Below are 105,181 nucleotides of genomic sequence, written 5' to 3' on the forward strand. Positions count from 1 at the left end.
CCGACCAGTACCAGAACCAGCGCGACGTCATCGGCAGCCCGCCGGTGGCGAAGATCGAACCCGGGCAGAAGCAACTGGTGCGCCTGACCCGAACCCGTGAGGTGCCGCCGGGGCAGGAGCTGGCGTACCGGATCATCATCGACGAGATTCCTTCGGCCAAGCCCATCACCCCGGAAGAGGGGGCCAAGAGTGCGGCGGCGATCCGCTTCCAGATGCGTTACTCGGTGCCGTTGTTCGCCTATGGCGCCGGCCTCTGGAGCAAGGAAGACACTTCCCGCCCTCGCGATCCCAAGGGCGCCGGTGTACCGGACCTGAGCTGGCGCAAAGTGGCGGTGGACGGCCAGACGTTTTTCGAGCTGCGTAACCAGGGGGCCGTGCACGCACGCCTGACCGATGTGGCGTTCAAGCAGGGCGGGCAGACCCGGCCGCTGGCGCCGGGCTTGCTCGGTTACGTGCTGCCCGGGGCGGTCATGCGCTGGCCGGTGACGGCCCCCCTGACAATGGATTCGACCCTGCAACTGCGGGTCAATGGCGCGCCGCAGGTGCAGAGTCTGGCGCCTGCGCACTGATCCACTGCAGTCATGCAAGCGCCTGCCAGGTGGCGCTCGGAAGAGGTACGGACGGATGCGAGCGCGGTGACGCATCCGCCTTGGGATGGAGATGTCCATAAATGGACTTGAACCCGCCATGAGCCAGGACGCTGCTCGTTGTTTGCGCTGCTGGAAAGGACTGATGGCTGGCCTGTGCGGTCTGATGCTGGCGCCTTTTTGCCAAGCTGGCGAGCTGCCGCCACCGCCCAGCAGCCTGGAGTCGCTGGCCGATGCGCAGTTGTTTCTGGAACTGGTGATCAATCAGATGAACACAGGGAAGGTGGTGGCGGTGGAGCAGCGTGCCGGACGATTGTTCATGCCGGTGCAGACGCTGCGGGAAACCGGCATCAAGCTGCCGGAGGGGCTGGGCAGCGAAGTCGATCTGGACAGCCTGCCGGGCCTGCACAGCGATTACGACAGTCAGGGCCAGCGCCTGCTGATTGATGTGCCGCCGGATTGGCTGCCGGAGCAGTTCATCGGCAGTCGCCAGGCCTATCCAAGGACACCGGCCCTGAGCAGCTTCGGCGCGCTGCTCAACTACGATCTGTACCTCAATGACACCGATGAAGGCGGCACCTACCTGGCGGCCTGGAATGAAGTGCGGCTGTTCGACACCTGGGGCACCTTGTCCAATACCGGGCAGTACCGGCGGACCTTGTCCGGCGTTGCCAGCAGCTCGTTGAACAATGGGTATCGGCGTTATGACACCACCTGGCGTTTTTCCGATGAAGAACGCCTGCTGACCTATGAGGCGGGTGACGTGGTGAGCAGCGCCTTGCCCTGGAGCAGTTCGGTGCGTCTGGGTGGGGTCCAGCTGTCTCGGGATTTCGCCGTGCGCCCGGACCTGGTGACCTATCCCTTGCCGCAGTTTGCCGGTGAAGCGGCGGTGCCATCCTCCCTGGACCTGTTCATCAATGGCTACAAGTCCAGCAGCAGCGAGGTGCAACCGGGGCCTTACACCCTGACCAACATTCCCTTTATCAACGGGGCTGGGGAGGCGGTGGTGGTGACCACGGACGCCCTGGGGCGGCAAGTGTCGACCACGGTGCCGTTCTACGTTACCAGCAGCCTGCTGCAGAAGGGGCTGACGGATTTCTCGGTGGCCGCAGGGAACCTGCGCCGGGACTACACCCTGCGTGATTTTGGCTACGGCCCGGGTGCCACCTCCGGCAGCCTGCGCCATGGCCTGAGCGACAGCCTGACCCTGGAAGCGCATGCCGAGGCCTCGGACTCCCTGACGCTGGGCGGGGTGGGCGGCAATATGCGCCTGGGCAACTTCGGCGTGCTCAACACGGCGCTCAGCCAGAGCCGTTTTGACGGCAGCGGCGGTCAGCAGTTCAGCTTCGGCTACCAGTACAACAACCAGCGTTTCAGCCTGGCGTACCAGCGCATGCAACGTCGTGACCAGTATGCCGACCTGACGGTGGTCGACAGCCCCTACATCAGCCTCAGCCAGCGCAGCGAGCAACTGACCCTGAGCCTCAACCTGGATCGCTACGGCAGCCTGGGGGCCGGCTACTTCGATGTGCGGGCCGCTGACTCGAGCCGCACCCGGTTGTTGAACCTGACCTGGAGCAAGCCGCTGTGGCACAACAGCAGCTTCTACCTGTCGGCCAACCGGGAGATCGGCGACAGCCAGTGGGCGATGCAGGCGCAGCTGGTGATTCCCTTCGACTTGCACGGCAGCCTGAGCCTGAGCAACGAACGCAGCAAGACGGGGGAAAACCGCCAGCGGGTCAATTTCAGTCGTTCGGTGCCCCTGGAGGGCGGGGTTGGCTACAACCTGGGTTATGCCACGGGCAGCGGCGCCGACTATCGCCAGGCAGATGTCACCTGGCGCTTGCAGTCGGTGCGCCTGCAGGCGGGGGTCTATGGCACCCGCGATGCCGAGACCCGCTGGGCCGATGCCAGTGGCTCGCTGGTGTGGATGGACCGCCAGGTGTTCGCTGCCAACCAGATCGACGATGCCTTCGTGGTGGTCAGCACCGATGGTTACCAGGACATCCCGGTGCGCTATGAAAACCAGTTGGTGGGGCAGACCGACAAGAACGGACACTTGCTGGTGCCCTGGAGCAGTGCCTATTACCGGGGCAAGTACGAGATCGATCCGTTGAACCTGCCGGCCAACGTCCAGACGCCGAATGTGGAGCAGCGAGTGGCGGTGCGTCGTGGCAGCGGCTATTTGCTGGAGTTTCCACTGACCCGGATCATCGCCGCCAGCGTGGTGCTGGTGGACGCCCAGCAACGGGAACTGCCCCTGGGCAGCACCGTGACCCATGAGCAGAGTGGGGCTCGGGCGGTGGTCGGCTGGGATGGGCTGGTGTATCTGGAGAATCTTTCGCAACACAACAGCCTGCAAGTCGGCCTGGCTGATGGCCAGAGCTGCGGTGCGCAGTTCGACATGGATCTGCAACAGCAGCAGGTGCCGTTGATCGGCCCGCTGGTCTGCCAGTAGTTGTGGCGTCACGAGGCAAGGGAGTGCTGAGGGTGGACAGGTTCAAGGGATGGCGACAGGCAATAGTGGGGCTGCTGGCGAGTCTGCTGACGCTGCAGGCCCAGGCGCTGTGCAACGCCGTCAGCACCGCACCGGCGGGGTTCGGCACTGTCAGCTCGATCCTGGTGCGTACCACTTCGCAGCCGGCTTCCACCACCAATGCGGGCTTGAGCTGCACTGGCTCGCTGTTGAGCCTGCTGGCCAGCAACGACCACTTCTACGCCACCATCACGTCCAGCACCAGCGGCATGGTCGGCCCCACGGGCGATGTCATCGGCTACACCCTGTACGCCAACAACAGCACCAGCTATCCGATCACTCGGGGCGTGCAGTTCGACTTCGCGCGCAACTCGATCATCGACCTCCTGGGCTTGCTGGGCAGCCCCACCGTGGCCAAGACCGTGCCCATCTACATGGGGACCATCACCGGCAGCAACGTAGCGGCAGGTGTCTACACCGAGAACCTGAGCATCTTCTGGAGCTGGAACTATTGCGCCGGGATCGGCGCACTGGGGGGCTGCCTGGGACGGGACATCGGCAGCGGCACCCAGGCGCTCACGGTGAACATGACGGTGTCCAACGATTGCGTGATCACCGCGCCGAACATCAGTTTCGGCAGCGCGCCGGTGGTCAGTGCCTTCGCCACGGTCACCGGGCAGACCATCAACCTGTCCTGCACCAAGGGCAGTGCCTATACCGTGGGCTTGAGCGACGGCCAGCAACCCGTGAGCGCGGGAGGGCGACGGCGGATGATTTCCGGCAGCAACTACCTGGCCTACGACATTTTCAAAAGTGCCGGCAACACCCGTTGGGGCAGCGTTGGCAGTGCCCGACGCTCCAGCACCGATGCCGAAGTGAACCCGGGCAATGGCCTGGGTACCGGCAGCCAGATCTTCAACTACAACGCCAGGATCTACACCGACCAGAACACGCCGCCCGCGGGCACCTACATCGACAACGTGGTGCTGGACGTGGGGTTCTGAAGGTCTACAAGGGTATTTCCACCGGGCCGACCATGGCGTAGTTGTAGCCCTCGCCGGACCAGTACTGTGCCTGCAACGGGCCGTCACGGCGGCTACCACGGGGTAGCAGGGTGTTTTGCGGTCCTGGCGGGCGGATGTAGAAGCTGACTTTGCGCCCCTCGCGATCCTGGTACAGAACCATTGCCGCCGGCCCTTGTTCGGTACTGAGCAGGCGCCCGCTGACCGCTTTGAAGCCAGCGTCGTGCAGGTCCGGCAGCGGGCTGGCCTGGGTGAAGTAGCGATCCAGCCAGGCTTGCATGGCGCCGTTGTCCTGGACCTTGAAGTCCGCCGGCAGGATGCCTTGCTCGGCGAACAGGCGATACGCCTGGAGGGCATCGGTCATCGGCAGCACGCTGTTGCCGGCCAGGGTCAGCTCCCGGGCCTGCCAGCCGCTCAGACCGCCAACCCCGACCGCCACCAGCAGTGCCGCGGCACTGGCCAGGCGCCGCAAGCCCCGCTGCTGGTAGCGCGTACGGATCAGCGTCGGCTCCAGCGCCGGGTTGGGCGCTTGCAGCAGGGCGCCACCGAGGGCGGCCCGCAGGTGCTGGGCATCCTGCTGCCAGGCCTGGACCTGGGCTGCCGTCTGCGGATGGTTGGCCAGGTAACTGTCCAGCACCCGGCGGTCCGCTTCGCTGAGCTGGTGATCGACGTAGGCGTGCAGGTCGCTGTCGCTGGGGGGCAGGCTGATCATTTGAGTATCCGTAGAGAGGGGCTGCTGATTTCGCCGTCGCTGAGTTGGCGCAGCGCCTGGCGGGCCCTGGACAGGCGCGACATCACGGTGCCGACGGGCACCTGGAGGATCTCTGCCACTTCCTTGTAGCTCAAGCCCTCCACCGAGACCCAGAGCAGCAGGGCGCGTTGCTCGGCGTTCAGGCGGTCGAAAGCGGCCAGGGTCGACTGGGCGACTACGGTGCGCTCCACCGAAGGCTGGGCGTCGTCACGGCCGGTAAAGAATTCGAGCATGCGTGCGTAACGCCGGGAGCGTCGGTGGGCATCAAGAAACTGCCGGTAGAGGATGGAAAACAGCCAGGCTCGCAGATCGCCTTCGGGGCGTTTATGGGCCCGACTCGACAAGGCGCGCTCCAGGCAGGACTGCACCAGATCGTCGGCGCTGCTGGGCTGGCGCGTCAGGGACAGGGCAAAGCGCCTGAGGCGGGGGAGCAGCAGGCGTAGCTGTTCGTCGAAATCGTTCATGAAGTCCTGCAGGTGCTGGGCCAGTCACTAGGCTTGGGACTAGGAAGACGCGCTGCCTCGCAGGTTATTCCACAGACGCGCAAATAAATATCGGGCTGTGGAATAACCGGCACCGGGCTGCGTCTGACTGGTCCTGGTCCCTTGTGGCCCCGCGTACTGGAGATGTCCATGGTTGCCCCATCCTCGCCACCCGATCGTCCGCCCTTGAGTGCTGTCAGCCTGACCTTGCGCCTGGGGGCCATTGCCTGGGTGGTGGCCGCCGCTGCCGCGGCGCTGGCCTACGTGCACGGCAACTTCGACCCGCAACGCCTGACTCCCAAGGCCCTGGTGGATGTGCTGGAGACCAATAACGGCGTGCATCCGGGGTTTCGCCGCAACCACGCCAAGGGCGTGTGTGTCATCGGTTACTTCCAGAGCAGTGGCGAGGCCCGGGCCTACTCCACGGCACAGGTGTTCAGCGAGGCGCAAACGCCGGTGGTGGGGCGTTTTGCCCTGCCCAGCGGCAACCCCTATGCGCCGGACAGCAGCGTGCCGATCCGCAGCCTGGCGTTGCGTTTCCTCCAGGCCAACGGCCAGCAGTGGCGCACGGGAATGAACAGCATGCCGGTGTTTCCGGTGGGCACTCCCGAGGCGTTCTATCAACTGCAGCAGGCCAGTTCCCCTGATCCGGCCACGGGCAAGCCGGACCCGACCAGGGTGCCGGCGTTCTTTGCCGCTCACCCGGAGGCCGGGCCCTTTCTGCAATGGATCAAGAGCGCCAAGCCTTCAGCCAGTTATGCCAGTGAAAGCTACAACGGGATCAACGCGTTCTACCTGGTGGATGGCAGCGGCAAGCGCCAGGCGGTGCGCTGGGGCGTGGTCCCCGAGACCGGTGAGGCGCCAGCCCCGGGCAGTGCTCCGCAAGGCGCGGACTACCTGGAACAAGACCTGACGCAGCGCCTGGCTCAAGGGCCGTTGCGCTGGCGTTTGCAGATCACCCTGGCGGCGCCCGATGACCCCACCCATGACGCCAGCAAGGCCTGGCCCGCAGAGCGTCCGGTGATCAATGCCGGGACCCTGGTGCTGCAAGGCACCCAGCCGCAGAACAGTGGCCAGTGCCGGGACATCAATTACGACCCGCTGATTCTGCCCAATGGCATCCAGGCCTCCGATGATCCCCTGCTGGCAGCACGCTCTGCTGCCTACGCCAGTTCCTACCTGCGTCGCACCAGCGAAGTCAGTCAATTGCCCTCCGCCCAGGAACCGCGTCCATGAATAGCCACCCTCAACACTTCGCCCCGCTGGCGCGCCTGCTGCACTGGCTGATGGCGCTGATGATCATTGCCATGCTGTTTATCGGTGCCGGCATGGTGACCTCGGTGTCCGCCCGTCATGAGTGGCTGATCCACCTGCACAAGCCGTTGGGCATCGCCATTCTGCTGTTGGCGGCGGTGCGCCTGTTTGTGCGTTTTTCCACTCGACAACCGCCGCTGCCGGCAGACTTGCCGGGCTGGCAGGTGTTGGCGGCCAAAGCCTCCCATGTGCTGCTGTACGCCCTGATGCTGGGCTTGCCGGTACTGGGCTGGGCCATGATTTCGGCGGCCGGGGACCCGGTGATGCTGAGCGGTTCGTTGCAGTTGCCGGCGATCCTGCCGGCCAATGCCCAGGTGTTCGCTCTGTTGCGCAAGGCCCATGGCTACCTGGCTTATCTGCTGTTCCTGACGGTGTTGCTGCATCTGGCGGCGGCACTGTTCCATGGCTGGGTCCGCCGAGACGGGGTATTGCAGAGCATGCTGCGGGGGCGGGTTTGAGTCCCCCTTGAGCAAGCCTGCTGTGTCGTTCAAATGGCACAGCGAGCCTCGGTCCGAGCTTTCCCGGGGTTCAGGCTCCACAGCCAATAGACCAGTGCCAGGCTGTTGATAGCGGCTCCCAACAGGCAGACCCCGATCCAGCCGGCCCAGGCGTAGGTGGCGGTGGCGGCAATCGAGCCGCCGGCGCTGCCCAGGGAGTAGAACAGCATGTAACCGGCGGCCAAGCGGCTCTGGGCTTGCGGGCGCACGCTGTAGATCAGGCTCTGGCTGGTGACGTGGACGGCCTGCAAGCCCAGGTCGAAGGTGATGACTCCCAGTAGCAGTGCCCACAGGGACGATTGGGTAAAGGCAATGGGCAGCCAGGACAGCAACATCAACGTCAGGGCCAGGCCGCTGGTCCACTGTGCCAGGCCGCGATCCGCCCAGCGCCCGGCCCGTGCCGCGCCCAGGGCGCCGGCGGCCCCGGCCAGGCCGAACAGGCCGATTTCGGTGTGAGACAGCGACAGCGGCGGGGCGCTCAGAGGCAGTACCAGCGGGGTCCACAAGACGGTGCCCGCGGCGAAGATCAACATCGCCAGCACTGCACGGTCGCGCAGCACTTTTTCTTCCCTGAACAGTTGCAGCAGCGAGCCGAGCAATTGCCCGTAGCGTTGCACTGCGGGTGGCTGTTCAACTCTGGGCAGCACTCTCCACAGGGTCAGGGCCACCAGCAGGGTCAAGCCGGCCGACAACAGATAGACCGAACGCCAGCCGGCCAGATCGGCCATGGTTCCGGCCACGGTGCGGGCCAGCAGAATGCCTACCACGATGCCGCTGGTCACCATGCCGACCACCCGTCCACGCTGGGCTGTGGGTGCCAGGTTCGCGGCATAGGCCACCAGAACCTGGGTCACCACCGCCAGCAGGCCGGTACTGGCCATGCCCAGTAGCAGCCAGGCGCTGTTGGGGGCCAGGGCCACCATTAGCAAGGCCAGCACTGAAAGCAGAGTCTGGGTGACGATCAGTCGCCGGCGGTTGAGCAGGTCGCCCAAAGGCACCAGCAACAGCAGCCCCAGGCCGTAGCCCACCTGGGTCAGGGTGATGATGATGCCCACCGTGGCCGGCGGCAGGTCGAAGGTTCGGGCCATGGCGTCCAGAAGCGGCTGGGCGTAGTAAACGTTGCCCACCGCCAGGCCACAGGCGATGGCGAACAGCAGCACCACCCGTGGTGAAAGAATCGAGGGGGCAGGAGGGGAAGGATCGCGTGACATGTCGGGCTCCGTATCTGGTTTCGTTATAAAACCAGTTGTACGGTAGAGATCGCGGTTTTATATTGCAACCACTTTTCTGTGGCCCGAACGGAGACTGCCCAGCATGGTTAAACGCACCAGCCTGCAAGATGCCGAGTGCCCGGTGGCCCGCTCACTGGATGCCATCGGTGATTGGTGGTCGTTGCTGATTGTGCGGGATGCCTTTGACGGCATCCGTCGCTTTGGCGAGTTCCAGCGCAACCTTGGCATGGCCAAGAACATTCTTGCCGCACGTTTGCGCACCCTGGTGGAACACGGGGTTTTTGAAGTGGTGCCGGCCTCTGATGGCAGTGCCTACCAGGAGTACGTGCTGACGCCAAAGGGCAAGGGGCTGTTTCCCCTGATCATCGGCTTGCGCCAATGGGGCGAGGCGTTTTTCTACGAGGAGGGCGAGGCGCATTCGCGAATGGTCGACCGGGAAACCGGGCAACCGTTACGTGCGCTGGAACTGCGTGCGGCGGATGGGCGCTTGCTGGGGCCGGAGGATTGCCGACGGGTGCCGGCTGGCGCCGATGAGTGACGACTGCGCAAATGCTCGCGCAGTCGCCAGTCGGGTTCAGCGCAGGTGGTCCACTAGGTCGGCAAGGGTGCTCATGACATCCTTGCCCAGCTGCATGGAGCGCTTGCCGGACCAGCCGGTGACGGGGTTGGGGTTATCGTCGTGGTCCTTGAAAGGCATCTCCAGGGTCAGCGCCAGGCAGTCGTATTTCTCCCCGACGGCATTGCAGGCCAGGGTCATGTTGGCCTCTCCGGGGTTGTCCCGGGCGTAGCCGTGGGTAGTCTGGAAGTCTCGGGTCTGGCGCTTCAAGTGGCTGCGAAAATGCTCTTCGAGTCGCGCCAGGCGTGGTGTGTAGCCCGGGTTGCCCTCGCAGCCGGCGGTGAAGACGTGAGGAATTTCTTCATCGCCGTGCACATCAAGAAACAGGTCGACGCCGTACTTTTCCATCTGCTGCTGGACGAACAGCACTTCCGGGCTCAGTTCCTGGCTGGCGTTCTGCCAGGCGCGATTCAGGTCCTGGCCCTTGGCGTTGGTGCGCAGGTGGCCGTGGAACGCGCCGTCCGGGTTCATGTTGGGCACCAGGTACAGATCGGCCTTGGCCAGCAGCGAGTTGAGCTCCGGGTCATCCCGGTGCTGCAGGCGTTCGATCACGCCTTCCATGAACCATTCGGCCATGTGCTCGCCGGGATGCTGTTGGGCAATGATCCAGATCTTGCGCTGTCCTTCCTTGCCGCTGCCCTTGCGCAGAAGCTGGATATCCCGGCCTTCGACGCTTTTGCCCACTGCCAGCAGTTCGGTGTCGGCCTTGCTCAGGGCTTGATCGATCAGCCAGTCGTGGCGCCCGCGACTGTAGGGCTCGAAGTAGGCGAACCAGGCGTGAGTCTGGGTGGCCTCCAGATTGAAACGCAGGGCGTCACCTTCGAAGATCGTCGGTACGCGAAACCAGTTCACATGGTCATAGGAAGCGACGGCCTGGTAGCCGGTCCAGGCTTTGTTGTAGGAGGACTGGCTGGCGTTGGTCAGGCGGAACCAATGTTCCTGGCCGACATGCAGGCCACTGACCTTGAAGTGAAACCACTGGAAGTGCGGACTCTGGGTATCCGGGCGGATGGCCAGCAGTGCCTGCAGCGGATTGCTGATGTCCAGCACGTTGATATTGCCGCTGTCGAAGTCGGCAGTAATTTGAAACGAAGTGTGATTACCCACGGTCATGGTCGGTCCCTGTATAGGATTGTTATGACCGCTACTCTACACACTGAGGGGGGTAATAGAAGGGGGGCGTCGTCCTTGACGCAGAAGCAGCTTAGTGGCTATGCGATTGATTCTCAAGCGCTACTTTTGTCTTTCCAGGCCATTTAGCACGGCTGCTATCTTGCAAAAGGACATTCTTTTGCTATCATCGCCGCCATTATTTTAGCTGCATCCACGTCTTCATTAGCCTGAAGCCAAGCCAGAAAACTGGCAAAAAAAAGACCCGGCAAAAAGCCGGGTCAAAAACCGTGATTAGCCTGATGAGGAGATAATCCAAAGGTCCGACCTAAGGTCCTTTGGGCTATCGACTGATCTCGCGACCAGTTGCTTGCAATAATAATCATTATCATTTGCAAGTCAAATGTTTTTCCCTGCCCTTCGGAAAATATTTTTCCATTTCTCCTGTTTCCGCTGTTTTTTCCTTGCCGGCGCCTCAGCTGGACTCAAAGCGCTGACTTTCCAGGGACTTGTCCACCAGGGCTTTGGCCAGGTCGATCATGTGCACCACGGAAAAAGCCAGGTCACGCTTGGCCCCCCGCAGATTGTCGGCCGCGTCATAGGCGGTGGCTGCTGCACAGCGCAGCAGATCGGATGCATGGATCATGGCTTCCTCGCTGCTGAGGTTGCGCCTGACCTCGAAAAACTTCTCTTCCTTGTCCGATCCGGTCAGCGCGGGCTTCAAGTAGTAGTCCATCGCCCGTCGTGCTGCGTGGCTGCCCTTGAGTGAATTCAATGTGGTCTCTGTATCGAGTTCCGGCACGTCCTTGCTGCTTGCGTTCATAAAGTGTTCCGTCCTGTTTGAGAAAAGGAAAGAGGGGTATGAACTAGATTAATACGTATTGTAATTGTGACGAGATTTCAAATACTACAAGTTGTGTGTTGAGGCCGGAAATACACAACGTATTGTTCAGTCCATGGACAAATGGATCGAGTTGGTCAAAGCCAACATGAAAGGCCGCAAGGTCACACAGGAAAAACTCGCCGAGCGTCTGGGCATGTCTCAGGGTGGTATCGGTCATTGGTTGAGCAAACGCCGTCAGCCAAAGATCGAAGACATGAATCGGGTGCTTGAAGAGATCGGCATGGGCTTTCTGGAAGTTGCCCTGGTGGTCCGCGAGAAACCCATGCTCGGTGACGATGGCGAACCCCTGGTGAACGAGCCTTCACTGTTGCACAAGTACAATCCGTACTTCCGTTATCCGGTGAGCGATTGGCGAGCTGCTGGGGAAGTTCGTGAAGATGGCAAGTCAGCCTATGTACCGGAGCGCTATGAGCTTTCCGATTATCAGGCTCAAGGCGCGGCGTTCTGGCTGGTGGTAGTCGGTGACGCAATGATTGCGCCCAGCGGCTTGAGCATCAGTCAGGACATGCTGATTCTGGTGGACCCGGCTGTTACCGCCGAACCTGGGAAGTTGGTGGTCGTACAGTGTCCCGGTAATGCCGAGGCGATCTTTCGTAAGTGGGTGAAAGAGGGCAGTCAGCATTATCTGGTTCCCCTCAATCCTACCTATCCGAAGATGCTCTACAGCGACGAGTGCCGGGTTATTGGTGTAGTCGTACAAGCTACTGCGAAGTTTTAACTTGCTTGAAAGGCCCCTTCCTACAGCTAGGAAGGGGCTTTCTTATTAGTGGGTTTACTCCAACTCTACCAACGCACTGCCTTCACTAACCATTTCGCCTTCCTGGCAATACAGTGCCTTGATGACACCTGCCTGGGGCGCGCGGATGCTGTGTTCCATCTTCATCGCCTCCAGCACCACCAGTTGCGCGCCGGCTTCGACGCTTTGCCCGGCGCTGACCAGCACCCGCACGATGCTGCCGTTCATGGGTGCAGTAAGTCCGCCCTGGTGGCTGTGACTGGCATCGGCTGCAGCAATCGGATCGTAAGCCGTGACGCTGTGCATCTCGCCCTGCCAGTGCAGGTACAGAGTGTCACCACGGCGAATGGCGCGATGTTCACGACGCAACCCCTGTTGCTCTACCCACAGGTGTTCACCTTGCAACTGGAAGGCTGGCGAGCGAGCGCCCAGGCTGATGGCCTGATCCTGTCCGGCACAGCTCAGGTGCAGGCTGGTCTGGGCCGGTAACGCGCTGCGCCAGCCATTGACTGCCGACCATGGGGACTGCAGGTCGTCGCTACGCACCCGTTCCGGCTGGCTTTGTGTGAATGCCTGTGCGGCCGCTTGCCAGAAGTCCGCGCCGAGTTCGCAGGGCGCTGGCAGTAATTGTTCCTGATAGCGTGGGATAAATCCGGTATCCAGTTGCGCCTCGGCGAACGCTGGATGGGCAATGATGCGCCGCAGGAACGCCAGGTTGGTTTTCAGGCCACCGATGGCGAACTCGTCCAGCATGCTTAACAGGCGCAGACGAGCCTGCTCGCGGGTTTCGCCCCAGGCGATCAGCTTGCCCAGCATCGGATCGTAGAAGGGCGACACGCTATCGCCTTCCTCGACCCCGCTGTCGACCCGACGGCCCGGGCCAGCGGCGGATTCGCGATACAACTCCAGGCGCCCGGTCGCGGGAAGGAAGTCGTTGCCCGGGTCTTCGGCATACAAGCGCACTTCAATGGCGTGCCCCAGCAGCGGGACCTGTTCCTGGCTGATGGGCAGGGCTTCACCCTGGGCCACGCGTATTTGCCAGGCCACCAGATCGAGGCCGGTAATGGCTTCGGTAACCGGGTGTTCCACCTGCAACCGGGTATTCATTTCCATGAAGAAGAATTCGCCGCGAGCATCCAGGAGAAACTCCACGGTGCCGGCGCCGACGTAGCCGATGGCCTGGGCCGCGCGCACGGCGGCTTCGCCCATGGCCTTGCGCAACTCGGGGCTGAGGCCGGGAGCGGGGGCTTCTTCGACCACTTTCTGGTGACGCCGCTGGATCGAGCAGTCGCGCTCGTTGAGGTACAGGCAGTTGCCGTGTTGGTCGGCGAACACCTGGATCTCCACGTGGCGGGGCTTGAGCAGGTACTTTTCCACCAGCATCCGCGAATCGCCAAAGGATGATTGGGCTTCACGCTGGGCCGAGGCCAGGGCTTCGGCCAACTGGCTGACGTCCTCGACCACTTTCATGCCCTTGCCGCCGCCGCCAGCGGTGGCCTTGAGCAGCACCGGGTAGCCGATGCGCTCGGCGGCACTGCGGAAGGTTTCCAGGTCCTGGGCTTCGCCGTGATAACCCGGCACCAGAGGTACGCCGGCGGTTTCCATCAGTGCCTTGGCCGCCGACTTGCTGCCCATGGCGTCAATGGCCGAGGCGGGCGGGCCGAGAAAGATCAGGCCCGCCGCTTCGATGGCTCGGGCAAAACCGGCGTTTTCCGAGAGAAAGCCGTAACCGGGGTGGATGGCCTGGGCGCCGCAGGCCTTGGCCGCAGCGATCAGCTTGTCGATCTGCAAGTAACTGTCGGCGGCCTTGCTGCCCCCCAGGTCGACGCGGATATCTGCCTCGCGGCTGTGCCGGGCATTGCGGTCGGTGGCGCTGTGCACGGCCACGGTGGTCAGGCCCAAGGCCTTGGCGGTGCGCATCACGCGGCAGGCGATCTCGCCACGGTTGGCCACCAGTAAAGTGTCTAGAACGGGGGCGCTCATCAGCGGGACTCCTTGGTCGTGGGCTCGGACTGCCAACTGGGCGGGCGTTTTTCCAGGAAGGCCCGCAGGCCTTCCTGGCCTTCGGCGCTGACCCGAATCCGCGCGATGGCATTTTCGCAGTAGCGACGCAGGGCTGTGGTGAGGGCGCCATTGCCCACTTCTCGCAGCAGGTCCTTGCTGGCACGCATGGCTTGGGGGCTGTTGAGCAGCAGATTGTCGATCCATTGGGTGACTTTCTGTTCCAGCTCGGCAGCCGGGTAACTCTCCGCCAGCAAGCCGATTTCCCGTGCCCGTTGGCCGCCAAAGCGCTCGGCGGTGAGGGCATAACGTCGGGCGGCGCGCTCGCCAATTGCCTGGACCACAAAGGGACTGATGACCGCTGGCGCCAGGCCAATGCGGACTTCCGACAAGCAGAACTGCGCATCGTCGGTACCGATTGCCATGTCGCAGCAACTGATCAGGCCCAGGGCGCCACCAAACGCTGCGCCTTGCACCACGGCCAGGGTCGGGATCTTCAGTTTGGCCAGGTTGTACATCAACTCCGCCAGTTCCCGGGCGTCGTCGAGGTTGGTCTGGTAGTCGAGTTCGGCGGACTGCTGCATCCAGGCCAGGTCGGCGCCGGCACTGAAGTGCTTGCCGCGTCCGCGCAGCAGCAGGAAGCGCAGGCTCGGGTCGCTCTGCACCTGATCCAGGGCCAGGATCAGCTCGCGGATCATCTCGGCGTTGAAGGCGTTGTTCTTGGTTTCGCGGCTGAGCCACAGGGTGGCGAAGCCACGAGGGTCACGCAGCAGTTCCAGGGTATTGAAGTCGCTCATGTTCTTCTCGCGCAGGATTACATGCGGAACACGCCGAAGCGGCTCTGTTCGATGGGTGCATTAAGGGCCGCAGACAGGGCCAGGGCCAGGACGTCACGGGTCTGTGCCGGGTCGATGACGCCGTCGTCCCATAGCCGGGCGCTGGAGTAGTAAGGGTGCCCCTGGTGCTCGTATTGATCGAGGATCGGCTGTTTGATCTCGGCTTCCTGGGCGGCATCGAAAGGGTGTCCGCCGCGTTCCGCCTGCTCGCGCTTGACCTGGACCAGCACCCCGGCCGCCTGTTCGGCCCCCATCACGCCAATCCGCGCGTTGGGCCACATCCACAGAAAGCGTGGATCGTAGGCGCGACCGCACATGCCGTAGTTACCGGCCCCGAAGCTGCCGCCGATGATCACGGTAAATTTCGGCACCTTGGCACAGGCCACCGCGGTGACCAGCTTGGCGCCGTGCTTGGCGATGCCGCCAGCCTCGTATTTCTGGCCCACCATGAAGCCGGTGATGTTCTGCAGAAATAGCAGGGGAATCCCGCGCTGGCAGGCCAGTTCGATGAAGTGCGCGCCTTTTTGCGCGGCTTCGGCGAAGAGGATGCCGTTGTTGGCGAGGATGGCGATAGGGTAGCCATGCAGGTGAGCGAAACCGCAGACCAGGGTGGTGCCGAACAGGGCCTTGAATTCATCGAACAACGAGCCGTCCACCAGCCTGCTGATGACTTCGCGTACATCGAAGGGCTGCTTGGGATCGGCCGGCACCACGCCGTAAAGCTCTTCACGGGCATACAGCGGAGCGAGCGGGGTGCGTTGCTGCAACTGGCCCTGCTTGTGCCAGTTGAGGTTGGCCACGCTGCGCCGGGCCAGGGCCAGGGCGTGTTCATCGCTGTCGGCGTAGTGGTCGGCAACCCCGGAAATCTTGCAGTGCACGTCGGCGCCGCCCAACTCTTCGGCACTCACCACCTCGCCGGTGGCAGCTTTTACCAGGGGCGGGCCGGCGAGGAAGATGGTGGCCTGTTCACGAACCATGATGGCTTCGTCGGCCATGGCCGGCACGTAGGCGCCGCCGGCGGTGCAGGAACCCATGACCACGGCGATCTGCGGAATGCCCTGGGCGCTCATGTTGGCCTGGTTGAAGAAAATCCGGCCGAAGTGCTCGCGGTCCGGGAATACTTCGTCCTGGCGCGGCAGGTTGGCGCCGCCGGAGTCCACCAGGTAGATGCAGGGCAGGCGGTTCTGTTGGGCGATGGTCTGGGCCCGCAGGTGTTTCTTTACCGTCAGCGGGTAGTAGGAGCCGCCTTTTACCGTGGCGTCGTTGGCCACGATCATGCATTCGATGCCTTCTACCCGACCAATGCCGGCAATCACGCCGGCGGCGGGCACGTCTTCGCCATAGACCTCGTAGGCGGCCAGGGGGCTGACTTCAAGAAACGGCGAGCCAGGGTCGAGCAGGCGGTTGATACGCTCGCGCGGCAGCAGTTTGCCCCGGGAAGTGTGGCGCTCCTGGGCCTTGGCACCACCGCCTTGCTGGACCTGGGCGAGCAGGGTATGCAGGGCGTCGACTTGGGCCAGCATGCTGGCCGCGTTCTGCGCGAACTCGGGGGATTTCGGGTTGAGCTGAGACTTCAGAATCATGGGAGGGCCTACGGCAGCTTCAAGCGACACGCTTCAAGCTGCAAAAGTAAGTCGGTATTACGGCAGCTTTGGCTTGCCGCTCGTAGCTCGCAACGTGCGGCTGCTCTTACTTGGTTTCGTTGAACAGTTCGCGACCGATCAGCATGCGGCGGATTTCGCTGGTGCCGGCGCCGATTTCGTAGAGCTTGGCGTCACGCAGCAGGCGGCCCGCGGGGAATTCGTTGATGTAGCCGTTGCCGCCAAGGATCTGGATCGCATCCAGGGCCATCTGGGTGGCACGTTCGGCGCTGTAGAGAATCACCCCGGCGGCGTCCTTGCGGGTGGTTTCGCCACGCTCACAGGCCTGGGCCACGGCGTACAGGTAGGCGCGGCTGGCGTTGAGCTGGGTGTACATGTCGGCGATCTTGCCCTGGATCAACTGGAACTCGCCGATGCTCTGACCGAACTGCTTGCGGTCGTGGATGTAGGGCACCACCAGGTCCATGCAGGCTTGCATGATCCCGGTCGGGCCGCCGGAGAGCACCACGCGCTCGTAGTCCAGGCCGCTCATCAGCACTTTGACCCCGCCGTTGAGCACGCCGAGGATGTTTTCCTCCGGCACTTCCACGTCATCGAAGAACAGTTCGCAAGTGTTGGAGCCGCGCATGCCCAGCTTGTCGAACTTGTTGCTGCGGCTGAAGCCTTTCCAGTCACGCTCGACGATGAAGGCGGTGATGCCGTGGGGGCCCTTTTCCAGGTCGGTCTTGGCGTAGATCACGTAGGTGTTGGCGTCGGGGCCGTTGGTGATCCAGGTCTTGCTGCCGTTGAGGACGAAGTGGTCACCGCGCTTGTCGGCGCGCAGCTTCATCGACACCACGTCGGAGCCGGCGTTGGGTTCGCTCATGGCCAGGGCGCCAATGTGTTCGCCGCTGATCAGCTTGGGCAGGTACTTGCTCTTCTGCTCGTGGTTGCCGTTGCGGTTGATCTGGTTCACGCAGAGGTTGGAGTGGGCACCATAGGACAGTGCCACCGAGGCGGAGCCGCGGCTGATCTCTTCCATGGCCACCACGTGGGCCAGGTAACCCAGCCCGGCGCCGCCGTATTCTTCCGCTACGGTAATGCCCAAGAGGCCCATGTCGCCGAACTTGCGCCACATGTCGGCGGGGAACAGGTTGTCGACATCGATCTGTGCCGCCCGAGGAGCCAGTTCCGCCTTGACGAAGGCCTGGACCTGTTGGCGCAGCATGTCAATGGTTTCACCGAGGGCGAAGTTCAGGGTCGGGTAACTCATGGCGGGGCACCTTCAAACTTGTTTTTATTGAGGGAATGGGCTGCAGAGAGCGGCGCTGTCTAGCTCTCACCTTTACGTTAACGTAAACCTGCGACCGAAGGCTGTCAATCGCCCTTTACGTAAACGTCAACTTGCGCCAGAGTAGCAGGGCTTTCGATTGGAGCCAGGCTTTTTCGCACCATCGGCCAGGCTCCTGAACACCCACTAATAAAGACAATAGGGGTCGTCATGGAACACTCGGGTTTCCAGCCGGATCGCAGTTACACCCGTGGTACGCAAGACAAGCCATTGCTGGCGCTGACCATCGGCCAGGCCTTCGACAACACCGTCGCTACCTATCCCCAGGGGGAAGCCCTGGTGGTGCGTCATCAGCAGTTGCGCTACAGCTGGCAGCAACTGCGCGAGGCCGTCGACCTGCATGCCAGGGCGCTGCTGGCCTTGGGGCTGAAGACGGGGGATCGACTGGGGATCTGGGCCCCCAACTGCGCCCAGTGGTGCATCGCCCAATTTGCCAGTGCCAAGATCGGCGCGATCCTGGTGAACATCAACCCGGCCTATCGCAGTTCCGAGCTGGAATATGTGCTCAAGCAGTCCGGCTGCCAGTGGCTGATCTGCGCCGGAGCCTTCAAGACCTCTGACTACCACGGCATGCTGCAGGGGCTGATCCCTGAATTGGCGGAGCAATCCATCGGTCAATTGCACTGTGAACGCCTGCCCGAGTTGCGTGGGGTGATCAGCCTGGATGCCCAGCCGCCCTCCGGCTTTCTGCCCTGGTCGCAACTGACGGCCCTTGCCGCTGGAGCCACCGCCGAGCAATTGCAGGCGCGCCAGGACAGCCTGGATTTCGATCAGCCGGTGAATATCCAGTACACCTCCGGCACCACCGGTTTCCCCAAGGGCGCGACCCTGAGTCACTACAACATCCTCAATAACGGTTACATGGTGGGGGAGAGCCTGGGCCTGACCGCGGCAGATCGGCTGGTGATCCCGGTGCCGCTGTATCACTGCTTCGGCATGGTCATGGGCAACCTGGGCTGTATCACCCACGGCACCACCATGATCTACCCCAACGATGCCTTCGATCCGTTGCTGACCCTCAGTACCGTGGCCGAGGAGCGGGCTACCGGCTTATATGGGGTGCCCACCATGTTCATTGCCATGCTCGACCAGCCCAGGCGTGGTGAGTTCGACCTGTCGAGCCTGCGTACCGGGATCATGGCCGGTGCCACTTGTCCGATCGAGGTGATGCGCCGGGTCATCAGCGAGATGCACATGAGCGAGGTGCAGATCGCCTACGGCATGACGGAGACCAGTCCGGTGTCGTTGCAGACCGGTCCTGCCGATGATCTGGAGTTGCGGGTCACCACCGTGGGCCGTACCCAGCCGCACCTGGAGAGCAAGATCATCGACGAGGCCGGCAATCTGGTGCCGCGGGGCACCATCGGTGAACTCTGCACCCGGGGTTACAGCGTCATGCTCGGTTACTGGAACAACCCCCAGGGCACCAGCGAGTCCATCGATCAGGCGGGCTGGATGCACACCGGCGACCTGGCCACCATGAACGAGCAGGGTTATGTGTGCATTGCCGGGCGCAACAAGGACATGATCATCCGCGGTGGCGAGAATATTTACCCGAGGGAGCTGGAAGAGTTTTTCTTCACCCATCCCGCCGTGGCCGATGTACAGGTGATCGGCATTCCCTGCGCCAGGTACGGTGAGGAAATCGTCGCCTGGATCAAGTTCCACCCCGGGCATTGCGCCAATGAAGTCGAGCTGCAGGCCTGGTGCAAGGAGCGCATCGCCCACTTCAAGACGCCGCGTTACTTCAAGTTCGTCGAGGAGTTTCCGATGACGGTAACCGGCAAGATCCAGAAATTCCGCATGCGCGAAATCAGCATCGAGGAGTTGCGCGAGCAGGTGAGCAGGGTGTGAGCATTGCTGGAGCGTGCATCTGGACGGGTGCACGCTTTATGGGCGAGAAGGGCAGGCAAAAGCTAAATTGCAGAAAGCACAAAGGGGAGCCGAAGCTCCCCTTTAATTTGTCGTTGCGTGCTCTTTTTTTATTATTGAGGGGCGGTCTATTGTTGTTTTTGGCAACCGTGGCCCTTTACCGCTGTTTTTGGCGATCCCCATCCGGGATCAAGAGCAAACGTATTTTTTTGAGCGCTGATCTAACGTGTCGCCAGGGCGATCCAACCAGTTCGGGAGCTACCTCAGGGTAGTTTTATTGTTCTCTGACCGGTTGCGGGTGGCTCTTGCAAGCCCTCCTGCACATCACATCCTCTCCAAAAAAATCTGTTAGCTGCGTCTCTGCCGTGTTGTTTTTGTTATGTCAGAGTCGTTACGTCTTATTTTTATTAGGTTTGCTGCTTTTTATTCTTGTTATGCCATAGAGATAGCAGGAGCCGTGCCAACTTTTTAAAATCCTTTAAAATCAATGGCTTGATGTTTTTGTAGGACAATCTGCATCGCAATAAAATCGACAAACTGTTTCCGTGTTACTCGTTCCCGCCACCGTTTAGAGCGGCCGGTAACACCCGGCCGCACATTGGCTCACCCGGCGCTACGTGCCTTGGCCACACGAGAACCGCTGGGACGGCCCAGCACCGTGCAGATCTGCCGGCCAGCATCGATCAGGCGATCCATGTCGATACCGCTGTGTATGCCCAGGCCGTTGAGCAGGTACAGCACATCCTCGGTAGCAACGTTACCGCTAGCGCCCTTGGCATAGGGGCAGCCGCCGAGGCCGGCGATCGAACTGTCGAACACCGCGATGCCCTCCAGCAGACTGGCGTAGACGTTGGCCAGGGCTTGGCCATAGGTGTCGTGGAAGTGGCCGGCGAGCTTCTCCCGTGGTACCTGGGCGCTCACCACTTCGAACATTCTGCGGGTGTCGCCGGCGGTGCCGGTGCCGATGGTGTCGCCCAAGGACACTTCGTAGCAGCCCATGGCGTACAGCTCACGGGCCACCAGGGCCACTTGCTCCGGGGCTACCTCACCTTCGTAAGGGCAGCCCAGCACACAGGACACATACCCGCGCACGCTGACGCCATGCTGCTTGGCGGCCTCCATGATCGGCACGAAGCGCTGCAGGCTTTCGCTGATTGAACAGTTGATGTTGCGCTGGGAGAAGGACTCCGATGCGGCGGCGAACACCGCGACTTCCTTGACCCCCGCCGCCAGGGCATCTTCGAAGCCCCGCAGGTTCGGCGCCAGCGCGCCGTAGACCACCCCCGGCTTGCGCTGGATGCGGGCGAAGACCTCGGCCGAACCGGCCATCTGCGGTACCCACTTGGGCGAGACGAAACTGCCGACTTCTATATAGCCCAGGCCTGCCGCCGTCAGGGCATCGACCAATTGCACCTTGTCATCGACGCTGATGGGCTGGGCTTCGTTCTGCAGACCGTCGCGGGGGCCCACTTCGATCAGGCGTACATGGCTGGGGAGTGACATTCAGGTTCACCTTCTATGAGGGAGGGCGGATGCCGGCGCGAGCGGCGCAGGTGTCCCAAGGATTATTGTGCGGTGCTTTTCTGGTTCTGGATGGTTTGTTCCAGCGCCTGGGTACAGCGCTCTTCGGCGGTGTCCAGTTCCAGCTTCATCTGTTCGATGTCGAGCAACTGCTGTTCGAGCTGCTCTCGCCGTTCGCCGATTTTCGCCAGCATGCTGTGCAACTGCTTCAGGTTGCCGCTGCTGGGGTCGTAGAGCTCGATGAGTTCACGGCATTCGGCCAGGGAAAAGCCGATGCGCTTGCCCCGCAGGATCAGCTTCAGACTGACTTTGTCCCGTGGGGAGTAGATGCGTTCCTGGCCGCGACGCTCAGGGGCCAGCAGGCCCTGCTCTTCATAGAAGCGTATGGCCCGGGTAGTGATGTCGAGCTCGCGGGCGAGGTCGGAGATGCTGTAGGTCTGGCTGCTCATGGAGGCGCTCAAGGTGGGACTTGGCGCTAAGCTAAAGGCAGGTTTACGTATACGTCAAGCAATCCGCGTCGATCCCGTTCGCCGGCAAGCCGGCTCCTACAGTGAGGGCTTGCCGGCGAAGGGGTCAGGCTGTCTGCTGGTCGAGTTTCTTTTCGTGGGCGGTCACCTGTTGGCACAACTCGATCATCTGTTCGCGCATCCAACGGTTGGCCGGGTCCTGGTCGGTGCTTTCGTGCCAATAGAGGTGGGTTTCCACCGGTGGTACATCATTGACCGGAAGATTGAAGGCCTGCAGGTCATGGCGTCGGGCAAAACGTTCCGGGACGGTCATGACCATGTCGGTTTGTTGCAACACTTGTGAAGCCATCAGGTAGTGCTGGGAGCGCAGGGTGATCTTGCGCTGGATGCCCATCTTGCCCAGCGCCAGGTCGACATGGCCCAGGCCGCTGCGACGGCTGGAAATATGGATGTGGGTCAGGGACAGGTAGTCGTCCAGGGTGAACTTTTCCTTGCCGGCCAGGGGGTGGCCCTTGCGCATGGCGCACACGTAACGGTCTTCCATGAGCTTGACGTGGCGCACCTGGGGGTCGGTGTTGAGGGGGGCGTCCACGGCAAAGTCCAGGCGCCCGGCTGCCAGTTCCTTGGTGGTCTCCCGGCGCTTGGAGAGGAAACTCTCGATGATCACCGCCGGTGCCAGGCGGCGCAGGCGCTGGAACAGGGGGGGCAGGATCACTGCCTCGGTCAGGTCGGTCATGCTGATGCGGTAGGTCTTGACCGCTTGCAGAGGGTTGAAAATCCGACTTTCCTGGACTGAAACCCGCAGCAGTGACAATGCATTGCGCACCGGACCGATGATGTTCTGTGCCATGGGGGTGGGCACCATGCCCTGGGCGGTCCTGACGAACAGCGGATCATTGAAGGTCTCGCGCAGACGCGCCAGCGCGTTGGACACCGCCGGTTGAGTGATGCCGACGATCTGCCCGGCGCGGGTCAGGTTGGCTTCGGTGTAGATCGCGTCGAAAACGATGAAGAGGTTGAGGTCGACCTTGCTCAGATTCATGGCGCTGCACTCTTATTGTTAGGGCCTGTGAGGGAGGCTCGGAGGCCTTTCGGATCAGCCGATCATATATCGGTGATGAATGTTAATACACGCCGAGAATAGGCTAGGTAAATTTTCGTAGCTGATCTAGCATCGATTTCAGTCCCCCAACACCCGTTCTTCACAAAGGTAGAACTGCCCATGGAATTCGCCTATTCCCCCAAGGTTCAAGAGCTGCGTGAGCGCGTCACCGCGTTCATGGATGCCTATGTTTATCCGGCTGAAGCGGTCTTCGAGCGTCAGGTTGCCGAAGGTGATCGTTGGCAGCCGACCGCCATCATGGAAGAGCTCAAACTCAAGGCCAAGGCTGAAGGTCTGTGGAATTTGTTTCTGCCTGAGTCGGAACTGGGGGCCGGCCTGACCAACCTTGAATATGCGCCACTGGCGGAGATCATGGGCCGATCGCTGCTGGGCCCCGAGCCGTTCAACTGCTCGGCGCCGGATACCGGCAACATGGAAGTGCTGGTGCGTTATGCCAGCGAAGAACAGAAGCAGCGCTGGCTGGAGCCGCTGCTGCGTGGCGAGATCCGCTCCGCGTTCGCCATGACCGAGCCGGATGTGGCTTCCTCCGACGCCACCAACATGGCGGCCCGCGCGGTGCGCGACGGCGATCAGTGGGTCATCAACGGTAAGAAGTGGTGGACCTCGGGCGCCTGTGATCCGCGTTGCAAGATTCTGATCTTCATGGGCCTGAGCAATCCGGATGCGCCGCGTCATCAGCAGCACTCGATGATCCTGGTGCCGGTGGATACCCCCGGGGTGAAGATCGTCCGTCCACTGCCGGTGTTTGGCTACGACGATGCGCCGCATGGTCACGCCGAAGTGTTGTTCGACAACGTCCGCGTACCTTATGAGAACGTGTTGCTGGGAGAGGGGCGTGGTTTCGAGATTGCCCAGGGCCGCCTCGGCCCGGGCCGCATTCACCACTGCATGCGTTCCATTGGCATGGCCGAGCGGGCGCTGGAATTGATGTGCAAGCGTGCGGTGAATCGCACCGCGTTCGGCAAACCGCTGGCTCGCCTGGGGGGCAATATCGACAAGATCGCCGACTCGCGGATGGAGATCGACATGGCTCGGCTGCTGACCCTCAAGGCGGCCTACATGATGGACACCGTGGGTAACAAAGTGGCCAAGAGCGAGATTGCCCAGATCAAGGTAGTGGCGCCGAATGTGGCCCTGCGGGTGATCGACCGGGCGATCCAGATTCACGGTGGGGCCGGGGTATCCAATGACTTCCCATTGGCCTACATGTACGCCATGCAGCGCACCTTGCGCCTGGCCGATGGCCCGGATGAAGTACACCGCGCGGCCATTGGCAAGTACGAAATCGGCAAGTATGTGCCGAAGGAAATGCTGCGCAGCAGCCATTGATGATCATGCAGCCGGCCTGCCGGGCGACGCCTGTGGCAGGCCGGTTGCTGTGTATTCAGTACACCCAGACTTCTACGCGCCGGTTCTTGATCCGGCCCTCGTCGGCGTTGTTGGCCGCCACTGGCAGCTCAGCGCCGAAACCGCGGATCTCGCGAAACACCACGCCGCTTTTCACCAGTTCCCTGCGCACTGTCATGGCCCGCAGCTTGGACAGCAGCGCAGCGCGTGCCGGGTCGCTCTTGGCATCCCCGAATCCGGCCAGAGTGACGTGCCGGTTCATCTTGCCGTGCTGGCGCAGGTAATCCAGGACGCGATTCAGGTCCTGGCGTGCCTTGTTGTCCAGATTGGCGCTGCCCTCCTCGAAGCGAAAGTTCACGCTCAGGCGTTGCGCATCCCGGCTCAGTTGCTGGTAGGCCTTGGGCATCTGTGGGCTGGGCGTTACCCGCATGGCTTGCACGGTCTGGGCGACAAAGCCGTTGGCGGCGACGATGGCCTGGCCTTTGGCGCTCTGGGAAAAACTCACCAGGGCGTCCGCCCAGGGGTTCTGCCCATTGGGCGGCAAGTACAGGTACAGACGCCGCGACAGTGGGTAGTCCTCAGTGGCGATCAGACTGTTGAGGGGCGGCATGGGCTGGGAGTCACCGTCGATAATCGCCACGGCCTTGGCCTGGCGTACGTAGGGCAGGCCGATGAAGCCGATGCCTTGAGGGTCCCGGCTCACCGCGTCCGACAGCTGTTCGCTGGATTCGAAACGCTTGGCCGTCGGGTTCAACGCCTTGTCGCGACGGCTGAGGACCAGCTCCTTGAAGGTGTCGTAAGTGCCGGACTGATCATCCCGGGCATACAGGTGGACCAGCCCGCCCGTGCTCCCCAGCTCTTCCCAGGTCTTGATCTCGCCACTGAACAGGCGGGCCAGTTGCTCGGTGCTTAGCTGGCTCAGCGGATTGTGCGGATGAAGGATGATTGCCAGACCATCGATGGCGATGACCTGTTCGGCGCCAGGGCTTTTCAGGTCTCCCAGGCTTTCCAGCTCCACCAGTTCGCTGTCCTTGATCGGTCGGGAGGCGGCCGCAATATCGGCCTGGGCGTTTTTCAGTGCGCTAAAGCCGGTGCTCGAACCGTGGGCGGCAACGTCCACTCTGACTGTCCGACCTTGGGCGCTCTGTCCTAGAACGCGTTTCTCATTGTCCTTGCCACCGCCCTCGATCCTGACGTTGTGCAGACCCTGTTGTTCAAGCAAGCCCTTGACCAGCGCCGGGCCAAGCTGGGCGCCGATGGTGTTGGAGCCCTGTATACGCAGCACGGCGGCATTGTCGGGCGCCAGGGGCAAGGCGGCGAACACCGACCAAGGCAGGGCATAGCAAACAAAGCCGATCAGAAACAGGCTGATGGTCCGGCACCAGATATCTCGTTCACTGACGGTGGAAGCGCGGGGCATGGCGGCACTGGCCTTCTATTGAGAAAGAGGAGAGTGCTGGCGAGATTAAGTCAGGGAGGTGACAGGTATGTGACGAGCGGCACTTTCTGGCGATAAATGGCGAAAGTCCTACATCGTAAATAGCTGTTTTCTCTAGATTTTTTGAGACTTGTCCTAAAGACCAGTCTTCGGAGGCTGCGTAGAGTTGGCAACTTTGTCTGGCGGGGATTGGGGCGACTGCCAACGCGTCATCCCCCCGCAGATGCCTCGGCAGTGTTGTGCTGCTATTTCGTAGTAAGCAAAGGAGTTACAAATGAGTGCCTGGTTCGAGCTGAAGCAGTATGGCAGTGGTGCATGCAGATTCTTGCTGAAGACAAAGGAGGCGCAGACCATGCTTCAAAGCGACCGATTCCCTTGCCGGGACAGTGCCGAGGCGGCTCTCGGCCTGTTCCGCGCACACTGCGCTTCTCCTGAGCGCTACGTCAAGAAAATTTCATCGGGCGGTAAACCTTATTTCAAGCTCAAGGCCGGCAAGGAAGTGATTCTGGTCAGTCATTTGTACGACTCGGAGCCCACTCTCGAGAGCGCCATCAACGCCATCGCAGCTGCTGGCACCACTGAACGGGTTGAAGTGGTCCAAATGTAAGCGGTAGTAAAAAGCCCATCTTGCGATGGGCTTTTTTGTGCCTGTGAATCAGCTCAACTCGAGCCAGATCGGCGCATGGTCAGAGGGCTTTTCCATGCCCCGCAGTTCATAGTCGACGCCGGCGTCCTTGACCCGGGGCAGCAGCCCCTGGGATGCCATGATCAGATCGATGCGCAGGCCACGCTTGGGTTCGTCCTCGAAACCGCGACTGCGGTAGTCGAACCAGCTGAAGCGATCGTTCACCTCGGGGTTCAGGTGACGGAAGCTGTCTACTAGACCCCAGTTCTTCAAGCGTGCCATCCACTCGCGCTCTTCCGGCAGGAAGCTGCATTTGCCGGTCTTGAGCCAGCGCTTGGCATTTTCGGCGCCGATGCCGATGTCGCAGTCTTCCGGGGAAATATTCACGTCACCCATGACCACCAGGGGCTGGTCGTTGCTAAAGCGATTTTCCAGCAGGTGCTGCAGGTCATGGTAGAAGCGTTCCTTGGCCGGGAACTTGGTGGGATGGTCGCGGCTTTCACCTTGGGGGAAGTAGCCGTTCATGATGGTCACCGGCGTGCCGTTGGCATCGGCGAAAGTACCCCAGATAAAACGCCGCTGGGCGTCTTCGTCATCGCCCTCGAAGCCTTTATGCACGGCCAGTGGTGCCTGGCGCGAGAGCAGGGCGACACCGTAATGGCCCTTCTGGCCGTGGTAGTGCACGTGGTAGCCCAGGGCCTGGACGTCGGCGAGGGGAAACTGCTCGTCGGCGACCTTGGTTTCCTGCAGGCCGATCACGTCCGGCTGGTGTTTGTCGATCAGCGCCGCCAGCTGATGGGGGCGGGCGCGCAGCCCGTTGATATTGAACGAGACGATCTTCATGGTCGGCGGTCCTGGCAAAACAGCGATGCTAGCTGACTACGCCCGGGTCGACCAGCATGGCGGCCCCGCGAATGCGCTGCTAATGTCCTTGAGCGTGGGAACGATCAGCGCCGCGCCAGGTTCGTAATAACAAGAGTGCGGCCATTCGAGCCGGGCCCAGGGGAGAGTGACCGACATGCCTGATACCGCCAACGCCATCGCCGATATCCATATGCTCGACAGCGGCTATTCCCGTGAAGCGCGGTCGCTGCTGTACCAGGCCTATCGCCATGAGCCGACCTTCGGTTTCATTTTCGAATCCGAGCGTGCCGGTTATGAACAGCGGGTGCGGGCCACGGTGCGTGAGCTGGTGAAACAGCATTTTCTGCAAGACCTGCCGGCCATCGGCCTACTGGTCAACGACCGCTTGATCGGCATTGCCCTGATCGCCCCACCGCAACGCCGCCTGGGCATTACCGAAAGCTGGGCCTGGCGGTTGCGCATGGTGCTGAGTACCGGGTTTCGTTGCACGCGGCGATATCTGGAGTACCACGAGGCGGTGCAGGCCTGCCTGCCCGGCGATGCGGTCCATGTCTTGCCATTGCTAGGCGTGCACCCGCAATTCCAGGGGCAGCATTTCGGCGAACAGCTGCTGGAGGCGGTGCACAATTGGTGTGCTGTGGATGAGCATTCCCAGGGCGTGGTGCTGGATACGGGTAATCCGCGCTATCTGGAGTTCTATAAACGCCAGGGTTATGAAGAGATCGGAGAGATCGCGGTAGGGCCGGTCCGCGAGCACGTATTCTTTCATCCGAACCCGCAACTCTTACAAAGAGCAACAGCCTGATATAGAACTTTCCCAGCACTTGAGCGCTCTATCGCCCCCCCAAGCTCGTGATAGCATCCGCGCCTATGAAGTTTCCAGGAAGATTTACCAGCGGCTTTTTGCTGTTGTTCACAAGCTGTGCGGCGCTGGCGCAGAGCGAATTGGATGTCAGGGTAAAGCCCGCCAATGACGAGCTGAAAGCCAATGTGGAAGGTTACATTGGCGGTGTCGGTGATCGTGATGAAGAAGCCCTGCAGCGATTCAGCCGGGGCGCCGAGGAGCAGGCGAAGAAAGCCGCCCAGGCATTGGGCTACTACCAGCCCCGTATCGAAAGCGAAGTGCGCGGCGGCGAGAAACCCCGCCTGTTGTTGCGTATCGACCCCGGCGAGCCGGTGCATCTGCGCAATGTGACGATCCGGGTCGAAGGCCCGGCAGCGTCCCTCAAGTCCTTCCGCACCCCTGACAGTGACCAGCTCAAGCCTGGCGCTGTGCTCAATCATGGCCGTTACGAAGATGCCAAGCGCCTGATTCAGAACCAGGCCTCGCGCTACGGTTTTTTCAGCGGACGTTTTACCCGCCAGCAATTGTCGGTAGACCCCCTGGCCGGGGTGGCGGACATCGAACTGGTGTATGACAGCGGTCCGCGTTACGCCCTGGGCAAGGTCAGCTTCACCGGGGACTCGTTGTTCGACGAAGACCTGTTGCGGCGCATGGTGCCCTTCAAGAACGGTGCTCCCTACGACTCCGAGCTGATTGCCGAACTCAACCAGGCGCTACAGTCCAGCGGCTATTTCGAGGGCGTGCGGGTCGATGCCGCGCCCACTGCTGCCGAGCACGAGGTGATTCCAGTGGCGGTCCTGCTGGAAACCCGCAAGCCCCGGACCATGGGGCTTGGCCTGGGTTACTCCACTGACGTCGGCCCCCGGGTCAAGGCCAACTGGACCCGACACTGGGTCAATCCCCAGGGTCACAGTTATGGCTGGGAGGCTGAAGTCTCCCAGCCCCGGCAGAACGTCGGCCTGTGGTATGACATTCCCTTGGACCCGCCGCTGACCGACAAGCTGCGCTTCGCCGGTGGTTATCAGAATGAAGAAATCTCCGGCACCGATACCCTGAGTAAGCTGCTCACAGTGGGCCCTGAGTGGCACAGCAAGTTGCCCAGCGGCTGGCAGCGCGTGGTCTCGCTGAAGTATCAACGTGAGGAGTATCGCCTTGGGGACGACTCGGGCCTGAGTAATCTGCTGATGCCTGGCCTGACCTATTCCTACCTGCGCAGCGACAACCGTATCGATCCGCACAACGGTTATCGCATTCAATTCGATACCAAGCTGGCCAAGGAAGGCGTGGGCTCCGACACCAACCTGTTGTACGGAACGGTCCTGCTCAAAGGCCTGACAACGGCCTGGGACAATCACCGCTTTCTGGGGCGTGTGCAGTTCGGAGGTAGCGCCACCAACGGTTACAAGTCCATTCCGCCGTCCTTGCGCTTCTTCGCCGGTGGCGACCAGAGCGTGCGTGGTTACGACTACCAGACTCTGTCCCCGAAGAACTCCGAAGGGGATCGCATTGGCGGTCGTTACATGGTGGCTGGCAGTGTCGAGTATCAGTACTCCATTGCCGAGAAATGGCGGATCGCGACCTTTGTCGATCAGGGCAACTCGTTCAACAAACTGGAGCTACCGAACCTCAAGACCGGGGTTGGTGTGGGGCTGCGCTGGGTGTCGCCGGTAGGGCCGATCCGGGTCGACCTGGCCCACGCGATGAATGACGACGGTGGGATTCGCTTGCACTTTTCCATGGGGCCAGAGCTTTGAAGCGCACCTTGAAGATAACGCTGCTGGCGATTCTTGCGCTGGTGATCCTGACCCTCCTGGCCTTGACCACGGTGCTGGGGACCCAGGCCGGCAGCCGCTGGGCCCTGGGCCTGGTGCCGGGGCTGACCCTGGACAATTTCCAGGGCCATCTGGGTAGCCAGTGGAGCACAGACCATCTGCTCTGGCAGCAGGACGGCAGCCGGGTTGAGCTCGATTCGGTGAAATTTGCCTGGTCTCCTGCCTGCCTGTTGCGCATGACCCTGTGCATCGAGCAGTTGGAGGCCGATCAGGTCAGCCTGCAGTTCGCTCCCAGCAACGATGCCGAAGAAAGCACAGGGCCCATCAGCCTGCCGGAACTGCGTCTGCCCGTGGCCATCGAGCTGGGACAAGTACGGGTCGGCCGCTTGTTGTTCAACGGCAGTGAAGAACTCAAGGGGCTGCAACTGGCGGCGCGCTGGACCGCTCAAGGCTTGCAGATCGACTCGGTGCACCTGCAGCGCGATGACCTGAGCCTCGACCTGTCCGGCCTGTTGCAACCCAGTGGCGACTGGCCCCTGACGGCTCAGGGCACCCTCGGCTTGCCCGCTCCTGGCGGCGGTCCCTGGGCGCTGGCTATGCAGGTCGAAGGCGATCTGCTCAAGACCCTGAAACTCAAGGCCGACAGCAGTGGCTATCTGCAAGGGCAGTTGAGCGCTGAGCTGCAACCCCTGGTGGAGAACCTGCCGGCGCAAGTGCGGATCATTGCCAGTGGCTTCAAGGCCAGCGCTGACTTGCCGGACACCCTGCAACTGGATCAGTTGGAACTGACCGGCAAGGGGGACTTGAAAAACGGCTACCAGCTCGACGGCAAGGCCAGTCTGCCGGCGGAGCAAGGGCCGGTGGCTCTGCTGTTGCAAGGCAAGGTCGACGCCCAGGGCGCGCAGATTGCCACGCTGGAGTTGCGAGCCAACGACAAGCAGAGCCTCAATCTCAGCGGTCAGCTTGATTGGAGCCAAGGCTTCTCGGCCGAGGCCAAGCTTGCCTGGCTGGATTTCCCCTGGCATCGCCTTTACCCATTAATCGAAGACCCGGCCGTGGCGCTGCGCAGCTTCAATGCAGAAGTGGCCTATCGGGATGGCAACTACCTGGGCAACTTCAAGGGTGACCTGGATGGCCCGGCAGGCGCCTTCAGCTTGAGCAGTCCCTTCAGTGGCGACCTGAGCAAGATCTTCCTGCCGCAATTCCAACTCACGGCCGGACAAGGCAAGGCCCAGGGGCACCTGAACCTGCAATTTGCCGACGGTGTGGCCTGGGATACGGCGCTGGAACTGTCGGCCATCAACCCGGCCTATTGGCTGGCCGAGTTGCCCGGTACCCTGGCCGGCCCTTTGCGCAGCCAGGGGGAAATGAAGAACGAACAGCTCAAGGTCACGGCCGACCTCGACCTCAAGGGGCGCCTGCGGGGGCAGCCGGCCGTGCTGCTGGCCAAGGCCGACGGAGCAGGGGAGCAATGGAACCTCAGTGCCCTGGATATCCGCCTGGGGGACAACCGCATCAACGGCTCCGGCAGCCTGCAGCAGAAAATCGCTGGCCAGCTGGACATCAAGCTGCCGCGTCTGGGCCAGCTATGGCCGCAGTTGCGCGGGCAACTCAATGGCCGGGTAGATCTGGCAGGCACGCTCAAGGCGCCACAGGGCAAGGTGGACCTCTCGGGGCAGCAACTGGCCTTTGCCGACAACCGCCTGCAAAGCCTCAAGCTGGGGGCGACTCTCGACGGCGCGCAACAGGCCCAGGTGGATCTCAAGGGCAGTGGAATTCAGGCCGGAGACACCCAGCTTGGCACCCTGACCCTGGCCGGCCAGGGCGATATCAAAAAACAGAAACTGCAACTGGATTTGCAAGGCCCACTGTTGAAACTGGCCCTGGGGCTGGACGGCGCGCTGGATCAGGGCAACTGGCGGGGGCGCCTGGCCAGTGGCGATGTACAGACCGGCGGCCAGGACTGGAAACTGCAGAACCCGGCGAAGCTGGAGCGTTTGGCCAATGGCACCCTCAACTTTGGCGCCCATTGCTGGACCAGCGGCGATGCGAGTCTGTGTGGCGAAGACCAGCGATTGATGCCCGATCCGAAGCTGCGTTATCACCTCAAGCGTTTCCCCATCGACAGCCTGGCTCAATGGCTGCCCAAGGATTTCGCCTGGAAGGGCATGCTCAATGCCGAGGTACAGTTGGACCTGCCGGCCAGCGGTCCCAAAGGCCAGATCCTGCTGGATGCCAGTGGTGGCACCCTACGGGTCAAGGACAAGGGTCAGTGGCTGGACTTCCCCTATCAGGCGTTGAAGCTCGATACCCGCCTCAACCCGCGACGCATCGATACCCAGTTGCAGTTCGACGGCGGCAAGTTGGGCGAACTGATGGTTCAGGCACAGATCAATCCGTTGCCCAAAAGCAAACCGTTGTCCGGAGAGTTCCGCCTCAGTGGTCTGGATCTGTCCGTGGCACGGCCGTTTGTGCCCATGGTGGAGAAACTCAGTGGCAACCTGAACGGCAGTGGTCGCTTGTCTGGCGGGCTGTTGGCGCCTCAGGTCAACGGCAATCTGCAACTCAGTGGCGGTGAGGTCTCCGGTTCCGAGCTGCCCATCAGCCTTGAAGACTTGCAATTGAGCGCGCAGATCATGGGCGAGAGCGTGCAACTCAACGGCGGCTGGAAAAGCGGCAAGGCCGGGCAGGGCAACCTCAATGGCAATATCGCCTGGGGGCGAGCCTTGGCGGTGGACCTGAGCCTCAAGGGCACGCAGTTGCCCGTCACTGTCGAGCCCTATGCCGCGCTGGAAATGGCTCCGGACCTGAAGATTTCACTGCAAGACGACAAGCTGGCAATCAACGGCAAGGTGCTGATCCCCAAGGGGCAGATCACCGTACGCGAATTGCCGCCCTCGACGGTCAAGGTTTCCGATGACACGGTCATCGTCGGCCAGCAGACCGACGAAGGTAAGAAGCCCATGGCCATGGCGATGAACATCGATGTGGAGGTGGGCCAGGACAAACTCAGCTTTGCCGGGTTCGGCCTTACCGCCAACCTGCGGGGGCATGTGCACATTGGCGACAACATGGATACCCGCGGCGAGCTGTGGCTCAACGACGGTCGTTATCGGGCCTATGGCCAGCGCCTGACGGTGCGTCGTGCACGGTTGCTGTTTGCCGGCCCCATCGACCAGCCGTACCTGGATATCGAGGCGGTGCGCCAGACCGACGACGTGATTGCCGGCATCCGCCTCAGTGGCAGCGCCGAGCAACCGGCGACGCAGATCTTCTCCGAGCCGGCCATGAGTCAGGAACAGGCCTTGTCCTACCTGGTACTGGGACGGCCGCTGAGCTCTACCGGTGAAGACAACAACATGCTGGCCCAGGCGGCCCTGGGCCTGGGGCTGATGGGCAGCGCCGAGCTCACCGGCGGCATTGCCAAGAACCTGGGCATCCAGGACTTTCAGCTGGACACCCAAGGCAGTGGCAACAGCACCAGCGTGGTGGCTAGCGGCAATATTTCCGAGAAACTCAGTCTGCGTTATGGCGTCGGGGTCTTCGAACCCGCCAGCACCATTGCCTTGCGCTACAAACTGAGCAAGAAGGTCTACCTGGAAGCGGCCAGCGGTTTTGCCAGCTCCCTGGACATCTTCTACAAGCGCGACTTCTAAGGCTTGCTGCCAAAGGGGGCATGGCCCCCTTCTTGTCCACACCACCTCTCCCTGATCGAACAAGGCGCCCGCCGGTTTTCAAGCCGGCGGCGCTGCGCCGTTGATCAAGCAAATAAACAGCAAGCTAATCACTGCGTTGACATTGGCTGCCTAGGCAGTAATATCTCGACACACACTCTCTGCCTAGGCAGCTAACTGGTGGTCAGATGAAGCATTTCAAACCCGACGACTTTCACAATTGCCATCTCGGCTTGCTGCTGGGGCGTGCCGCCCTGCTCAAGGACCGGATCATTGACACCCACATGGAGCCCCACGGCATCACTGCCGCGCAGTTCAAGGTGCTGATCATCATGGCCCAGTTCGGCGTCGATACCCCGGCCGAATTGTGCCGCCACCTGTCCCTGGACAGCGGTTCGATGACCCGCATGCTCGACCGCCTGCAGCAGAAGGACTTCCTGGCGCGTCAACGCTCGGAGGACGACCGGCGCCAGGTGCGCCTGGTGCTGACCGAGGAAGGTCGCAAGCTTGCTGATCGGCTGCCTTACATCGGTGCCAATGCAATGAACCAGTTGGCGGGTGCCATCTCTCCCGAGGAGTTGCGCACCCTGGAGCAGATTCTCAAGAAAATTTTGCTGGCTGCCGGTGACCCGATCACCATCCTGCGTTTAGGTGAAAAATGAGCAGTAAAACCTCGCGTACCCGCCTCAGCCTGGTGCTGTTGGCCATGAGTCTGGCCGGTTGTGCCAATTACAGCGGCCTGGATACCTCCGGCGTAAGCCTTGAGGCGAAAAGCCTCGCAGCTGGACAGTCTCTCAACGGTGTGACTTTGTCGCCGGCAGCCTGGCCACAAAGTGACTGGTGGAAAAGCCTGGGCGATACCCAGCTTGACGGGCTGATCCAGGAAGCCCTGCGGGACAGCCCGGACATGCAGATCGCCAGTGCCCGTGCCCATCAGGCCAGTGCTGCGGCTTATGCCGCGGATGCCGGGCGGATGCCGACCCTGGATGCCAGTGCCGGTATCAGCCGCTCGCGTCTGGCCCGTGACCAGGACCCGTTGGGGCAGGGCGGGGCCTATTCCACGGTGCGCAACATTGGCGCCAGCTTCAATTACAACTTCGATCTCTGGGGGGGCCAGCGCGCGGCCTGGGAAGCAGCGCTGGGGCAGGCCCGAGCCGCTGAAGTCGACCGCCAGGCAGCGAGTCTGACCCTGGCCGCCGATGTAGCGCGTGCCTACAGCGACCTGGGGCGTGCGCATATCGTGTACGACCTGGCGAACGAGGACCTCAAGCGTACCCGGCAGATGCTCGACCTGAGTCGCCGTCGCCTGGACTCCGGGATCGACAGTCAGTACCAGTACCAGCAGACCGAAAGTCTGGAGGCCAGCTCCCAGGCCAGCCTGATCGACGCCGAGAAGCAATTGCAGAGCGCGAAGATCGCCTTGGCTGTGTTGCTCGGCAAGGGGCCGGATCGGGCCGATGACATCTCCCGGCCCAAGGTCCTGCAAGCCAGCGCCGTAGCCCTGCCTTCGACGCTGCCCGCTGAACTGCTGGGGCGCCGGCCTGATCTGGTGGCGGCTCGCTGGCGGGTGGAAGCGGCGAGCAAGAACATCGATGCCAGCAAGACCCGTTTCTACCCCAACCTCAACCTCAGTGCGCGAGCGGGCACCGAGGCGTTGCTGGGGGATGCGCTGTTCGGTTCCGCCAGTCGCTTCTTCAGTATCGCGCCGACTGTCTCGCTGCCGATTTTCGACGGCGGGCGGCTGCGGGCTGACCTGGACGCCCGGGATGCCGACTACGACCTGGCAGTGGCGCAATACAACAAGACCCTGGTGGCTGCCCTGGGGGATGTCAGCGACAGCATCTCCCAACTGCGGGAAATCGGACGGCAGATCGTCGCCCAGCAGCACGCCACCGACATCGCTCAGGACTCTTACAACACCGTGGTCCAGCGTTTCGGCTCCGGGATCGGCAACTACCTGGACGTGCTGAGCATTGAGCAGCAACTGCTGCAGGCCCAGCGCCAGCTGGCCACGCTGAATGCTCAGCAGATCGATCTGTCGATTCAATTGATGCAGGCGTTGGGGGGCGGCTTCGGTGCCCAGAACCTGGCTTCGGCCGACCCAGCCCCAGTTCCTCAGACTAAATAATTCGAGGTATTTGTCATGGCCACTGCCGACACTCAAGCAACCGAAAACACCCCGGACGCCGGTAACTCCCGCAAGCGCAAAGTCATGCTCCTGGGGCTGACGGCCATCGTCATTCTCGGCGGTCTGGGCGTGTTCGCCTGGCACGAACTTTATGGGCGCTGGAATGAAAGCACCGACGATGCCTATGTCAACGGCAATGTCGTGGAGATCACCCCGCTGGTCACCGGCACTGTGGTCAGCATCGGCGCCGACGATGGTGATCTGGTGCATGAGGGCCAGGTGCTGATCAACTTCGATCCTAACGATGCCCAGGTCGGCCTGCAGAGTGCCGAGGCCAATCTGGCCCGCACCGTACGCCAGGTGCGTGGCTTGTACAGCAACGTTGATGGCATGCGGGCTCAAGTGGCGGCGCAGAAGGCCGAAGTGCAGAAAGCCCAGGACAACTTCAATCGCCGCAAGAACCTCGCGGCCAGCGGAGCGATTTCCCAGGAGGAACTGTCCCACGCTCGTGATGACCTGACCTCGGCACAAAATGCCCTGGCCAACGCCCAGCAGCAGCTCAACACCACCAATGCCCTGGTGGACGACACCGTAGTCTCCAATCACCCGGATGTGCAGGCCGCGGCCGCGCAGTTGCGCCAGGCCTACCTGAACAACGCCCGCAGTACGCTGATTGCGCCAGTGACCGGTTATGTGGCCAAACGCACCGTGCAACTGGGCCAGCGGGTCCAGCCGGGCACTGCACTGATGGCGGTGATTCCCCTGGACCAGCTGTGGATCGACGCCAACTTCAAGGAAACCCAGCTGCGTGACATGCGCATTGGCCAGCCGGTAGACATCGAGGCCGACATCTATGGCAGCGATGTGAAGTACAGCGGCACCATCGATAGCCTCGGCGCCGGCACCGGTAGCGCCTTTGCCCTGTTGCCGGCGCAGAACGCCACCGGTAACTGGATCAAGATCGTGCAGCGTGTGCCGGTGCGTATCCACATCAATGCCGAGGAGCTGGCCAAGCACCCGCTGCGGGTCGGCCTGTCGACCCTGGTGAACGTCAACCTGCGGGATCAGAGCGGCCCGGTACTGGCCCAGCAACCACCGCAAAAGGCTTCCTTCAGCACCAACGTCTATGACCGTCAGTTGGGCGAGGCCGATGCTCTGATCGCCCGTCTGATCCACGACAACAGCGCGACCATCGGCAAGACGGCCCAGCGCTGATTCGCCAATCCGTCAACCCTGGTGTCGTCTAGAGACCAGGGTGCCAGCCCAGTTCCTAAGGATTCGCGATGAGCAATAACGCGTCTTTCACGCCTCCCAGCCTGCTGCTGAGCACCATCGGCCTGTCACTGGCGACCTTCATGCAGGTGCTCGATACCACCATCGCCAACGTGGCGTTGCCGACCATCTCTGGCAACCTCGGGGTGAGTTCGGAGCAGGGTACCTGGGTCATTACCTCGTTCGCCGTGAGCAACGCCATTGCCTTGCCACTGACCGGCTGGCTGAGCCGGCGTTTCGGTGAAGTGAAGCTGTTTATCTGGGCCACCCTGCTGTTTGTGCTGGCCTCGTTTCTCTGCGGTATTTCCACCTCGATGCCCGAACTCGTTGGCTTTCGGGTGCTGCAAGGGGTGGTAGCAGGTCCCCTGTATCCCATGACCCAGACCCTGCTGATTGCCGTCTACCCGCCCGCGAAGAGGGGGATGGCCCTGGCGCTGCTGGCCATGGTCACGGTGGTGGCGCCGATTGCCGGGCCGATACTCGGTGGCTGGATCACCGACAGCTACAGCTGGCCGTGGATCTTCTTTATCAATGTGCCGATCGGCCTGTTTGCTGCCTGGGTGGTTCAGCAGCAATTGAAGGCGCGACCGGTGGTGACCAGCCGCCAGCCGATGGACTATATCGGCCTGCTGAGCCTGATCGTCGGGGTCGGTGCCTTGCAGATCGTTCTCGACAAGGGCAACGACCTGGACTGGTTCGAGTCCAACTTCATCATCGCCGGCACGCTGATCTCGGTGATTGCCCTGGCGGTGTTCGTGATCTGGGAAATGACGGATCGGCATCCTGTGGTCAACTTGCGGCTGTTCGCCCATCGCAACTTCCGCATCGGCACCATCGTGCTGGTGGGCGGTTACGCCGGGTTCTTCGGGATCAACCTGATCCTGCCGCAATGGTTGCAGACCCAGATGGGCTACACCGCCACTTGGGCCGGTCTGGCCGTGGCACCGATTGGCATTTTGCCGGTGCTGATGTCGCCCTTTGTCGGCAAGTACGCCCACAAGTTCGACCTGCGCCTGCTGGCTGGCCTGGCGTTCCTGGCCATTGGCCTGAGCTGCTTCATGCGTGCCGGATTCACCAATGAGGTGGACTTCCAGCACATCGCCCTGGTGCAGCTGTTCATGGGGATTGGTGTGGCGCTGTTCTTCATGCCGACCCTGAGCATCCTCATGTCCGACCTGCCGCCGCACCAGATCGCCGACGGCGCGGGCCTGGCGACCTTCCTGCGGACGCTGGGGGGTAGCTTTGCGGCGTCGCTGACGACCTGGATCTGGATTCGTCGGGCGGATCAGCACCATGCCTACATGAGCGAAAGCATGAGCATCTTCGATCCGGTCACCCGGGACGCGTTGAACAACCTCGGCGGTGCCAGCACCCAAGCCTACGCGCAGTTGGACCAAGTGCTCACCAGCCAGGCGTACATGCTCTCGACCGTGGACTATTTCACCTTGCTGGGCTGGGGGTTCATGGGCCTGATTCTGTTGGTGTGGCTGGCCAAGCCACCGTTTGCCGCCAAGGCCGGCCCGGCGTCGGCGGGGCATTGATGGCCATTGCCGTATGAGCTGGCTTGCCAGCGAAGGCGTCCGTAAGGGCGATGCAAGGCTTGCTGGCCACTTCGCCGGCAAGCCGGCTCCTACGGTGGGGCATTTGTTGTAGGGGCTACTTGCCAGCGAAGGCGTCTGTTCAGGACGAACCGGGCAACGCCAGCTGCGTGGGTACGAAATCGAACGCAGCCAGTTGGAAACCCTGCTCGTCCACCTGCAATGCCCAGCCCTGTCGATCCCAGTCCCCCAGCACGATGCGTTTGGCGGCCTGTTGGCCAATCTGCAACTTGTGAATCGCCGGGCGGTGGGTATGGCCATGAACCAGGGTGCCCACTCCATGTTCGCGCATGACCCGCGGTATTTCGTCCGGGGTCACATCGACAATGTCGTTGGCTTTCATGCGCGTCTGGGCGCGACTTTCGTTGCGCAGCTTGCGCGCCAGCTTGCGCCGGGTGCGCAAGGGCAGGTGCCGCAGAATCCACAGGCTCAACGGGTTGCGCAGGTAACGACGCATGCGCATGTAGGCTTCGTCGCGGGTGCACAGGCTGTCGCCGTGCATCAGCAGTACCGGCTCACCGTAGAAGTCGACGACGCTGGGGTCCTTGAGCAGGGTGGCGCCGGCTGCCTTGCAAAAGGCCTGGCCGAGCATGAAGTCGCGATTGCCATGCATCAGGAAGACCTGGGTACCGCTGTCGCTGAGTTCGCGCAGTGCCTGGCAAATGGAAAGCTGGTAGGGGGTCATGGCATCGTCGCCGATCCATACCTCGAAGAAGTCCCCGAGGATGTACAGCGCCTCGGCGGCGCGGGCGCGCCCACCGAGTAAATCCAGAAACGCCCGGGTAATGTCCGGGCGTTCCTCTTCCAGATGCAAATCTGAAATCAGCAGTATCACTCAATGATCTCGGCTTTCTCGATGATCACGTCTTCTGCGGGTACGTCCTGGTGGCCGGATTTCATGGTGGTGGCCACGCCTTTGATCTTGTCGACCACTTCAGTGCCGGCGATCACTTTACCGAATACTGCGTAGCCCCAGCCTTGAACGGTCTTGCCGCTGTGGTTGAGGAAGCTGTTGTCGGCGACGTTGATGAAGAACTGCGCGGAGGCCGAATGCGGCTCCATGGTACGGGCCATGGCGACGGTGTACTTGTCGTTGGAAAGGCCGTTGTCCGCTTCGTTCTGGATGCTTGGACGCTTGTCTTTCTTTTCTTTCATGCCAGGTTCGAAGCCGCCGCCCTGGATCATGAAGTTACCGATGACGCGGTGAAACACGGTGTTCTCGTAGTGCCCGGCTTTCACGTATTCGACGAAGTTGGCCACGGTCAACGGGGCTTTCTCGGCGTTCAATTCCAGCACGATCTCGCCGTGGTTGGTGGTCAGTTTGACTTGGGTCATGGTCGGTACTCTTTATAAGGAGAAGCGTTTTCAAGAAAATCCTGGGTGGCGGGGCACGCATGCGGTCCGCACCGATTTGGCCATCCTGCAGCCAAGGAGCGCAGTTTAGCGTGACCGCCATGAATTTCGAGGCTGTTTTTTCACTTGCACGCTATTAATAGCCGCAGTTTTAAAGCTGCGCTCTGTCAGGCACTTGACAGCATCGGCTATGATACTCGTTTTGATTTATCAGGCCGCACCCGGCCGCGCACTTGTACGTTCAAGGATCCTATGAGCAAGCCCACTGTCGACCCTACCTCGAATTCCAAGACTGGACCGGCCGTACCGGTCAACTTCCTGCGCCCGATCATCCAGGCGGACCTGGACTCGGGTAAGCACACACAGATCGTGACCCGCTTCCCTCCGGAGCCCAACGGTTACCTGCACATCGGTCACGCCAAGTCGATCTGCGTGAATTTCGGCCTGGCTCAGGAGTTCGGTGGTGTCACCCACCTGCGCTTTGACGACACCAACCCGGCCAAGGAAGACCAGGAGTACATCGACGCCATCGAAAGCGACGTCAAGTGGCTGGGCTTTGAGTGGTCCGGTGAAGTGCGCTATGCCTCGCAATATTTCGACCAATTGCACGACTGGGCCGTGGAACTGATCAAGGCAGGCAAGGCCTACGTCTGCGACCTGACTCCCGAGCAAGCCAGGGAGTACCGCGGTAGCCTCACCGAAGCGGGCAAGAACAGCCCGTTCCGCGAGCGTTCGGTTGAAGAGAACCTGGACTGGTTCGCCCGCATGCGTGCCGGCGAATTCCCGGACGGTGCACGGGTGCTGCGGGCCAAGATCGACATGGCCTCGCCGAACATGAACCTGCGCGACCCGATCATGTATCGCATCCGCCATGCCCATCACCACCAGACCGGTGACAAGTGGTGCATCTACCCCAACTACGACTTCACCCACGGTCAGTCGGACGCCATCGAAGGCATCACCCATTCGATCTGCACCCTGGAATTCGAAAGCCACCGTCCGCTGTACGAATGGTTCCTCGAGCACTTGCCGGTGCCGGCGCACCCGCGTCAGTACGAATTCAGCCGCCTGAACCTGAACTACACCATCACCAGCAAGCGCAAGCTCAAGCAACTGGTGGACGAGCAGCACGTGAATGGTTGGGACGATCCGCGCATGTCGACCCTGTCGGGCTTCCGCCGCCGCGGCTACACCCCGGCATCGATCCGCAATTTCTGCGAGATGGTTGGCACCAACCGCTCCGACGGCGTGGTCGATTACGGCATGCTGGAATTCAGCATCCGCCAGGACCTCGACGCGAATGCCCCGCGCGCCATGTGCGTGCTGCGTCCGTTGAAAGTCGTGATCACCAACTACCCGGAAGACCAGGTCGAGAACCTCGAACTGCCGCGTCATCCGCAGAAAGAAGAACTGGGCGTGCGCAAGCTGCCGTTCGCCCGTGAAATCTACATCGACCGTGATGACTTCATGGAAGAGCCGCCAAAGGGCTACAAGCGCCTGGAGCCCAACGGTGAAGTGCGGCTGCGCGGCAGCTACGTGATCCGTGCTGACGAAGCGATCAAGGATGCCGAGGGCAATATCGTCGAGCTGCGTTGCTCCTACGATCCGGACACCCTGGGCAAGAACCCTGAAGGCCGCAAGGTCAAGGGTGTGATCCACTGGGTGCCGGCTGCCGCCAGCGTCGAGTGCGAAGTGCGCCTGTACGATCGTCTGTTCCGTTCTCCGAACCCGGAGAAGGCCGAGGACAGCGCGAGTTTCCTGGACAACATCAACCCTGACTCCCTGCAAGTGCTCACTGGTTGTCGTGCCGAACCCTCGCTGGGCAACGCACAGCCGGAAGACCGTTTCCAGTTCGAGCGCGAAGGCTACTTCTGCGCGGATATCAAGGACTCGAAACCCGGTGCTCCGGTATTCAACCGTACCGTGACCCTGCGCGACTCCTGGGGTCAGTGATTCAGTCAAGGAACTAACGTGCTAACGATCTACAACACGCTCACCAAGAGCAAAGAAGTCTTCAAGCCTTTGGATGGCAACAAGGTGCGCATGTACGTGTGCGGCATGACCGTGTACGACTATTGCCACCTTGGGCACGGCCGCAGCATGGTGGCCTTCGACCTGATTACCCGCTGGCTGCGTTTCAGCGGTTATGACCTGACGTACGTGCGCAACATCACCGATATCGATGACAAGATCATCAATCGTGCCAATGAGAACGGTGAGTCCTTCGAGGCCTTGACCGAGCGTATGATCGCGGCGATGCACGAGGACGAGGCGCGGCTGAATATCCGCAAGCCGGACATGGAACCGCGGGCCACCGACCATATCCCTGGCATGCACGCGATGATCCAGACCCTGATCGACAAGGGTTATGCCTACGCTCCGGGCAATGGCGACGTGTACTACCGCGTCGGTAAGTTCATGGGCTATGGCAAGCTGTCGCGCAAGAAGATCGAAGACCTGCGCATCGGTGCGCGGATCGAAGTGGATGAGTCGAAGCAGGACCCGCTGGACTTCGTGCTGTGGAAAGCCGCCAAGCCGGGCGAGCCGAGCTGGGAGTCGCCGTGGGGGGCTGGTCGTCCGGGCTGGCATATCGAGTGCTCGGTGATGTCTACCTGCTGCCTGGGCGAGACCTTCGACATTCATGGTGGCGGCAGCGACCTGGAGTTCCCGCATCACGAGAACGAGATTGCCCAGAGCGAGGCGGCGACCGGCAAGACCTACGCCAATGCCTGGATGCACTGCGGCATGATCCGCATCAATGGCGAGAAGATGTCCAAGTCCTTGAACAACTTCTTCACCATTCGCGACGTGCTCGACAAGTACCATCCGGAAGTGGTGCGTTACCTGCTGGTGGCCAGCCACTACCGCAGCGCCATCAACTACTCGGAAGACAACCTCAAGGACGCCAAGGGCGCGCTGGAGCGTTTCTATCACGCGCTCAAGGGCTTGCCAAAAGTCGCTCCGGCCGGTGGCGAAGTCTTCGTCGAACGTTTCACCCAGGTGATGAACGACGACTTCGGTACTCCGGAAGCCTGTGCCGTACTGTTCGAGATGGTGCGTGAGATCAACCGCCTGCGTGAGAGCGATATCGATGCGGCGGCGGGTCTGGCAGCGCGTCTGAAAGAGCTGGCCAGCGTGCTGGGCGTGCTGCAACTGGAAGCCGATGACTTCCTGCAGGCCGGTGCTGAAGGTCGGGTCGATGGGGCACAGGTCGAGGCGCTGATCCAGGCCCGTCTGGCAGCCCGTGCCAACAAGGATTGGGCTGAGTCCGACCGTATTCGCGATCAGATCACCGCCATGGGCGTGATTCTGGAAGACGGCAAGGGCGGTACGACCTGGCGCTTGGCTGACTAAGCTGGCGTTTGCTGCAACAAGAAACCCGCCTGGTGCGGGTTTTTTGTTGCCCTTCGAACAGTGCCGGATCAGGCCAGCGAGGCGAGGCGCTCCACTGTGTCCGGGTAGCGTTCCACCAGGCGCATCAAGGTCGTGGCCTGGGCGTTGGGTGTGGCGCGGCCTTGTTCCCAGTTTTCCAGGGTGCGGGTGTTGGTCCGCAGGTACATGGCGAATACTGAGCGCGAGAGGTTGAGTTGCTGGCGGATGTTCATCACCTCGGTGGCAGTGATGGGGGGCAGTTTGTCCAGCTTCACTTTATGGCTGCGCAGGGTGATCTTGCCCTGGCGTTCCTGGGTGAGGGCGTCGATGCCTTCTACCAGTTCGGAAAAGATGTCACGTTTGGTCATGTCTTCTGGCCTCGATTTCACGTTCCAGCAGTTGTTTGAGTTGTTGTCGCTGCTGCGGTAGCAGGTCGTCCATCTGCTCCTTGTCGAACAGGGTGAAGAGCCAGAACTGCGCCCCTCCGGACCACCAGTAATAGATCACCCTCAGCCCGCCACGCCTGCCCTTGTTGCGTCGCTCATCGACGAAACGCATCTTGCGCAAGCCGCCAGTGCCCTGAATCAGAACCCCTGCGTACGGGTGGCGCAGCAACTCGATCTGCAGTTCGCAGAACAGCTCGTCGTCAAGGAAGTCCTTTCGGTATCGTGCAAATGCCGGTAGTTCAATAAACAGAGCATTCATTTCATACGCTTCCTGCGTATAGACTGGATGACGCTGCAGCTTTGGTCAAGGCCCGCTGAGCGCCGCGTTTGATCTGGCAACAGTCTATGCCTGCGGCATTGGGCTGAATGTCGGAGCGTGCCGACGTGACAGGAAGGGCGATTCCGAGTTTCGCTGGGAAGAGGGGAGGGCAGGGCCCTGAAATGCAAAACGGCACCCGAAGGTGCCGTTCTGTTTGTTGCGTTGAAACCTAAGCGATCAACCCGCCAGGCCGGAGTGCTGGACCAGGGTCAGCAGCGGCTGTGGGTATACGCCGAGGAAGAACGCCAGGACCGCGATGGCCAGCAGCATGACGCCACCGGCTTTCTGTTCCCAGTGCAGTTGGGCATCGACGCGACGCAGGTTCGGCTCGATCAGGTACAGGGTGACCATCACTCGCAGGTAGTAGAAGACGCCGATGGCGCTGCCCATGACCAGGGAACCGACCAGCCACCATTGGTGCGCTTCGACACCGGTCGCGATGATGTAGAACTTGCCGATGAAGCCTGCGGTCAGCGGGATACCGGCCAGGGACAGCATCATCACGGTGAGGACGGCGGTCAGGTACGGACGGCGCCAGAACAGGCCGCGGTACTCGTACAGGGCGTCGGCATCACGGCCTTTGTACGGCGAAGACATCAGGGTGATCACACCGAAGGCGCCAAGGCTGGTGATCACGTAGGTGACCAGGTACACGCCGATGGCTTCCATGGCCAGGCCCTTGCTCGCCACCAGGGCGATCAGCAGGTAGCCGAAGTGAGCGATGGACGAGTAACCCAGCAGACGCTTGAGGTTGCTCTGGGTCAGCGCCAACAGGTTGCCCACCAGGATCGAGGCGATGGCGATCACGGTCAGCACGTTGCTCAGGACACCGCTGCTGGCCACTGGCGACAGCTGGAACAGACGCACCAGTACCGCGAACACCGCTACCTTGCTGGCGGTGGCCAGGAAGGCGGCGACCGGGGCCGGGGCGCCTTCGTAGACGTCCGGAGTCCACAGGTGGAAAGGCACCAGCGACAGTTTGAAGGCCAGGCCGATCAGCATCATGCCCAGGCCCAGTTGCGCCAGCGGGCTTGGCAGCCCAGTGGCGGCCAGGGCTTGACCGATACCGCTGAAGCTCAGGCTGCCGGCTTCTGCGTAGAGCAAGGCCATGCCGAACAACAGGAAGCCCGAACCGGCGGCCGACAGCACCATGTACTTGATGCCGGCTTCCAGGGAGCGCTTGTTGAAGAAGGCATAGGCCACCAGGCCGTAGACCGGTACCGAAAGCAGCTCCAGGCCGATGAACAGGCCGGCCAGGTTCTGCGCGCTGACCAGTACCAGACCACCGGCGGCGGCCAGCAGGATCAGCAGGTACAGCTCTTCTCGGTTGCCCGGGTAACCGCTGCTGCCGTCGCCCAGGTAGGCGTGGGCCAGGGTGACGCAGGCCAGGGTGGCCACCAGGATCAGGGCCATGTACAAGCAGGCGAACTGGTCGATCTGCAACAGCGGGGTCACTGCCAGCGGTGCCACTTTCAGCACCGGGAAAATCGACAGCAATGCCAGGTTCAGACCGGCCACCGACAGCAGGAAGGTCTGGGCGTGGTTGCGCCGCCAGGCGATCGCCAGCATCACCACCACAAGGGTGGCGCTGGTGATCAGCAGCGGCGCCAGGGCTATAAAGTGTTGAATCGTAAAGTCCATAGCGCTCTTACCGGGCCGAAGCGAGTTGAGTGAAGGCGGTGCTGAGCCATTGCTGCACGCCATGCATGGTGGCGGCAGAGGTATCGAGGAACGGTTGCGGGTACACGCCGATGTAGATCAGCAGTACCGCCAGTCCCAGCACCATGATCAGTTCGCGAGCATCCATGCCGTGCAGTACCGCGTCCGACTTGGACGGGCCGAAGTAGGCACGGTGGATCATGATCAGCGAGTAGACCGAGCCGAACACCAGGCCGGACGTCGCGATCGCAGTGATCCATGGCGCGCTGACGAAGGTGCCGATCAGGATCAGGAACTCGCCGACGAAGTTGCCGGTGCCCGGCAGGCCGAGAGAGGCGGCTGCAAAGAACAGGCTGATGGCCGGCAGGTAGGCGATACGCGACCACAGGCCGCCCATTTCACGCATGTCGCGGGTATGGGTGCGTTCGTACAACTGGCCGCTGAGGATAAACAGCGCGGCTGCCGAAACACCGTGGGCCAGCATCTGGATCACCGCGCCCTGCAGGGCCTGCTGGCTGCCGGAGTAGATCCCGATCAGCACGAAGCCCATGTGGGAAACGCTGGAGAAGGCGATCAGACGCTTGATGTCGGTCTGGGCGAAGGCCAGGAAGGCGCCGTAGAAGATGCCGATCAGACCCAGGGTCATGGCGATCGGTGCGAACTCTGCCGAAGCATTGGGGAACAGCGGCAGGGCGAAACGCAGCAGGCCATAGGCCGCCGTCTTCAACAGGATACCCGCCAGGTCCACGGAACCGGCGGTCGGTGCCTGGGCGTGAGCGTCAGGCAGCCAGGAGTGGAACGGCACCACCGGCAGCTTCACCGCGAAGGCGATGAAGAAGCCGAGCATCAGGATGTACTCGGTGGCGGTGGACATCTTGGTCTTCAGCAACTGGGCGTAATCGAAGGTGATCACCCCGGTGTTGTTGAAGTTGACCAGCACCAGGCCCAGGATCGCCACCAGCATGATCAGGCCGGAAGCCTGAGTGAAGATGAAGAACTTGGTTGCTGCGTAAATCCGGGTTTTCTTGCCGTCTGCCGAACTGTGACCCCAGAGCGCGATGAGGAAGTACATCGGCACCAGCATCATTTCCCAGAAGAAGAAGAACATGAACAGGTCCAGCGCGAGGAACACGCCGACCACGCCGCCCAGGATCCACATCAGGTTCAGGTGGAAGAAGCCCACGTGACGCTGAATCTCTTTCCAGGAGCAGAGTACCGAGAGGATACCCAGCAGGCCGGTCAGCAGGATCATCAACAGCGACAGACCGTCCAGGGCCAGGTGCACGTTGATGCCGAAGCGCTCGATCCAGACATGCTTGAACTCGATGGCCCAAGTTGGATCGGCGCCAGGCGCCGGAGCAAATGAATAGTTACCGTGGGCCCACAGCCAGAGGCCGAGAGCGAGTTCCAGGGTCATGGTCAACAGCGCAATCCAGCGGGGGAGGGTGGCGCCGAAGCGCTCACCCAGCCAGCACAGCAGGCCGCCGATGAAGGGGATCAGGATTAGCCAAGGCAGAATCATGACGGGCTCAATTCCTTTCGCAAGTTCGCAAGGTTCATATCAGACCGCTACCAGCACAATGGCGCCGATGACCAGCACGGCACCGGCTGCCATCGAGGCGGCGTACCAACGCAGTTGACCGGTCTCGGTACGGCTCAGGGAGTTGTGACCCCCTTTGGCCATACGCGGGATCAAACCGATGGTCTGATCGAGCGGGTCCTTGCGCAGTACATGGCTGATGGCCAGGTATGGCTTGACGAACAGTTTGTCGTAGATCCAGTCGAAGCCCCAGGCGGCGAACCACCAGGCCGAGAGCAGACGCCCGATGCCGCTGTTGGCGATGGCGGTCACAACGCGACGCTTGCCAAGGAACAACAGGGCGGCCAGCAGGATACCGGCCAGGGCGATGGCGCCCGAGGCGATTTCCAGGCTGTGCTTGGCTTCGCCACCGGCATGACCGACGCTCAGCGGCAGTACACCATGCAGGGGCGGAGTGATCATCGCGCCGATCCCGGTGGACAGCACGATCAGCACCACCAACGGCAGCCAGTGGGAAATCCCGTGGCCGGCGTGGGCTTCGGTCTTGGCTTCACCGTGGAAGGTGATGAAGATCAGGCGGAAGGTATACAGCGAGGTCATGAACGCACCCACCAGGCCGGCGTACAGCAGGCCGTGGTTGCCGCTGGCGAAGGCTTCCCAGAGGATCTCGTCCTTGGAATAGAAGCCCGCGGTCACCAGAGGCAGGGCCGCCAGGGCTGCACCACCGACGATGAAGCTGGCGTAGGCCAGAGGCAACTTCTTCCACAGGCCGCCCATTTTGAAGATGTTCTGCTCGTGGTGGCAGGCAACGATCACCGCACCGGAAGCCAGGAACAGCAGGGCCTTGAAGAAGGCGTGGGTCATCAGGTGGAAGATCGCACCGTCCCAGGCGCCAACGCCCAGGGCCAGGAACATGTAGCCGATCTGGCTCATGGTGGAGTAGGCGAGGATCCGCTTGATGTCGGTCTGCACCAGCGCGGCGAAGCCGGCCAGTACCAGGGTCACGCCACCCACCAGGCCCACCAGGTGCAGGATTTCCGGCGCCAGGGTGAACAGACCGTGGGTACGGGCGATCAGGTAGACGCCGGCGGTGACCATGGTCGCGGCGTGGATCAGTGCCGAAACCGGGGTCGGACCGGCCATCGCGTCCGCCAGCCAGGTCTGCAGCGGCAGTTGCGCGGATTTGCCCACGGCGCCGCCCAGCAGCATCAGGGTCGCCAGGGTGATCCAGAAGTCGCCGGCCTGGAATTTCTGCGGTGCCAGCACCAGCAGTTCCTGGACGTTCAGCGTGCCCACCTGTTGGAACAGAATGAACAGGCCGATGGCCATGAACACGTCGCCGATACGGGTGACGATAAAGGCCTTGAGTGCGGCGTTACCGTTGTTGCGGTTGCTGTAGTAGAAACCGATCAACAGGTAGGAGCACAGGCCCACGCCTTCCCAGCCGAAGTACAGGAACAACAGGTTATCGCCCAGCACCAGGAACAGCATGCTGGCGATAAACAGGTTGGTGTAGGCGAAGAAGCGCGAGTAGCCGGCTTCACCGCGCATGTACCAGGACGCGAACAGGTGGATCAAAAAGCCCACGCCCACCACCACACCCAGCATGGTCACGGACAGACCATCCAGGTACAGGGCGAAGTTCGGCGCGAAACCGTCCACCGACATCCACTGCCACAGCACCTGGGTGTAGTGACCACCCTCGGGCGGCGCGACGTTGAATTGCCAGATCACGTAGGCGGCCACGATGGCCGATAGACCAATGGAGCCGACGCCGATCAGGGCCGAGAGGTTTTCCGAGAGGCGTCCCCGGGAGAACGACAGCAGCAGGAAACCGATCAGGGGGAATACGAAAGTCAGAAAGAGAAGGTTCATCCGCGCATCTCGCTGGCTGCATCGATATCGAGAGTGTGGAAGCGGCGGTACAGCTGCAGCAGGATCGCCAGGCCAATACTGGCCTCGGCGGCTGCCAGGCTGATCACCAGGATGAACATCACTTGTCCATCCGGTTGCGCCCAGCGGGCGCCCGCAACGATGAAGGCCAATGCCGAGGCGTTCATCATCACTTCCAGGCTCATCAATACGAAGAGGATGTTACGGCGGACCATCAGGCCGACCAGACCGAGGCAGAACAGGATGCCGGCAACTGCCAGGCCATGTTCCATCGGGATAGTACCGAGAGGGATAGTAGGCATCGTGTTACTCCTTCGCCTCGTTGCGGCCCAAGTGGAACGCCGTGACGGCTGCGGCGAGCAGCAGCATCGAGGCGAGTTCGACCACCAGCAGGTAAGGGCCGAACAGGCTGATGCCCACGGCCTTGGCGTCGACGGTGGTTTGACCGATACCGGCACCGCTCTGGTGGCTGAACAATACGTACAGCAGTTCAGCCAGCAGCAGGGCGGCGAGAATCACCGGGCCGATCCAGATGCCGGGCGTGAGCCAGATGCGCTCTTGCTGGGCCGCGGCCGGGCCGAGGTTGAGCATCATCACCACGAACACGAACAGCACCATGATGGCGCCGGCGTAGGCGATCACTTCCAGGGCACCGGCGAACGGTGCGCCGAGGCTGAAGAAGGTCATGGCCACGGCGATCAACGAAATGATCAGGTAGAGCAGGGCGTGCACAGGGTTGGTGTTGGTGACCACGCGCAGCGTGGAAACAACGGCAACACCTGATGCGAAATAGAAAGCGAATTCCATCGTTCTTCCTTAAGGCAGCAAGCTCTTCACGTTGATCGGCTCGGCTTCATTCTGCGCGGAGCCTTTTGGCTTACCGGCAATGGCCATACCTGCAACACGATAGAAGTTGTAGTCAGGGTTCTTTCCGGGACCGGAGATCAGGAGATCCTCTTTCTCGTAAACCAGGTCCTGACGTTTGAACTCGGCCATCTCGAAATCCGGTGTCAGCTGGATTGCGGTGGTCGGACAGGCTTCCTCGCAGAGACCGCAGAAAATGCAGCGTGAGAAGTTGATGCGGAAGAAGTCCGGGTACCAGCGACCGTCTTCGGTTTCAGCTTTCTGCAGCGAGATGCAACCCACAGGGCAGGCCACGGCGCACAGGTTGCAAGCTACGCAACGCTCTTCGCCATCGGGGTCGCGAGTCAGGACGATACGGCCACGGTAGCGTGGCGGCAGGTACACCGGCTCTTCGGGGTATTGCAGGGTGTCGCGTTTGCGAAAGCCGTGACCGAACACCATCACCAGGCTGCGCAACTGGGTACCAGTACCCTTAACGATGTCGCCAATATATTTGAACATGGGTCAAATCCTCACTGAACCGCGCCCGCAGGCGTGTTCAACAACACAAGCGCAGCGGTCACCAGCAAATTGATCAGGGTCAGCGGTAGGCAGAATTTCCAGCTGAAGTCCATCACCTGGTCATAACGCGGGCGCGGGATAGAGGCGCGCAGCAGGATGAACAGCATGATGAAGAACGCGGTCTTCAAGGCGAACCAGACGAAGGACAGTTGCGGCAGGATGCCGAACGGACCGTGCCAGCCACCGAAGAACAGGGTGACCAACAGTGCCGAGATCAAGATGATGCCGATGTACTCACCAACGAAGAACATGCCCCATTTCATGCCGGCGTATTCAATGTGGTATCCGTCGGCCAGTTCCTGCTCCGCTTCCGGCTGGTCGAAGGGGTGACGGTGAGTCACGGCCACGCCAGCGATGAAGAAGGTACAGAAGCCGAAGAACTGCGGAATGATGAACCACAGGTTCTGCGCCTGGTACTCGACGATGTCGCGCATGTTGAAGGAACCGACCTGAGCCACGATGCCCATCAGCGCCAGGCCCATGAACACTTCGTAGGACACGGTCTGGGCCGAGGCCCGCAAGCTGCCCAGCAGGGCGAACTTGTTGTTACTCGACCAGCCGGCGAACAGCACCGCGTAGACCGACAGGCCAGCCATGGCGAAGAAGAACAGCAGGCCGATGTTCAGGTCCGCGACGCCCCAGGTCGGGGTGATCGGGATGATCGCGAAAGCGATCAGCAGGGCAGACATGGCGACCACCGGTGCCAGGGTGAAGATCACCTTGTCGGCAAACGGCGGGGTCCAGTCTTCCTTGAAGAACATCTTCAGCATGTCGGCGGCGATCTGGAACATGCCGAACGGGCCAACGCGGTTCGGACCGTAACGGTCCTGCCACCAGCCCAGCAGGCGACGTTCGACGAAGCTCAGCAGCGCACCGGCGATGACCACCGCCAGCAGGATCACGACGGCCTTGACGACCGTCAGGATCACGTCGATCACTTCAGGGGTAAACCAACTCATTGCGCCGCCTCCTGCAGACCGTCAACGGATTTGCCAAAGAACGCCGGAGGAATCCCCGCCAGACCGGCAGGCAGGCCCACCAGGCCAGCACCCAGCTCTTCGTTGATGCGCAGTGGCAGACGCAGGGTCTGGCCGGCTACGTTCACCGCGAGCAGGGCACCGTCGTTGACACCCAGGCGATCGGCTTCGGACTTGGCCAGGGCCACGTAGGCCGCCGGAATGCGTTCCTGTACCGGAGCGGCTTTCGAAGAGTTCTCTTCGCTGCCGAACAGGTGATAGAACGGCACCGCTTGCCAGGTGCCCTGAGCCGGAGAGAAGGCCCGCGGTACGCTGGCGAACCAGTTGAGACGGTCGCCCTGGCTTTCGATCAGGCGAGTACCCGGATCACCGGCACGCAGATGGCCGCCGACTTCGTCCTGGAACTTGTTCCAGGCTTGCGGTGAGTTCCAGCCCGGCGACCAGGCGAACGGCACTTGCGAGCGCGGTTCGGCGGAGCCCGAGTAACCTTCCATGGAGTAGGCGAAGGCGGTATCCGGGTCTTGCGGGGTGCGCGGTTCATGCACGCTCTGGTTGGCGCGCATGGCGGTACGGCCGCTGTAGCGCAGCGGTTCGCGGGCCAGTTTCAGGCCTTTGATACGGAACGCTGCGGAAGGTGCCGCGTCGATGATGGAAGCCAGTTGCGGGGTGCTCGCGGCGCAGGCAGCGGTCACGTGGTCCAGCTGGGTCCAGTCCACCGGCTTGTTCAGCAGAGTGCTGCGCAGGGCATGCAGCCAGCGCCAGCCTTCGTGGACCATGATGCTGGCGTCCAGGTAGGTCGGATCGAAGACCTGGAAGAAGCGCTGGGCGCGACCTTCCTGGCTGACCAGGGTGCCGTCGCCTTCGGCGAAGCTGGCCGCCGACAGCACCAGATGCGCGCGCTCCACGGTGGCGGTCTGTTGATGATCGGCAACGATCACCACCTTCGCCGCGTTCAGTGCGGCATCCACCTTGGCTGCGTCGGTGCGGGTGTACAGGTCGTTTTCCAGGACCACGATGGCGTCGGCCTTACCGTCGATCACCGCCTGCAGGGCCGCGTCCACGGATTCGCCACCGAGCATGGCCAGGCCGAGGCTGTTGGCCTCTGGCACGATCAGGCTGATGGAGCCTGCTTTGTCGCGCAGCTTCAAGGCTTTGGCGATGTTCGCTGCAGCTTCGATCAGCGCCTTGGAGCCCAGGGATGTACCGGAAATGATCAGTGGGCGCTTGGCCGCCAGCAGAGCGTCGGCAATGCGCTTGGCCAGTTCCAGGGCTTCGCTGTCCAGGCCTTCCACGGCAGGGGCGCTGGCGTCGATGGCGTGGGCCACGGCGAAACCGATGCGCGCCAGGTCGTCCGGAGCGGCGTGTACACACTCCTCGGCGACGTCGTCGAGCTTGGTTTCAGCCAGGCTGGCAATGAACAGCGGGTTCAGCGCGTGCTGGCCGATATTCTTCACGGCGGCGTCGAGCCAAGGCTGGACGCGCATGGCGTCGGCCATTTCCTCGGCCTTGCCCTTGACCGACTGGCGCAGGGCCAGGGCCATGCGTGCGGCGGTTTGGGTCAGGTCTTCGCCAAGGACGAAGATGGCATCGTGGTCTTCGATCTCGCGCATGTTCGGAACCGGCAGCGGACTGTCGTTCAGCACCTGCAGAACCAGGCGGATGCGCTCCAGTTCGGAAGCTTCGATACCACTGTAGAAGTGCTCGGCACCGACCAGCTCACGCAGGGCGTAGTTGCTTTCCAGGCTGGCGCGAGGCGAGCCGATACCGACGATGTTGCGACCGCGCAGCAGGTCGGCCGCCTGGTCCAGGGCCTCGTCCAGAGTCAGCTGGGTGCCATCGGCCAGTCGTGGCTGGCGCGGACGGTCCTTGCGGTTGACGTAGCCGTAGCCGAAACGGCCACGGTCGCAGAGGAAATACTGGTTCACCGAACCGTTGTAGCGGTTCTCGATGCGCCGCAGCTCGCCGTAGCGCTCACCCGGGGAGATGTTGCAACCGCTGGAGCAGCCATGGCAGATGCTCGGCGAGAACTGCATGTCCCACTTGCGGTTGTAGCGCTCGGAGTGAGTCTTGTCGGTGAACACACCGGTCGGGCAGACCTCAGTGAGGTTGCCGGAGAACTCGCTTTCCAGGGTGCCGTCTTCAACACGACCGAAGTACACGTTGTCGTGGGCGCCGTAGACGCCCAGGTCGGTGCCGCCGGCGTAGTCCTTGTAGAAGCGCACGCAGCGATAGCAGGCGATGCAGCGGTTCATTTCGTGGGAAATGAACGGGCCGAGGTCCTGGTTCTGGTGGGTGCGCTTGGTGAAGCGATAACGGCGCTCGTTGTGGCCGGTCATCACCGTCATGTCTTGCAGGTGGCAGTGACCGCCTTCCTCACAGACCGGGCAGTCGTGGGGGTGGTTGGTCATCAGCCACTCGACAACACTGGCGCGGAAGGCCTTGGATTCTTCATCGTCGATGGAGATCCAGGTGTTGTCGGTGGCTGGGGTCATGCAGGACATGACGATACGACCACGGGTGTCGTTCTCGTCGGTGTACTGCTTGACCGCGCACTGGCGACAGGCACCGACGCTACCGAGAGCGGGGTGCCAGCAGAAATAAGGGATGTCGAGGCCTAGTGACAGACAAGCCTGTAACAGGTTGTCCGCCCCATCGACTTCGAGCGCTTTGCCGTCTACGTGGATAGTGGCCATGGTTCAAAGTTCTTCGTTGGCCCGGTGTCAGCGGGCGTGGCTAATGGAATCTTGTTATGCGTGCGAATCAACACAGCCGTTCACGGCGTCATCGCACGTCGAGCGCAGGGCACGGACCCTGCGCCCTCATCTAAGCGTTACGCGCCGACTACGATCGGTCGGGCCAGAGGCGGGACGGCGGCGCTGGTGGGCGCGATGCCAGCTTCGAACTCTGGACGGAAATACTTGATGGCACTGCCCAACGGCTCCACGGCACCCGGTGCGTGAGCACAGAAGGTCTTGCCTGGGCCGAGGAACCCCACCAGACCCAGCAGGGTCTCGATGTCGCCTTGCTGGCCCTGGCCGTTCTCCAGAGCCATCAGCAGTTTGACGCTCCATGGCAGGCCATCACGGCAAGGGGTGCAGAAACCGCAGGATTCACGGGCGAAGAACTGCTCCATGTTGCGCAACAGCGACACCATGTTGATGCTGTCGTCCACCGCCATGGCCAGGCCGGTACCCATGCGGGTGCCCACTTTGGCGATGCCGCCGGCATACATTTGCGCATCCAGGTGTTCTGGCAACAGGAAGCCGGTACCGGCGCCGCCGGGCTGCCAGCACTTGAGCTTGAAGCCGTCGCGCATGCCGCCGGCGTAGTCTTCGAACAGCTCGCGTGCGGTCACGCCGAAGGGCAGCTCCCACAGGCCAGGGTTCTTCACTTTGCCGGAGAAGCCCATCAGCTTGGTGCCGTGGTCTTCGCTGCCTTCGCGGGCCAGGGATTTGTACCACTCCACGCCGTCGCCGATGATCGCCGGCACGTTGCACAGGGTCTCGACGTTGTTCACGCACGTCGGCTTGCCCCACACGCCTACGGCAGCAGGGAAGGGCGGCTTGGAGCGTGGGTTGGCGCGACGGCCTTCCAGGGAGTTGATCAGTGCGGTTTCTTCACCGCAGATGTAACGCCCGGCGCCGGTGTGGACGAACAGCTCGAAATCGAAACCGCTGCCCAGGATGTTCTTGCCCAACAGGCCTGCGGCCTTGGCTTCTTCCACGGCACGCCGCAGGTGCTTGGCGGCGGTGGTGTATTCGCCGCGCAGGAAAATGTAGCCGCGGTAGGTCTTCAGTGCACGGGCACTGATCAGCATGCCTTCGATCAGCAGATGGGGCAGTTGCTCCATCAGCATGCGGTCCTTCCAGGTGTTGGGTTCCATTTCGTCCGCGTTGCACAGCAGGTAGCGGATGTTCATGGACTCGTCTTTGGGCATCAGGCCCCACTTCACGCCAGTGGGGAAGCCCGCACCGCCGCGACCCTTGAGGCCGGCATCCTTGACGGTCTGGACGATGTCGTCCTGGGACAGGTCGGCGAAAGCCTTGCGCGCCGCCGCGTAACCGTTCTTGGCCTGGTACTCGTCGAACCATACCGGCTCGCCGTCGTCACGCAGACGCCAGGTCAGGGGGTGGGTTTCTGCTGTACGCGCAATGCGGTTCGCAGGGCCGAAAGAGGTCAGGGTCATACGTAGCCCTCCAACAGTTTGGCCACGCCAGCAGGCTGTACGTCGCCGAAAGTGTCGTCGTCGATCATCAGCGCCGGGGCCTTGTCGCAGTTGCCCAGGCAGCACACCGGCAGCAGGGTGAAGCGGCCGTCGGCGGTGGTCTGGCCGAGGCCGATGCCCAGCTCGCTCTGGATCTGGCTGACCACGGACTCGTGGCCGCCGATGTAGCAGACCATGCTGTCGCAGACGCGAATGATGTGGCGGCCCACTGGCTGACGGAAGATCTGGCTGTAGAACGTCGCCACGCCTTCAACGTCGCTGGCGGGGATGCCAAGGATCTCGCCGATGGCGTAGACCGCGCCGTCCGGCACCCAGCCACGTTCCTTCTGGACGATCTTCAGGGCTTCGATCGACGCCGCGCGCGGGTCTTCGTAGTGATGCATCTCGTGCTCGATGGCCGAGCGCTCGGTTTCGCTCAGGGCGAAACGGTCTGTCTGGATAAGCGTGCTGTTCATGCTTAGCGGTCCACGTCGGCCATAACGAAGTCGATACTACCCAGGTACGCGATCAAGTCCGCGACCATGCTGCCGCGGATCACCGAAGGGATCTGCTGCAGGTGGGCGAAGCTTGGGGTGCGAATCCGGGTGCGGTAGCTCATGGTGCCGCCATCGCTCGTCAGGTAATAACTGTTGATGCCCTTGGTCGCTTCGATCATCTGGAAGGATTCGTTGGCCGGCATCACCGGGCCCCACGAAACCTGCAGGAAGTGCGTGATCAAGGTTTCGATGTGCTGCAGGGTGCGCTCTTTCGGCGGCGGCGTGGTCAGCGGGTGATCCGCCTTATACGGGCCTTCCGGCATGTTGCGCAGGCACTGGTCGATGATCTTGATGCTCTGGCGCATCTCCTCGACGCGAACCATGCAGCGGTCGTAGGCGTCACCGTTGGCCGCCAGTGGAACTTCGAACTCGAAGTTCTCGTAGCCGGAGTACGGACGGGCCTTGCGCAGGTCGAAATCGCAGCCGGTGGAACGCAGGCCGGCACCGGTGACGCCCCATTCCAGGGCTTCCTTGGTGTTGTAGGCGGCAACGCCGATGGTCCGACCCTTGAGGATGCTGTTCTGCAGGGCGGCCTTGGTGTACTCGTCGAGGCGCTTGGGCAGCCATTCGACGAAGTCCTTGACCAGCTTTTCCCAGCCGCGGGGCAGGTCGTGGGCGACGCCGCCGATGCGGTACCAGGCCGGGTGCAGACGGAAGCCGGTGATGGCTTCGATCACGGTGTAGGCACGCTGACGGTCGGTGAAGGTGAAGAACACCGGGGTCATGGCACCGACGTCCTGGATGTAGGTACCCAGGAACAGCAGGTGGCTGGTGATGCGGAAGAACTCGGCCATCATGATGCGGATGACGTCGACCTTCTCCGGTACCTTGATGCCGGCCAGCTTCTCGACCGAGAGCACGTACGGCAGGTTGTTCATCACCCCGCCGAGGTAGTCGATACGGTCGGTGTAAGGGATGAAGCTGTGCCAGGACTGACGCTCGGCCATTTTCTCAGCACCACGGTGGTGGTAGCCGATGTCTGGAACGCAGTCGACGATCTCTTCACCGTCCAGCTGCAGGATGATGCGGAACGCACCGTGGGCCGATGGGTGGTTCGGGCCCAGGTTGAGGAACATATAGTCCTCGTTGGCACCGGAACGCTTCATGCCCCAGTCTTCTGGACGGAAGCGTGCGGCTTCTTCTTCCAACTGCTGCTTGGCCAGGGTCAGGCTGAACGGGTCGAACTCGGTGGCGCGGGCCGGGAAGTCCTTGCGCAGCGGGTGACCTTCCCAGGTCGGCGGCATCATGATCCGCGAAAGGTGAGGGTGGCCGGCAAAGTCGATGCCGAACATGTCCCAGACTTCACGCTCGTACCAGTTGGCATTGGGCCAGATACCGGTCACGGTCGGCAGGCTGAGGTCGCCTTCGGACAGGGCCACCTTGATCATCACGTCGCTGTTACGTTCGATCGACAGCAAGTGGTAGAACACGCTGAAATCGGCACTCGGCAGGCCTTGACGCTTGGTGCGCAGGCGCTCGTCCACGCCATGCAGGTCATAGAGCATGACGTACGGCTTGGGCAGGTTGCGCAGGAAGGTCAGGATTTCAACGAGTTTGGAGCGGGTAACCCACAGCACCGGCATGCCGGTGCGGGTGGCCTGGGCGGTGAACGCCTCAGGGCCAAAACGGTTATTGAGTTCGACGACCACATCCTGGTCGTCAGCCTTATAAGGCGGGATGTACAGAGCACTGCCTGTAGTCATGGTTTTTTATCGCTTTCGGTCAACGTAAAGAGTGAAGCCAGTGTCGTTTCTTTGTCAGAACAGATCTGGATCAGACTTCGTCAGGGCTGCGCAGGTTGGTGACCTGAATACGCTGTTCGCGGCGCTGCTCCTTTTGCGACGGCATCTCGGCGCGATATACGCCTTGATCACCGACGACCCAGGACAGTGGGCGACGCTCCTGGCCAATGGATTCTTGCAACAGCATCAAGCCTTGCAGGAATGCTTCGGGGCGGGGCGGGCAGCCAGGTACGTAGACGTCCACGGGCAGGAACTTGTCCACCCCCTGAACTACGGAGTAGATGTCGTACATGCCACCGGAGTTGGCGCACGAACCCATGGAGATAACCCATTTAGGCTCGAGCATTTGCTCATAGAGACGCTGGATGATCGGCGCCATCTTGATGAAGCAGGTGCCGGCAATAACCATGAAATCCGCCTGACGCGGCGATGCCCGGATAACCTCGGCGCCAAAGCGCGCGATGTCGTGGGGCGCCGTGAAGGCAGTGGTCATTTCCACGTAGCAGCAGGACAGACCGAAGTTGTACGGCCACAGGGAGTTCTTACGCCCCCAGTTGACCGCGCCGCTCAGCACGTCTTCCAGCTTGCCCATGAAGATGTTTTTGTGGACCTGATCCTCTAACGGATCGGAAACGGTTTCCCGTTCGCCGATCGGGTACTGATCGTTAGGAGCATCGGGGTCGATCCTGGTGAGATTGTATTGCATCGCCAAAGCCTCATTGTTTTAGCTTCGCCTGCCGCTTACGACGACCTTCCGGAGCCCAGTCAAGAGCCCCCACTCGCCAAAGGTAGACAAGACCTGCCAACAGAATTGCTATGAAAACGAGAGCTTCGACGAATCCGGTCCAGCCGCTTTCGCGGACGGACACAGACCAGGCAAAGAGAAAGAGGGCTTCGATATCGAAGATCACGAAGAGCATCGCGACCAGATAGAATTTGGCTGAGAGCCGCAAGCGGGCGCCACCGGTAGGTAGCATGCCGGACTCGAACGGTTCGTTTTTGCTGCGGCCCCAGGCTTTTGACCCGAGGAGGCTGGAGACGCCGAGCATGAAGGCACAAAGGCCGACAACACCCAGAAGGAAAATGGCAAAGCCCCAGTTGTGGGCCATGAGTCCTGTCGCTTCGGGCATGCTGGTAATCCTTAACAGAGAGCAAGAGTCTCTGAGCTTGATAAAGAAATAAAGCAGTGACGATATGTCGCAGCGCAATCAATCGCGCTGATTTTATGGCTAAACACCGGGCAAGTAAAATTTCTAAAGCGAAATTGTTTATCGTAATAAGGACATAGCTCACCTCTGTAGCCCCGTAAGCCGCGGCCTGTGGGCATTAGGGGAGGTTTTGTTAATTATGTTTTGTTGCTGCTGCAACGAAAGTTATAGCAGCTAAATGATAATCAATATTGTTTAGGTGTTGTTTTAATCTGCTTTCCTTCGGGGAGTGGGAAAGTTGCTTGTTATATCCCTGTTACTGCAAGTAGCAGGGGCGCACCTTTTAACCTGTTTCGCTCTGGGTAACACCGCTCTGGATCAATGTTTGGCGAGCTTTCTTGCAGGGGCCGGGCACCTTGAGGTTTTTAAGGGGGGCCGCAGGGGAGCGGTTCGCCGGCAAGCTGGCTGTTGCAGGTTTGGCGGGCAAAAAAACGCCCCGAACCAGTCGGGGCGTCAGTTGTACAGCAATGCAGTTGTTTTTACCGGGCCTGCATTGGCCGCTCGATCAAGGCGCGAGGCCTGGAATCAATGGAACTGCTCTTCTTCGGTGGAACCGGTCAGAGCGGTTACCGAGGACGAACCACCCTGGATCACGGTAGTCATGTCGTCGAAGTAGCCGGTGCCCACTTCCTGCTGGTGAGCCACGAAGGTGTAGCCTTTGGCGGCGTCAGCGAATTCCTGCTCTTGCAGCTTCACGTAGGCAGTCATGTCGTTGCGGGCGTAGTCGTGCGCCAGGTTGAACATGCTGTGCCACATGTTGTGGATACCGGCCAGGGTGATGAACTGGTGCTTGTAACCCATGGCGGACAGTTCGCGCTGGAACTTGGCGATGGTCGCGTCGTCCAGGTTTTTCTTCCAGTTGAAGGAAGGCGAGCAGTTGTACGACAGGATTTGGTCCGGGTATTCCTTCTTGATCGCTTCGGCGAAACGACGAGCTTCGTCCAGGTCCGGCTTGGCGGTTTCGCACCAGATCAGGTCGGCGTACGGAGCGTAAGCCAGGCCGCGGGCGATCGCTTGATCCAGGCCGGCTTTCACTTTGTAGAAGCCTTCCTGGGTGCGGGTGCCGGTCACGAACGGCTGGTCGTACGGGTCGCAGTCCGAAGTCAGCAGGTCAGCAGCGTTGGCATCGGTACGGGCCAGGATGATGGTCGGTACACCGGCAACGTCTGCCGCCAGGCGGGCAGCGGTCAGCTTCTGTACGGCTTCCTGGGTTGGAACCAGCACCTTGCCGCCCATGTGGCCGCACTTCTTCACGGAAGCCAGTTGGTCTTCGAAGTGAACGCCGGCGGCGCCCGCTTCGATCATGCTCTTCATCAGCTCGTAGGCGTTCAGCACGCCGCCGAAACCGGCTTCAGCGTCGGCCACGATTGGCGCGAAGTAGTCGATGTAGCCGTCGTCGCCCGGGTTCTTGCCTGCTTTCCACTGGATCTGGTCGGCACGACGGAACGAGTTGTTGATGCGCTTGACCACGGTCGGAACCGAATCCACCGGGTACAGCGACTGGTCGGGGTACATGGATTCGGCGGAGTTGTTGTCCGCAGCCACTTGCCAGCCGGACAGGTAGATTGCCTGGATGCCGGCTTTGACCTGTTGAACAGCCTGGCCACCGGTCAGGGCGCCCATGCAGTTGACGAAATCTTTCTCAGGACGGAAGGACGGCTTGGCACCTTGGGTGACCAGGTTCCAGAGCTTCTCGGCGCCCATGCGTGCCAGGGTGTGCTCGGGTTGGACCGAACCACGCAGACGGACCACGTCGGCAGCGGAATAAGTGCGAGTCACGCCTTTCCAGCGCGGGTTTTCAGCCCAGTCTTTTTCAAGGGCTGCAATTTGCTGTTCGCGTGTCAGTGCCATGGAGATAAACCTCGTCGCGTCTTGTGTAAAAAGTCGTTCTTGGTTGGAGAATTCCGGCTCCGCCGATCACGCGTCGTAACGTTGCGTGGAAGGCTGCTCGCTGACCAGGAAGCTTAGGCGGTCCAGTCGGGTCTGGCGGGATGGCGACGGGTGAACGATGGGCTCGAGGGGAGAGTGAGCAGGTGAAGGCGAGCTGCGGTGCGCATGCGGGCGTCGTGGGCCTTGGTGCGTTCCATCAGTGTGTTGCCGATCGACCTAAATACGCTTCCGTCCCTCGGGACAACTTCGTTCCAGTCGCAATCTCGTCAAACACACCTTGTGGGCAGTACAGACACGAATCGGCTCAGGTGGGTAGGTTAGAGCGGCGATCCGAAGGCCCTTGCCAGGGCCCCTGATTAGCGGGAGCGAGGCCATCATGCCCGCGGTTTTTTGGCTCGTCAAATGTTTTGTAGTGCTTTTTTTATGGCACTACATCTTTGGTCTAATACGACTAATCAGTCAGTTTTTGGTGCTTTAGTCCAAGGCGTCGACCTTGACGCGCAAGGTCATGTCATCCCGTCCTTGAGTCGAGTAGCTGCGGCCCAGGGCCTGCTTGTCGGCCTGGGTCTGGCGATTGACCCCGGCCAGAGTAATCCACTCGCCGAGGCGCCCACTGACAGTTGTGTCGGTACTTTGCACGTTCACTACATCAGGGCGTTCCTGGCTCATACGGTCGCGGTTGGTGCTGATACTCAGGTGCACGGTCTCGCCGGTGACGCTGGCTGTCACGTAGAAGCCCTGGGTGACGTTGCGGTATTGGGTCTGGTTTTGCAGGCGACCGTAGGGATCGGTCTGGGTGGTGGTCAGGGGTACGCTCTGGCCAACCTGGATCAGCGCCGGCACGCCTTCGCTGGCCTGGACCTGTTGGATGCCGCCATCGCGGCTCTCGGTGCTGCGATTGATGATGCGCGTTTGCGGTGCACCATTGACCGAATAACCCTGGTTGTCCTGGAAGTTGTTCTCGTTGGTGTCGACGGTGATCAGCAGGCGCTTGGCCGCGGTATCCAGTTGCGCAATGAAGGCCCGCAGTTCGGCGATCTTGCCCGGCTCGGCGTTGACGATCAGTTGGTTGCCATAGGCGCTGACCTTGCCGTCCTTGCCCAGAAAATTCTGCGCCACCGGCAGCAGGTCGGCGCTGGTGCGGTTGTTGAGGGGCACGATCTCGGTGGCGGCCATGACCGAGCAGCTGAAGGTCAGCAGCAGCGTCGTGAGCAAGGTGCGTAGGGACATATCCGTTATCTCCGCGAGTAGCTGGCGTAAAGCCTTGAGTTTGACACTTTGTCGGCTTTGGGTGGGGCAAGTTGAATCCTAGACGGCAAAACGCCCCGGCATCCTGGTCTTGCGCCTGGTGGGCGCAAGGGGATGGCGGGGCGTTCGCTCTGGCCATTGCCGCTGGGGCTTGTCGGTCAGGCGCCGCGAACCATGTCGACGTGGGGGATTCCCGCTTCGAGGAACTCCTCGCTGACAATCGAGAAGCCCAAGCGCTCGTAGAATGGTGTGGCCTGGACCTGGGCGCTGAGCATCTGTTGCTTCAGGCCGCGCTTCTCGGCTTCGTCGATCACTGCACGCATCAGCGCATCGCCGACCTTGAGGCCGCGCCAGTCCTTGAGTACCGAGACCCGGCCGACATGGCCGTCCGGCAGCAGGCGCGCGGTACCGATAGGGAAATCACCCTCGCAGGCCAGAAAGTGCACCGCGCTGTCGTCGTCGGCGTCCCACTCCAGTTCGGGCGGAACCGATTGCTCGGCAATGAACACTGCTTCACGAATGCGCCGGATCTCGGCGTTATCCTTTTGCCAGTCTGCGACACGTACGTGAATCTTATTCATCGGCAAACCCCAGGCTCCCTTGCTTGACCAGTTCACACAGCAGGCCGCGCCCATCTTCATCCGCCAGCCAAGGGCCGAGGTTGTCGATATGCAGGGCGTCGGCGGCGCAAATCATTTTCAGCAGCTCGCGCAGTTTACCGGGAAGCAGGCGACTTTGGCCGCTGGCGAACAGCAGCAGGTCTTCATCGACCTCCGACCAGGCCAGGCGTGCGCTTGGATTGCGGATCAGGATCGCGCCCTGTTCCAGGCTGCCCAGCAGGTCGTCCTCTTCCAGTTCCGGGCCGACCACCAGTTCCGGGTAGCGTGGCTCGGTCATGAACTGGCCGAACCAGGTCAGCAGCAGGCGCTCGTCGCTCATGTGCTCGGCCAGCAGGCCCTTGAGGCGATCGAGGGCGTCCTGCTGGATCTGGTGCGGGTCGCTGGCCGGCTGCACGTCGGCGTCGGTGTAGCGCTCTTCGTCCGGCAGGAACTGGCCGAGGAAGTCGGTGAAGTGAGTCAGCACTTCAGCGGCGCTCGGGGCGCGGAAGCCCACCGAGTAGGTCATGCAGTCGTTCAGCGCGACGCCGTAGTGGGCCAGGCGTGGGGGCAGGTAGAGCATATCGCCCGGCTCCAGGACCCAGCTTTCGGTCTCTTCGAATTCGGCGAGGATGCGCAGGTCCGCGTGCTGCAGCAGCGGGCTCTCGGAGTCGCACATCTGGCCGATCTTCCAGTTGCGCTTGCCGTGGCCTTGCAGCAGGAACACGTCGTAGTTGTCAAAGTGCGGGCCGACGTTACCGCCCGGTGCGGCGAAGCTGATCATCACGTCATCGATGCGCCAGCTCGGCAGGAAGCGGAAGTGCTCCAGCAGCTCGGCGACTTCCGGGACGAACTGGTCAACGGCCTGGACCAGCAGGGTCCAGTCGCGCTCTGGCAGCTTGCTGAACTCGTCTTCGGCGAACGGGCCGCGGCGCAGTTCCCATGGACGTTCGCCTTTCTCGATCACCAGGCGCGATTCGACTTCTTCTTCCAGGGCCAGGCCGGCCAGTTCGTCAGGTTCGATCGGGCTTTCGAAGTCAGGCAGGGCCTGACGGATCAGCAGGGGCTTCTTCTGCCAGTAGTCACGCAGAAATTCCCGTGCAGTGATGCCGCCCAGAAGTTGAAGTGGAATGTCAGGATTCATTTGTAACCTATTGAAAAAGTTTACTTTTCTAGCAGGAATAAAAACGCCCGGCGCGGCCGGGCGTCAAAAGGTCGAGCAGTCGGTCAGATGCGCTTGGCCTGGGCCGCGGCATTGCCGATGTAACTGGCCGGGGTGAGCTGCTTCAGCTCGGCCTTGGCCGCGGCCGGCATGTCCAGCCCGTCGATGAAAGTCTGCAGCGCTTCAGGGCTGATACCCTTGCCGCGGGTCAGTTCCTTGAGCTTTTCGTACGGATTTTCGATGTTGTAGCGACGCATCACGGTCTGAATCGGCTCGGCCAGGACTTCCCAGCAAGCGTCCAGGTCTTCGGCGATCCTCGAAGCGTTGAGCTCCAGTTTGCTGATGCCTTTTAGGCTGGCTTCGTAGGCGATCACGCTGTGAGCGAAGCCCACGCCCAGGTTGCGCAGGACGGTGGAGTCGGTCAGGTCGCGCTGCCAGCGTGAGATCGGCAGCTTGCTCGCCAGGTGCTGGAACAGGGCGTTGGCGATCCCCAGGTTGCCTTCGGAGTTTTCGAAGTCGATCGGGTTGACCTTGTGCGGCATGGTCGAGGAACCGATTTCGCCGGCAATGGTGCGTTGCTTGAAGTAGCCCAGGGAGATGTAGCCCCAGATATCGCGATCGAAGTCGATCAGGATGGTGTTGAAGCGGGCGATGGCATCGAACAGCTCGGCAATGTAGTCGTGCGGCTCGATCTGCGTGGTGTAGGGGTTGAAGGCCAGACCCAGCTCGTCTTCGATGAAGGCGCGGGCATTGGCTTCCCAGTCGATGTCCGGATAGGCCGACAGGTGGGCGTTGTAGTTGCCCACGGCGCCGTTGATCTTGCCCAGCAGTGGTACGGCGGCGACTTGAGCGATCTGGCGCTCCAGACGGTACACGACGTTGGCCAGTTCCTTGCCCAGGGTGGTCGGCGAGGCCGGCTGACCGTGGGTGCGCGACAGCATCGGCACTTCGGCGAAACGGATCGCCAGTTCGCGGATGGCGTTGGCGGTCTGGCGCATCAGCGGCAGCATCACGTCATCACGGCCTTCGCGCAGCATCAGGGCGTGGGACAGGTTGTTGATGTCCTCGCTGGTGCAGGCGAAGTGGATGAATTCACTGACGTTGGCCAGCTCAGGCAGCTTGGCGGCTTGTTCCTTGAGCAGGTACTCGATGGCCTTGACGTCGTGGTTGGTGGTGCGCTCGATCTCTTTGACGCGCTCGGCGTGCTCCAGGGAGAAGTTCTCTGCCAGGGCATTGAGGACGGCGTTGGCTTCGGCGGAGAACGCCGGCACTTCGCTGATGGCGCTGTGGGCGGCCAGGCGCTGGAGCCAGCGCACTTCAACGAGGACGCGAGCACGGATCAGGCCGTATTCGCTGAAAATGGGGCGCAGGGCCTGGGTTTTGCCGGCGTAGCGGCCGTCAACAGGGGAAACCGCAGTGAGCGAAGAGAGCTGCATGGGGTGTTCTCGGACAGTCGGGCAACGAAATGGGGCGCGTATCATACATGAAAATATCCGCAGGTCCGTTGCCAACTGACCAGCGTCTTACGCGCAGCTCTTGAAAAATCAGGCGCAGCTCAGCTGCTGCGCATCAATGGATAAAGCTCTTTGAGCAATTTGCGCCGGCTGATCACCAGTTGCCAGCGATGGCCGCCCAACTGGCGCCACAGGCGTGCGGAACGAATGCCGGCCAGCAGCAGGGCGCGAATTTTCGAGGCATTGCTCGGTTGCTGCAGGTTGCGCATGTCGCCATGTACCTGAATGCGCTGGCGTAGGGTGCTCAGGGTGTCCTGGTACAGCCCGCCGCACGCGGCAATGACGTTTTCGTGGGCCGGGCCGAAGTGTTCGACCTGGGACTGGATCTGCGGCAGGCGCTTGCCGATGGTTTCCAGCAGGTCTTCGCGCTTGGCCAGCTGACGTTCCAGGCCAAGCATCGACAAGGCGTAGCGCAGCGGCTCGCGTTGCAGAGTGCTGGGGTCGCGCTCCAGCGCGCCGATCAGGGCGCGGTAGCCCTCGCGCAGGTTGATGTCGTCGCCGCCATAGACTTCCAGGGTGTCCTTCGGATCACGGATCAGCAGGCTGCCGAGCATGCAGCTCAAGGCAGCTTCGCTGACCTGGCCGGTCTTGGCGATGCGGTCCACCAGCACCGCTGCGAGGAATACCCCACCCAGCGCCGTCAGTTGCTCCTGAATCGGGCTCATGGACGGACGTCCTTGCTGCTCCAGGGTTCGGCGACTTCGATGACGCCGCCGCCAAGGCAGATTTCACCGTCGTAGAACACCACGGACTGGCCGGGGGTTACGGCGCGCTGCGGGTCGTCGAAGGTGGCGCGGTAGCCGTTGGCGGTCTTTTCCAGGGTGCAGGGCTGGTCGCTCTGGCGGTAGCGCACCTTGGCGGTCAGGCGCCGTGGCTGGCTCAGGTCGATAGGGTTGACCCAATAGATGTCGGAAGCCAGCAGGGCGCGAGAGAACAGCCATGGGTGATCGTTGCCCTGGCCAACGATCAACTCGTTGTGCTCCAGGTCCTTGATCAACACGTACCACGGCTCTTCGCCGGCGTCTTTCAGGCCGCCGATGCCCAGGCCCTGGCGTTGGCCGATGGTGTGGTACATCAGGCCGTGATGGCGGCCGATGACTTCACCTTCGGTGGTCTTGATCTCGCCGGGCTGGGCCGGCAGGTATTGCTTGAGGAAGTCGCTGAAGCGCCGCTCACCGATAAAGCAGATGCCGGTGGAGTCTTTCTTCTTTGCCGTGGCCAGGTCGTGTTTCTCGGCGATGGCGCGTACTTCGGGTTTTTCCAGCTCGCCCACCGGGAACAGGGTCTTGGCGATCTGCTCGCCGCCAACGGCGTGCAGGAAGTAGCTCTGGTCCTTGTTCGGGTCCAGGCCCTTGAGCAGTTCGGTGCGGCCGTCGATGTCGCGACGGCGCACATAGTGGCCGGTGGCGATCAGGTCGGCGCCGAGCATCATGGCGTAGTCGAGGAACGCCTTGAACTTGATTTCGCGGTTGCAGAGGATGTCCGGGTTCGGCGTGCGACCGGCCTTGTATTCGGCCAGGAAGTGCTCGAACACGTTGTCCCAGTACTCGGCGGCGAAGTTGGCGGTGTGCAGCTTGATGCCAAGCTTGTCGCACACGGCCTGGGCGTCCGCCAGGTCGTCCATGGCAGTGCAGTACTCGGTTCCGTCGTCTTCCTCCCAGTTCTTCATGAACAGGCCTTCCACCTGGTATCCCTGCTCCATCAGCAGGAGGGCGGAAACGGAAGAATCCACGCCGCCGGACATGCCGACAATGACGCGCTTCTTTTGGGTGTCAGAAGGGGCTGGATCACGCATAGGAATTCAATGGGTGTCTTGAAAAAGGACGCGATTCTAACAGGCTGAGGCCTGCAAGGCTAAAACTGCGGTTAAAGCATTGGTCGGATCAGCGCCAGGCTGTGCAGTTGGCCGTCCAGGTAATCGTCCAGGCACTGCAGGATCAGCTCGCTGCGCCAGTTGGCCCGTTGCTCCAGCAGTTGCTCGCGGCTCATCCAGCGTGGGCCGATGATGCCGTCATCCAGCTGATAGTCCGGACGGTGGCGCAGTGGCTTGGCGGCGAAGCACACGCGCTGGTAGGTCACGCCGTTGCTGGGGGCGGTGTACAGGTAGATGCCGACCACGCCGGTCAACTCCACGTCCCAGCCGGTTTCCTCCAGGGTTTCGCGGATGGCCGCCTGGAGCAGGCTTTCATTGGCATCCAGGTGTCCGGCAGGCTGATTGAGCACGGCCTGTTCGCCCGAGTATTCCTCGACGAACAGGAAGTGGCCCTGGTCTTCGACGATGGTGGCGACAGTGATATGGGGTTGCCATTCCATAAGGGCACTCCTTTATAAGAGGCGGGCATTTTAGGCGGCGGCTTGTCGGCGAAGCGAGCGCCGCATGTCCGGCGTGGAGGCGTTCGCCGACAAGCCGGCTGCTTGTGGGCCCAGAAGCACAAACCCCGGCGCGGGGCCGGGGTTTGTGTGTTCGCTTCTGCTTACACCAGCGCAGCGATGGCCGCGTTGAGGGTGGCGCTCGGGCGCATGGCCTGGCTCACCAGCTCAGGGTTGGCGCTGTAGTAGCCACCGATGTCCACAGGCTTGCCCTGTACGGCGTTGAGCTCGGCGACGATGGTCGCTTCGTTCTCGGTCAGGGTCTTGGCCAGGGTGCTGAACTGCGCTTGCAGGGCAGCATCCTCGGTCTGGGCGGCCAGGGCTTGTGCCCAGTACAGCGCCAGGTAGAAGTGGCTGCCGCGGTTGTCGATGTTGCCGACTTTGCGCGATGGCGACTTGTTGTTGTCGAGGAACTGACCGGTAGCCTGGTCCAGGGTCTTGGCCAGTACCAGGGCTTTCGGGTTGTTGTAGGTGTTGCCCAGGTGCTCGAGGGAAGCGGCCAGGGCCAGGAACTCACCCAGGGAATCCCAGCGCAGGAAGTTCTCTTCCAGCAGCTGTTGCACGTGCTTCGGGGCCGAACCGCCGGCGCCGGTTTCGAACAGGCCGCCACCGTTCATCAGTGGCACGATCGACAGCATCTTGGCGCTGGTGCCCAGTTCCATGATCGGGAACAGGTCGGTCAGGTAGTCGCGCAGTACGTTGCCGGTCACCGAGATGGTGTCCTTGCCGTCGCGGGTGCGGGCCAGGGTGAACTTCATGGCTTCAACCGGGGACATGATGCGGATGTCCAGGTCGCTGGTGTCGTGATCTTTCAGGTAGGCCTGAACTTTTTCGATCATCACGCCGTCGTGGGCGCGCATCGGGTCCAGCCAGAAGATCGCTGGGGTGCTGCTGGCGCGAGCACGGTTGACGGCCAGCTTGACCCAGTCCTGGATCGGCGCGTCTTTGGTCTGACACATGCGGAAGATGTCGCCGGCTTCGACTTTCTGCTCCAGCAGCAGCTTGCCTTGGCTGTCGGTCACGCGAACCACGCCATCAGCCTTGATTTCGAAGGTCTTGTCGTGGGAGCCGTACTCTTCGGCTTTTTTCGCCATCAGGCCAACGTTCGGCACGCTGCCCATGGTGGTCGGATCGAACGCGCCATTGGCTTTGCAGTCTTCGATCACGGCCTGGTAGATGGTGGCGTAGCAACGGTCCGGGATCACTGCCTTGGTGTCGTGCAGTTGGCCGTCGGTGCCCCACATCTTGCCGGAGTCACGGATCATCGCCGGCATCGAGGCGTCGACGATCACGTCGCTCGGCACGTGCAGGTTGGTGATGCCTTTATCGGAGTTGACCATGGCCAGGGCTGGGCGGGCTGCATAGACGGCCTGGATGTCGGCTTCGATCGCGGCTTGCTGATCGGCCGGCAGGGCCTTGATGCGGGCGTACAGGTCGCCGATGCCGTTGTTCAGGTTGAAGCCGATTTCTTGCAGGACGGCGGCGTGCTTGCTCAGGGCGTCCTGATAGAACTCGGCAACGATCTGGCCGAACATGATTGGGTCGGAGACTTTCATCATGGTGGCTTTGAGGTGCACCGACAGCAGTACGCCTTGTTTCTTGGCGTCTTCGATTTCGGCGGCGATGAAGGCGCGCAGGGCCTTTTTGCTCATCACGGCGCAGTCGAGGATCTCACCGGCTTGCACGGTGGTTTTTTCTTTCAGGACGGTGGCGGTACCGTCTTGGGCGATCAGTTCGATCTTGACGCTGTCTGCGGCTTCGATCAGGGCGGCTTTTTCGCTGCCGTAGAAGTCGCCGTTGCTCATGTGGGCAACGTGGGACTTGGAGTCCTTGGCCCAGGCGCCCATCTTGTGCGGGTGCTTGCGCGCGTAGTTCTTCACCGACAGCGGAGCGCGGCGGTCGGAGTTGCCTTCACGCAGAACCGGGTTCACGGCGCTGCCCTTGACCTTGTCGTAACGCGCCTTGGCGTCTTTGTCGGCGTCGCAGGTCACGGTTTCCGGGTAGTCCGGCAGGGCATAGCCCTGGGCCTGCAGTTCCTTGATCGCGGCTTGCAGTTGCGGTACCGAGGCGCTGATGTTCGGCAGCTTGATGATGTTGGCTTCCGGGGTAACGGCCAGTTCGCCCAGTTCGGCAAGGTGGTCCGGTACCGCTTTGGCACCCAACTGCTCAGGGAAGCTGGCGAGGATGCGGCCGGCCAGGGAGATGTCGCGGGTTTCCACGGCGATATCAGCCGAAGCGGTGAAGGCTTCTACGATAGGCAGCAGGGAATAGGTGGCGAGGGCCGGGGCTTCGTCGGTGAAGGTGTAGATGATCTTCGAGCGGGTGGGCATATTCGGATTAACTCTCTTCTTTGCTAAAGCGTGCGCAGAAACTCGAGGTGCGCCGGGTAAGCGCTTTCGTTCAAAGGTCATCCATGAGCCGAATGTCGAGGTTTCTTCGCGGTGATGTTGGGTGCATCAGTCGAGCGTCAAGCGGGTGGGCTGCGGTAACAACCCGGCTTTGGGCGGCCATTCTCGGCTTGTTTTTTTCGGTAGCAGAGCGTTCGGCCGTCGTGACTCTGTGGTCAGCGGCGGCATTATACATAGGTAGCTAGCAAAACGCCGATGCTTCATAGGAGCCCGTTCTCGTCCATTGGTCTAAAGGTCGCAGGCGGGGGGTAGGCGTAGAGTCGCTCGAGGTGCTCGATTTTGGCACTTTTCCCTTTGCTTTCAGGCTTGTAGGCCGCGAACTGTGCAGCTTTCACGGCATATGGGTGGAACATGAGGTTCCCGTCCAGATTCAACTGGGTTACGCTCGAACGCAGCCAGATGTTCAATCCACACAACGGAGTTCAGCATGGGATACAAGAAGATTCAGGTTCCAGCAGTCGGCGACAAAATCACCGTCAACGCAGACCATTCTCTCAATGTTCCTAACAACCCGATTATTCCTTTCATCGAAGGCGACGGTATTGGTGTTGATATCAGCCCGGTCATGATCAAGGTTGTCGATGCTGCGGTTAAGAAGGCTTACGGCGGCGAACGCAAGATTTCCTGGATGGAAGTGTATGCCGGGGAAAAAGCGACTCAAGTGTACGACCAGGATACCTGGCTGCCTCAGGAAACCCTGGACGCGGTGAAGGACTACGTGGTTTCCATCAAGGGCCCGCTGACCACTCCGGTCGGTGGTGGCATCCGTTCCCTGAACGTGGCCCTGCGTCAACAGTTGGACCTGTATGTATGCCTGCGCCCGGTGCGCTGGTTCGAAGGCGTGCCTAGCCCGGTGAAAAAGCCTGGCGATGTGGACATGACCATCTTCCGTGAAAACTCCGAAGACATTTACGCCGGTATCGAATGGAAGGCCGGTACGGCAGAAGCCACCAAGGTCATCAAGTTCCTTAAAGAAGAAATGGGCGTCACCAAGATCCGTTTCGACGAAAACTGCGGTATCGGCGTCAAGCCGGTTTCCCTGCAGGGCACCAAGCGTCTGGCGCGCAAGGCGCTGCAGTATGTAGTGGATAACGACCGCGACTCGCTGACCATCGTCCACAAAGGCAACATCATGAAGTTCACCGAAGGTGCCTTCAAAGAGTGGGCCTATGAAGTGGCGGCTGAAGAGTTCGGCGCAACCCTGCTGGACGGCGGTCCTTGGATGCAGTTCAAGAACCCGAAAACCGGCAAGAACGTCATCGTCAAGGATGCTATCGCCGACGCCATGCTCCAGCAGATCCTGCTGCGCCCGGCCGAATACGATGTGATCGCCACCCTCAACCTCAACGGTGACTACCTGTCCGACGCCCTGGCGGCGGAAGTGGGTGGTATCGGTATCGCTCCGGGTGCCAACCTTTCTGACACCGTGGCCATGTTCGAAGCGACCCACGGCACCGCGCCCAAGTATGCCGGCAAGGACCAGGTCAATCCGGGCTCGCTGATTCTCTCCGCGGAGATGATGCTGCGCCACATGGGCTGGACCGAAGCGGCCGACCTGATCATCAAGGGCACCAACGGCGCCATCTCGGCCAAGACCGTGACTTATGACTTCGAGCGTCTGATGGAGGGAGCGACCCTGCTGTCTTCGTCGGCATTCGGTGATGCACTGATCTCGCACATGTAAGCGAATTTGGGCTGAAAGCAAACCGGCCGACTCAATCCCTTGAGTCGGCCGGTTTTTTTATGACTGGATGTTGGATGAATCAGCTCAGGGCGCTTTCGGTCTGGACCTCGGCGGTGACGATTTCGCCGGGTACCTTCAAGGCGCTGATTTTGATTGCATGCAGCCCCTTGGGGCCTTGGATGATCTCGAAGCTCACTGCCTGCCCGGCTTTCAAGGTCTTGTAGCCATCCATATCGATGGCCGAGTAATGGGCAAACAGATCGTCAGTCTTGCCCTCCTCATTAATAAAGCCATAACCCTTGGCATTGTTGAACCACTTGACCTTACCGCTAGCCATACTCATATCCCTCTGCAACAGACTCCATCACTGGAGTATCATCCAGTTCATCCGCCGCCAAACTTGGTAAAAAGGTTGACGCCGCGGACGTTTATTACCCAATGTGGGCCCTATTGGTTGTAACACCGTTTTGCCGATAGTCAAGGTGACCCGGCGGTCGGAGTTGAATTCCGTCCAGGGCGCCCCCACCACTGTATTTGCACAACTGACGAACCTTTCTTTCCATGCATGCAATCAGCCAGATTCGACTAACATTCAATCAGGATCGCCCGGACTTGCACGACGACGATTCCGCTGGCTTGGCTGTACAGGAAGCTAAGCCTGCGTTACAGGCGCCGCCGATGTACAAGGTGGTTTTGTTCAACGATGACTACACCCCGATGGATTTCGTCGTCGAAGTGCTCGAGATGTTTTTTAACCTGAATCGCGAGCTGGCGACCAAGGTCATGCTGGCCGTCCATACCGAAGGGCGGGCAGTGTGTGGATTGTTTACCCGCGACATCGCCGAGACCAAGGCCATGCAGGTCAACCAGTACGCCCGGGAAAGCCAGCATCCGCTACTCTGTGAAATCGAGAAGGACGGTTAACGCCGACCACTTGGGTATGAGGTGAAGCTATGTTAAACCGCGAGCTCGAAGTCACCCTCAATCTCGCCTTCAAGGAGGCCCGTTCGAAGCGTCATGAATTCATGACCGTCGAGCACCTTCTGTTGGCTCTTTTGGATAATGAGGCCGCCGCCACCGTTTTACGTGCCTGCGGAGCAAACCTCGACAAACTCAAGCACGACCTGCAGGAGTTCATCGACTCCACCACGCCGCTGATTCCTGTGCACGACGAGGATCGCGAGACTCAGCCAACCCTGGGTTTCCAGCGTGTGCTGCAACGTGCTGTCTTTCATGTACAGAGCTCGGGCAAGCGTGAAGTCACCGGCGCCAATGTGCTGGTGGCAATCTTCAGTGAGCAAGAGAGTCAGGCAGTCTTCCTGCTGAAACAGCAGAGCGTTGCCCGTATCGATGTGGTCAATTACATCGCCCATGGCATTTCCAAGGTGCCTGGGCATGGTGATCATTCTGAAGGTGAACAGGATATGCAGGACGAAGAGGGTGGTGAGTCGTCTTCTTCGGGCAATCCTCTGGATGCCTATGCCAGCAACCTCAACGAATTGGCCCGTCAAGGGCGGATTGATCCGTTGGTGGGTCGCGAGCAGGAGGTGGAGCGCGTTGCTCAGATCCTCGCTCGTCGACGCAAAAACAATCCGTTGTTGGTGGGTGAGGCGGGTGTGGGCAAGACCGCCATTGCCGAAGGCTTGGCCAAGCGCATTGTCGACAATCAGGTTCCAGATCTGCTGGCCAATAGCGTTGTCTACTCCCTGGATCTCGGGGCGTTGCTGGCGGGTACCAAATACCGTGGCGATTTCGAGAAGCGCTTCAAGGCGTTGCTGGGCGAATTGAAGAAGCGTCCCCAGGCAATTCTGTTCATTGACGAGATCCATACCATTATCGGTGCCGGTGCGGCCTCCGGTGGGGTAATGGATGCCTCGAATCTGCTCAAGCCGCTGCTGTCCTCGGGTGATATCCGTTGCATCGGTTCGACCACCTTCCAGGAATTCCGTGGGATCTTCGAGAAGGACCGGGCCCTGGCTCGGCGCTTCCAGAAGGTCGATGTGTCCGAGCCTTCGGTCGAGGACACCATTGGCATCCTGCGCGGTCTCAAAGGTCGCTTCGAGCAGCATCACAGCATCGAATACAGTGATGAAGCCCTGCGTGCCGCGGCTGAACTGGCCTCGCGCTACATCAATGACCGGCATATGCCGGACAAGGCCATCGACGTCATCGATGAGGCGGGGGCCTACCAGCGTCTGCAGCCGGCCGAGAAGCGCGTGAAGCGCATCGAGGTGGCTCAGGTCGAGGATATCGTGGCGAAAATTGCCCGTATTCCGCCAAAACATGTCACCAGTTCCGATAAAGAGCTGCTGCGCAACCTTGAACGCGATCTCAAGTTGACGGTGTTTGGCCAGGATGCGGCGATTGATTCGCTGTCTACCGCCATCAAGTTGTCCCGTGCGGGCCTTAAGTCTCCGGACAAACCGGTGGGTTCGTTCCTGTTCGCCGGTCCTACCGGTGTCGGCAAGACCGAAGCGGCCCGGCAGTTGGCCAAGGCCATGGGTATCGAACTGGTGCGCTTCGACATGTCCGAGTACATGGAGCGGCACACCGTATCGCGCTTGATTGGTGCGCCTCCCGGCTACGTCGGTTTCGACCAGGGTGGCTTGCTGACCGAAGCGATCACCAAGCAGCCGCATTGCGTATTGCTGCTCGATGAAATCGAGAAGGCGCATCCGGAAGTCTTCAACCTGCTGCTGCAGGTGATGGATCACGGCACCCTGACCGACAACAACGGGCGCAAGGCGGATTTCCGCAATGTGATCGTCATCATGACCACCAACGCCGGTGCTGAAACCGCGGCGCGAGCCTCTATCGGCTTCACTCATCAGGATCACTCTTCCGATGCCATGGAAGTGATCAAGAAGAGCTTTACGCCAGAGTTCCGCAACCGTCTGGACACCATTATCCAGTTCGGTCGCCTGAGCCACGAAGTGATCAAGAGCGTGGTGGACAAGTTCCTTACCGAGCTTCAAGCGCAGTTGGAAGACAAGCGCGTACAGTTGGAAGTGACCGATGCCGCTCGCAGCTGGCTGGCCGCCGGTGGTTACGACGTGGCCATGGGTGCACGCCCGATGGCGCGTTTGATCCAGGACAAGATCAAACGTCCCCTGGCCGAGGAGATCCTGTTTGGCGAATTGTCCGATCATGGCGGTGTGGTACACATCGACATCAAGGATGGCGAGTTGACCTTCGATTTCGAGACCACGGCGGAAATGGCTTGATGGCCGCGTAACGCAGCAGTACCGCCAAAGGCACCGGAGGGTGCCTTTGTGCTATCTGGGGTTTGCCGGTTTATTCGAGACGAACAAAAACGCCCGGCATAACCGGGCGTCTTGTATTGACTTGCTTAGCGAGCGCGGTAAGTGATGCGCCCTTTGCTCAAGTCATAGGGCGTCAGCTCGACGCGCACTTTGTCACCGGTAAGAATACGAATGTAGTTCTTGCGCATCTTGCCGGAAATATGCGCGGTTACGACGTGCCCATTTTCCAACTCCACACGAAACATGGTGTTGGGCAGGGTGTCGACGACAGTGCCTTCCATTTCGAAGCTGTCTTCTTTCGACATGCAGTAAAGCCCTCGGTGTCCAATGAATGGCCCGGTGCAACTGCGCCAGGCAAAAGCGGCGTGCATTGTGCCCGAAAAGTGGGGTTTAAGCCAAGACCTTCTAGTTGAGGATCACCCATCTCTGGTTAACCAGCAGCTCTATGGGGCGATATTGGGTCTTGTAGTTCATCTTTTTGCAGTTTTTGATCCAGTAGCCGAGGTACACCGCGTCCAGTCCCAGGCGCAGGGTTTCGCCGATTTGCCAGAGGATCGCGTAGCGCCCCAGGCTGCGGCGCTCTTCATCGGGTTCATAGAAGGTGTAGACCGCCGAAAGCCCGTTGGGCAATAGATCGGTAACGGCCACTGCCAGCAGGCGCCCCTCCAGGCGGAACTCGTAGAAGCGGGAAAACGGCAGGTCACGCACCAGGAAGGTCGAGAATTGGTCGCGGCTGGGGGGGAACATGTCGCCGTCGGCGTGGCGTTGCTCGATGTAGCGTTGGTAAAGGTCGAAGTACTCTTCGCTGAAGCCAGGTTTGGCCGCTTGTACGCTCAGGTCGCTGTTGCGTTTGAGAATGCGTTTTTGCTGACGATTGGGTAGGAACTGCGCCACTGGAATGCGCGCCGGGACGCAAGCGTTGCAGTTTTGGCAGTGGGGGCGGTACAGGTGATCGCCGCTGCGACGAAACCCCATTTCCGACAGATCTGCGTAGACATGCACGTCCATGGGCTGGCTGGGATCGAGGAACAAGGTGGTGGCCTGTTCGTCGGGCAGGTAGCTGCAAGAATGGGGTTGAGTGGCATAAAACTTCAGGCGCGCCAACTCGGTCATGAGTCAACCCTCGGAATAAGCTTTGAAATTAAGTGTAAGCCACAGCCGTCAAACCCGCCTAGGAAACCCATGTGGCGCGGCTCGGCTGATCCAGGTGACGCGCGAGGTAGTCGGCGAACTCAGGTCGGGAAATGGAGCGCGCACCCAGGCTGTGCAGATGCTCGGTAGGCATCTGGCAGTCGATCAATACAAATCCCCACTCCTTCAGCTGCTGTACCAGAGTGGCGAATCCGAATTTCGAGGCGTTGTCGGCACGGCTGAACATCGATTCGCCAAAAAACAGTTGGCCCATGGCCAGGCCGTACAGCCCTCCCACCAACGTGCCTTGATCCCAGACTTCCACCGAATGGGCATAACCGCGCTTATGCAATTGCAAATAGGCCTGTTGCATCGCCTCGCTGATCCAGGTGCCGTCGGCATAAGCCCGAGGTGCTGCGCAGGCACTGATGACCGCAGCGAAGTCCTGGTCGAATGTCACTTGATAGCGCTGTTTGCGCAACAGCTTGCCCAGGCTGCGGGAGACATGCAGCTCGTCCGGCAGTAGCACGGTGCGTGGGTCGGGGGACCACCAGAGGATCGGTTGCCCCTCGGAAAACCAAGGGAAGCAGCCGTGACGATAGGCCTGAATCAGGCGATCGGCGGACAGATCACCGCCCGCAGCCAGCAGCCCGTTGGGCTCGCGCATGGCCTTTTCCAATGGGGGGAAATCAAGCTTGTTGCGTTGTAACCAGGTCAGCATGGCATCCAGACTTACGGCAGGGGAGGGCGGTGGCGGGCCGATGATGGCCCGCCACAAGCGTAGGGCGAGGGCTTAGTTGTCGTCGAGGAATTTTTCTGCGTCCAGAGCTGCCATGCAGCCGGCACCGGCGGACGTAATGGCCTGGCGGTAGACGTGGTCGGCCACATCGCCGGCGGCGAACACTCCCGGGATGCCGGTGGCGGTGGCATTGCCTTCGCTGCCACCCTTGATCAGCAGGTAGCCGTCACGCATCTCCAGTTGCCCCTGGAACAGGTCGGTATTGGGCTTGTGGCCGATGGCGATAAATACCCCGGCCAACGCCAGGTCCTTGGTGGCTCCGCTTTGGCTGTCCTTGAGGCGGGCGCCGGTCACGCCGCTAGCATCACCCAGCACCTCGTCCAGATGCTGGTTCCAATGCAGGCGGATATTGCCGTTGGCGGCCTTGTCGAACAGTTTGTCCTGGAGGATTTTCTCTGCGCGGAGCTTGTCGCGCCGGTGCACCAGGTGCACTTCCTTGGCGATGTTGGACAGGTACAGAGCCTCTTCAACGGCGGTATTGCCACCACCCACCACTGCCACCACCTGATTGCGATAGAAAAAGCCGTCGCAGGTGGCGCAGGCGGAAACCCCTTTGCCGGCAAACGCTTCTTCCGATGGCAGGCCCAAGTACTGCGCCGACGCGCCGGTGGCGATGATCAGCGCGTCGCAACTGTAGGTACCGCTGTCGCCGATGAGGATAAACGGCCGTTGCTGCAACTGAGCGGTGTGGATGTGGTCATAGACGATCTGGGTGTCGAAGCGCTCCGCGTGTTTCTGCATGCGCTCCATCAGCACCGGGCCGGTCAGGCCTTCGACGTCACCAGGCCAGTTGTCGACATCGGTGGTGGTGGTCAGTTGGCCACCGGCTTGCAAGCCGGTGATCACTGTCGGTTTGAGGTTGGCGCGCGCGGCATAAACGGCGGCGCTGTAACCGGCAGGGCCGGAGCCCAGAATGATCAGGCGTGAATGCTTCGCTTGGTTCATAAAAACACCTCATAAGCCTTTGTCACAAAAGAGAATGCATGCTCCAATTGAACAGTGCGTATTACGCAATTGGCTATGCTTAACAGACTGTTCTGACGTGGCATGGTGTGAACAAACCCGTACAATACGACGATGTACCAGGCTTATTCAGAATTGCACCGTTTCAGAAGCAAGGGGCAGAGTGTTAAAAGTAGCCCCAGTTACGCCGGTCAACTTTATTTACCTGCTCGGATTGAGCAGTATCTTGTAGTCAATCACCCGTTGGACGCGCTTATGGCGCAGGAAAAGACGCGTTTTGAAGAAATCCACCGCAGCACCTAAACCTGTTGTTCCGCTCTGGCGTCAGCAATTGCACTACCGGCTCAAGGAAGGTGCATTGATCGCCATTGGAGCCCTGTGCCTGTTCTTGATGATGGCACTTTTGACCTACGGTAAAGATGATCCGGGTTGGAGTCATAACAGCAAGATCGAAGATGTGCAGAACTTCGGCGGTCCCGCCGGCTCTTACAGCGCCGATATCCTGTTCATGGTGTTGGGTTACTTCGCTTATATCTTCCCGTTGCTGTTGGCGATCAAGACTTACCAGATCTTCCGCCAGCGCCATGAACCCTGGCAGTGGAGCGGCTGGCTGTTTTCCTGGCGGCTGATTGGCCTGGTGTTCCTGGTGCTGTCCGGCGCTGCGCTGGCCCATATCCATTTTCATGCCCCCACCGGCCTGCCTGCCGGTGCCGGTGGTGCCCTGGGCGAAAGCCTGGGTGACCTGGCCAAGAATGCCCTGAACGTGCAGGGCAGTACCCTGATGTTCATTGCCCTGTTCCTGTTCGGCCTGACGGTGTTCACCGACCTGTCGTGGTTCAAGGTGATGGACGTCACCGGCAAGATCACTCTCGACTTGTTCGAACTGTTCCAGGGCGCGGCCAATCGTTGGTGGGATGCTCGCGTTGAGCGCAAGCAACTGGTGGCGCAATTGCGCGAAGTGGATGCCCGGGTCGATGAGGTGGTGTCCCCGAGCATTGCCGACAAGCGCGAGCAGGCCAAGGTCAAGGAGCGTCTGATCGAGCGCGAGCAGGCTTTGAGCAAGCACATGTCCGAGCGCGAGAAGCAGGTGCCGCCGGTGATCACGCCGGTAGCGGTCAAACCGCCAGAGCCCAGCAAGCGCGTGCAGAAAGAGAAGCAGGCGCCGCTGTTCGTCGACAGCGCAGTGGAAGGCACCTTGCCGCCGATCTCGATTCTTGACCCGGCGGAAAAGAAACAGCTCAATTATTCGCCCGAATCCCTGGCGGCCGTCGGCCATCTGCTTGAAATCAAGCTCAAGGAGTTCGGCGTCGAAGTTGCGGTGGATTCCATCCATCCCGGCCCGGTGATTACCCGTTACGAAATCCAGCCGGCGGCCGGGGTGAAAGTCAGCCGTATCGCCAACCTGGCCAAGGACCTGGCCCGTTCCCTGGCGGTGACCAGTGTGCGGGTGGTGGAAGTGATTCCCGGCAAGACCACCGTGGGCATCGAGATCCCCAATGAAGACCGGCAGATCGTGCGCTTCTCTGAAGTGCTCTCGACCCCGGAATACGACAACTTCAAATCCCCGGTCACCCTGGCCCTGGGCCATGACATCGGCGGCAAGCCGATCATCACCGACCTGGCGAAAATGCCGCACCTGTTGGTGGCCGGTACCACAGGTTCCGGTAAGTCGGTGGGGGTCAACGCGATGATCCTGTCGATCCTGTTCAAGTCCGGCCCGGAAGACGCCAAGCTGATCATGATCGACCCGAAGATGCTCGAACTGTCGATCTACGAAGGCATTCCGCACCTGCTGTGCCCGGTGGTCACCGACATGAAGGACGCAGCCAACGCTCTGCGCTGGAGCGTGGCGGAGATGGAGCGGCGCTACAAGCTGATGGCCAAGATGGGGGTGCGCAACCTTTCGGGCTTCAACGCCAAGGTCAAGGAAGCCATCGACGCCGGCACACCACTGGCCGATCCGCTGTACAACCGCGAAAGCATCCACGACGAAGCGCCGCTGCTGACCAAGTTGCCGACCATCGTCGTGGTGGTGGACGAATTCGCCGACATGATGATGATCGTCGGCAAGAAGGTTGAAGAACTGATCGCCCGTATCGCCCAGAAGGCCCGGGCCGCCGGTATCCACTTGATCCTCGCGACCCAGCGGCCGTCGGTGGACGTGATCACTGGCCTGATCAAGGCCAACATCCCGACCCGCATGGCGTTCCAGGTGTCGAGCAAGATCGACTCGCGGACCATCATCGACCAGGGCGGCGCCGAACAACTGCTGGGCCACGGTGACATGCTCTACATGCCGCCGGGCACCAGCCTGCCGATTCGCGTCCACGGCGCCTTCGTCTCCGACGATGAAGTGCACCGCGTGGTGGAGGCCTGGAAACTGCGGGGCGCGCCGGAATACAACGACGACATCCTCAACGGTGTCGAAGAGGCGGGCAGCGGTTTCGAAGGCAGTAGCGGCGGTGGCGACGGCGATGATCCGGAAGCTGACGCGCTCTACGACGAAGCCGTGCAGTTCGTCCTGGAAAGCCGCCGGGCCTCGATCTCGGCGGTACAGCGCAAGCTGAAGATTGGCTACAACCGCGCTGCCCGGATGATCGAGGCCATGGAAATGGCTGGGGTGGTGACGGCGATGAACACCAACGGCTCCCGCGAAGTGCTGGCGCCGGGCCCGATGCGCGACTGATCCCTGTTTCGTTTTCAGCGGCGTGATGCCACGCCGCTCGCATACCCATCCAATTTATGAGGAATTCCATGCGCCTGATTCGCATGTTGCTGCTGCCGGTACTGGCTGTGACCTCCCTGTCGGTCCACGCCGACCCCAAAGACGTGGCGCGCCTGACCCAGTTGCTGGAAAAGTCCCAGACCCTGACCGCGCGTTTCTCCCAGCTGACCCTGGACGGCAGCGGCACCCAGTTGCAGGAAACCGCCGGCGAGATGTCCCTGCAGCGCCCGGGCCTGTTCTACTGGCACACCGATGCGCCACAAGAACAGCTGATGGTTTCCGACGGCCAGAAAGTTTCCCTGTGGGACCCGGACCTGGAGCAGGTGACCATCAAGAAGCTCGACCAGCGCCTGACCCAGACTCCGGCCCTGCTGTTGTCCGGTGATGTGTCGAAGATCAGCGAAAGCTTCGACATCACCTCCAAGGAGGCCGGTGGCGTGATGGACTTCACCCTCAAGCCGAAAACCCGCGACACCTTGTTCGACAGCCTGCGCCTGTCGTTCCGCAACGGCATGATCAACGACATGCAGTTGATCGACAGCGTCGGCCAGCGCACCAATATCCTGTTCACCGGGGTCAAGGCCAACGAAGCGATCCCGGCGTCCAAGTTCAAGTTCGACATCCCCAAGGGTGCCGATGTGATCCAAGAGTAAGCAGCCGCAACCGCAAGGTTTCGAAGGTAGTCCATGGACCTGTTTCGTAGTGCCCCGATCGCCCAGCCACTGGCCGCACGCTTGCGTGCGACCAACCTGGACGAGTACGTCGGTCAGCAGCACCTGCTGGCTCGGGGCAAGCCGCTGCGTGAGGCCCTGGAGCAGGGTGCCCTGCATTCGATGATCTTCTGGGGCCCTCCGGGAGTGGGCAAGACCACCCTGGCGCGGCTGCTGGCGGAAGTCTCGGATGCTCACTTCGAAACCGTCTCGGCGGTGCTGGCCGGGGTCAAGGAGATCCGCCAGGCGGTGGAAATCGCCAAGCAGCAGGCCGGGCAATACGGACGGCGGACCATTCTGTTTGTCGATGAAGTGCATCGTTTCAACAAGTCCCAGCAGGATGCCTTCCTGCCCTACGTGGAAGACGGCACGCTGATCTTTATCGGTGCCACCACGGAAAACCCGTCCTTCGAACTCAACAATGCGCTGCTGTCCCGGGCCCGGGTCTATGTGCTCAAGAGCCTGGATGAAGCGGCCCTGGGCACCCTGGTACAGCGCGCCCTGACTGAGGAGCGCGGTCTGGGCAAGCGCCAGTTGCGCCTGAGCGACGAAGGCTTCCAGATGCTGCTGTCGGCGGCCGATGGCGATGGCCGGCGCATGCTCAATCTGCTGGAGAACGCCTCGGACCTGGCGGAAGACGGCGGCGAGATCGGCGTTGATCTGTTGCAAAGCCTGCTGGGGGATACCCGCCGGCGTTTCGATAAGGGCGGCGAAGCATTCTACGACCAGATTTCCGCGTTGCACAAATCGGTGCGCGGCTCCAACCCCGACGGCGCCCTGTACTGGTTTGCGCGCATGCTCGACGGCGGCTGCGACCCGCTGTACCTGGCCCGGCGCGTGGTGCGCATGGCCAGCGAGGACATCGGCAACGCCGACCCGCGGGCGCTGAGCCTGTGCCTGGCGGCCTGGGATGTGCAGGAGCGCCTGGGCAGCCCCGAAGGCGAGCTGGCGGTGGCCCAGGCCATTACCTACCTGGCCTGTGCGCCGAAAAGCAACGCCGTGTACATGGGCTTCAAGGCCGCCATGCGCGCCGCTGCCGAGCACGGCTCCCTGGAAGTGCCGATCCATCTGCGCAACGCCCCGACCAAGCTGATGAAGCAGTTGGGTTACGGCGACGAGTACCGCTACGCCCACGACGAGCCGGATGCCTACGCCGCCGGTGAAGACTATTTCCCCGAAGAGCTCGAGCCTTTGCCGCTCTACCAGCCGGTGCCCCGTGGCCTGGAACTGAAGATCGGCGAGAAGCTCAAGCACCTGGCCGCCCTGGACCGGGCCAGCCCCTTGCAGCGGAGAAAACCGTGATCCCCCTGATCCTCGCAGTTTCCGCCGGCGGCGTGGCCGGTACCCTGTTGCGCTTCACCACGGGCAACTGGATCAACGCCAATTGGCCGCGGCACTTCTATACCGCGACGCTGGCCGTTAATATCGTGGGCTGCCTGCTGATCGGCGTGTTGTACGGACTGTTCCTGGTCCGTCCGGAAGTGCCGATCGAAGTGCGTGCCGGTTTGATAGTGGGCTTCCTCGGTGGCCTGACGACTTTTTCATCCTTTTCACTGGATACCGTGCGTCTGCTGGAAAGCGGACAAGTGGCGCTGGCCCTGGGCTATGCGGCACTGAGCGTATTCGGCGGGCTGCTTGCTACCTGGGCCGGCCTGTCCTTGACCAAACTTTGATAAACGAGAGAACGACATGCTCGATTCCAAACTGTTACGTAGCAACCTCCAGGACGTAGCGGATCGTCTGGCATCCCGCGGCTTTGCCCTGGATGTGGCACGCATCGAAGCGCTGGAAGAACAGCGCAAGACCGTGCAGACCCGCACCGAGCAACTGCAGGCTGAACGTAACGCGCGCTCCAAGTCCATCGGCCAGGCCAAGCAACGCGGCGAAGACATCGCCCCGCTGATGGCCGACGTTGAGCGCATGGGGAACGAGCTGAGCACCGGCAAGGCCGAGCTGGAAAACATCCAGAGCGAACTGGACTCGATCCTGTTCGGCATTCCCAACCTGCCTCACGAATCGGTGCCGGTGGGTGAAGACGAGGACGGCAACGTTGAAGTGCGCCGCTGGGGCACTCCGACCACCTTCGACTTCCCGATCAAGGACCACGTGGCCCTGGGCGAAACCCACGGCTGGCTGGATTTTGAAACCGCGGCCAAGCTGTCCGGCGCGCGCTTCGCCCTGTTGCGCGGCCCTATCGCCCGTCTGCACCGCGCCCTGGCGCAGTTCATGATCAACCTGCACACCGGCGAGCACGGCTACGAAGAGGCCTACACTCCGTATCTGGTACAGGCCCCGGCCCTGGTGGGCACCAGCCAGCTGCCGAAGTTCGAGGAAGACCTGTTCAAGATCACTCGCGAAGGCGAAGCCGATCTGTACCTGATCCCGACCGCCGAAGTGTCCCTGACCAACATCGTCGCCGGCGAGATCCTCGATCCGAAGCAACTGCCGCTGAAGTTCGTCGCCCACACCCCGTGCTTCCGCAGCGAGGCCGGTGCTTCGGGCCGCGACACCCGCGGCATGATCCGCCAGCACCAGTTCGACAAGGTCGAGATGGTCCAGGTGGTCGAACCTTCGACTTCGATGGAAGCCCTGGAAGGCCTGACCGCCAACGCCGAAAAGGTCCTGCAACTGCTGCAACTGCCGTACCGCGTACTGGCCCTGTGCACCGGCGACATGGGCTTCAGCGCGGTCAAGACCTACGATCTGGAAGTCTGGGTGCCGAGCCAGGACAAGTACCGCGAGATCTCCTCGTGCTCCAACTGCGGCGACTTCCAGGCCCGTCGCATGCAGGCGCGCTTCCGCAACCCGGAAACCGGCAAGCCGGAGCTGGTTCACACCCTCAACGGTTCCGGCCTGGCCGTGGGCCGCACCCTGGTGGCGGTGCTGGAAAACTATCAGCAGGCCGACGGCTCGATCCGTGTGCCGGACGTGCTGAAACCGTACATGGGTGGTCTTGAGGTCATCGGCTAAATGGAATATTTGCCGCTGTTTCACAACCTTCGCGGCAGTCGTGTGTTGGTGGTCGGTGGAGGGGAGATTGCCTTGCGCAAATCCCGTCTGCTGGCCGATGCCGGTGCGCAGCTGCGAGTGGTCGCACCTGAAATAGAAGCGCAATTGCAGGAACTGATCGTCGCCAGCGGCGGTGAGTCCCTGCTGCGCGGGTATGTCGAGGCCGACCTCGACGGCTGCATCCTGATCATCGCCGCCACCGACGACGAATCCCTCAATGCCCAGGTTTCCGCCGATGCCCATCGGCGTTGCGTCCCGGTCAATGTGGTGGACGCGCCGGCCCTGTGCAGCGTGATCTTTCCCGCTATCGTCGACCGTTCGCCGCTGGTCATCGCGGTCTCCAGCGGCGGCGATGCGCCGGTGCTGGCGCGCCTGATCCGGGCCAAGCTGGAAACCTGGATTCCTTCCACCTACGGCCAGTTGGCCGGGTTGGCGGCGCGTTTTCGGGCCCAGGTCAAAGGACTGTTTCCGGATGTGCAGCAGCGCCGGGCGTTCTGGGAGGATGTATTCCAGGGCCCCATCGCTGATCGCCAACTGGCGGGGCAGGGCGCGGAGGCCGAACGTCTGTTGCAGGCCAAGATTGCCGGCAAGGCGCCCCATGCGCCGGGCGAGGTGTATCTGGTGGGTGCGGGCCCGGGTGATCCGGACTTGCTGACCTTCCGCGCCCTGCGCCTGATGCAACAGGCCGACGTGGTGCTCTACGACCGTTTGGTGGCGCCGGCGATTCTCGACCTGTGCCGCCGCGATGCCGAGCGCATCTACGTTGGCAAGCGCCGCGCCAATCATGCCGTGCCTCAGGAGCAGATCAACCAGCAACTGGTGAACCTGGCCCGGCAAGGCAAACGCGTGGTGCGGCTCAAGGGTGGCGATCCGTTCATCTTTGGTCGTGGCGGCGAAGAGATCGAAGAACTGGCGGCCCAGGGCATTCCATTCCAGGTGGTGCCGGGGATTACCGCGGCCAGCGGTTGCTCGGCCTATGCCGGGATTCCCCTGACTCACCGTGACTACGCGCAGTCGGTGCGCTTTGTCACCGGTCACCTCAAGGACGGCACCAGCAACCTGCCCTGGAGCGACCTGGTGGCACCGGCCCAGACCCTGGTGTTCTACATGGGCCTGGTGGGCTTGCCGACCATCTGCGAGCAACTGATCAAGCACGGGCGCAGCGCCGACACGCCGGCGGCCCTGGTTCAGCAGGGCACCACCAGCAACCAGCGAGTGTTCACCGGCACCCTGGCCAACCTGCCGACGCTGGTGGCGGAGCACGAAGTGCACGCGCCGACCCTGGTGATCGTTGGCGAAGTGGTCCAGCTGCGCGAGAAGCTGGCCTGGTTCGAAGGCGCCCAGTCCGAGGTCTGAAAAGCTTCGCCGGCAAGCCGGCTCCTACAGATCCCACTGTTGTAGGAGCCGGATTGCCGGCGAAAGCGTCCTCAACCCCTGCACCACACCCCCATCCCGCTCAACCGTTGCCGATCATGGCCGCGACTGAAGTCCTGCAACGGCCCCTTTGGCACGATCCCGGTCGGATTGATGGTGCTATGGCTGGCGTAGTAGTGCCCCTTGATATGGGTAAAATCCACCGTTTCGGCAATTCCCGGCCATTGATACAGCTCCCGCAGCCAGTTCGACAGGTTCGGGTAATCGGCAATCCGCCGCAGGTTGCACTTGAAGTGGCCGTGGTACACCGCATCGAAACGGATCAGCGTGGTGAACAGCCGCACATCGGCTTCGGTCATGTACTCGCCAGCCAAGTAGCGCTGTTTGTCCAGCAACGCTTCCAAGGCGTCCAGCTCGGCGAAGACATCATCGAACGCCGCCTCGTAGGCCTGTTGTGACGTGGCGAATCCGGCGCGGTACACGCCATTGTTCAGCGCGGGGTAGATGCGTGCGTTGAGTTCATCGATGCGTGCGCGCAATGGCTGCGGATAAAAATCCAGGTCATTGCCGGTCAGGCCGTCAAAGGCGCTGTTGAACATGCGGATGATCTCCGCCGACTCGTTGCTGACGATGCGCTGTTGCTGCTTGTCCCACAGCACCGGCACGGTGACGCGACCGGTGTAGTCGGCGCTGTCGGCGGTATAACGCTGGTGCATGAAATTAAAGTGATCCAGCGCATCACCGCTGGAGCCGTAGGCGCTGTCGAAGGTCCAGCCGTGCTCGCGCATCAGCCAGCTGACCACCGAGACATCGATCAACTGTTCCAACCCTTTGAGCTTGCGCAGGATCAGGGTGCGGTGGGCCCAGGGGCAGGCCAGGGAGACATACAGATGATAGCGCCCGGCCTCGGCGACAAAGCCACCTTCGCCACTGGGGCCCGGACTGCCATCGGCGGTGATCCAGTGCCGGCGTTGCGCCTGTTCCCGTTGGAAGGCGCCGTCCTTGCCGCTTTCGTACCACTGGTCATGCCAGCGCCCATCGATCAGCAGTCCCATGGAATGCTCCTCAGCTATTGTGCGTTGGAGTGCAGTCTATGCCCCTGGGTTCGAACAAAAAGCGCAAAGCATGGGCGGTTTTGATCGATTAAATCGATCTGTCCCGGGCATCCCAATACTGCTGGGCCAGCGCGAAGGCCTGCTCCCGTGGCGTGCCCAAACCGCGCAAGGCCAGGGCCATGGTCGCCAGCAGGGCCAGTTGCGGGTAACTGTCCTCAACATCACCGCGCCACAGCGCCAGGAGGTGCTCGGGTTCCAGGCTGGCCGGCTTCACATGGCGTTGTGCCGACAATGCCGGCCACTCTTCGTCCCAGCTAACCCCGCCGGTGCTGCCGTACAGATGGCTGGTGGTGTCCGGGTTGATCTCGATCTCGCCGCCGTCGCCCTTGATCACGATGACGTTGTCCCCCAGCAGGCCGCTGGCATCGCGGTGCACTGCCTGGTAGCCGGGGTGGAAGATGCTCTGCAGGCCGCAACGGGCGCCCAGGGGATTGAGAATGCGCGCCAGGGAATGGATCGGTGAGCGCAGGCCGAGGATGTTGCGCAAATCGATCATCCGTTGCAGCTGTGGCGCCCAGTCGCCTAGCGGCATGAAGGCCAGGTTGCCCTGGTCCAGTGCCTGGCTGACCGATGACCAGTCACGGCACAGGGGAATCCCCAGGGGCTCCAGCAACTGTTCGGTGTACAGGCGCCCGGCGGTATGGGCGCCGCCGCCGTGGAGCAGGATGCGCACGCCGCTCTGCGCCAGGCATTTGGCCGCCAGCAGGTACCAGGGCAGATGGCGCTTCTTGCCGGCGTAGGTCGGCCAGTCGAGGTCCAGGGCGATCGCCGGGGCGTTCAGGCGCTGGCGCAAGGCCTCGGTGAAGCCTGCCAGCTCTTCCGGACTTTCTTCCTTGTGCCGCAGCAGCATGAGAAAGGCGCCCAGCTGAGTGTCCTCCACCTTGTCGTCTAGCAGCATGCCCATGGCTTCCCGGGCTTCCTCGCGGGTCAGGTTGCGCGCACCGCGCTTGCCTTTGCCCAGGATGCGCACGAACTGGGCAAAAGGGTGTTCTTGCGGGGTCTGGGTGAGCAGGGGGGCGAAATCGTTCATAGGCAATTGGTCGGCTTTGGCAGGCCCGCCAGCTTGGCGGCAAGTTTGGCTGGAGTGCCTTTGAACAGTCGGTTCAGGTGCAGGCTGTTGCCCTTGTCCGGGCCCAGCTTGAGGGCGGTGTACTTGATCAGCGGGCGGGTGGCTGGGGACAGCTGGAACTCTTTATAGAAGCCCTGCAGCAGTTCGAGGATTTCCCAATGCTCCGCGCTCAGCTCCAGCTCTTCGTTGGCGGCCAGGGCTTGGGCTACGTCGGCGGACCAGTCGTCGAGATTGACCAGGTAACCGTCCTTGTCCAGTTCGATGGCGCGAGCGCCCGCAGTCAGGGTACTCATAGCCAGGTATTGACCTTGTCATGCTCAATCGACAGCTCGACGAAGCCTGGGTAATCCACCGCACGGGCCCAGGTCGGCAGCTCCAGTCCCCGGGCTTGCAAGTCCTCTTCCAGCACATACAGCTCCAGGCCGCTGCGGGCGCCCAGTTCGCCGTAAAGAGTGGTGCCCGGCTGCAGGGCATAGGCGGCATCGCCGCACAGCAGCAGGCCATCGGCGCTGCCCAGCAGGCGCAGGCAACTGCTCAGGCGGGTGTCGGTGAAGGGCGAGTGGGACAACACATGCAAGGTCGACATCAGAGGGTAATCACCTGGTCAAAACGGTCGATGATCCCGGCCAGTTCCGGGGCGTTGAGCAGCTGTACCGCGTCAAGGCTCAAGGTTGCCGGGTCCAGACCACGAGCAGCAAGGCTGGCGCTACAGGCAAACAGTTCGTCGACGCCGAACAGCGACAGCGCCTGCAGGTTGGCGCTCAGGTCTTTCTGGCGCAGCAGCGACGCCTGTTGCCCCGGCGCCAGTTGCAGCACGCCATCGTCGAGAAACAGCAGGCCGATCGGCAGGTCGAAGGCACCGCCGGCCAGGACGATATCCAGGGCCTCCCGAGCACCGGGGCCGGACCAGGGGGCCTGACGGCTGATCAGCAACAGGGATTTGGCCATTTCACGCCCCTCCAAAACAGATCAGGCGGTCGGCGGCCTGTACCGCGTCATGCAACTGGCCGAGCCCCGACAGTTCCCAGGGCGCCTCGACGTTCACCGCCGTGCGCTGATAGCGCTGGGCTTCGTCGGCGTTCAACACACCCCGGCGCAGGGCGGCGGCGATGCACACCACACCATCGAGCTGATGTTGCTCGACAAATTCGCGCCATTCCCGGGGCAGGTCCTGTTCGTCCTGGGGCGTGACGATGCTGTTGGCGGCGTTGTAGACGCCGTCCTGGTAGAAAAACAGCCGGACAATCTCATGCCCGCCCGCCAGCGCCGCCTGGGCGAACAGCAGGGCGCGGCGCGAGGACGGCGCGTGAGCGGCGGAGAACAGGGCGATGGCGAACTTCATGACGGACTCGATGGATAAAACTGCGGCCATGATAAAGCTTTCTCCGTGGATCGGCTAAACCCCTTTCGTCCCGAAGGCTCTGGCTCCGGGAGCTCAGGACATATCGGGTAAAGCTTTGCCCGGGCCCTGAAGCAGCAACCAGGGATAGACTCGCGCCTTCAATCAACCTGGGACAAGGAGCAAGGGATGATGGATTTGAATTCGGCGGTGGTGGTGGTCACCGGTGCCGGTCGTGGTCTGGGCGCGGCACTGGCCATCAGTCTGGCGGACCTGGGCTGCAAACTGATTCTCTGTGGGCGTAACCCTGAAGCCCTGGCGCAGGTGAGTGCGGCCATTGAGACGCGCACCGGCCAGGCCGCCGATTGCGTGGTGGTGGATCTGGCCAGCAGCGACAGCGTCAAGGCGGCCCTGGCGGAGATTCATGTGCGTCAGCCCCAGGTGGACATTCTGATCAATAACGGCGCCATGTGGCTGGAGGCCAGCGAGCAGCCCCACAGCGCGGCCGAGGTCACCGGAGTGATCGATGCGGCCCTGACGGGCACCTTCCTCCTGACCCAGGGCCTGATGCCGGCGCTCAAGGCCTCCACGCGTCCGGACATCGTCACCATCGGCTCCATCAGCGGCCTACCCAATGCACCGCTGCACAGCGTGTCGCTGCCGTTCTACGCGGCCAAGCACGGGCAACTGGCCCTGGCCGACGGTCTGCGCCAGGTGCTCAAGGGCACGCCGGTGCGTTCGCTGTGTGTGCATCCGCCGTATCTGGAGGATATTTCGCCGCTGGACCCGGCCTGGCAGCAGGTTCCGGCACGACAGAAGGGCGAGCAGGGCACCAACCGTGACGTGGTGGAAGCGGTGGTCTTCGCCCTGACCCGACCGCGGCACATCAGCCTGTCATCGATCGTCATCGATACCGACAGCGGCGGTCTGTTCGACTGACGGCGGCGCAGTTCAGCGGGTCTTGTAGCCCAGTTGCCAGCGGCGCGGAATCTTCAGTGACGCGATGCCCAGCAGGGCGGCAAGCAACCCGCTGACATACAGCGCCTGGAGCCCCAGGTGCTGTTCCAGCAGGGCCCCCAGCACCGCTCCGGCGAACATCCCGCTCCACGGCACCAGCTGTACCCGCCAGCCGTTGCGCCGTTCGCCGAGCACCCAGCGCCCCAGCCCGCGGCCAAAGCGCGACAGGGCCCCGGTGACGTAGGTCAGGCCGATGGGCAGGCCGTTCACTTCCTCCACCGCCGCATTGAGCATGCCCATGGCGATGATGGCCGCCAGCAGGGCCGGCAATTGCTGCTCGAAAGGCCAGGCGGCGGAGGCGCAGAGCAAGGCGCCAATGCTCAGCAGCAAGGGCAGGGCGCGGTGCCCGGCCAGGCGGCTGACCACCACGCCCAGGGCGTTGCCGACGACAAAGGTCGCCACCAGCAGCAACAGGCGCAGCACCAGGGCCGGTTCGCCATCGCTGATGGCCACCGCCATGCGCGTGGTGTTGCCGCTCATGAAAGACACGAAATCCCCGGTGGCCATGAAGCCGATGGCGTCGGTCATGCCAGCCAGCACCGAAAGGCAAGCCACCAGCCCGAGGCCGACCCGCCCGCGCCATTTCTGCGTGTGCTGCAGGGCGGCGCTGGCCGATTGGGTGGAAGTCGAAGGCAACATCGTCGGTTCTCCTGAACAGGGACTACGGGGGACGCGTGCAGGTCAAGGTTGTGGATCGAGAGGATGCAGGGCGCAGTATTCATCCCACGGCATGCCGGCCATTTCCGCCACTTCCCTGTGCACTTCAAGGCGCTGGGCGTGGAATTCCTCGGGGCTTGCGGCGGTCAGTTGCAGGGTCAACTCCCAGGCGAACAGCCCCAGGCGCTCGGCTTCGGCTTCAAAGGCTTCATGCAGGCGTTCGTTGCGGTACTGCTCGGGCGTCTCGCCCTTGACCTGGGCCTCCAGCGGATTGAGCTTGTCCAGGGCTTCGCGCAGTTCGGGGCGGGCGGCGAGAAATCTTTCCAAGGCTATTTCGTGGTGCAGGGCATCGGCGGGCATCGGGGCTCCTTGAGGGGAACGGGCAGTCTTCAGGCATCAAGCCCGGGACAGAGGGTGTGCTGGCATTTCACTGCGTATCTGCTGCAGATCCTTGTGCGGGATCACGTAGGTGCGGGCGAGCATATCGCCTATTCGCTGGCAGCGGCTTGATTCCACGCAGGCCATCAGCGGGACAAAGGCGAACGCGGCCTCCAGATAGCGGGTGGCGCTTCTGATCAGTACCTGGATCAGCGTCGGCGGCGTTCCGGCGGCGTTGATCACCACCAGGCCCAGGGCACACTTGCCGGGCGTGCGGCCCTTGAAGAAATACTCCCAGGCCACGAAGTACAAGGGCCAGACCAGCATGAACAGCATTGAGTGCAGGTAGGGCTCCAGCCCCGTCTGTTGCGCGAGGTCGAGCAAGCGTCTGACCGGCTGCCACGCCAGCACCCCGTGCAGGCTCAGCGACAGGAGCACATACACCGCCAGCGCCAGCACCTGGTCGAGCATGAAGGCGGCGGCGCGGCGCAGGATCAGTCGGGTTCTTGAGACTTCCATGGTCGATTCCAGAGTTTTTCCATCATGTCGGGCGCAGTGTAATCCCCGCAGGGCGGGGAGTAGCAGTGGTTTTGGCGGGGGCCTACTGCACCCGCACCGAGTCAGCTGACCACGGGCTGTTCGCGACCGATCTCGCTGCGCAGTTGGGCAATCAGGTGCAGGCAGTGGGTGAGCCCCGGCGACGGCTCGCCGACCCGGCGGCTGAGGATGATCGGCGAGGTGGCCTCGGGTTCCTGCAGCGGGCAAAAACCGATGTCGTCGCGATGCAGCACCTGCACCGAGGCCGGCACCAGGGTGATGCCGATCCCGGCGCCCACCAGGCCGATGGCGGTCTGCAATTCATTGGTCCACTGGGCGATCTTCAGGTTCAGGCCACGGGCATTGAACAGTGCGATCACATGGTCGGCGTAGCTCGGGCGCGGGTTGGCCGGATACAGCACGAAGGGCTCGTTGGCCAGTTGCTCAAGGCTCAGCTCTTGTCCCAGCAAGGGATGGCCGGCGGGCAGGGCGACCACCAGCCGATCCTCGGTCAGTACCCTCTGCACGATGGCCGGGTCGTCGATGTGAATCCGCCCGAAGCCGATATCGATGCGTCCCGCCTTCAAGGCTTCCACCTGTTGCAGGGTGGTCATTTCCGACAATCCCAGTTCCAGCTCCAGGGTCTCGTTGCTGCGCAGGCGGCGGATCAGTTGCGGCAGCACACCGTACAGGGTCGAGGGAGCAAAACCGATGCCCAGCCAGGTCTTGTGCCCCAGGCCGATGCGCCGGGTGTTGTCGCAGACCTTGCCCAACTGCTCCAGCACCCGGTTGGAATGCTCATAGAAAAACCGCCCGGCGGCGGTCAGGCGCAGCGGCCGGCCACGCTCCAGCAACAACACCCCCAACTCGTCTTCCAGTTGCTGGATCTGCCGGCTCAAGGGCGGTTGGGCAATGTGCAGGCGCTCGGCGGCGCGGGTGAAATTGAGGGTTTCCCCCAGCACCTGGAAGTAGCGCAGGTGACGCAGTTCCATGACAGCTCTCCAGTGGTGATATGCATACCTTAAAGGTATCAAGCCAGACCAATTCTATATTGGAACCCCGGAAAAAGCCGGGACAGAATCGAGCGCAGAACTTCAAGAACCTCACGGGTATGGATATGCACGCTTCTGCCATTGAATCGATCGAAACGATCATCGTCGATCTGCCGACCATTCGTCCCCACAAGCTGGCCATGCACACCATGCAGAACCAGACCCTGGTGCTGATCCGCCTGCGCTGCGCCGACGGCATCGAAGGCCTGGGGGAATCCACCACCATCGGCGGCCTGGCCTATGGCAACGAAAGCCCGGACAGCATCAAGACCAACATCGACCGCTTCTTCACCCCGCTGCTGATCGGTCAGGACGCCAGCAACATCAACGCCGCCATGCTGCGCCTGGAGCAGAGCATCCGCGGCAACACCTTCGCCAAGTCCGGGATCGAAAGCGCCTTGCTCGATGCCCAGGGCAAGCGCCTCGGGCTGCCGGTCAGCGAACTGTTGGGCGGCCGGGTGCGCGATGCGCTGCCCGTGGCCTGGACCCTGGCCAGCGGCGACACCGCCAAGGACATCGCCGAAGCCGAAAAGATGCTCGACCTGCGCCGCCACCGCATCTTCAAGCTGAAGATCGGTGCCGGTGAAGTGGACCGCGACCTGGCCCATGTGATCGCCATCAAGAAGGCCCTGGGCGACCGCGCCAGCGTGCGGGTCGACGTCAACCAGGCCTGGGACGAAGCTGTGGCCCTGCGCGCCTGCCGCATCCTCGGCGGCAACGGCATCGACCTGATCGAGCAACCGATTTCCCGCAACAACCGCGCCGGCATGGTGCGCCTGAATGCCAGCAGCCCGGCGCCGATCATGGCCGACGAATCCATTGAATGTGTGGAAGACGCCTTCAACCTGGCCCGGGAAGGTGCGGCCTCGGTGTTCGCCCTGAAGATCGCCAAGAACGGCGGTCCCCGCGCCACCCTGCGCACCGCGGCGATTGCCGAGGCGGCGGGTATCGGCCTGTACGGCGGCACCATGCTCGAAGGCGGCATCGGCACCCTGGCCTCGGCCCACGCCTTCCTGACCCTGAACAAACTGAGCTGGGACACCGAGCTGTTCGGCCCGCTGCTGTTGACCGAGGACATCCTCGCCGAGGCGCCGGTGTACCGGGATTTCCACCTGCATGTCTCACGGGCACCGGGCCTTGGCCTGAGCCTGGACGAAGAGCGCCTGGCGTTCTTCCGTCGCGACAAAACCACCCCCGTGCTGCATCACACCTGAGGAGGGCTGCATGCTATTCCACGTGAAAATGACCGTGAACCTGCCGGTCGACATGAACCCCGAGCGCGCCGCGCAACTGAAGGCCGAGGAAAAGGCCCTGGCCCAGCGCCTGCAGGCCGAAGGCAAGTGGCGCCACCTGTGGCGCATTGCCGGGCTGTACGCCAACTACAGCGTGTTCGACGTCGACAGCGTGCAGGAACTGCACGACACCCTGATGCAATTGCCGCTGTACCCGTACATGGCCATCGAAGTTAACGCCCTGTGCAGGCATCCTTCGTCCATTCATGAGGATGACCGCTGAGTTCGCATCAGCCCGTTCACCACTCTAATAAATACAAGATGAGGATTAATCATGAACGTCAGAATTTCCCAGACTGCCAGCGCCCAGCGTTTTCTTGAAGAAGCCAGCGGCCAGTTCACCGAAGGCGGCAACCCCCGGGCCAAGGCCATCGTCTACCGCATCCTGCGGGACACCGTGAACATCATCGAAGACCTGAACGTCACCCCGGAAGAGTTCTGGAAAGCCGTCAACTACCTCAACGTCCTCGGCGCCCGCCAGGAAGCCGGTCTGCTGGCCGCGGGCCTGGGCCTGGAGCACTACCTGGACCTGCTGATGGACGCCGCCGACGAACAGGCCGGCAAGACCGGCGGCACCCCGCGCACCATCGAAGGCCCGCTGTACGTGGCCGGCGCGCCCCTGAGCCAGGGCGAGGCGCGCCTGGACGACGGCCTCGACCCGGGCGTGGTGCTGTTCATGCAAGGGCAGGTGACCAACACCGCCGGCCAGCCCCTGGCCGGGGCTGTCGTCGATGTCTGGCACGCCAACACCGGCGGCACCTATTCCTACTTCGACGGCAGCCAGTCGGAGTTCAACCTGCGCCGGCGCATCGTCACCGACGCCGAGGGCCGCTACCGTTTTCGCAGCATCGTGCCGTCCGGCTACGGCTGCCCGCCGGAAGGCCCGACCCAGCAACTGCTGGATCAACTGGGGCGTCACGGCCAGCGCCCGGCGCACATCCACTTCTTCATCTCCGCCGATGACCATCGCCACCTGACCACCCAGATCAACCTGGACGGCGACCCCTACCTGCACGACGACTTCGCCTACGCCACCCGCGACGAGCTGATCGCCAAGATCACCTTCAGCGAGGACCAGGCCCGGGCCAAGGAGTTGGGCGTGAGCGGCCGCTTCGCGGAAATTCACTTCGACTTCACCCTGCAGTCCTCGGCCCAGCCGCAAGAACAGCAGCGCCACGAACGGGTGCGTGCCCTGGAGGACTGAAGCGCCGACCCTGCTTGACCCGGCCACGGAGCACCGACCTAGGTGCCCGTGGCTTTTGCCGTTATGCCTGGCCTGACGAGACTGCGTTGCGTGCCTGAAACGCAGACCTGATAAGCACCATCAGAGTGACCCGATCATGCAAATGCATCTGTTGAGTGAACGCAGCCGCGTGTTTGTTCAAGCCGATCCCCATGCCGTGTCCGGTTACGTCAATCAGCACGTGGGCAGCCACTGCATCCGCCTGCCCCGGGCGGGCCAGCCCCAGGCCAGCCTCAACCATCGGGCCCTGGCCAGCCTGGACCTGTGCAGCCTCAGCTATGGCGGCAGCGTACGCGTCACCTCGCCGGCGCTGGAAAGCATCTACCACCTGCAAGTGCTGCTGCGCGGCCACTGCCTGTGGCGCAGCCGCGACCAGGAACACTGCTTCGCCCCGGGGGAACTGCTGCTGATCAACCCCGACGACCCGGTGGACCTGACCTATTCCGACGACTGCGAAAAATTCATCATCAAGATTCCCACGCCCCTGCTGGAAGCCGCCTGCCAGGAACAGCGCTGGCAGTACCCGGGGCAGGGCGTGCGCTTTCTGCGCCAGCGTTACCAACTACAGGAACTGGAAGGCTTCGTGCCCCTGCTGAGCCTGTTGTGCCAGGAGTCCGAAGCCCTGGAGGCCATGCCCAAGGTGCAGGAGCACTACGCGCACATCCTGGTGAGCAAACTGCTGGGCCTGATGCAGACCAATGTCCAGCGCGGCACCCTGAGTGCCTCGGCGGCGACCTTCGAACGCATTGCCGACTACATCGAGCGCAACCTCAAGCGCGACATCGGTTGCGAAGAGCTGGCGCAACAGGCGTGCATGAGCCTGCGTTCGCTGTACGCGCTGTTCGAACGCAACGTCCGCACCACGCCGAAGCACTACATCCGCCAGCAGAAACTGCAACGGGTGCACGCCTGCCTCAGCGACCCGCACAGCCCGGTGCGCAACGTCACCGAACTGGCCCTGGACTTCGGTTTTTCCCACCTGGGCCGCTTCGCCCAGAGCTACCGCCAGCAATACGGCGAACGGCCGTCCGACACCCTCAAGCGTCGCCACTGACCGGCCCTTCCGACCTGTGCCTGGCGATCACCCGGCAGACCTTCGGCGTCCTTGGGATCCCTGCGTCTCCTGCGGAGCCGTTCGCAGCCTGCGGCAGCGGCTACACCCCTGTAGCCGCTGCCGAGCCTGCGAGGCTGCGAAAAGGTCCGCAGGACCTTGCCTGGCGATCGCCAACCGAGCCTTTAGCGGCCTTGAGACCCTTGCGTCCCTTCGGGCCGTTCGCAGCCTGCGGCAGCGACTACAGAGCAATCTGCAGAAAACGGATACAGGTCTGCACGCATCGGCTATTGCCCTGCCAACCCCCGTCCTAGCATGGCCCTGCCTGAATAAAAACAATGGAGGCGGCGGCCATGTCCCTGCGACCCGAATACCTGCATTCCCTGCTTGAAGAAGACCCCGACCAGGGCGTCTACCGCTGCAAGCGGGAGATGTTCACCGACCCCCGGCTGTTCGACCTGGAGATGCAGCACATCTTCGAAGGCAACTGGCTGTACCTGGCCCACGACAGCCAGATCCCCAATCCCAACGACTACTACAGCACCACCATGGGCCGGCAGCCGGTGTTCATTGCGCGCAACAAGAACGGCGAACTCAATGCCTTCATCAACGCCTGCAGCCATCGCGGCGCCATGCTCTGCCGGCACAAGACCGGCAACAAGGCGTCCTTCACCTGCCCGTTCCACGGCTGGACCTTCAACAACACCGGCAAACTGCTCAAGGTCAAGGACCCGGCCGCCGCCGGCTACCCGGCCAGCTTCAACTGCGACGGCTCCCACGACCTGACCCGCGTCGCGCGCTTCGAGTCCTATCGCGGCTTTCTGTTCGGCAGCCTCAACCCCGACGTATTGCCCCTGGTGGAGCACCTGGGGGAGTCGGCGAAGATCATCGACATGATCGTCGACCAGTCCGCCGACGGCCTGGAAGTGCTGCGCGGCTCCTCCAGCTACATCTACGAAGGCAACTGGAAGCTCACCGCCGAGAACGGCGCCGACGGCTACCACGTCAGCTCGGTGCACTGGAACTACGCCGCCACCCAGAACCAGCGCAAGCAGCGCGAAGCCGGGGAAGACATCCGCACTATGAGCGCCGGCACCTGGGCCAAGCAGGGCGGTGGCTTCTACTCCTTCGACAAGGGCCACATGCTGCTCTGGACTCGTTGGTCCAACCCCGAGGACCGGCCGCTGTACGAACGCCGCGACGAGCTGGCCCGGGACTTCGGCCAGGCCCGGGCCGACTGGATGATCGAGAACTCGCGCAACCTGTGCCTGTACCCCAACGTCTACCTGATGGACCAGTTCAGCTCGCAGATCCGCATTGCTCGGCCGATCTCGGTGGATCGCACCGAAATCACCATCTACTGCATCGCGCCCAAGGGCGAGAGCGACGAAGCCCGGGCCCGGCGCATCCGCCAGTACGAAGACTTCTTCAACGTCAGCGGCATGGCCACCCCGGACGACCTGGAGGAGTTCCGCTCCTGCCAGCTCGGCTACCAGGGCAGCAGCACGGCCTGGAACGACATGTCCCGCGGTGCCGAGCACTGGGTCCAGGGGGCGGACGACGCAGCGAAAGAAATTGACCTGCAGCCGATCCTCAGCGGCGTGCGCACCGAGGACGAGGGCCTGTTCGTGATGCAGCACAAGTACTGGCAGCAAACCCTGCTGGCGGCCCTGGAGCGTGACGCTTCACGCCGGATCGATGTGGAGGCCGTGCAATGACTGTTTCCTACGACACCGTGCGCGATTTCCTGTACCGCGAAGCCCGCTACCTGGACGACAAGGACTGGGACAGCTGGCTGGAACTCTACGCCCCGGACGCGACCTTCTGGATGCCGTCCTGGGACGACAGTGACCAGTTGACCGAAGACCCGCAGCGGGAAATCTCACTGATCTGGTACGGCAACCGCAGCGGTCTGGAAGACCGGGTGTTCCGCATCAAGACCGAGCGCTCCAGCGCCAGCATTCCCGACACCCGCACCTCCCACAACCTGAGCAATATCGAGCTGCTGGAGCAGGGCGACGGCCTGTGCAAGCTGCGCTTCAACTGGCACACCCTGAGCTTTCGCTACAAGACCGTGGACAGCTACTTCGGCTGCAGCTTCTACACCCTCGACCTGCGCGGCGAAAACCCGCTGATCCTGGCCAAGAAAGTCATCCTGAAGAACGACTACGTTCGCCAGGTCGTCGATATCTACCACCTCTGAGGCGACCGCCATGAGCCATCAAATCGCACTCAATTTCGAAGACGGCGTGACCCGTTTCGTCAACGCCAACCCGGGCGAAACCGTGGCCGACGCCGCCTACCGCCAAGGCATCAACATCCCCCTGGACTGCCGCGACGGCGCCTGCGGCACCTGCAAGTGTTTTGCCGAGGCGGGGCGCTACGAGCTGGGCGAGGACTACATCGAAGACGCCCTGAGCGCCGATGAGGCCGAGCAGGGTTTTGTCCTCACCTGCCAGATGCGCGCCTTGAGCGATTGCGTGGTGCGGGTGCCGGTTTCGTCCCAGGTCTGCCGCGCCGGGCAGGGCAGTTTCCAGGCCAGCATCAGCGCGGTGCGCCAGCTGTCCGCCAGCACCATTGCCCTGTCGATCAAGGGCGAGGCCCTGAGCCAGCTGGCGTTCCTGCCGGGGCAATACGTCAACCTCGGAGTGCCCGGCAGCGAACAGACCCGGGCCTATTCCTTCAGCTCCTTGCAGCGCGACGGCGAGGTCAGCTTCCTGATCCGCAATGTGCCCGGCGGCCTGATGAGCAGCTTCCTCACCGGTCTCGCCAAAGCCGGCGACAGCATGACCCTGGCCGGGCCCCTGGGCAGCTTCTACCTGCGGGATATTCGCCGGCCCTTGCTGTTGCTGGCCGGCGGCACCGGGCTGGCGCCGTTCACCGCCATGCTGGAGAAAATTGCCGAGCAGGGCAGCGAGCATCCGCTGCATTTGATCTACGGCGTGACCAACGATTTCGACCTGGTGGAGCTGGATCGCCTGGAAGACTTTGCCGCACGCATCCCGCAGTTCAGCTTCAGCGCCTGCGTGGCCAACCCCGAAAGCCACTACCCGCGCAAGGGCTACGTGACCCAGCACATCGAGCCGGTGCACCTCAACCAGGGTGATGTGGACGTGTACCTGTGCGGCCCGCCGCCGATGGTCGAGGCGGTGAGCCAGTTCATCCGCGAGCAGGGCATCGCCCCGGCGAATTTCTACTACGAAAAGTTCGCCGCCAGCGCCGCCTGAAGGGCGCCTCGCCGCTGTAGGCGCTGGCTTGCCAGCGAAGGCGTCGACAAGGGCGCTGCAAGGCTCAAGGGCCCCTTCGCCGGCAAGCCGGCTCCTACGTCGGGTGGCGTGCTCTCCATCTTTTTGCATTCACGAGGTTTCCATGAACCGTTTCCACAACCAAGTCGCCCTGGTCACCGGCGCCGCCCAAGGCATCGGCCGTCGCGTTGCCGAACGCCTGGCCGAAGAGGGCGCTCGCGTGGTGCTGGTGGACCGCTCCGAACTGGTCTTCGAACTGGCCGCCGAACTGACCCCACGCTTCCCGGTCCTGGCCCTGACCGCCGACCTGGAGCAGTACCGCGAATGCAGCCGAATCATGGCGGCGGCCATCGCCCACTTCGGCCGCCTCGACGTCCTCATCAACAACGTCGGCGGCACCATCTGGGCCAAGCCCTTCGAACACTACGAGCCCGCGCAGATCGAAGCCGAAGTCCGTCGCTCGCTGTTCCCGACCTTGTGGTGCTGCCACGCCGCCTTGCCGCAGATGCTGGAGCAGGGCAGCGGGGCTATCGTCAACGTCTCGTCCATCGCCACCCGCAGCCTCAACCGCGTGCCCTACGGCGCGGCCAAGGGCGGGATCAACGCACTCACCGCCTGCCTGGCCTTCGAAACCGCCGGCCGTGGCGTGCGGGTCAACGCCACCGCTCCGGGCGGCACCGAAGCCCCGCCGCGGCGCATTCCGCGCAACAGCGCTGAACAAAGCCCTGAGGAGCAAGTCTGGTACCAGCAGATCGTCGATCAGACCCTCGACAGCAGCCTGATGAAACGCTACGGCAACATCGACGAACAAGCCGCAGCCATCCTGTTTCTGGCCTCCGCCGAAGCCTCCTACATCACCGGCACAGTGCTGCCGGTGGGCGGCGGCGACCAGGGCTGAGGGGCAACCTGCTGCTGACTGACCGACCTGTAGGAGCCGGCTTGAGAGATCGCGTTCGCCGGCAAGCCGGCTCTTACGGCAATCGCGTATTGGGTTGGCTTTTGCACGAGAGGTAGGTTGGGGATTGTGTACGCCGAAAATTAATCCTGAGGATTTATTATTAATCCAGGGGTTGAATATTCATCGGCAGATGGTTCTTAATGCACCACACAGGCAACGGCTGTTCATGGGAATCCCCGGCCGGCCGTGAATGCTCAAGGACGCGAGGCACACATGAACCCAACCCTTCCTTTGTTTCATCAGCAACCCTACCTGCAAACCGTGCAATGCCAGATCCACCGGCTTGAACGGGACGATTCGGGTGCGCCCTTCGCTCTATTGAGCGAGACGGTGTTCTATCCCCAGGGCGGCGGCCAACTGGGGGATCGGGGGCTTCTGACCCTCAGCGAACCCGGGGCCGGTGATGTGCCGCAGGTGATCGAGATCACCACCACCAAAAGGAAGGACGACGAGATCAGGCATTACCTGAAGCTGGATGACGCCGGGTTCGGGCAACTGCAATCACTGGTGCCGGGGCAGGGGGTGACGGCGACCCTGGACTGGTCCCTGCGCTATCAGCAGATGCGCATTCATTCGGCCATGCACCTGATGCACTGCCTGCTGGAGCAGACACTGGGACGCTCGATTCCACACCCGGTCCGCTCGCCGTTGAATGACCAGGGCGGGGAAAATCACTATGAGTTCATGGGCGAGTTCGATGAGCAGAGCCTGGAGCGCGCTACGCAAGAGTTGAATCGCTTTTGCGCGGCCGGTCATGCCGTCAGAACCCAGGCCGACACCGGCAAAGGACCAGGCTATCGCTGGTGGCAATGCGGCGATTGGTCGATCCCCTGTGGTGGCGTGCATGTCGGCAATACACGAGAGATAGGGGCCGTCACTGCCAGCATGAAAATCAGGAAGAGCACCACCCGGGTCGCTGTTTCGTTCGCGGTAGAGGTTGAGTAAATGTCGGAGAACCAGCAGGCCTTTGGCGCGTTTCTCACCCAGTTGCGCCTCGAAAGCGGCCACCTGAAGATTTCAACTTTTCTGGAAACCGTGAACATTCCGTTTTCCGCCAACCACTACCGGGACGTCGAGGCAGGGCGCAAGCACCTGAGCCTTGAGTCAGCCGTCGAACTGCATGACCAACTGGGCATCGTCCCCGCCAGCAAGTCGAGCTTCGATTACTACTGGCATTACTTTCGTGACTTGTTGCCGGCCCCCGTGCACGAAATGCTGTTTGGCAAAGGGGTGGAGGTCAAGGATCTTTCCGCCATGCTCGAGGTGCGCGAACACGACTCCAAGCTGCTGCGCCGCGCCTTGAGCCTGAGCCGCTACGAACGTGAGTTCATCGTCACCGAAGAGATCATTGCAGCCTTCAAGGAACACTTCGAACTGCTGCCGTTGATGACCTATCTGTACATGGTGGACAGCGCCTCGGTGGCCGAAATCCAGGCGGTGTGCCAGCAGCTCGGCCTGGCCTACGACGCGCGTACCGAAGCCTTCCTGAGCCTTGTGGCCAAGGAGCGCAGTACCCCGCAGTCACCCTTCGTGCGCCATGCCCCCACCTTGAGAATGCCCAGAACCGCAGAGGCCCTGGCGCTCAAGGACCGGTTCCTGCGTCACGAGATCGATCGATCGTTGACCAAGCCCGAGCAAAGCGAATATTTCAATGTGTCCGGATCATTCAAGTACAGCGCGATGGTCACGCTCAAAGCGGCGGACATCGAAGAGATCCAGGACCGTCTTGTCGATCTGTTTTCGGTGATCGAAGTGCACAACAAATCTTCCGGACAACTGGAAGACCCAGGGGCTGATCCCTACTTCTTCGGGCTGGTGGTGTCGGGCCGTCCGGAGTACGACGGGCGCGCGGGGCGATCGAAGAAAAAGAGCCGGGGATGAAGCAGGCGCTGGCCGCTGCCACCCGTGGCCACAGCCGAGCTGCGGGTGGAGACGGCCCAGGCGGCGCTATGACCTGTTCTGGGGAATGGCATAGGGCAGGGTGATGGGCGGCGCGTCCTGCAAAGGCCGCGAAGACTTCGCCATCAGATAACCGATGATCTGCGCCGAGCTGAGCTCGATATGCAACAGGTCTTCATCGTCAAACCACGCGTTGGGCCAGAAGATCAGGTCCGAGGCATTGGCTTCGGGGAAGTTGGTTTCCAACAGGCCCAGGGCGTAGTCCGTATCAGACTCCGTGCCCTCGCTTTGGCAGATGAAATCCGCCACGGCGCACGCTTCGTCGAAGCTCAGGTCGTCAACGTAGCGCTCTTGATGAAAGGCCGTGCGCAGAAAGTTCTCCGCGCTGGTATGGCTGTGCATGTCGCGAAATTCGTGGAACTCGAAAGGCCGGCCGGCGTGGCTGTTCCATTGCTGGATCAGCGCACTGATCTCGGGGCTTTCCCGTTCCTGGTTGTCCCAGATCCGGTCGAGGATCTGCTTGAGCAAGTCCTTCATCAGCGCCCGTATTTTCGGCGTCGCGGGTGTTGGTTTCAGCCGTTCCGGCATGGCCATGGGGGTCTCCCTGATTGTTATTTCATGCGGCTGGCGGAGGGGCCGCCAGCCCCCCGATTCCCGAGCGGCGCACAGGATAGGCCCTTCGCGCCGCCGACTAAAGCACCGGCCCCAGCCGCAACAACGCACACAACCCGCCCTCAGGCCGATTGCGCAACTCCAGACGGCCACCGATCTTGCTGACGATCATCTGCACAATCGCCAGCCCCAGCCCGGCGCCATGGGCGTTGCCCTGGCTGTAGAAACGCTCCAGCAAACGTCCGCGTTCCTCTTCGTTGATACCGGGCCCGGCATCTTCCACGCACAGGTGCATCGCGCCATCGGCCTGGGGCCGCAGGCCGACCCGCACCTCGCTGCCCGCGGGGGCAAAGTTCAGGGCGTTGGTCACCAGGTTCTGCAGGGCAATGGCCAAAGCCACCGGGTCGGTGTCGATCAGGCAGCCTTCGTCGCCTTCGAGCACCAGTTCAACATCCTTCTCCAGGGCCAAAGGCGTCAGCTCCGCCAGCTCTTCGCGCACCAGGGCGCTGAGGTCAATGCGGCTCAGGCGCGGGTTGCTCAGCTGCGGCTCGATGCGCGCCATGGTCAGCAGCTGACTGCCGATGCGGGTGGCGCGGTCGACGCCGCTCACCAGAAAATCCAGGGCTTCCTGGCGTTGCTCCGGGCTGCCGGCGCTCTGGGCGTTCTGCGCGTGAATCCGCAGGATCGCCAGGGGCGTGCGCAGTTCATGGGCGGCGTCGGCAATAAAGCGCCGCTCGCGCTCCAGCAGGCTGTCGATCTGCGCCAGTAACTGGTTGAGGGCGGTCTGCATCGGTTCCAGGTCCTGGGGCAACGGCTTGAGCCCGAGCGGCTGCAAGGTGTCGCTGCTGCGCCCGCGAATGGCCCGGGCCATGGCCCGCAGCGGCGCCAGGCCCCAGCCGATGGTCAGCCAGATCAGCAGCGCCAGCAGCGGCACGCCGATCAGGGTCGGCCACAGGGTATGGCGCACGATGCGCTGGATCAGGTCCTGGCGAATGTCATCCCGTTCGCCGACCCAGATCAGCAGGCCCTGCTGCGGGTCGGCCAGGAGAAAGGCGCACCAGTCCTTGCCGTTTTCCAGGATGTCGTGGGCCCCCAGGGTGGTGGGCGGCGCCTCCAGCAGCGGGGCCTCGGCGGAGCGCATCAGCAACTGGCCGTCGTCGCGCCAGACCTGGAAGGTCAGGCGGGTTTCATAGGGGTGGGCGGCGCCGTCCACGCCGACCCGGCTCATGGCCTGGTCGAAGGCCTGGTGCAGGCGCTCCCAGTCCGCCGCGTCCGTCTGTTGAGCCGGGTCGCGCTGGCGCAGCACCCCTTGCAGCAGCCGCGCGCTCTGGGCCAGCTGGGCGTCGTAGACCTCTTCGATTTCATGGTGGCTGTCGCGCAGCACCAGCCAGCTGATCAGCAAATCCCCCAGCAGCACCAGGACCAGGACCGGCAGCAGAATCCGCGTGCGCACCGAGTTCATGGCTTGAGCTCCAGCACATAACCGACGCCGCGCACGGTGCGGATCAGCTCGCTGCAGAGCTTCTTGCGCAGGTTGTGGATCAGCACTTCCAGGGTGTTGCTCTCGACCCGGTCCTGCCAGCCGTACAGCGCCCGGGACAGGCGTTCGCGGGTCACCACCTTGCCTGGGCGCACCATCAGCTGATGCAGCAACTGGTATTCCATGGGGGTGAGCACCACCTCGGCGTCTTGGTAGTGCACCTGCTGGTTGGCCGGGTCGAGGCAGATCCCGGCGTGCTCCAGCAGCGGCTGGGCACGACCCTGGCTGCGGCGCAGCAGGGCGCGGACCCGGGCCTTGAATTCCTCGACATCGAAGGGCTTGACCAGGTAGTCGTCGGCCCCGGCATCCAGCCCGGCGATGCGCTCGGCGGTGCCGTCGCGGGCGGTGAGAATCAGCACCGGCAGGTCCTGGCGGGCGGCGCGCAATTGCTGGAGCAATTCCAGGCCGTCGAGCCGCGGCAGGCCCAGGTCCAGCAGCAACAGGTCGAAGCTTTCCGTGCGCAGGGCATGCAGGGCGCTGGCGCCATCCTGCAGCCAGTCCAGGGTGTAGCCTTCGGCGCTCAGGGCCACGCGGATGCCCTGGCCGAGGGCACGATCATCTTCGACAAGCAGCAGGCGCATGGGGTGTTCTCGGTC

At 62.0% G+C, this 105,181-nt stretch carries 97 protein-coding genes (1 of these 97 running past the window's edge); 39 read left to right on the forward strand and 58 right to left on the reverse strand.

All coding sequences use genetic code 11. The annotated features are described in order from the left end of the window. The 3 genes from J5M73_RS20805 to J5M73_RS20815 all read left to right on the forward strand — a co-directional run. Positions 1 to 569, forward strand: the 3' portion of a protein-coding gene (locus tag J5M73_RS20805) for a molecular chaperone (RefSeq protein ID WP_102864678.1). Its footprint begins 223 nt before the window's first position; the window shows 569 of its 792 coding nt (coding positions 224-792); the start codon falls outside the window, past its left edge; the stop codon is at positions 567 to 569. A gap of 118 nt (positions 570 to 687) precedes the next feature. Beyond that, positions 688 to 3,045, forward strand: coding sequence for a fimbria/pilus outer membrane usher protein (locus tag J5M73_RS20810; RefSeq protein ID WP_102864679.1), 2,358 nt, complete (start codon positions 688 to 690; stop codon positions 3,043 to 3,045). Positions 3,046 to 3,077: 32 nt separating this feature from the next. Continuing rightward, the gene (locus J5M73_RS20815) at positions 3,078 to 4,067 is read left to right on the forward strand and encodes a spore coat U domain-containing protein (protein ID WP_102864680.1); all 990 of its coding nucleotides are present in this window, start codon (positions 3,078 to 3,080) and stop codon (positions 4,065 to 4,067) included. Positions 4,068 to 4,071: 4 nt separating this feature from the next. Here the strand turns inward: J5M73_RS20815 and J5M73_RS20820 are convergent, their stop codons facing one another. Together J5M73_RS20820 and J5M73_RS20825 are read right to left on the reverse strand one after the other, a co-directional pair. After that, positions 4,072 to 4,797, reverse strand: coding sequence for an anti-sigma factor (locus tag J5M73_RS20820; RefSeq protein WP_102864681.1), 726 nt, complete (start codon positions 4,795 to 4,797; stop codon positions 4,072 to 4,074). Further along, a complete protein-coding gene (locus J5M73_RS20825; protein WP_102864682.1) occupies positions 4,794 to 5,300 on the reverse strand; it encodes a sigma-70 family RNA polymerase sigma factor in 507 nt (168 codons plus the stop codon). The genes J5M73_RS20820 and J5M73_RS20825 overlap by 4 nt, the downstream gene beginning before the upstream one ends. 168 nt (positions 5,301 to 5,468) lie before the next feature. On the opposite strand from J5M73_RS20825, the gene J5M73_RS20830 reads away from it, so the two are divergent. After that, a complete protein-coding gene (locus tag J5M73_RS20830) occupies positions 5,469 to 6,554 on the forward strand; it encodes a catalase family peroxidase (RefSeq protein WP_102864683.1) in 1,086 nt (361 codons plus the stop codon). Further along, positions 6,551 to 7,090, forward strand: coding sequence for a cytochrome b (locus tag J5M73_RS20835; protein WP_102864684.1), 540 nt, complete (start codon positions 6,551 to 6,553; stop codon positions 7,088 to 7,090). Before J5M73_RS20830 ends, J5M73_RS20835 begins: the two co-directional genes overlap by 4 nt. Positions 7,091 to 7,119: 29 nt before the next feature. On the opposite strand, the gene J5M73_RS20840 is transcribed toward J5M73_RS20835, so the two are convergent. Continuing rightward, a complete protein-coding gene (locus tag J5M73_RS20840) occupies positions 7,120 to 8,340 on the reverse strand; it encodes an MFS transporter (protein ID WP_102864685.1) in 1,221 nt (406 codons plus the stop codon). Between the two features lie 103 nt (positions 8,341 to 8,443). Between J5M73_RS20840 and J5M73_RS20845 the strand changes: the two genes are divergently transcribed. After that, positions 8,444 to 8,899 (forward strand): helix-turn-helix domain-containing protein, encoded by a 456-nt coding sequence (locus J5M73_RS20845; RefSeq protein ID WP_102864686.1) that lies wholly within the window; start codon positions 8,444 to 8,446, stop codon positions 8,897 to 8,899. Positions 8,900 to 8,935: 36 nt separating this feature from the next. Here J5M73_RS20845 and J5M73_RS20850 read toward each other — a convergent pair whose 3' ends face one another. After that, positions 8,936 to 10,090 (reverse strand): M14-type cytosolic carboxypeptidase, encoded by a 1,155-nt coding sequence (locus J5M73_RS20850; protein WP_102864687.1) that lies wholly within the window; start codon positions 10,088 to 10,090, stop codon positions 8,936 to 8,938. Between the two features lie 472 nt (positions 10,091 to 10,562). Then, positions 10,563 to 10,910: a DUF3077 domain-containing protein gene (locus J5M73_RS20855; RefSeq protein ID WP_102864688.1), complete on the reverse strand. Its 348-nt coding sequence runs from the start codon at positions 10,908 to 10,910 to the stop codon at positions 10,563 to 10,565. A gap of 133 nt (positions 10,911 to 11,043) precedes the next feature. Between J5M73_RS20855 and J5M73_RS20860 the strand changes: the two genes are divergently transcribed. Further along, a complete protein-coding gene (locus tag J5M73_RS20860) occupies positions 11,044 to 11,709 on the forward strand; it encodes a LexA family transcriptional regulator (protein ID WP_102864689.1) in 666 nt (221 codons plus the stop codon). A gap of 54 nt (positions 11,710 to 11,763) precedes the next feature. Here J5M73_RS20860 and J5M73_RS20865 read toward each other — a convergent pair whose 3' ends face one another. From J5M73_RS20865 to J5M73_RS20880, 4 genes are all read right to left on the reverse strand, one after another. Further along, positions 11,764 to 13,710: an acetyl/propionyl/methylcrotonyl-CoA carboxylase subunit alpha gene (locus J5M73_RS20865; protein WP_102864690.1), complete on the reverse strand. Its 1,947-nt coding sequence runs from the start codon at positions 13,708 to 13,710 to the stop codon at positions 11,764 to 11,766. Further along, entirely contained in the window at positions 13,710 to 14,525 is an 816-nt protein-coding gene (locus J5M73_RS20870) for a gamma-carboxygeranoyl-CoA hydratase (protein WP_102864691.1), read from the reverse strand. The genes J5M73_RS20865 and J5M73_RS20870 overlap by 1 nt, the downstream gene beginning before the upstream one ends. Before the next feature lie 17 nt (positions 14,526 to 14,542). After that, on the reverse strand, positions 14,543 to 16,147 hold the full coding sequence (locus tag J5M73_RS20875; protein WP_115580507.1) for a carboxyl transferase domain-containing protein: 1,605 nt from the start codon (positions 16,145 to 16,147) through the stop codon (positions 14,543 to 14,545). A 106-nt stretch (positions 16,148 to 16,253) separates the two neighbouring features. After that, positions 16,254 to 17,417: an isovaleryl-CoA dehydrogenase gene (locus J5M73_RS20880; protein WP_102864693.1), complete on the reverse strand. Its 1,164-nt coding sequence runs from the start codon at positions 17,415 to 17,417 to the stop codon at positions 16,254 to 16,256. A 228-nt stretch (positions 17,418 to 17,645) separates the two neighbouring features. Here J5M73_RS20880 and J5M73_RS20885 point away from each other — a divergent pair, with 228 nt between their 5' ends. Further along, positions 17,646 to 19,349 (forward strand): AMP-binding protein, encoded by a 1,704-nt coding sequence (locus J5M73_RS20885; protein ID WP_102864694.1) that lies wholly within the window; start codon positions 17,646 to 17,648, stop codon positions 19,347 to 19,349. 621 nt (positions 19,350 to 19,970) lie between these two features. Here the strand turns inward: J5M73_RS20885 and J5M73_RS20890 are convergent. The 3 genes from J5M73_RS20890 to J5M73_RS20900 form a co-directional block, all read right to left on the reverse strand. After that, positions 19,971 to 20,870, reverse strand: a complete 900-nt coding sequence (locus J5M73_RS20890) for a hydroxymethylglutaryl-CoA lyase (protein ID WP_102864695.1) — start codon at positions 20,868 to 20,870, stop codon at positions 19,971 to 19,973. A 62-nt stretch (positions 20,871 to 20,932) separates the two neighbouring features. After that, on the reverse strand, positions 20,933 to 21,337 hold the full coding sequence (locus J5M73_RS20895; protein ID WP_102864696.1) for a MerR family DNA-binding transcriptional regulator: 405 nt from the start codon (positions 21,335 to 21,337) through the stop codon (positions 20,933 to 20,935). A gap of 124 nt (positions 21,338 to 21,461) precedes the next feature. Beyond that, complete coding sequence (locus J5M73_RS20900; RefSeq protein ID WP_102864697.1) at positions 21,462 to 22,397, reverse strand: LysR family transcriptional regulator; 936 nt, start codon at positions 22,395 to 22,397, stop codon at positions 21,462 to 21,464. Between the two features lie 180 nt (positions 22,398 to 22,577). Between J5M73_RS20900 and J5M73_RS20905 the strand changes: the two genes are divergently transcribed. Next, on the forward strand, positions 22,578 to 23,807 hold the full coding sequence (locus tag J5M73_RS20905; protein ID WP_102881801.1) for an acyl-CoA dehydrogenase: 1,230 nt from the start codon (positions 22,578 to 22,580) through the stop codon (positions 23,805 to 23,807). Positions 23,808 to 23,862: 55 nt separating this feature from the next. Here J5M73_RS20905 and J5M73_RS20910 read toward each other — a convergent pair whose 3' ends face one another. Further along, positions 23,863 to 25,245, reverse strand: a complete 1,383-nt coding sequence (locus tag J5M73_RS20910; RefSeq protein WP_207816074.1) for a phosphate ABC transporter substrate-binding/OmpA family protein — start codon at positions 25,243 to 25,245, stop codon at positions 23,863 to 23,865. Positions 25,246 to 25,537: 292 nt separating this feature from the next. On the opposite strand from J5M73_RS20910, the gene J5M73_RS20915 reads away from it, so the two are divergent. After that, positions 25,538 to 25,870 carry a YegP family protein gene (locus J5M73_RS20915; RefSeq protein WP_102864700.1) on the forward strand — a complete coding sequence of 111 codons (333 nt, stop codon included), beginning with the start codon at positions 25,538 to 25,540 and terminating at the stop codon, positions 25,868 to 25,870. Positions 25,871 to 25,918: 48 nt separating this feature from the next. On the opposite strand, the gene xthA is transcribed toward J5M73_RS20915, so the two are convergent. Continuing rightward, positions 25,919 to 26,731: an exodeoxyribonuclease III gene (gene xthA / locus J5M73_RS20920; RefSeq protein ID WP_102864701.1), complete on the reverse strand. Its 813-nt coding sequence runs from the start codon at positions 26,729 to 26,731 to the stop codon at positions 25,919 to 25,921. Positions 26,732 to 26,906: 175 nt separating this feature from the next. Here xthA and J5M73_RS20925 point away from each other — a divergent pair, with 175 nt between their 5' ends. The 7 genes from J5M73_RS20925 (at position 26,907) to J5M73_RS20955 (ending at position 37,983) form a co-directional block, all read left to right on the forward strand. Then, complete coding sequence (locus J5M73_RS20925; protein WP_110596189.1) at positions 26,907 to 27,557, forward strand: GNAT family N-acetyltransferase; 651 nt, start codon at positions 26,907 to 26,909, stop codon at positions 27,555 to 27,557. Positions 27,558 to 27,622: 65 nt separating this feature from the next. Then, positions 27,623 to 29,350, forward strand: a complete 1,728-nt coding sequence (locus tag J5M73_RS20930) for an autotransporter assembly complex family protein (RefSeq protein WP_207816076.1) — start codon at positions 27,623 to 27,625, stop codon at positions 29,348 to 29,350. Then, positions 29,347 to 33,024 (forward strand): translocation/assembly module TamB domain-containing protein, encoded by a 3,678-nt coding sequence (locus J5M73_RS20935; RefSeq protein ID WP_207816078.1) that lies wholly within the window; start codon positions 29,347 to 29,349, stop codon positions 33,022 to 33,024. The genes J5M73_RS20930 and J5M73_RS20935 overlap by 4 nt, the downstream gene beginning before the upstream one ends. 206 nt (positions 33,025 to 33,230) lie before the next feature. Next, positions 33,231 to 33,704: a MarR family transcriptional regulator gene (locus tag J5M73_RS20940; protein WP_102864704.1), complete on the forward strand. Its 474-nt coding sequence runs from the start codon at positions 33,231 to 33,233 to the stop codon at positions 33,702 to 33,704. Further along, entirely contained in the window at positions 33,701 to 35,170 is a 1,470-nt protein-coding gene (locus J5M73_RS20945; RefSeq protein ID WP_102864705.1) for an efflux transporter outer membrane subunit, read from the forward strand. Before J5M73_RS20940 ends, J5M73_RS20945 begins: the two co-directional genes overlap by 4 nt. Positions 35,171 to 35,185: 15 nt before the next feature. Continuing rightward, positions 35,186 to 36,385, forward strand: coding sequence for an HlyD family efflux transporter periplasmic adaptor subunit (locus J5M73_RS20950; RefSeq protein WP_102864706.1), 1,200 nt, complete (start codon positions 35,186 to 35,188; stop codon positions 36,383 to 36,385). A gap of 68 nt (positions 36,386 to 36,453) precedes the next feature. After that, positions 36,454 to 37,983: a DHA2 family efflux MFS transporter permease subunit gene (locus J5M73_RS20955; RefSeq protein ID WP_102864707.1), complete on the forward strand. Its 1,530-nt coding sequence runs from the start codon at positions 36,454 to 36,456 to the stop codon at positions 37,981 to 37,983. Positions 37,984 to 38,122: 139 nt separating this feature from the next. Here J5M73_RS20955 and lpxH read toward each other — a convergent pair whose 3' ends face one another. After that, positions 38,123 to 38,875 (reverse strand): UDP-2,3-diacylglucosamine diphosphatase, encoded by a 753-nt coding sequence (gene lpxH, locus J5M73_RS20960; protein WP_102864709.1) that lies wholly within the window; start codon positions 38,873 to 38,875, stop codon positions 38,123 to 38,125. Beyond that, positions 38,872 to 39,375 (reverse strand): peptidylprolyl isomerase, encoded by a 504-nt coding sequence (locus tag J5M73_RS20965; protein ID WP_016965727.1) that lies wholly within the window; start codon positions 39,373 to 39,375, stop codon positions 38,872 to 38,874. Before J5M73_RS20965 ends, lpxH begins: the two co-directional genes overlap by 4 nt. A gap of 270 nt (positions 39,376 to 39,645) precedes the next feature. On the opposite strand from J5M73_RS20965, the gene J5M73_RS20970 reads away from it, so the two are divergent. Next, positions 39,646 to 41,346 carry a glutamine--tRNA ligase/YqeY domain fusion protein gene (locus tag J5M73_RS20970; protein WP_102864710.1) on the forward strand — a complete coding sequence of 567 codons (1,701 nt, stop codon included), beginning with the start codon at positions 39,646 to 39,648 and terminating at the stop codon, positions 41,344 to 41,346. A gap of 18 nt (positions 41,347 to 41,364) precedes the next feature. After that, on the forward strand, positions 41,365 to 42,747 hold the full coding sequence (gene cysS, locus J5M73_RS20975) for a cysteine--tRNA ligase (RefSeq protein WP_102864711.1): 1,383 nt from the start codon (positions 41,365 to 41,367) through the stop codon (positions 42,745 to 42,747). 68 nt (positions 42,748 to 42,815) lie between these two features. Here the strand turns inward: cysS and J5M73_RS20980 are convergent, their stop codons facing one another. The 24 genes from J5M73_RS20980 to J5M73_RS21095 form a co-directional block, all read right to left on the reverse strand. Then, complete coding sequence (locus J5M73_RS20980) at positions 42,816 to 43,133, reverse strand: transcriptional regulator (protein WP_102864712.1); 318 nt, start codon at positions 43,131 to 43,133, stop codon at positions 42,816 to 42,818. Next, positions 43,120 to 43,470 (reverse strand): toxin, encoded by a 351-nt coding sequence (locus tag J5M73_RS20985; RefSeq protein ID WP_102864713.1) that lies wholly within the window; start codon positions 43,468 to 43,470, stop codon positions 43,120 to 43,122. The genes J5M73_RS20980 and J5M73_RS20985 overlap by 14 nt, the downstream gene beginning before the upstream one ends. A gap of 237 nt (positions 43,471 to 43,707) precedes the next feature. Continuing rightward, entirely contained in the window at positions 43,708 to 45,171 is a 1,464-nt protein-coding gene (gene nuoN, locus J5M73_RS20990; RefSeq protein WP_015636299.1) for an NADH-quinone oxidoreductase subunit NuoN, read from the reverse strand. A gap of 7 nt (positions 45,172 to 45,178) precedes the next feature. Continuing rightward, entirely contained in the window at positions 45,179 to 46,711 is a 1,533-nt protein-coding gene (gene nuoM / locus J5M73_RS20995) for an NADH-quinone oxidoreductase subunit M (RefSeq protein WP_011062195.1), read from the reverse strand. A 39-nt stretch (positions 46,712 to 46,750) separates the two neighbouring features. Beyond that, the gene (gene nuoL / locus J5M73_RS21000; protein ID WP_102864714.1) at positions 46,751 to 48,604 is read right to left on the reverse strand and encodes an NADH-quinone oxidoreductase subunit L; all 1,854 of its coding nucleotides are present in this window, start codon (positions 48,602 to 48,604) and stop codon (positions 46,751 to 46,753) included. Further along, entirely contained in the window at positions 48,601 to 48,924 is a 324-nt protein-coding gene (nuoK, locus tag J5M73_RS21005) for an NADH-quinone oxidoreductase subunit NuoK (RefSeq protein WP_016964784.1), read from the reverse strand. Before nuoK ends, nuoL begins: the two co-directional genes overlap by 4 nt. 4 nt (positions 48,925 to 48,928) lie before the next feature. Then, positions 48,929 to 49,429, reverse strand: coding sequence for an NADH-quinone oxidoreductase subunit J (gene nuoJ, locus J5M73_RS21010; RefSeq protein ID WP_102864715.1), 501 nt, complete (start codon positions 49,427 to 49,429; stop codon positions 48,929 to 48,931). A gap of 9 nt (positions 49,430 to 49,438) precedes the next feature. Next, on the reverse strand, positions 49,439 to 49,987 hold the full coding sequence (nuoI, locus tag J5M73_RS21015) for an NADH-quinone oxidoreductase subunit NuoI (RefSeq protein ID WP_003223795.1): 549 nt from the start codon (positions 49,985 to 49,987) through the stop codon (positions 49,439 to 49,441). Positions 49,988 to 49,998: 11 nt separating this feature from the next. Next, the gene (gene nuoH, locus J5M73_RS21020) at positions 49,999 to 51,006 is read right to left on the reverse strand and encodes an NADH-quinone oxidoreductase subunit NuoH (RefSeq protein WP_102864716.1); all 1,008 of its coding nucleotides are present in this window, start codon (positions 51,004 to 51,006) and stop codon (positions 49,999 to 50,001) included. Continuing rightward, positions 51,003 to 53,717, reverse strand: a complete 2,715-nt coding sequence (gene nuoG / locus J5M73_RS21025) for an NADH-quinone oxidoreductase subunit NuoG (protein WP_102864717.1) — start codon at positions 53,715 to 53,717, stop codon at positions 51,003 to 51,005. The genes nuoH and nuoG overlap by 4 nt, the downstream gene beginning before the upstream one ends. Before the next feature lie 137 nt (positions 53,718 to 53,854). After that, positions 53,855 to 55,210 carry an NADH-quinone oxidoreductase subunit NuoF gene (nuoF, locus tag J5M73_RS21030; protein ID WP_102864718.1) on the reverse strand — a complete coding sequence of 452 codons (1,356 nt, stop codon included), beginning with the start codon at positions 55,208 to 55,210 and terminating at the stop codon, positions 53,855 to 53,857. Then, on the reverse strand, positions 55,207 to 55,704 hold the full coding sequence (gene nuoE / locus J5M73_RS21035; RefSeq protein WP_011062188.1) for an NADH-quinone oxidoreductase subunit NuoE: 498 nt from the start codon (positions 55,702 to 55,704) through the stop codon (positions 55,207 to 55,209). The genes nuoF and nuoE overlap by 4 nt, the downstream gene beginning before the upstream one ends. Positions 55,705 to 55,706: 2 nt before the next feature. Beyond that, a complete protein-coding gene (nuoC, locus tag J5M73_RS21040; RefSeq protein ID WP_102864719.1) occupies positions 55,707 to 57,488 on the reverse strand; it encodes an NADH-quinone oxidoreductase subunit C/D in 1,782 nt (593 codons plus the stop codon). Positions 57,489 to 57,558: 70 nt separating this feature from the next. After that, positions 57,559 to 58,233 (reverse strand): NADH-quinone oxidoreductase subunit B, encoded by a 675-nt coding sequence (locus tag J5M73_RS21045; RefSeq protein ID WP_011062186.1) that lies wholly within the window; start codon positions 58,231 to 58,233, stop codon positions 57,559 to 57,561. Between the two features lie 10 nt (positions 58,234 to 58,243). Next, positions 58,244 to 58,657 (reverse strand): NADH-quinone oxidoreductase subunit A, encoded by a 414-nt coding sequence (locus J5M73_RS21050; protein WP_011062185.1) that lies wholly within the window; start codon positions 58,655 to 58,657, stop codon positions 58,244 to 58,246. A 603-nt stretch (positions 58,658 to 59,260) separates the two neighbouring features. After that, entirely contained in the window at positions 59,261 to 60,586 is a 1,326-nt protein-coding gene (gene aceA / locus J5M73_RS21055; RefSeq protein WP_025126589.1) for an isocitrate lyase, read from the reverse strand. Positions 60,587 to 61,099: 513 nt separating this feature from the next. After that, positions 61,100 to 61,855, reverse strand: coding sequence for a secretin N-terminal domain-containing protein (locus tag J5M73_RS21060; protein WP_102864720.1), 756 nt, complete (start codon positions 61,853 to 61,855; stop codon positions 61,100 to 61,102). Positions 61,856 to 62,031: 176 nt separating this feature from the next. Then, positions 62,032 to 62,454, reverse strand: coding sequence for a GNAT family N-acetyltransferase (locus J5M73_RS21065; RefSeq protein ID WP_102864721.1), 423 nt, complete (start codon positions 62,452 to 62,454; stop codon positions 62,032 to 62,034). Further along, positions 62,447 to 63,613, reverse strand: coding sequence for a cupin domain-containing protein (locus J5M73_RS21070; RefSeq protein WP_102864722.1), 1,167 nt, complete (start codon positions 63,611 to 63,613; stop codon positions 62,447 to 62,449). Before J5M73_RS21070 ends, J5M73_RS21065 begins: the two co-directional genes overlap by 8 nt. 83 nt (positions 63,614 to 63,696) lie before the next feature. Next, positions 63,697 to 65,067 (reverse strand): adenylosuccinate lyase, encoded by a 1,371-nt coding sequence (gene purB / locus J5M73_RS21075; RefSeq protein WP_102864723.1) that lies wholly within the window; start codon positions 65,065 to 65,067, stop codon positions 63,697 to 63,699. A 119-nt stretch (positions 65,068 to 65,186) separates the two neighbouring features. Further along, the gene (gene hflD / locus J5M73_RS21080) at positions 65,187 to 65,810 is read right to left on the reverse strand and encodes a high frequency lysogenization protein HflD (protein WP_025126594.1); all 624 of its coding nucleotides are present in this window, start codon (positions 65,808 to 65,810) and stop codon (positions 65,187 to 65,189) included. After that, positions 65,807 to 66,940: a tRNA 2-thiouridine(34) synthase MnmA gene (gene mnmA / locus J5M73_RS21085; protein ID WP_102864724.1), complete on the reverse strand. Its 1,134-nt coding sequence runs from the start codon at positions 66,938 to 66,940 to the stop codon at positions 65,807 to 65,809. The genes hflD and mnmA overlap by 4 nt, the downstream gene beginning before the upstream one ends. A 71-nt stretch (positions 66,941 to 67,011) precedes the next feature. Beyond that, positions 67,012 to 67,458, reverse strand: coding sequence for an NUDIX hydrolase (locus J5M73_RS21090; protein WP_102864725.1), 447 nt, complete (start codon positions 67,456 to 67,458; stop codon positions 67,012 to 67,014). Between the two features lie 161 nt (positions 67,459 to 67,619). Then, complete coding sequence (locus J5M73_RS21095; RefSeq protein WP_102864726.1) at positions 67,620 to 69,845, reverse strand: NADP-dependent isocitrate dehydrogenase; 2,226 nt, start codon at positions 69,843 to 69,845, stop codon at positions 67,620 to 67,622. 505 nt (positions 69,846 to 70,350) lie between these two features. Between J5M73_RS21095 and icd the strand changes: the two genes are divergently transcribed. Beyond that, positions 70,351 to 71,607, forward strand: a complete 1,257-nt coding sequence (icd, locus tag J5M73_RS21100; RefSeq protein ID WP_102864727.1) for an NADP-dependent isocitrate dehydrogenase — start codon at positions 70,351 to 70,353, stop codon at positions 71,605 to 71,607. 79 nt (positions 71,608 to 71,686) lie between these two features. On the opposite strand, the gene cspD is transcribed toward icd, so the two are convergent. Then, the gene (cspD, locus tag J5M73_RS21105; RefSeq protein WP_102864728.1) at positions 71,687 to 71,944 is read right to left on the reverse strand and encodes a cold shock domain-containing protein CspD; all 258 of its coding nucleotides are present in this window, start codon (positions 71,942 to 71,944) and stop codon (positions 71,687 to 71,689) included. Positions 71,945 to 72,168: 224 nt separating this feature from the next. On the opposite strand from cspD, the gene clpS reads away from it, so the two are divergent. Both clpS and clpA read left to right on the forward strand, forming a co-directional pair. Beyond that, complete coding sequence (clpS, locus tag J5M73_RS21110; protein WP_011062173.1) at positions 72,169 to 72,531, forward strand: ATP-dependent Clp protease adapter ClpS; 363 nt, start codon at positions 72,169 to 72,171, stop codon at positions 72,529 to 72,531. Between the two features lie 29 nt (positions 72,532 to 72,560). Next, complete coding sequence (clpA, locus tag J5M73_RS21115; protein WP_102864729.1) at positions 72,561 to 74,831, forward strand: ATP-dependent Clp protease ATP-binding subunit ClpA; 2,271 nt, start codon at positions 72,561 to 72,563, stop codon at positions 74,829 to 74,831. 125 nt (positions 74,832 to 74,956) lie between these two features. On the opposite strand, the gene infA is transcribed toward clpA, so the two are convergent. From infA to trxB, 4 genes are all read right to left on the reverse strand, one after another. Next, positions 74,957 to 75,175, reverse strand: a complete 219-nt coding sequence (gene infA / locus J5M73_RS21120) for a translation initiation factor IF-1 (protein ID WP_002553999.1) — start codon at positions 75,173 to 75,175, stop codon at positions 74,957 to 74,959. Positions 75,176 to 75,275: 100 nt separating this feature from the next. Continuing rightward, positions 75,276 to 75,983: an arginyltransferase gene (locus J5M73_RS21125; RefSeq protein ID WP_102864730.1), complete on the reverse strand. Its 708-nt coding sequence runs from the start codon at positions 75,981 to 75,983 to the stop codon at positions 75,276 to 75,278. A gap of 58 nt (positions 75,984 to 76,041) precedes the next feature. Beyond that, complete coding sequence (gene aat / locus J5M73_RS21130) at positions 76,042 to 76,722, reverse strand: leucyl/phenylalanyl-tRNA--protein transferase (protein ID WP_102864731.1); 681 nt, start codon at positions 76,720 to 76,722, stop codon at positions 76,042 to 76,044. Positions 76,723 to 76,794: 72 nt separating this feature from the next. Further along, a complete protein-coding gene (gene trxB / locus J5M73_RS21135; protein ID WP_102864732.1) occupies positions 76,795 to 77,745 on the reverse strand; it encodes a thioredoxin-disulfide reductase in 951 nt (316 codons plus the stop codon). A gap of 295 nt (positions 77,746 to 78,040) precedes the next feature. Here trxB and J5M73_RS21140 point away from each other — a divergent pair, with 295 nt between their 5' ends. The 6 genes from J5M73_RS21140 to cysG all read left to right on the forward strand — a co-directional run bounded on the left by J5M73_RS21140 (position 78,041) and on the right by cysG (position 85,563). Then, positions 78,041 to 80,449 carry a DNA translocase FtsK gene (locus tag J5M73_RS21140; protein ID WP_102864733.1) on the forward strand — a complete coding sequence of 803 codons (2,409 nt, stop codon included), beginning with the start codon at positions 78,041 to 78,043 and terminating at the stop codon, positions 80,447 to 80,449. 68 nt (positions 80,450 to 80,517) lie between these two features. Beyond that, positions 80,518 to 81,141: an outer membrane lipoprotein chaperone LolA gene (lolA, locus tag J5M73_RS21145; RefSeq protein WP_102864734.1), complete on the forward strand. Its 624-nt coding sequence runs from the start codon at positions 80,518 to 80,520 to the stop codon at positions 81,139 to 81,141. 33 nt (positions 81,142 to 81,174) lie between these two features. Next, positions 81,175 to 82,500 carry a replication-associated recombination protein A gene (locus J5M73_RS21150; RefSeq protein ID WP_102864735.1) on the forward strand — a complete coding sequence of 442 codons (1,326 nt, stop codon included), beginning with the start codon at positions 81,175 to 81,177 and terminating at the stop codon, positions 82,498 to 82,500. Next, the gene (gene crcB, locus J5M73_RS21155) at positions 82,497 to 82,871 is read left to right on the forward strand and encodes a fluoride efflux transporter CrcB (RefSeq protein WP_041119048.1); all 375 of its coding nucleotides are present in this window, start codon (positions 82,497 to 82,499) and stop codon (positions 82,869 to 82,871) included. Before J5M73_RS21150 ends, crcB begins: the two co-directional genes overlap by 4 nt. Before the next feature lie 16 nt (positions 82,872 to 82,887). Beyond that, a complete protein-coding gene (gene serS, locus J5M73_RS21160; RefSeq protein WP_102864736.1) occupies positions 82,888 to 84,168 on the forward strand; it encodes a serine--tRNA ligase in 1,281 nt (426 codons plus the stop codon). Then, a complete protein-coding gene (gene cysG / locus J5M73_RS21165) occupies positions 84,169 to 85,563 on the forward strand; it encodes a siroheme synthase CysG (RefSeq protein ID WP_102864737.1) in 1,395 nt (464 codons plus the stop codon). 71 nt (positions 85,564 to 85,634) lie between these two features. Here the strand turns inward: cysG and J5M73_RS21170 are convergent, their stop codons facing one another. The 6 genes from J5M73_RS21170 to tusD all read right to left on the reverse strand — a co-directional run bounded on the left by J5M73_RS21170 (position 85,635) and on the right by tusD (position 89,107). After that, entirely contained in the window at positions 85,635 to 86,636 is a 1,002-nt protein-coding gene (locus J5M73_RS21170) for a glutathione S-transferase family protein (protein WP_207816080.1), read from the reverse strand. Positions 86,637 to 86,724: 88 nt separating this feature from the next. Further along, positions 86,725 to 87,726, reverse strand: a complete 1,002-nt coding sequence (locus J5M73_RS21175) for a glycosyl transferase family protein (RefSeq protein ID WP_102864739.1) — start codon at positions 87,724 to 87,726, stop codon at positions 86,725 to 86,727. Then, entirely contained in the window at positions 87,723 to 88,058 is a 336-nt protein-coding gene (locus tag J5M73_RS21180) for a TusE/DsrC/DsvC family sulfur relay protein (RefSeq protein ID WP_207816082.1), read from the reverse strand. Before J5M73_RS21180 ends, J5M73_RS21175 begins: the two co-directional genes overlap by 4 nt. Continuing rightward, entirely contained in the window at positions 88,055 to 88,351 is a 297-nt protein-coding gene (gene tusB / locus J5M73_RS21185; protein WP_207816086.1) for a sulfurtransferase complex subunit TusB, read from the reverse strand. The genes J5M73_RS21180 and tusB overlap by 4 nt, the downstream gene beginning before the upstream one ends. Beyond that, entirely contained in the window at positions 88,351 to 88,713 is a 363-nt protein-coding gene (gene tusC, locus J5M73_RS21190) for a sulfurtransferase complex subunit TusC (protein WP_102864741.1), read from the reverse strand. Before tusC ends, tusB begins: the two co-directional genes overlap by 1 nt. 1 nt (position 88,714) lies before the next feature. Continuing rightward, positions 88,715 to 89,107 (reverse strand): sulfurtransferase complex subunit TusD, encoded by a 393-nt coding sequence (gene tusD, locus J5M73_RS21195; RefSeq protein WP_102864742.1) that lies wholly within the window; start codon positions 89,105 to 89,107, stop codon positions 88,715 to 88,717. 186 nt (positions 89,108 to 89,293) lie between these two features. On the opposite strand from tusD, the gene J5M73_RS21200 reads away from it, so the two are divergent. Further along, positions 89,294 to 90,043: an SDR family oxidoreductase gene (locus tag J5M73_RS21200; RefSeq protein WP_102864743.1), complete on the forward strand. Its 750-nt coding sequence runs from the start codon at positions 89,294 to 89,296 to the stop codon at positions 90,041 to 90,043. Positions 90,044 to 90,055: 12 nt separating this feature from the next. Here J5M73_RS21200 and J5M73_RS21205 read toward each other — a convergent pair whose 3' ends face one another. The 4 genes from J5M73_RS21205 to J5M73_RS21220 form a co-directional block, all read right to left on the reverse strand. Continuing rightward, the gene (locus tag J5M73_RS21205; protein WP_102864744.1) at positions 90,056 to 90,760 is read right to left on the reverse strand and encodes a YoaK family protein; all 705 of its coding nucleotides are present in this window, start codon (positions 90,758 to 90,760) and stop codon (positions 90,056 to 90,058) included. Between the two features lie 42 nt (positions 90,761 to 90,802). Beyond that, positions 90,803 to 91,138, reverse strand: coding sequence for a DUF6388 family protein (locus tag J5M73_RS21210; RefSeq protein ID WP_102864745.1), 336 nt, complete (start codon positions 91,136 to 91,138; stop codon positions 90,803 to 90,805). Between the two features lie 36 nt (positions 91,139 to 91,174). Next, on the reverse strand, positions 91,175 to 91,675 hold the full coding sequence (locus J5M73_RS21215; protein WP_060840109.1) for an RDD family protein: 501 nt from the start codon (positions 91,673 to 91,675) through the stop codon (positions 91,175 to 91,177). Positions 91,676 to 91,776: 101 nt separating this feature from the next. After that, positions 91,777 to 92,685 carry a LysR family transcriptional regulator gene (locus J5M73_RS21220; RefSeq protein ID WP_102864746.1) on the reverse strand — a complete coding sequence of 303 codons (909 nt, stop codon included), beginning with the start codon at positions 92,683 to 92,685 and terminating at the stop codon, positions 91,777 to 91,779. A gap of 125 nt (positions 92,686 to 92,810) precedes the next feature. On the opposite strand from J5M73_RS21220, the gene J5M73_RS21225 reads away from it, so the two are divergent. The 10 genes from J5M73_RS21225 (at position 92,811) to J5M73_RS21270 (ending at position 102,415) form a co-directional block, all read left to right on the forward strand. Further along, the gene (locus J5M73_RS21225) at positions 92,811 to 93,959 is read left to right on the forward strand and encodes a muconate cycloisomerase family protein (protein ID WP_180988469.1); all 1,149 of its coding nucleotides are present in this window, start codon (positions 92,811 to 92,813) and stop codon (positions 93,957 to 93,959) included. 10 nt (positions 93,960 to 93,969) lie between these two features. Next, complete coding sequence (gene catC / locus J5M73_RS21230; protein WP_016966965.1) at positions 93,970 to 94,260, forward strand: muconolactone Delta-isomerase; 291 nt, start codon at positions 93,970 to 93,972, stop codon at positions 94,258 to 94,260. 51 nt (positions 94,261 to 94,311) lie between these two features. Then, positions 94,312 to 95,241, forward strand: a complete 930-nt coding sequence (gene catA, locus J5M73_RS21235; RefSeq protein ID WP_060840106.1) for a catechol 1,2-dioxygenase — start codon at positions 94,312 to 94,314, stop codon at positions 95,239 to 95,241. 136 nt (positions 95,242 to 95,377) lie between these two features. Beyond that, complete coding sequence (locus tag J5M73_RS21240; protein WP_102864748.1) at positions 95,378 to 96,334, forward strand: AraC family transcriptional regulator; 957 nt, start codon at positions 95,378 to 95,380, stop codon at positions 96,332 to 96,334. 350 nt (positions 96,335 to 96,684) lie between these two features. After that, positions 96,685 to 98,049 carry a benzoate 1,2-dioxygenase large subunit gene (gene benA, locus J5M73_RS21245; RefSeq protein ID WP_102864749.1) on the forward strand — a complete coding sequence of 455 codons (1,365 nt, stop codon included), beginning with the start codon at positions 96,685 to 96,687 and terminating at the stop codon, positions 98,047 to 98,049. Beyond that, the gene (gene benB / locus J5M73_RS21250) at positions 98,046 to 98,534 is read left to right on the forward strand and encodes a benzoate 1,2-dioxygenase small subunit (protein ID WP_102864750.1); all 489 of its coding nucleotides are present in this window, start codon (positions 98,046 to 98,048) and stop codon (positions 98,532 to 98,534) included. The genes benA and benB overlap by 4 nt, the downstream gene beginning before the upstream one ends. 10 nt (positions 98,535 to 98,544) lie before the next feature. After that, a complete protein-coding gene (gene benC, locus J5M73_RS21255) occupies positions 98,545 to 99,558 on the forward strand; it encodes a benzoate 1,2-dioxygenase electron transfer component BenC (protein ID WP_102864751.1) in 1,014 nt (337 codons plus the stop codon). Positions 99,559 to 99,700: 142 nt separating this feature from the next. Beyond that, positions 99,701 to 100,474: a 1,6-dihydroxycyclohexa-2,4-diene-1-carboxylate dehydrogenase gene (locus J5M73_RS21260; protein ID WP_102864752.1), complete on the forward strand. Its 774-nt coding sequence runs from the start codon at positions 99,701 to 99,703 to the stop codon at positions 100,472 to 100,474. 273 nt (positions 100,475 to 100,747) lie between these two features. After that, positions 100,748 to 101,479, forward strand: a complete 732-nt coding sequence (locus J5M73_RS21265; protein ID WP_102864753.1) for an alanyl-tRNA editing protein — start codon at positions 100,748 to 100,750, stop codon at positions 101,477 to 101,479. Next, positions 101,480 to 102,415 carry a hypothetical protein gene (locus J5M73_RS21270; RefSeq protein ID WP_102864754.1) on the forward strand — a complete coding sequence of 312 codons (936 nt, stop codon included), beginning with the start codon at positions 101,480 to 101,482 and terminating at the stop codon, positions 102,413 to 102,415. Between the two features lie 66 nt (positions 102,416 to 102,481). On the opposite strand, the gene J5M73_RS21275 is transcribed toward J5M73_RS21270, so the two are convergent. From J5M73_RS21275 to J5M73_RS21285, 3 genes are all read right to left on the reverse strand, one after another. After that, positions 102,482 to 103,027 (reverse strand): hypothetical protein, encoded by a 546-nt coding sequence (locus J5M73_RS21275; RefSeq protein ID WP_102864755.1) that lies wholly within the window; start codon positions 103,025 to 103,027, stop codon positions 102,482 to 102,484. Positions 103,028 to 103,124: 97 nt separating this feature from the next. Next, the gene (locus tag J5M73_RS21280) at positions 103,125 to 104,507 is read right to left on the reverse strand and encodes an ATP-binding protein (protein ID WP_102864756.1); all 1,383 of its coding nucleotides are present in this window, start codon (positions 104,505 to 104,507) and stop codon (positions 103,125 to 103,127) included. Continuing rightward, positions 104,504 to 105,166, reverse strand: a complete 663-nt coding sequence (locus tag J5M73_RS21285) for a response regulator (RefSeq protein ID WP_060840095.1) — start codon at positions 105,164 to 105,166, stop codon at positions 104,504 to 104,506. The genes J5M73_RS21280 and J5M73_RS21285 overlap by 4 nt, the downstream gene beginning before the upstream one ends. Positions 105,167 to 105,181 lie beyond the last annotated feature (15 nt).

Origin of the sequence: Pseudomonas sp. 50_B (genome assembly GCF_017491625.1) — a bacterium.
GTDB lineage: Bacteria > Pseudomonadota > Gammaproteobacteria > Pseudomonadales > Pseudomonadaceae > Aquipseudomonas > Aquipseudomonas danubii.

Excerpts from the sequence above, each read along its gene's own strand:
- J5M73_RS21280 (WP_102864756.1), bottom strand. The coding sequence starts at position 104,507 with ATGAACTCGGTGCGCACGCGGATTCTGCTGCCGGTCCTGGTCCTGGTG.
- nuoL (WP_102864714.1), bottom strand. The coding sequence starts at position 48,604 with ATGAACCTTCTCTTTCTGACTTTCGTATTCCCCCTGATCGGTTTCCTG.
- J5M73_RS20875 (WP_115580507.1), bottom strand. The coding sequence starts at position 16,147 with ATGATTCTGAAGTCTCAGCTCAACCCGAAATCCCCCGAGTTCGCGCAG.
- nuoF (WP_102864718.1), bottom strand. The coding sequence starts at position 55,210 with ATGACCCTGACCTCTTTCGGCCCTGCGAACCGCATTGCGCGTACAGCA.
- cspD (WP_102864728.1), bottom strand. The coding sequence starts at position 71,944 with ATGGCTAGCGGTAAGGTCAAGTGGTTCAACAATGCCAAGGGTTATGGC.
- nuoC (WP_102864719.1), bottom strand. The coding sequence starts at position 57,488 with ATGACTACAGGCAGTGCTCTGTACATCCCGCCTTATAAGGCTGACGAC.
- nuoI (WP_003223795.1), bottom strand. The coding sequence starts at position 49,987 with ATGTTCAAATATATTGGCGACATCGTTAAGGGTACTGGTACCCAGTTG.
- J5M73_RS21170 (WP_207816080.1), bottom strand. The coding sequence starts at position 86,636 with ATGGGACTGCTGATCGATGGGCGCTGGCATGACCAGTGGTACGAAAGC.
- benC (WP_102864751.1), top strand. The coding sequence starts at position 98,545 with ATGAGCCATCAAATCGCACTCAATTTCGAAGACGGCGTGACCCGTTTC.
- J5M73_RS21070 (WP_102864722.1), bottom strand. The coding sequence starts at position 63,613 with ATGAATCCTGACATTCCACTTCAACTTCTGGGCGGCATCACTGCACGG.
- J5M73_RS21220 (WP_102864746.1), bottom strand. The coding sequence starts at position 92,685 with ATGGAACTGCGTCACCTGCGCTACTTCCAGGTGCTGGGGGAAACCCTC.
- lolA (WP_102864734.1), top strand. The coding sequence starts at position 80,518 with ATGCGCCTGATTCGCATGTTGCTGCTGCCGGTACTGGCTGTGACCTCC.
- nuoE (WP_011062188.1), bottom strand. The coding sequence starts at position 55,704 with ATGAACAGCACGCTTATCCAGACAGACCGTTTCGCCCTGAGCGAAACC.
- J5M73_RS20895 (WP_102864696.1), bottom strand. The coding sequence starts at position 21,337 with ATGAGCAGCCAGACCTACAGCATCTCCGACCTCGCCCGCGAGCTCGAC.
- J5M73_RS20840 (WP_102864685.1), bottom strand. The coding sequence starts at position 8,340 with ATGTCACGCGATCCTTCCCCTCCTGCCCCCTCGATTCTTTCACCACGG.
- xthA (WP_102864701.1), bottom strand. The coding sequence starts at position 26,731 with ATGAAGATCGTCTCGTTCAATATCAACGGGCTGCGCGCCCGCCCCCAT.
- J5M73_RS21180 (WP_207816082.1), bottom strand. The coding sequence starts at position 88,058 with ATGAGTACCCTGACTGCGGGCGCTCGCGCCATCGAACTGGACAAGGAC.
- J5M73_RS21125 (WP_102864730.1), bottom strand. The coding sequence starts at position 75,983 with ATGACCGAGTTGGCGCGCCTGAAGTTTTATGCCACTCAACCCCATTCT.
- J5M73_RS20825 (WP_102864682.1), bottom strand. The coding sequence starts at position 5,300 with ATGAACGATTTCGACGAACAGCTACGCCTGCTGCTCCCCCGCCTCAGG.
- J5M73_RS20955 (WP_102864707.1), top strand. The coding sequence starts at position 36,454 with ATGAGCAATAACGCGTCTTTCACGCCTCCCAGCCTGCTGCTGAGCACC.
- J5M73_RS20900 (WP_102864697.1), bottom strand. The coding sequence starts at position 22,397 with ATGAATCTGAGCAAGGTCGACCTCAACCTCTTCATCGTTTTCGACGCG.
- J5M73_RS20915 (WP_102864700.1), top strand. The coding sequence starts at position 25,538 with ATGAGTGCCTGGTTCGAGCTGAAGCAGTATGGCAGTGGTGCATGCAGA.
- J5M73_RS20980 (WP_102864712.1), bottom strand. The coding sequence starts at position 43,133 with ATGACCAAACGTGACATCTTTTCCGAACTGGTAGAAGGCATCGACGCC.
- J5M73_RS21265 (WP_102864753.1), top strand. The coding sequence starts at position 100,748 with ATGAACCCAACCCTTCCTTTGTTTCATCAGCAACCCTACCTGCAAACC.
- J5M73_RS21050 (WP_011062185.1), bottom strand. The coding sequence starts at position 58,657 with ATGCCCGAAGCGACAGGACTCATGGCCCACAACTGGGGCTTTGCCATT.
- J5M73_RS20830 (WP_102864683.1), top strand. The coding sequence starts at position 5,469 with ATGGTTGCCCCATCCTCGCCACCCGATCGTCCGCCCTTGAGTGCTGTC.
- tusD (WP_102864742.1), bottom strand. The coding sequence starts at position 89,107 with ATGAAGTTCGCCATCGCCCTGTTCTCCGCCGCTCACGCGCCGTCCTCG.
- J5M73_RS20890 (WP_102864695.1), bottom strand. The coding sequence starts at position 20,870 with ATGTCACTCCCCAGCCATGTACGCCTGATCGAAGTGGGCCCCCGCGAC.
- nuoJ (WP_102864715.1), bottom strand. The coding sequence starts at position 49,429 with ATGGAATTCGCTTTCTATTTCGCATCAGGTGTTGCCGTTGTTTCCACG.
- catC (WP_016966965.1), top strand. The coding sequence starts at position 93,970 with ATGCTATTCCACGTGAAAATGACCGTGAACCTGCCGGTCGACATGAAC.
- J5M73_RS20810 (WP_102864679.1), top strand. The coding sequence starts at position 688 with ATGAGCCAGGACGCTGCTCGTTGTTTGCGCTGCTGGAAAGGACTGATG.
- J5M73_RS21200 (WP_102864743.1), top strand. The coding sequence starts at position 89,294 with ATGATGGATTTGAATTCGGCGGTGGTGGTGGTCACCGGTGCCGGTCGT.
- J5M73_RS20855 (WP_102864688.1), bottom strand. The coding sequence starts at position 10,910 with ATGAACGCAAGCAGCAAGGACGTGCCGGAACTCGATACAGAGACCACA.
- aceA (WP_025126589.1), bottom strand. The coding sequence starts at position 60,586 with ATGGCACTGACACGCGAACAGCAAATTGCAGCCCTTGAAAAAGACTGG.
- J5M73_RS20865 (WP_102864690.1), bottom strand. The coding sequence starts at position 13,710 with ATGAGCGCCCCCGTTCTAGACACTTTACTGGTGGCCAACCGTGGCGAG.
- nuoK (WP_016964784.1), bottom strand. The coding sequence starts at position 48,924 with ATGCCTACTATCCCTCTCGGTACTATCCCGATGGAACATGGCCTGGCA.
- tusB (WP_207816086.1), bottom strand. The coding sequence starts at position 88,351 with ATGTCGACCTTGCATGTGTTGTCCCACTCGCCCTTCACCGACACCCGC.
- J5M73_RS21225 (WP_180988469.1), top strand. The coding sequence starts at position 92,811 with ATGCACGCTTCTGCCATTGAATCGATCGAAACGATCATCGTCGATCTG.
- J5M73_RS21285 (WP_060840095.1), bottom strand. The coding sequence starts at position 105,166 with ATGCGCCTGCTGCTTGTCGAAGATGATCGTGCCCTCGGCCAGGGCATC.
- J5M73_RS20870 (WP_102864691.1), bottom strand. The coding sequence starts at position 14,525 with ATGAGCGACTTCAATACCCTGGAACTGCTGCGTGACCCTCGTGGCTTC.
- J5M73_RS20820 (WP_102864681.1), bottom strand. The coding sequence starts at position 4,797 with ATGATCAGCCTGCCCCCCAGCGACAGCGACCTGCACGCCTACGTCGAT.
- J5M73_RS21060 (WP_102864720.1), bottom strand. The coding sequence starts at position 61,855 with ATGTCCCTACGCACCTTGCTCACGACGCTGCTGCTGACCTTCAGCTGC.
- icd (WP_102864727.1), top strand. The coding sequence starts at position 70,351 with ATGGGATACAAGAAGATTCAGGTTCCAGCAGTCGGCGACAAAATCACC.
- nuoH (WP_102864716.1), bottom strand. The coding sequence starts at position 51,006 with ATGAGTTGGTTTACCCCTGAAGTGATCGACGTGATCCTGACGGTCGTC.
- clpA (WP_102864729.1), top strand. The coding sequence starts at position 72,561 with ATGTTAAACCGCGAGCTCGAAGTCACCCTCAATCTCGCCTTCAAGGAG.
- J5M73_RS21175 (WP_102864739.1), bottom strand. The coding sequence starts at position 87,726 with ATGAACGATTTCGCCCCCCTGCTCACCCAGACCCCGCAAGAACACCCT.
- J5M73_RS20945 (WP_102864705.1), top strand. The coding sequence starts at position 33,701 with ATGAGCAGTAAAACCTCGCGTACCCGCCTCAGCCTGGTGCTGTTGGCC.
- nuoN (WP_015636299.1), bottom strand. The coding sequence starts at position 45,171 with ATGGACTTTACGATTCAACACTTTATAGCCCTGGCGCCGCTGCTGATC.
- J5M73_RS20880 (WP_102864693.1), bottom strand. The coding sequence starts at position 17,417 with ATGAGTTACCCGACCCTGAACTTCGCCCTCGGTGAAACCATTGACATG.
- J5M73_RS20950 (WP_102864706.1), top strand. The coding sequence starts at position 35,186 with ATGGCCACTGCCGACACTCAAGCAACCGAAAACACCCCGGACGCCGGT.
- J5M73_RS21205 (WP_102864744.1), bottom strand. The coding sequence starts at position 90,760 with ATGTTGCCTTCGACTTCCACCCAATCGGCCAGCGCCGCCCTGCAGCAC.
- serS (WP_102864736.1), top strand. The coding sequence starts at position 82,888 with ATGCTCGATTCCAAACTGTTACGTAGCAACCTCCAGGACGTAGCGGAT.
- J5M73_RS21270 (WP_102864754.1), top strand. The coding sequence starts at position 101,480 with ATGTCGGAGAACCAGCAGGCCTTTGGCGCGTTTCTCACCCAGTTGCGC.
- J5M73_RS21090 (WP_102864725.1), bottom strand. The coding sequence starts at position 67,458 with ATGGAATGGCAACCCCATATCACTGTCGCCACCATCGTCGAAGACCAG.
- mnmA (WP_102864724.1), bottom strand. The coding sequence starts at position 66,940 with ATGCGTGATCCAGCCCCTTCTGACACCCAAAAGAAGCGCGTCATTGTC.
- J5M73_RS20850 (WP_102864687.1), bottom strand. The coding sequence starts at position 10,090 with ATGACCGTGGGTAATCACACTTCGTTTCAAATTACTGCCGACTTCGAC.
- nuoM (WP_011062195.1), bottom strand. The coding sequence starts at position 46,711 with ATGATTCTGCCTTGGCTAATCCTGATCCCCTTCATCGGCGGCCTGCTG.
- benB (WP_102864750.1), top strand. The coding sequence starts at position 98,046 with ATGACTGTTTCCTACGACACCGTGCGCGATTTCCTGTACCGCGAAGCC.
- J5M73_RS21150 (WP_102864735.1), top strand. The coding sequence starts at position 81,175 with ATGGACCTGTTTCGTAGTGCCCCGATCGCCCAGCCACTGGCCGCACGC.
- hflD (WP_025126594.1), bottom strand. The coding sequence starts at position 65,810 with ATGAGCCCGATTCAGGAGCAACTGACGGCGCTGGGTGGGGTATTCCTC.
- cysG (WP_102864737.1), top strand. The coding sequence starts at position 84,169 with ATGGAATATTTGCCGCTGTTTCACAACCTTCGCGGCAGTCGTGTGTTG.
- J5M73_RS21210 (WP_102864745.1), bottom strand. The coding sequence starts at position 91,138 with ATGCCCGCCGATGCCCTGCACCACGAAATAGCCTTGGAAAGATTTCTC.
- J5M73_RS21065 (WP_102864721.1), bottom strand. The coding sequence starts at position 62,454 with ATGAATAAGATTCACGTACGTGTCGCAGACTGGCAAAAGGATAACGCC.
- J5M73_RS20845 (WP_102864686.1), top strand. The coding sequence starts at position 8,444 with ATGGTTAAACGCACCAGCCTGCAAGATGCCGAGTGCCCGGTGGCCCGC.
- J5M73_RS20910 (WP_207816074.1), bottom strand. The coding sequence starts at position 25,245 with ATGCCCCGCGCTTCCACCGTCAGTGAACGAGATATCTGGTGCCGGACC.
- J5M73_RS21260 (WP_102864752.1), top strand. The coding sequence starts at position 99,701 with ATGAACCGTTTCCACAACCAAGTCGCCCTGGTCACCGGCGCCGCCCAA.
- J5M73_RS20925 (WP_110596189.1), top strand. The coding sequence starts at position 26,907 with ATGCCTGATACCGCCAACGCCATCGCCGATATCCATATGCTCGACAGC.
- J5M73_RS21215 (WP_060840109.1), bottom strand. The coding sequence starts at position 91,675 with ATGGAAGTCTCAAGAACCCGACTGATCCTGCGCCGCGCCGCCGCCTTC.
- J5M73_RS20970 (WP_102864710.1), top strand. The coding sequence starts at position 39,646 with ATGAGCAAGCCCACTGTCGACCCTACCTCGAATTCCAAGACTGGACCG.
- J5M73_RS21045 (WP_011062186.1), bottom strand. The coding sequence starts at position 58,233 with ATGCAATACAATCTCACCAGGATCGACCCCGATGCTCCTAACGATCAG.
- J5M73_RS20860 (WP_102864689.1), top strand. The coding sequence starts at position 11,044 with ATGGACAAATGGATCGAGTTGGTCAAAGCCAACATGAAAGGCCGCAAG.
- purB (WP_102864723.1), bottom strand. The coding sequence starts at position 65,067 with ATGCAGCTCTCTTCGCTCACTGCGGTTTCCCCTGTTGACGGCCGCTAC.
- J5M73_RS21240 (WP_102864748.1), top strand. The coding sequence starts at position 95,378 with ATGCAAATGCATCTGTTGAGTGAACGCAGCCGCGTGTTTGTTCAAGCC.
- J5M73_RS20885 (WP_102864694.1), top strand. The coding sequence starts at position 17,646 with ATGGAACACTCGGGTTTCCAGCCGGATCGCAGTTACACCCGTGGTACG.
- aat (WP_102864731.1), bottom strand. The coding sequence starts at position 76,722 with ATGCTGACCTGGTTACAACGCAACAAGCTTGATTTCCCCCCATTGGAA.
- J5M73_RS21275 (WP_102864755.1), bottom strand. The coding sequence starts at position 103,027 with ATGGCCATGCCGGAACGGCTGAAACCAACACCCGCGACGCCGAAAATA.
- clpS (WP_011062173.1), top strand. The coding sequence starts at position 72,169 with ATGCATGCAATCAGCCAGATTCGACTAACATTCAATCAGGATCGCCCG.
- J5M73_RS20965 (WP_016965727.1), bottom strand. The coding sequence starts at position 39,375 with ATGACCCAAGTCAAACTGACCACCAACCACGGCGAGATCGTGCTGGAA.
- J5M73_RS20985 (WP_102864713.1), bottom strand. The coding sequence starts at position 43,470 with ATGAATGCTCTGTTTATTGAACTACCGGCATTTGCACGATACCGAAAG.
- tusC (WP_102864741.1), bottom strand. The coding sequence starts at position 88,713 with ATGGCCAAATCCCTGTTGCTGATCAGCCGTCAGGCCCCCTGGTCCGGC.
- J5M73_RS20940 (WP_102864704.1), top strand. The coding sequence starts at position 33,231 with ATGAAGCATTTCAAACCCGACGACTTTCACAATTGCCATCTCGGCTTG.
- J5M73_RS20905 (WP_102881801.1), top strand. The coding sequence starts at position 22,578 with ATGGAATTCGCCTATTCCCCCAAGGTTCAAGAGCTGCGTGAGCGCGTC.
- benA (WP_102864749.1), top strand. The coding sequence starts at position 96,685 with ATGTCCCTGCGACCCGAATACCTGCATTCCCTGCTTGAAGAAGACCCC.
- catA (WP_060840106.1), top strand. The coding sequence starts at position 94,312 with ATGAACGTCAGAATTTCCCAGACTGCCAGCGCCCAGCGTTTTCTTGAA.
- infA (WP_002553999.1), bottom strand. The coding sequence starts at position 75,175 with ATGTCGAAAGAAGACAGCTTCGAAATGGAAGGCACTGTCGTCGACACC.
- J5M73_RS20930 (WP_207816076.1), top strand. The coding sequence starts at position 27,623 with ATGAAGTTTCCAGGAAGATTTACCAGCGGCTTTTTGCTGTTGTTCACA.
- nuoG (WP_102864717.1), bottom strand. The coding sequence starts at position 53,717 with ATGGCCACTATCCACGTAGACGGCAAAGCGCTCGAAGTCGATGGGGCG.
- J5M73_RS21095 (WP_102864726.1), bottom strand. The coding sequence starts at position 69,845 with ATGCCCACCCGCTCGAAGATCATCTACACCTTCACCGACGAAGCCCCG.
- trxB (WP_102864732.1), bottom strand. The coding sequence starts at position 77,745 with ATGAACCAAGCGAAGCATTCACGCCTGATCATTCTGGGCTCCGGCCCT.
- J5M73_RS20835 (WP_102864684.1), top strand. The coding sequence starts at position 6,551 with ATGAATAGCCACCCTCAACACTTCGCCCCGCTGGCGCGCCTGCTGCAC.